Annotated in this window: 107 protein-coding genes (2 of these 107 only partly in view); 43 read left to right on the top strand and 64 right to left on the bottom strand. The window is 73.6% G+C overall.

Annotated features, from left to right (window positions below):
* Positions 1-2,551 carry the 5' portion of a phosphoenolpyruvate carboxylase gene (ppc, locus tag EQG70_RS02840; protein ID WP_109269242.1) on the bottom strand. The gene continues 266 nt to the left of window position 1, outside the view, so 2,551 of the gene's 2,817 nt are visible here — the first part of the coding sequence; its start codon is at positions 2,549-2,551; its stop codon lies beyond the left edge, outside the window.
* 225 nt (positions 2,552-2,776) lie between these two features.
* Here ppc and EQG70_RS02835 point away from each other — a divergent pair, with 225 nt between their 5' ends.
* A complete protein-coding gene (locus tag EQG70_RS02835; RefSeq protein ID WP_109269241.1) occupies positions 2,777-3,307 on the top strand; it encodes a hypothetical protein in 531 nt (176 codons plus the stop codon).
* A 42-nt stretch (positions 3,308-3,349) separates the two neighbouring features.
* On the opposite strand, the gene EQG70_RS02830 is transcribed toward EQG70_RS02835, so the two are convergent.
* Positions 3,350-3,853: a phosphoribosyltransferase gene (locus tag EQG70_RS02830; protein WP_017832986.1), complete on the bottom strand. Its 504-nt coding sequence runs from the start codon at positions 3,851-3,853 to the stop codon at positions 3,350-3,352.
* 124 nt (positions 3,854-3,977) lie between these two features.
* Here EQG70_RS02830 and EQG70_RS02825 point away from each other — a divergent pair, with 124 nt between their 5' ends.
* The gene (locus EQG70_RS02825; RefSeq protein ID WP_109269240.1) at positions 3,978-4,553 is read left to right on the top strand and encodes a cysteine hydrolase family protein; all 576 of its coding nucleotides are present in this window, start codon (positions 3,978-3,980) and stop codon (positions 4,551-4,553) included.
* A 40-nt stretch (positions 4,554-4,593) separates the two neighbouring features.
* Here EQG70_RS02825 and EQG70_RS02820 read toward each other — a convergent pair whose 3' ends face one another.
* The 8 genes from EQG70_RS02820 to EQG70_RS02785 form a co-directional block, all read right to left on the bottom strand.
* Complete coding sequence (locus EQG70_RS02820; RefSeq protein ID WP_109269239.1) at positions 4,594-5,301, bottom strand: cation efflux transmembrane domain-containing protein; 708 nt, start codon at positions 5,299-5,301, stop codon at positions 4,594-4,596.
* Positions 5,298-5,630 carry an ArsR/SmtB family transcription factor gene (locus EQG70_RS02815; protein ID WP_109269238.1) on the bottom strand — a complete coding sequence of 111 codons (333 nt, stop codon included), beginning with the start codon at positions 5,628-5,630 and terminating at the stop codon, positions 5,298-5,300. Before EQG70_RS02815 ends, EQG70_RS02820 begins: the two co-directional genes overlap by 4 nt.
* Positions 5,631-5,688: 58 nt before the next feature.
* Positions 5,689-6,741, bottom strand: coding sequence for an LLM class flavin-dependent oxidoreductase (locus EQG70_RS02810; RefSeq protein WP_017832982.1), 1,053 nt, complete (start codon positions 6,739-6,741; stop codon positions 5,689-5,691).
* A gap of 91 nt (positions 6,742-6,832) precedes the next feature.
* Complete coding sequence (locus EQG70_RS02805) at positions 6,833-7,534, bottom strand: hypothetical protein (protein WP_109269237.1); 702 nt, start codon at positions 7,532-7,534, stop codon at positions 6,833-6,835.
* 151 nt (positions 7,535-7,685) lie between these two features.
* Positions 7,686-9,530, bottom strand: a complete 1,845-nt coding sequence (ggt, locus tag EQG70_RS02800) for a gamma-glutamyltransferase (protein ID WP_109221821.1) — start codon at positions 9,528-9,530, stop codon at positions 7,686-7,688.
* A gap of 45 nt (positions 9,531-9,575) precedes the next feature.
* Positions 9,576-13,106 (bottom strand): proline dehydrogenase family protein, encoded by a 3,531-nt coding sequence (locus EQG70_RS02795; protein ID WP_109269236.1) that lies wholly within the window; start codon positions 13,104-13,106, stop codon positions 9,576-9,578.
* A gap of 131 nt (positions 13,107-13,237) precedes the next feature.
* Entirely contained in the window at positions 13,238-13,711 is a 474-nt protein-coding gene (locus tag EQG70_RS02790) for a DUF2867 domain-containing protein (protein ID WP_035925446.1), read from the bottom strand.
* A gap of 54 nt (positions 13,712-13,765) precedes the next feature.
* Complete coding sequence (locus EQG70_RS02785; RefSeq protein ID WP_109269235.1) at positions 13,766-14,164, bottom strand: NUDIX hydrolase; 399 nt, start codon at positions 14,162-14,164, stop codon at positions 13,766-13,768.
* Between the two features lie 128 nt (positions 14,165-14,292).
* On the opposite strand from EQG70_RS02785, the gene EQG70_RS02780 reads away from it, so the two are divergent.
* Entirely contained in the window at positions 14,293-15,366 is a 1,074-nt protein-coding gene (locus tag EQG70_RS02780; protein WP_109269234.1) for a threonine aldolase family protein, read from the top strand.
* 83 nt (positions 15,367-15,449) lie between these two features.
* On the opposite strand, the gene EQG70_RS02775 is transcribed toward EQG70_RS02780, so the two are convergent.
* Positions 15,450-16,073 carry a TetR/AcrR family transcriptional regulator gene (locus EQG70_RS02775; RefSeq protein ID WP_109269233.1) on the bottom strand — a complete coding sequence of 208 codons (624 nt, stop codon included), beginning with the start codon at positions 16,071-16,073 and terminating at the stop codon, positions 15,450-15,452.
* A gap of 239 nt (positions 16,074-16,312) precedes the next feature.
* Between EQG70_RS02775 and EQG70_RS02770 the strand changes: the two genes are divergently transcribed.
* Positions 16,313-17,026, top strand: a complete 714-nt coding sequence (locus EQG70_RS02770; protein WP_109269232.1) for a DUF899 domain-containing protein — start codon at positions 16,313-16,315, stop codon at positions 17,024-17,026.
* A gap of 8 nt (positions 17,027-17,034) precedes the next feature.
* On the opposite strand, the gene EQG70_RS02765 is transcribed toward EQG70_RS02770, so the two are convergent.
* The 5 genes from EQG70_RS02765 to eat form a co-directional block, all read right to left on the bottom strand.
* Positions 17,035-17,811 carry a 3-oxoacyl-ACP reductase gene (locus tag EQG70_RS02765; protein WP_035925435.1) on the bottom strand — a complete coding sequence of 259 codons (777 nt, stop codon included), beginning with the start codon at positions 17,809-17,811 and terminating at the stop codon, positions 17,035-17,037.
* A gap of 142 nt (positions 17,812-17,953) precedes the next feature.
* The gene (locus EQG70_RS02760; RefSeq protein ID WP_109269231.1) at positions 17,954-19,315 is read right to left on the bottom strand and encodes an aldehyde dehydrogenase family protein; all 1,362 of its coding nucleotides are present in this window, start codon (positions 19,313-19,315) and stop codon (positions 17,954-17,956) included.
* Entirely contained in the window at positions 19,312-20,142 is an 831-nt protein-coding gene (locus tag EQG70_RS02755) for a gamma-glutamyl-gamma-aminobutyrate hydrolase family protein (RefSeq protein WP_109269230.1), read from the bottom strand. The genes EQG70_RS02760 and EQG70_RS02755 overlap by 4 nt, the downstream gene beginning before the upstream one ends.
* Positions 20,123-21,505, bottom strand: coding sequence for a glutamine synthetase family protein (locus EQG70_RS02750; RefSeq protein ID WP_109269229.1), 1,383 nt, complete (start codon positions 21,503-21,505; stop codon positions 20,123-20,125). The genes EQG70_RS02755 and EQG70_RS02750 overlap by 20 nt, the downstream gene beginning before the upstream one ends.
* 80 nt (positions 21,506-21,585) lie before the next feature.
* Positions 21,586-23,016 carry an ethanolamine permease gene (eat, locus tag EQG70_RS02745; protein ID WP_035925423.1) on the bottom strand — a complete coding sequence of 477 codons (1,431 nt, stop codon included), beginning with the start codon at positions 23,014-23,016 and terminating at the stop codon, positions 21,586-21,588.
* Positions 23,017-23,197: 181 nt separating this feature from the next.
* Between eat and EQG70_RS18070 the strand changes: the two genes are divergently transcribed.
* The gene (locus EQG70_RS18070) at positions 23,198-23,338 is read left to right on the top strand and encodes a hypothetical protein (RefSeq protein WP_167508850.1); all 141 of its coding nucleotides are present in this window, start codon (positions 23,198-23,200) and stop codon (positions 23,336-23,338) included.
* Positions 23,339-23,508: 170 nt separating this feature from the next.
* On the top strand, positions 23,509-24,267 hold the full coding sequence (locus tag EQG70_RS02740) for a FadR/GntR family transcriptional regulator (protein ID WP_109269228.1): 759 nt from the start codon (positions 23,509-23,511) through the stop codon (positions 24,265-24,267).
* A 63-nt stretch (positions 24,268-24,330) separates the two neighbouring features.
* On the opposite strand, the gene EQG70_RS18865 is transcribed toward EQG70_RS02740, so the two are convergent.
* From EQG70_RS18865 to EQG70_RS02730, 3 genes are all read right to left on the bottom strand, one after another.
* Positions 24,331-24,432, bottom strand: coding sequence for an MFS transporter small subunit (locus EQG70_RS18865; RefSeq protein WP_017832964.1), 102 nt, complete (start codon positions 24,430-24,432; stop codon positions 24,331-24,333).
* Position 24,433: 1 nt separating this feature from the next.
* Positions 24,434-25,882 carry an OFA family MFS transporter gene (locus EQG70_RS02735; RefSeq protein WP_095649888.1) on the bottom strand — a complete coding sequence of 483 codons (1,449 nt, stop codon included), beginning with the start codon at positions 25,880-25,882 and terminating at the stop codon, positions 24,434-24,436.
* A gap of 170 nt (positions 25,883-26,052) precedes the next feature.
* Positions 26,053-28,356, bottom strand: a complete 2,304-nt coding sequence (locus tag EQG70_RS02730; RefSeq protein ID WP_109269227.1) for a glycosyltransferase — start codon at positions 28,354-28,356, stop codon at positions 26,053-26,055.
* A gap of 385 nt (positions 28,357-28,741) precedes the next feature.
* On the opposite strand from EQG70_RS02730, the gene EQG70_RS02725 reads away from it, so the two are divergent.
* Together EQG70_RS02725 and EQG70_RS02720 are read left to right on the top strand one after the other, a co-directional pair.
* Entirely contained in the window at positions 28,742-29,392 is a 651-nt protein-coding gene (locus tag EQG70_RS02725; RefSeq protein WP_109269226.1) for a helix-turn-helix transcriptional regulator, read from the top strand.
* Positions 29,393-29,759: 367 nt separating this feature from the next.
* Positions 29,760-31,181, top strand: a complete 1,422-nt coding sequence (locus tag EQG70_RS02720) for an FAD-binding oxidoreductase (protein ID WP_109269225.1) — start codon at positions 29,760-29,762, stop codon at positions 31,179-31,181.
* A gap of 9 nt (positions 31,182-31,190) precedes the next feature.
* Here the strand turns inward: EQG70_RS02720 and EQG70_RS02715 are convergent, their stop codons facing one another.
* From EQG70_RS02715 to EQG70_RS02705, 3 genes are read right to left on the bottom strand one after another with little or no spacing between them, the layout of a single operon-like run.
* Positions 31,191-31,502 (bottom strand): AzlD domain-containing protein, encoded by a 312-nt coding sequence (locus tag EQG70_RS02715; RefSeq protein WP_035925411.1) that lies wholly within the window; start codon positions 31,500-31,502, stop codon positions 31,191-31,193.
* Complete coding sequence (locus EQG70_RS02710) at positions 31,499-32,233, bottom strand: AzlC family ABC transporter permease (RefSeq protein WP_109221832.1); 735 nt, start codon at positions 32,231-32,233, stop codon at positions 31,499-31,501. The genes EQG70_RS02715 and EQG70_RS02710 overlap by 4 nt, the downstream gene beginning before the upstream one ends.
* Positions 32,230-34,287 carry a glycoside hydrolase family 15 protein gene (locus EQG70_RS02705; RefSeq protein ID WP_109269224.1) on the bottom strand — a complete coding sequence of 686 codons (2,058 nt, stop codon included), beginning with the start codon at positions 34,285-34,287 and terminating at the stop codon, positions 32,230-32,232. The genes EQG70_RS02710 and EQG70_RS02705 overlap by 4 nt, the downstream gene beginning before the upstream one ends.
* Positions 34,288-34,385: 98 nt before the next feature.
* Between EQG70_RS02705 and EQG70_RS02700 the strand changes: the two genes are divergently transcribed.
* The 3 genes from EQG70_RS02700 (at position 34,386) to EQG70_RS02690 (ending at position 37,241) form a co-directional block, all read left to right on the top strand.
* On the top strand, positions 34,386-34,697 hold the full coding sequence (locus EQG70_RS02700) for a metal-sensitive transcriptional regulator (RefSeq protein ID WP_017832956.1): 312 nt from the start codon (positions 34,386-34,388) through the stop codon (positions 34,695-34,697).
* A gap of 44 nt (positions 34,698-34,741) precedes the next feature.
* Positions 34,742-34,951: a heavy-metal-associated domain-containing protein gene (locus EQG70_RS02695; RefSeq protein ID WP_017832955.1), complete on the top strand. Its 210-nt coding sequence runs from the start codon at positions 34,742-34,744 to the stop codon at positions 34,949-34,951.
* Positions 34,952-35,018: 67 nt separating this feature from the next.
* Positions 35,019-37,241, top strand: a complete 2,223-nt coding sequence (locus EQG70_RS02690; protein WP_244296712.1) for a heavy metal translocating P-type ATPase — start codon at positions 35,019-35,021, stop codon at positions 37,239-37,241.
* 83 nt (positions 37,242-37,324) lie between these two features.
* On the opposite strand, the gene EQG70_RS02685 is transcribed toward EQG70_RS02690, so the two are convergent.
* The 4 genes from EQG70_RS02685 to pdxR form a co-directional block, all read right to left on the bottom strand.
* Positions 37,325-37,516 (bottom strand): hypothetical protein, encoded by a 192-nt coding sequence (locus tag EQG70_RS02685; protein ID WP_109269223.1) that lies wholly within the window; start codon positions 37,514-37,516, stop codon positions 37,325-37,327.
* 219 nt (positions 37,517-37,735) lie between these two features.
* The gene (locus EQG70_RS02680) at positions 37,736-38,185 is read right to left on the bottom strand and encodes a hypothetical protein (RefSeq protein ID WP_017832952.1); all 450 of its coding nucleotides are present in this window, start codon (positions 38,183-38,185) and stop codon (positions 37,736-37,738) included.
* A 61-nt stretch (positions 38,186-38,246) separates the two neighbouring features.
* Positions 38,247-38,837 carry a DUF308 domain-containing protein gene (locus tag EQG70_RS02675; RefSeq protein WP_017832951.1) on the bottom strand — a complete coding sequence of 197 codons (591 nt, stop codon included), beginning with the start codon at positions 38,835-38,837 and terminating at the stop codon, positions 38,247-38,249.
* A gap of 67 nt (positions 38,838-38,904) precedes the next feature.
* On the bottom strand, positions 38,905-40,455 hold the full coding sequence (gene pdxR / locus EQG70_RS02670) for a MocR-like pyridoxine biosynthesis transcription factor PdxR (RefSeq protein WP_017832950.1): 1,551 nt from the start codon (positions 40,453-40,455) through the stop codon (positions 38,905-38,907).
* Positions 40,456-40,666: 211 nt separating this feature from the next.
* Between pdxR and pdxS the strand changes: the two genes are divergently transcribed.
* Complete coding sequence (pdxS, locus tag EQG70_RS02665) at positions 40,667-41,515, top strand: pyridoxal 5'-phosphate synthase lyase subunit PdxS (RefSeq protein WP_229587254.1); 849 nt, start codon at positions 40,667-40,669, stop codon at positions 41,513-41,515.
* Complete coding sequence (gene pdxT / locus EQG70_RS02660) at positions 41,512-42,114, top strand: pyridoxal 5'-phosphate synthase glutaminase subunit PdxT (RefSeq protein ID WP_109269221.1); 603 nt, start codon at positions 41,512-41,514, stop codon at positions 42,112-42,114. The genes pdxS and pdxT overlap by 4 nt, the downstream gene beginning before the upstream one ends.
* Positions 42,115-42,139: 25 nt before the next feature.
* Here the strand turns inward: pdxT and EQG70_RS02655 are convergent, their stop codons facing one another.
* From EQG70_RS02655 to EQG70_RS02630, 6 genes are all read right to left on the bottom strand, one after another.
* Positions 42,140-43,024, bottom strand: a complete 885-nt coding sequence (locus tag EQG70_RS02655) for a TPM domain-containing protein (RefSeq protein ID WP_109269220.1) — start codon at positions 43,022-43,024, stop codon at positions 42,140-42,142.
* A 135-nt stretch (positions 43,025-43,159) separates the two neighbouring features.
* Positions 43,160-44,053 carry a universal stress protein gene (locus EQG70_RS02650; protein WP_109243035.1) on the bottom strand — a complete coding sequence of 298 codons (894 nt, stop codon included), beginning with the start codon at positions 44,051-44,053 and terminating at the stop codon, positions 43,160-43,162.
* 39 nt (positions 44,054-44,092) lie between these two features.
* Positions 44,093-45,085: a universal stress protein gene (locus EQG70_RS02645; protein WP_031282733.1), complete on the bottom strand. Its 993-nt coding sequence runs from the start codon at positions 45,083-45,085 to the stop codon at positions 44,093-44,095.
* 50 nt (positions 45,086-45,135) lie between these two features.
* Positions 45,136-46,488, bottom strand: a complete 1,353-nt coding sequence (locus EQG70_RS02640) for an MATE family efflux transporter (RefSeq protein ID WP_035925389.1) — start codon at positions 46,486-46,488, stop codon at positions 45,136-45,138.
* Positions 46,489-46,563: 75 nt separating this feature from the next.
* Positions 46,564-48,021: a benzaldehyde dehydrogenase gene (locus EQG70_RS02635; RefSeq protein ID WP_017832943.1), complete on the bottom strand. Its 1,458-nt coding sequence runs from the start codon at positions 48,019-48,021 to the stop codon at positions 46,564-46,566.
* Between the two features lie 127 nt (positions 48,022-48,148).
* A complete protein-coding gene (locus EQG70_RS02630; RefSeq protein WP_109269219.1) occupies positions 48,149-48,526 on the bottom strand; it encodes an RNA-binding S4 domain-containing protein in 378 nt (125 codons plus the stop codon).
* Positions 48,527-48,817: 291 nt separating this feature from the next.
* On the opposite strand from EQG70_RS02630, the gene EQG70_RS02625 reads away from it, so the two are divergent.
* Positions 48,818-49,648 carry an ABC transporter substrate-binding protein gene (locus tag EQG70_RS02625; RefSeq protein ID WP_109243038.1) on the top strand — a complete coding sequence of 277 codons (831 nt, stop codon included), beginning with the start codon at positions 48,818-48,820 and terminating at the stop codon, positions 49,646-49,648.
* Between the two features lie 148 nt (positions 49,649-49,796).
* A complete protein-coding gene (locus EQG70_RS02620) occupies positions 49,797-51,776 on the top strand; it encodes a M13 family metallopeptidase (RefSeq protein ID WP_109269218.1) in 1,980 nt (659 codons plus the stop codon).
* Positions 51,777-51,815: 39 nt separating this feature from the next.
* Here the strand turns inward: EQG70_RS02620 and EQG70_RS02615 are convergent, their stop codons facing one another.
* The 3 genes from EQG70_RS02615 to EQG70_RS02605 are packed head-to-tail and all read right to left on the bottom strand — an operon-like array spanning position 51,816 to position 55,641.
* A complete protein-coding gene (locus EQG70_RS02615) occupies positions 51,816-53,336 on the bottom strand; it encodes an APC family permease (RefSeq protein WP_109269217.1) in 1,521 nt (506 codons plus the stop codon).
* 2 nt (positions 53,337-53,338) lie between these two features.
* Positions 53,339-54,208: a universal stress protein gene (locus EQG70_RS02610; RefSeq protein WP_109244272.1), complete on the bottom strand. Its 870-nt coding sequence runs from the start codon at positions 54,206-54,208 to the stop codon at positions 53,339-53,341.
* Positions 54,205-55,641, bottom strand: a complete 1,437-nt coding sequence (locus tag EQG70_RS02605) for a flavin monoamine oxidase family protein (protein WP_208746248.1) — start codon at positions 55,639-55,641, stop codon at positions 54,205-54,207. Before EQG70_RS02605 ends, EQG70_RS02610 begins: the two co-directional genes overlap by 4 nt.
* Before the next feature lie 110 nt (positions 55,642-55,751).
* Here EQG70_RS02605 and EQG70_RS02600 point away from each other — a divergent pair, with 110 nt between their 5' ends.
* Positions 55,752-56,516 (top strand): TetR/AcrR family transcriptional regulator, encoded by a 765-nt coding sequence (locus EQG70_RS02600; protein ID WP_237740453.1) that lies wholly within the window; start codon positions 55,752-55,754, stop codon positions 56,514-56,516.
* A gap of 17 nt (positions 56,517-56,533) precedes the next feature.
* Here EQG70_RS02600 and EQG70_RS02595 read toward each other — a convergent pair whose 3' ends face one another.
* From EQG70_RS02595 to EQG70_RS02585, 3 genes are all read right to left on the bottom strand, one after another.
* Positions 56,534-57,967, bottom strand: coding sequence for an aminobutyraldehyde dehydrogenase (locus EQG70_RS02595; RefSeq protein ID WP_109269215.1), 1,434 nt, complete (start codon positions 57,965-57,967; stop codon positions 56,534-56,536).
* A 162-nt stretch (positions 57,968-58,129) separates the two neighbouring features.
* Positions 58,130-58,357, bottom strand: a complete 228-nt coding sequence (locus EQG70_RS02590) for a sulfurtransferase TusA family protein (RefSeq protein WP_017833997.1) — start codon at positions 58,355-58,357, stop codon at positions 58,130-58,132.
* A gap of 33 nt (positions 58,358-58,390) precedes the next feature.
* Entirely contained in the window at positions 58,391-59,446 is a 1,056-nt protein-coding gene (locus EQG70_RS02585) for a YeeE/YedE family protein (protein WP_109221838.1), read from the bottom strand.
* A gap of 141 nt (positions 59,447-59,587) precedes the next feature.
* Here EQG70_RS02585 and EQG70_RS02580 point away from each other — a divergent pair, with 141 nt between their 5' ends.
* Positions 59,588-60,085, top strand: a complete 498-nt coding sequence (locus tag EQG70_RS02580; protein WP_109269214.1) for a DUF427 domain-containing protein — start codon at positions 59,588-59,590, stop codon at positions 60,083-60,085.
* Here the strand turns inward: EQG70_RS02580 and EQG70_RS02575 are convergent.
* From EQG70_RS02575 to EQG70_RS02565, 3 genes are read right to left on the bottom strand one after another with little or no spacing between them, the layout of a single operon-like run.
* On the bottom strand, positions 60,054-61,460 hold the full coding sequence (locus EQG70_RS02575; RefSeq protein WP_109269213.1) for an MFS transporter: 1,407 nt from the start codon (positions 61,458-61,460) through the stop codon (positions 60,054-60,056). The genes EQG70_RS02580 and EQG70_RS02575 overlap by 32 nt on opposite strands.
* 10 nt (positions 61,461-61,470) lie before the next feature.
* Positions 61,471-62,475, bottom strand: a complete 1,005-nt coding sequence (locus EQG70_RS02570; protein WP_109244268.1) for a PDR/VanB family oxidoreductase — start codon at positions 62,473-62,475, stop codon at positions 61,471-61,473.
* A 9-nt stretch (positions 62,476-62,484) separates the two neighbouring features.
* Complete coding sequence (locus EQG70_RS02565) at positions 62,485-63,600, bottom strand: aromatic ring-hydroxylating dioxygenase subunit alpha (protein WP_109269212.1); 1,116 nt, start codon at positions 63,598-63,600, stop codon at positions 62,485-62,487.
* A gap of 174 nt (positions 63,601-63,774) precedes the next feature.
* On the opposite strand from EQG70_RS02565, the gene EQG70_RS02560 reads away from it, so the two are divergent.
* The 6 genes from EQG70_RS02560 to EQG70_RS02535 all read left to right on the top strand — a co-directional run bounded on the left by EQG70_RS02560 (position 63,775) and on the right by EQG70_RS02535 (position 69,494).
* Entirely contained in the window at positions 63,775-64,389 is a 615-nt protein-coding gene (locus tag EQG70_RS02560) for a PadR family transcriptional regulator (protein ID WP_035925357.1), read from the top strand.
* A gap of 177 nt (positions 64,390-64,566) precedes the next feature.
* Complete coding sequence (locus EQG70_RS02555) at positions 64,567-65,526, top strand: hypothetical protein (RefSeq protein WP_109269211.1); 960 nt, start codon at positions 64,567-64,569, stop codon at positions 65,524-65,526.
* 83 nt (positions 65,527-65,609) lie between these two features.
* Positions 65,610-66,662 (top strand): zinc-dependent alcohol dehydrogenase family protein, encoded by a 1,053-nt coding sequence (locus EQG70_RS02550; protein WP_109269210.1) that lies wholly within the window; start codon positions 65,610-65,612, stop codon positions 66,660-66,662.
* A gap of 32 nt (positions 66,663-66,694) precedes the next feature.
* Positions 66,695-67,198, top strand: coding sequence for a hypothetical protein (locus EQG70_RS02545; RefSeq protein ID WP_138976445.1), 504 nt, complete (start codon positions 66,695-66,697; stop codon positions 67,196-67,198).
* 115 nt (positions 67,199-67,313) lie between these two features.
* Complete coding sequence (locus tag EQG70_RS02540; protein WP_035925348.1) at positions 67,314-67,502, top strand: CsbD family protein; 189 nt, start codon at positions 67,314-67,316, stop codon at positions 67,500-67,502.
* A 324-nt stretch (positions 67,503-67,826) separates the two neighbouring features.
* Positions 67,827-69,494: an NERD domain-containing protein gene (locus tag EQG70_RS02535; RefSeq protein ID WP_109244264.1), complete on the top strand. Its 1,668-nt coding sequence runs from the start codon at positions 67,827-67,829 to the stop codon at positions 69,492-69,494.
* A 28-nt stretch (positions 69,495-69,522) separates the two neighbouring features.
* On the opposite strand, the gene EQG70_RS02530 is transcribed toward EQG70_RS02535, so the two are convergent.
* The 4 genes from EQG70_RS02530 to EQG70_RS02515 all read right to left on the bottom strand — a co-directional run bounded on the left by EQG70_RS02530 (position 69,523) and on the right by EQG70_RS02515 (position 72,930).
* Positions 69,523-69,912, bottom strand: coding sequence for a CBS domain-containing protein (locus EQG70_RS02530; RefSeq protein ID WP_109221844.1), 390 nt, complete (start codon positions 69,910-69,912; stop codon positions 69,523-69,525).
* A 73-nt stretch (positions 69,913-69,985) separates the two neighbouring features.
* Positions 69,986-70,339 (bottom strand): P-II family nitrogen regulator, encoded by a 354-nt coding sequence (locus tag EQG70_RS02525; RefSeq protein WP_109221845.1) that lies wholly within the window; start codon positions 70,337-70,339, stop codon positions 69,986-69,988.
* Positions 70,336-71,817: a DUF1538 domain-containing protein gene (locus EQG70_RS02520; RefSeq protein WP_109269208.1), complete on the bottom strand. Its 1,482-nt coding sequence runs from the start codon at positions 71,815-71,817 to the stop codon at positions 70,336-70,338. The genes EQG70_RS02525 and EQG70_RS02520 overlap by 4 nt, the downstream gene beginning before the upstream one ends.
* A 78-nt stretch (positions 71,818-71,895) precedes the next feature.
* Positions 71,896-72,930 carry a DUF368 domain-containing protein gene (locus EQG70_RS02515; RefSeq protein ID WP_095649911.1) on the bottom strand — a complete coding sequence of 345 codons (1,035 nt, stop codon included), beginning with the start codon at positions 72,928-72,930 and terminating at the stop codon, positions 71,896-71,898.
* 139 nt (positions 72,931-73,069) lie between these two features.
* On the opposite strand from EQG70_RS02515, the gene EQG70_RS02510 reads away from it, so the two are divergent.
* The 8 genes from EQG70_RS02510 to EQG70_RS02475 all read left to right on the top strand — a co-directional run bounded on the left by EQG70_RS02510 (position 73,070) and on the right by EQG70_RS02475 (position 80,078).
* Positions 73,070-74,512, top strand: coding sequence for a sodium/glutamate symporter (locus EQG70_RS02510; protein ID WP_035925335.1), 1,443 nt, complete (start codon positions 73,070-73,072; stop codon positions 74,510-74,512).
* Positions 74,513-74,518: 6 nt separating this feature from the next.
* Entirely contained in the window at positions 74,519-75,277 is a 759-nt protein-coding gene (locus EQG70_RS02505) for a dienelactone hydrolase family protein (protein WP_109269207.1), read from the top strand.
* 272 nt (positions 75,278-75,549) lie between these two features.
* A complete protein-coding gene (locus EQG70_RS02500; RefSeq protein WP_017834012.1) occupies positions 75,550-75,771 on the top strand; it encodes a hypothetical protein in 222 nt (73 codons plus the stop codon).
* 103 nt (positions 75,772-75,874) lie between these two features.
* On the top strand, positions 75,875-76,747 hold the full coding sequence (locus EQG70_RS02495) for an N-acetylglucosamine kinase (protein ID WP_109269206.1): 873 nt from the start codon (positions 75,875-75,877) through the stop codon (positions 76,745-76,747).
* Between the two features lie 34 nt (positions 76,748-76,781).
* Entirely contained in the window at positions 76,782-77,708 is a 927-nt protein-coding gene (locus EQG70_RS02490; RefSeq protein WP_109269205.1) for an EamA family transporter, read from the top strand.
* Between the two features lie 45 nt (positions 77,709-77,753).
* Positions 77,754-77,960, top strand: a complete 207-nt coding sequence (locus tag EQG70_RS02485; RefSeq protein ID WP_017834015.1) for a hypothetical protein — start codon at positions 77,754-77,756, stop codon at positions 77,958-77,960.
* A 55-nt stretch (positions 77,961-78,015) separates the two neighbouring features.
* Complete coding sequence (locus tag EQG70_RS02480; protein ID WP_109269204.1) at positions 78,016-79,155, top strand: NAD(P)/FAD-dependent oxidoreductase; 1,140 nt, start codon at positions 78,016-78,018, stop codon at positions 79,153-79,155.
* A gap of 137 nt (positions 79,156-79,292) precedes the next feature.
* Complete coding sequence (locus EQG70_RS02475; protein ID WP_017834017.1) at positions 79,293-80,078, top strand: VOC family protein; 786 nt, start codon at positions 79,293-79,295, stop codon at positions 80,076-80,078.
* Positions 80,079-80,096: 18 nt separating this feature from the next.
* Here EQG70_RS02475 and EQG70_RS02470 read toward each other — a convergent pair whose 3' ends face one another.
* Both EQG70_RS02470 and EQG70_RS02465 read right to left on the bottom strand, forming a co-directional pair.
* Entirely contained in the window at positions 80,097-80,930 is an 834-nt protein-coding gene (locus EQG70_RS02470) for a hypothetical protein (protein ID WP_109269203.1), read from the bottom strand.
* Positions 80,927-81,721 (bottom strand): hypothetical protein, encoded by a 795-nt coding sequence (locus tag EQG70_RS02465; protein ID WP_017834019.1) that lies wholly within the window; start codon positions 81,719-81,721, stop codon positions 80,927-80,929. Before EQG70_RS02465 ends, EQG70_RS02470 begins: the two co-directional genes overlap by 4 nt.
* Positions 81,722-81,786: 65 nt before the next feature.
* Here EQG70_RS02465 and EQG70_RS02460 point away from each other — a divergent pair, with 65 nt between their 5' ends.
* The gene (locus tag EQG70_RS02460; RefSeq protein WP_109269202.1) at positions 81,787-81,996 is read left to right on the top strand and encodes a hypothetical protein; all 210 of its coding nucleotides are present in this window, start codon (positions 81,787-81,789) and stop codon (positions 81,994-81,996) included.
* An 84-nt stretch (positions 81,997-82,080) separates the two neighbouring features.
* Here the strand turns inward: EQG70_RS02460 and EQG70_RS02455 are convergent, their stop codons facing one another.
* From EQG70_RS02455 to rhaI, 4 genes are read right to left on the bottom strand one after another with little or no spacing between them, the layout of a single operon-like run.
* Positions 82,081-84,606 (bottom strand): glycoside hydrolase family 3 protein, encoded by a 2,526-nt coding sequence (locus tag EQG70_RS02455; RefSeq protein WP_109269201.1) that lies wholly within the window; start codon positions 84,604-84,606, stop codon positions 82,081-82,083.
* Between the two features lie 50 nt (positions 84,607-84,656).
* Positions 84,657-86,129 carry a rhamnulokinase gene (locus EQG70_RS02450; protein ID WP_109269200.1) on the bottom strand — a complete coding sequence of 491 codons (1,473 nt, stop codon included), beginning with the start codon at positions 86,127-86,129 and terminating at the stop codon, positions 84,657-84,659.
* 5 nt (positions 86,130-86,134) lie between these two features.
* The gene (locus EQG70_RS02445) at positions 86,135-88,180 is read right to left on the bottom strand and encodes a bifunctional aldolase/short-chain dehydrogenase (protein ID WP_109269199.1); all 2,046 of its coding nucleotides are present in this window, start codon (positions 88,178-88,180) and stop codon (positions 86,135-86,137) included.
* A gap of 41 nt (positions 88,181-88,221) precedes the next feature.
* A complete protein-coding gene (gene rhaI, locus EQG70_RS02440) occupies positions 88,222-89,388 on the bottom strand; it encodes an L-rhamnose isomerase (protein ID WP_109269198.1) in 1,167 nt (388 codons plus the stop codon).
* A 333-nt stretch (positions 89,389-89,721) separates the two neighbouring features.
* On the opposite strand from rhaI, the gene EQG70_RS02435 reads away from it, so the two are divergent.
* From EQG70_RS02435 to EQG70_RS02425, 3 genes are all read left to right on the top strand, one after another.
* Positions 89,722-90,090 carry an L-rhamnose mutarotase gene (locus EQG70_RS02435; protein WP_035925296.1) on the top strand — a complete coding sequence of 123 codons (369 nt, stop codon included), beginning with the start codon at positions 89,722-89,724 and terminating at the stop codon, positions 90,088-90,090.
* Between the two features lie 65 nt (positions 90,091-90,155).
* Entirely contained in the window at positions 90,156-91,454 is a 1,299-nt protein-coding gene (locus tag EQG70_RS02430; RefSeq protein ID WP_017834026.1) for an MFS transporter, read from the top strand.
* Positions 91,455-91,631: 177 nt separating this feature from the next.
* Entirely contained in the window at positions 91,632-92,657 is a 1,026-nt protein-coding gene (locus EQG70_RS02425) for a LacI family DNA-binding transcriptional regulator (RefSeq protein ID WP_035925293.1), read from the top strand.
* Positions 92,658-92,705: 48 nt separating this feature from the next.
* Here the strand turns inward: EQG70_RS02425 and EQG70_RS02420 are convergent, their stop codons facing one another.
* The gene (locus EQG70_RS02420) at positions 92,706-93,389 is read right to left on the bottom strand and encodes a maleylpyruvate isomerase family mycothiol-dependent enzyme (RefSeq protein WP_197722641.1); all 684 of its coding nucleotides are present in this window, start codon (positions 93,387-93,389) and stop codon (positions 92,706-92,708) included.
* A 102-nt stretch (positions 93,390-93,491) separates the two neighbouring features.
* Here EQG70_RS02420 and EQG70_RS02415 point away from each other — a divergent pair, with 102 nt between their 5' ends.
* Positions 93,492-93,944 carry a MarR family winged helix-turn-helix transcriptional regulator gene (locus EQG70_RS02415; RefSeq protein WP_109244246.1) on the top strand — a complete coding sequence of 151 codons (453 nt, stop codon included), beginning with the start codon at positions 93,492-93,494 and terminating at the stop codon, positions 93,942-93,944.
* Positions 93,945-93,947: 3 nt separating this feature from the next.
* Here EQG70_RS02415 and EQG70_RS02410 read toward each other — a convergent pair whose 3' ends face one another.
* From EQG70_RS02410 to EQG70_RS02395, 4 genes are all read right to left on the bottom strand, one after another.
* The gene (locus EQG70_RS02410) at positions 93,948-94,130 is read right to left on the bottom strand and encodes a PspC domain-containing protein (protein ID WP_017834030.1); all 183 of its coding nucleotides are present in this window, start codon (positions 94,128-94,130) and stop codon (positions 93,948-93,950) included.
* Between the two features lie 83 nt (positions 94,131-94,213).
* Entirely contained in the window at positions 94,214-94,699 is a 486-nt protein-coding gene (locus EQG70_RS02405; RefSeq protein WP_109244245.1) for a pyridoxamine 5'-phosphate oxidase family protein, read from the bottom strand.
* A 161-nt stretch (positions 94,700-94,860) separates the two neighbouring features.
* On the bottom strand, positions 94,861-95,451 hold the full coding sequence (locus tag EQG70_RS02400) for a hypothetical protein (protein ID WP_109269197.1): 591 nt from the start codon (positions 95,449-95,451) through the stop codon (positions 94,861-94,863).
* Positions 95,448-96,467: a bile acid:sodium symporter gene (locus EQG70_RS02395; RefSeq protein ID WP_109269196.1), complete on the bottom strand. Its 1,020-nt coding sequence runs from the start codon at positions 96,465-96,467 to the stop codon at positions 95,448-95,450. Before EQG70_RS02395 ends, EQG70_RS02400 begins: the two co-directional genes overlap by 4 nt.
* Positions 96,468-96,543: 76 nt before the next feature.
* Here EQG70_RS02395 and EQG70_RS02390 point away from each other — a divergent pair, with 76 nt between their 5' ends.
* Positions 96,544-97,719, top strand: a complete 1,176-nt coding sequence (locus EQG70_RS02390) for a PP2C family protein-serine/threonine phosphatase (RefSeq protein ID WP_109269195.1) — start codon at positions 96,544-96,546, stop codon at positions 97,717-97,719.
* A 33-nt stretch (positions 97,720-97,752) separates the two neighbouring features.
* Here EQG70_RS02390 and EQG70_RS02385 read toward each other — a convergent pair whose 3' ends face one another.
* Positions 97,753-98,055 (bottom strand): hypothetical protein, encoded by a 303-nt coding sequence (locus tag EQG70_RS02385; protein ID WP_109269194.1) that lies wholly within the window; start codon positions 98,053-98,055, stop codon positions 97,753-97,755.
* A 339-nt stretch (positions 98,056-98,394) separates the two neighbouring features.
* On the bottom strand, positions 98,395-98,880 hold the full coding sequence (locus tag EQG70_RS02380) for an Lrp/AsnC family transcriptional regulator (protein ID WP_244296648.1): 486 nt from the start codon (positions 98,878-98,880) through the stop codon (positions 98,395-98,397).
* 164 nt (positions 98,881-99,044) lie between these two features.
* Here EQG70_RS02380 and EQG70_RS02375 point away from each other — a divergent pair, with 164 nt between their 5' ends.
* The 5 genes from EQG70_RS02375 to EQG70_RS02355 all read left to right on the top strand — a co-directional run bounded on the left by EQG70_RS02375 (position 99,045) and on the right by EQG70_RS02355 (position 105,217).
* Positions 99,045-100,304, top strand: coding sequence for an MFS transporter (locus tag EQG70_RS02375; protein WP_109269192.1), 1,260 nt, complete (start codon positions 99,045-99,047; stop codon positions 100,302-100,304).
* 145 nt (positions 100,305-100,449) lie between these two features.
* On the top strand, positions 100,450-101,082 hold the full coding sequence (locus EQG70_RS02370) for a dihydrofolate reductase family protein (RefSeq protein ID WP_109269191.1): 633 nt from the start codon (positions 100,450-100,452) through the stop codon (positions 101,080-101,082).
* Positions 101,083-101,247: 165 nt separating this feature from the next.
* Positions 101,248-102,369, top strand: coding sequence for a zinc-binding dehydrogenase (locus EQG70_RS02365; RefSeq protein WP_244296647.1), 1,122 nt, complete (start codon positions 101,248-101,250; stop codon positions 102,367-102,369).
* A 37-nt stretch (positions 102,370-102,406) separates the two neighbouring features.
* On the top strand, positions 102,407-103,588 hold the full coding sequence (locus tag EQG70_RS02360) for an SGNH/GDSL hydrolase family protein (RefSeq protein WP_109269190.1): 1,182 nt from the start codon (positions 102,407-102,409) through the stop codon (positions 103,586-103,588).
* Positions 103,589-103,885: 297 nt separating this feature from the next.
* Entirely contained in the window at positions 103,886-105,217 is a 1,332-nt protein-coding gene (locus EQG70_RS02355; RefSeq protein WP_109269189.1) for a serine hydrolase domain-containing protein, read from the top strand.
* On the opposite strand, the gene EQG70_RS18810 is transcribed toward EQG70_RS02355, so the two are convergent.
* Both EQG70_RS18810 and EQG70_RS02345 read right to left on the bottom strand, forming a co-directional pair.
* Complete coding sequence (locus tag EQG70_RS18810; protein WP_109269188.1) at positions 105,218-105,784, bottom strand: LssY C-terminal domain-containing protein; 567 nt, start codon at positions 105,782-105,784, stop codon at positions 105,218-105,220.
* Positions 105,785-105,881: 97 nt separating this feature from the next.
* Positions 105,882-106,850 (bottom strand): GlxA family transcriptional regulator, encoded by a 969-nt coding sequence (locus EQG70_RS02345; protein ID WP_109221871.1) that lies wholly within the window; start codon positions 106,848-106,850, stop codon positions 105,882-105,884.
* Positions 106,851-107,009: 159 nt separating this feature from the next.
* Between EQG70_RS02345 and EQG70_RS02340 the strand changes: the two genes are divergently transcribed.
* Positions 107,010-107,651, top strand: coding sequence for an isochorismatase family protein (locus tag EQG70_RS02340; RefSeq protein WP_109269187.1), 642 nt, complete (start codon positions 107,010-107,012; stop codon positions 107,649-107,651).
* 75 nt (positions 107,652-107,726) lie between these two features.
* Here EQG70_RS02340 and EQG70_RS02335 read toward each other — a convergent pair whose 3' ends face one another.
* The 4 genes from EQG70_RS02335 to EQG70_RS02320 all read right to left on the bottom strand — a co-directional run.
* The gene (locus EQG70_RS02335) at positions 107,727-108,296 is read right to left on the bottom strand and encodes a DapH/DapD/GlmU-related protein (protein WP_109269186.1); all 570 of its coding nucleotides are present in this window, start codon (positions 108,294-108,296) and stop codon (positions 107,727-107,729) included.
* Positions 108,297-108,356: 60 nt separating this feature from the next.
* Positions 108,357-109,400, bottom strand: a complete 1,044-nt coding sequence (locus EQG70_RS02330; RefSeq protein ID WP_109269185.1) for an NAD(P)-dependent alcohol dehydrogenase — start codon at positions 109,398-109,400, stop codon at positions 108,357-108,359.
* A gap of 544 nt (positions 109,401-109,944) precedes the next feature.
* A complete protein-coding gene (locus tag EQG70_RS02325) occupies positions 109,945-111,096 on the bottom strand; it encodes an AI-2E family transporter (protein WP_172604281.1) in 1,152 nt (383 codons plus the stop codon).
* Positions 111,097-111,348: 252 nt separating this feature from the next.
* Positions 111,349-112,489, bottom strand: the 3' portion of a protein-coding gene (locus EQG70_RS02320; RefSeq protein ID WP_244296710.1) for an L-lactate permease. 317 nt of this gene lie beyond the right edge of the window; only the last 1,141 of its 1,458 coding nucleotides appear in the window; its start codon lies off the right edge, out of view; it ends in the stop codon at positions 111,349-111,351.

Here is a 112,489-nt window from a genome sequence, read left to right as displayed (position 1 = left end):
CGAACACGTGCTGGAGCCGCTCGGGCACCAGCGCCCGGACGTAGTGGGCGGCGATCTCCAGGTCGGTCTTCGCCACGGTCATCTCCACGTTGGAGATCACGGAGCGGAAGAAGTGCCAGCGCTCCAGCATGGTGTGCAGGTCCCCTTCCATCCCCGCCTCGCGGGCGGCGCGCAGGCCCGAGCCCACCCCGAACCAGCCGGGCACGATCTGGCGGGACTGCGTCCAGCCGAAGACCCACGGGATGGCCCGCAGCCCGGACAGGCCCTTGTCCGACGACGGGCGCTTGGCCGGGCGGGAGCCGATGTTCAGCGCGCCGAGCTGCTCCACCGGGGTGGCGGACAGGAAGTACTCCGGCAGGTCGGGGTCCTCGACCAGGCCCGTGTAGGAGGAGAAGGCGGCGTCGCTGACCACGTCCATGACCTCGCCCCACCGGTCCAGCTCCTCCTCGGTGGAGCGCGGGTCCTGGTGCAGCGCCGTGGCGCGCAGCACGGCGGCCAGGGACAGCTCGAGGTTCTCCCGGGCCAGGGCGGGGAGGGAGAACTTGTCGCTGATCACCTCGCCCTGCTCGGTGAACTTGATCTCGCCGGCGAGGACGCCGCTGGGCTGGGCGAGGATCGCGTCGTGGGTGGGGCCGCCGCCGCGGCCCACGGAGCCGCCGCGGCCGTGGAAGAGCCGCAGCCGCACGCCGTGCCGGGCGGCGACGTCGCGCAGCCGGCGCTCGGTCCGGTGGATCTCCCACCGGCTGGTCATCACCCCGGACTCCTTGTTGGAGTCGGAGTAGCCGAGCATGACCTCCTGGATGTTCCCGCGCGCCGCGACCACCCGCCGGTAGGCCGGGTCGGAGAGCAGCTCGTCGATGACCTCCGCGGAGCGGCGCAGCTCCCCGACGGTCTCCAGCAGCGGTGCGAAGCCGAGGGTGGCGCGGTCCTGCTCGCCGGTGAGGTCCACCAGCCCGGCCTCGCGGGCCAGGATCACGGGGGCCAGGATGTCGTCCGCGTCGCGGGTCATGGACACGATGTAGGTCTCGACGATCTCCTCGCCGTAGGTCTCCTGGGCCCGGGCGATCTCCCGGAAGACCGCGAACGTCCGGTCCGCGTCGCCGTCGAGGTGCACGGCGCCCGTGGACAGCCCCGGCGGGGCGAGCGGGCGGCGACCGGCGAGCTCCCCGGCGAGCGCCGCGGCGCGCGCCCCCCGGTCCATGTCCGCGTACGGCTGGTCCAGCTCGCCCAGCCGGTCGAGCAGCTGCCCCACGGCCTCGTGGTGGGCGTCGGCGTGCTCGCGGACGTCCAGGGTGGCCAGGCCCAGGCCGAAGCCGGCGATGGTGCGGGTCGCCGCGGCGAGCGAGCCGTCGGCGGCGAGCGCGCCCGCGTGGTGCCGCAGCGAGCGGGCCACGACGTCGAGGTCGGCCACGAGCTCGGCGGTGGTCCGGTAGTCCCGGCCCGGCTCGTGCACGGTCTCCTCCGCGAACCGGCGGCGGGTGTTGATCAGCTTGGCCTTGATGCAGGTGAGCTTGAGCCGGTACGGCTCCTGCGCGTTGAGCTCCAGGACCCGCGGGTCCAGGCCGGGCAGGTGCGCCACGTCCCGCTCCACGGACTCGCGCAGCTCGGGGTCGACCTCGACGATGGCGGTGGAGGGGGACAGCCGGGAGACCAGCACGTCCAGGAAGCTCAGGGCGATGTCGACGGCCGCCTGCCCCTGCAGCTGGAGGACCCGGCGGGTCATCTCGGGGGTGACGTTGGGGTTGCCGTCCCGGTCCCCGCCGATCCAGGACCCGAAGCGCAGCGGCGGGGGGCCGGCCGGCAGGTGCACGTCGTGCTGCGAGAGCTGGTCCTCGAGGTCCGTGAGCAGCACGGGCATGGTCTCGGTGAGGACCTCCCGCAGGTAGTACAGGGCGTTGCGGGCCTCGTCGAGCGGGGTGGGGCGGTTCTGGCGCAGTTCGTCGGTCTGCCACAGGAGCTCGATCAGCTCGGCGAGGCGCCGGTCCTGGCTGCGGCGCGCGGCGGAGCCCTCGGCGGTCTCGCGGGCCAGGATGTCGGAGAGGTGCCGGATCTTGGTCAGCACGGAGCGCCGGGAGGCCTCGGTGGGGTGCGCGGTGAACACCGGCCGGACGTCCAGGCTGCCCACCGCCTCGCGCAGGGCGTCGGGACCGGCCTCGGCGGCGACGTCGGCGACCGCCGCGGCGAGCCACCCCTCGTCCTCGGGGCGGCGGCCGAGCACGCGCACGCGGTGCACCTGCTCGGCGGCGTTGGCCAGGTGGAAGTAGTGGGCGAAGGCCCGCACCAGGTCCGTCGCCCGGTCCAGGGGCAGGGAGCCGAGCAGGTCGCGGACCTGGCCCGCGGCGTCGTCGGCCCCGGAGGCCTTGGCGTCCTTCGCGTCCTTGGTGAGCCGGCGGACCTGCTCGACCAGCTCCAGCAGCTCCTCGCCGCGCTGACGGGCCAGGGTCTCCCCCAGCAGGGTCGTGATGCGGCGGACGTCCGCACGCAGCGGGGCGTCGATCACCTCGGCGCGGTGGCGGTCGGGGGCGGCGGTCCGGTCGTGCTGAGTCGTCATGTCGCGGCTGCTCCTGGCTGGTCGGTCGTCACGGGTGCGCGCACGACCGACGAGCGGTCGCGCCGTCGGTGCCTACCGTGCCAGCCTACCCCGGGTGATCCACGTCGCACGGGCCGCCCCGGGGAGGTCCCGCGGGGGACGATCCCTGGAAACCCGTGCCGGACGGGGCAGGGAGCGGTAGGTTCGGCGGTGAGCACACCTCGCGCGCGCCAGGAGGCACAGGCCATGAGCCAGCACCCGCACGGTCCCGGCGGCCCGCACCGTCCGGGCGGCGGGCCGCCCCCGCGGCTCCCCGGCGGACCGGGTCCCGGCACGGTCCCGCCCGGGCCGCCGATGACGGCCCGGCTGCGCCTGCTGCTGCGGCTCACCCTGCTCTCGTTCGCCGTCAACGTGGCGGACACGTTCGTGCAGGCGGTCGCGGGCCCCAGCGCCCAGCTCCCCGGCATGGAGGACCTGGCGCGGGTGCCGGGGCTCCCCGGCGCCGGGCTGTCCGCCGCGCTGGCGCTCCTCGGCGTGGTGCTGACGACGGCCCTCTACGCGCTGGTCTGGTTCCCGCTGCGCGAGCAGCTGCAGTGGGGCTGGATCCTCGGCATCGTCTTCTGCTCCCTGGCCGTGCTCGGCGACCTCTTCGACCTGGCGGTGTTCCTCCTGGGCGGGCACCTGCTGCCCGGGCTCAGCACCACCGTCCTGGTCGCGGTCAACGTCGTGTGGCTCGTCGTGGCCGGCCACCCCGGGGTGCGGGCGGCGCTGCGCTGACCGGATGAGGAGCGGCCCGGGCGGGACGCGGCCCGGGGGTCGTCAGGCGCCGGCGGTGACCGGCGGGGCGGCCGACCAGGGGAAGACGATCCAGTCGTCGGTGGCCTTCCACAGGTAGTCGGGCCGGATCACGGAGCGGGGCTTGCCGTAGATGACGGCGGAGCGCGCCTCCGCGCCCAGGCCGCGCAGCAGCTCCAGCACCAGGGCGAGGGTCCGCCCGGAGTCCGCCACGTCGTCGACGACGAGCAGCTTCCGGCCCGCGATGGACTCGGTGTCCAGCATCGGGGCGAGCAGCACGGGGTCCGGCAGGGTCTGGTGGACGTCGGTGTAGAACTCCACGTTGATCGCGTCCGAGAGCTTGACCCCCATCGCGTAGGACAGCGCACCGGCCGGGAGCAGACCGCCGCGGGCCACCGCGATGATGATGTCCGGCAGGAAGCCGCTGTCCACGACGCTCTGGGCGAGCTCCTGGGTCGCTTCGCCGAAGCGTTCCCACGTGAGGATCTCCTTGCCCTCGAGCTCGAGGGCGTCCGCGTGATAGGCCATGCGCCTCAGGCTACCGGAGCCCCGGAGCGGGTGGAGCCGCGCGCCCGAAGGTAGTAAGTTCACTGATCGGATCGTTGTCCACCGGAGCCCCTCGCGGGGCTCCCCCCGCACCGGAGAGGACGCCATGCCCCAGCACCCGGAGCAGGGCCGCACCGCCCTGCTCGTCATCGACATGCAGAACTCGTACTTCGACTTCCCCGAGCTCGAGGAGCAGCGGGAGCCCGTGACGGAGAAGGTCAACGAGCTGATCCGGGCGGCCCGCGAGGGCGGTTGCCCGATCGTGCTGATCCGCACACAGCACGAGCGGGACGGCTCCACGTGGACCGTCAACATGCACGACGACGGGCAGGGCTTCGCGTTCCCCGGCACGGAGCAGTCCGAGTACGTGGCCGGTCTCGACACCGAGGGCGGGACGGGGCTGGTCAAGACCCGGGACAGCGCGTTCTTCGACACGGACCTCGCGGCCCGGCTGCGCAACCTGGACGCCACCCACCTGATGCTCTGCGGGATCTCCACGCACAGCTGCGTCGCCCAGACCGCGATCGACGCGTTCGCCCACAACTTCCGGGCCGCGGTGGCCCGGGACGCCGTGGCCTCCGAGAACTCGGAGCTCTCCCGCGCGCTGCTGGCCTTCCTCGAGGACGAGATGCGCCAGGACATCCTGCACCAGGACGAGGCCGTGGCCCGGCTGCGGAGCTGAGCGCCGGGCCCGCGCTGGGAGCGGCGCCTCGGGAGCCGGCTCACGGGCAGCAGGAGCAGCCGGGGCCGCACCCGTCCGCGCCGTCGTCGGCGTCCGCGCCGACGAGGACGGCCGCCGGCGTGCAGCAGGCGTCCCCCCGCCAGGCCTCCAGGCCCTCTCGCAGCGCTACGACGGCGATCACCAGCGCGGCGACCGGGTCGGCCCAGGCCCAGCCCAAGGCGCTGTTGAGGACCAGGCCCACCAGCAGCACGGCCGAGAGGTAGGTGCACAGCAGGGTCTGCCGGGAGTCGGCCACCGCTGAGGCGGAGCCCAGCTCCCGGCCGGTGCGGCGCTCGAACCAGGACAGCAGCGGCATGACCACCAGGCTCAACGCTGCCAGTCCGATCCCGACCGGGGAGTGCTCCGGCTCGGCGGCCCCGAGCAGGGCGCGCAGTGCGTCGACGGTGACGAAGACCGCGAGCCCGAAGAAGGAGAAGGCGATCACCCGCATGGCCGCCCGCTCCCTGCGATGCGGGTCCGGAGCGGCGAACTGCCAGGCCACCGCGGCCGCCGACAGCACCTCGACGACGGAGTCGAGGCCGAAGCCGATCAGTGCCGAGGACGAGGCGACGGCACCGGCGGTGATCGCGACGATCGCTTCGAGGACGTTGTAGGTGATCGTGCCGGCCACGATCCACCGCACCCTCCGGTGCAGGAGAGCCCGCCGGTCCGCCGTGATGGGCCTGGGGCCGAGAGAGGTCGAGCTCATGCGCAGGTGCAGCCTTCCGGGGAGCAGCAGACCGGGTCCACGGCGACCACCAGGTCCAGCAGCTCTCCCAGCGCACCGCCCAAACGGGGGTCGGCCAGCCGGTACCAGGTGTTGCGTCCCTCGCGGGTGGCCTCGACGAGCCCGCACCCGCGCAGGCAGGCGAGCTGATTGGAGACCACCTGCTTCGACACGCCGAGGCTCTCGGTCAGGTCCGTGGGGCGCGCCGGGGCCTCGCGCAGGGACAGCAGGATCCGGGTGCGGACGCCCTCCGAGAGGGCGCTGCCGAACCGGGTCAGGGCAGCGGCGTGGGTGGAGCCGACCGAGGTCATGCTCCAACAGTACACGTTGGCGTGTACTGAGTACTCGGGAAGGCCGATCGCCCGGAGCTCAGCCGGTGACGGGCGCCGACAGGTCGGCGGTCATGTCCTCGACGTAGCGGCGCACCTCGGTGCCGAAGAGCTCGATGCTGCGCCGCATCCGGGCGTGGTCCAGGGTGCCCACCGCGTACTTGAGGTCGAAGCGCGAGGCGCCGAGCGCCGCCGAGGACCGGACGATCTTGCGGGCGACCGTCTCCGGGGAGCCCACGAAGTAGGCGCCCTCCGGCCCGCACATCGCGTCGAACTCCGCGCGGGTCAGCGGGCCCCAGCCGCGCTCCCTGCCGATCCGGGCGTGCGTGTACGCCTGGTGCGGGAAGAACTCCTCGCGGGCCTGCTCGTCGGTCTCCGCGACGTAGCCCGGGGAGTGGAAGGCCACCGGCTGCGGCTCCTTCTCGAAGTGCTCGAGGGCCTGGCGGTAGTAGTCGGCGAAGGGCGCGAAGGCCGAGGGGCTGCCGCCGATGATCGCGAAGATGACGGGCAGCCCGTAGTGGGCGGCGCGGACCACCGAGTTGGGCGAGCCGCCCACGGCGATCCACGTGCGCAGCGCGCCGGCCTCGGTCTTGGGGTAGACCTCCAGGCCCTGGATGGGCGCGCGCAGCCGGCCCTGCCAGTCGATCCGGCCCTCGGTGCGGAGCCGGTCGAACAGCTGCAGCTTCTCCTCGAACAGCGCCTCGTACTCGTCCAGCGGGTAGCCGAACAGCGGGAAGGACTCGGTGAAGGAGCCGCGGCCCAGGATGACGTCGGCGCGGCCGGACGAGAGTGCGTCCACGGTGGCGAAGCGCTGGTAGACCCGCACCGGGTCGTCGGAGCTGAGCACGGTCACCGCGGAGCCCAGGCGGATCCGCTCCGTGACCGTGGCGATGCCGGCGAGCACCGTCTCGGGCGAGGAGACCGCGAAGTCCTCCCGGTGGTGCTCGCCGATGCCGAAGAAGTCCAGTCCCACCTGGTCGGCCAGCACCGCCTCGGCCACGACGTTGCGGATCACCTGCGCCCCGCCGAGCATCCGCCCGTCCGGCCCGGGGTAGAGGTCGCCGAAGGTGTTCAGGCCGAGCTGGATGGTCATGCGGGGCTCCTCGTCGCAAATTTTGTGGATACATCCATAAAAGTCGTGGGTGAGCCGGCTTATTCCGGTGCCGCTGCGGCCGGGGTCCGGCTCAGCGGGTGAGCCATTCCCAGGCGGTGTGCTTCTCGGGGCCGGGGACGCCGCTGACGATCCACGCGATGTCGTCGGTGGGAAGCGGGAACGGGGGCTCCCCCTCCTGGTCGGCGGGCTCGAGCTCGTCCACGTGCTCGAGGCTCCACAGCTCGGCGAACACCTGGGTGGGGCCGCGCCGGTCCACCAGCCGCTCGCGGACCTCCTCGGCGAGCTCGTCCAGGTGGTCCTGCAGGAACCCGGCGAGCTCCGCCGCGAACCCCTCCGCCCCCTCCTCCGCGGGGTCGATCTCCCACGTCTGCCGCACGACCGCCAGGACCTCGTCGTCGCCCAGGGGGGCGCCGTCCCGCCGGGGGTCGGGCGCCCCGGCCGGGACCGGTTCACCGGCGGCGACGGCCAGGAAGCGCTCCTGGAGGACGAACAGCGCGGCGACGGTCATCAGGTCGCGCACCCGCCGGCCGACGGCGTCGTCGTCCTCCGGCCCGGCGGCCGCGCCGTCGACACCCCCGCCGGCGAGGCCCTCCCAGGCGTGGCGCACCCAGGCGCGGACGCGGTCGGGCTCGCCCGAGCGGATCGAGGACGGGCGGATCGAGGACGGGCGCCACCCGGCCGTGGCCGCCCGCCACCGGTCGTCCAGGGCGGGGTCCCCCGGCACGACGGGCTCGGAGGGGCCGGGGCGGTCGGCGGGCGGGTGGCTGAACACGGTGCGGCTCCTGGGTCGGACGGACGTGGCGCGGGACGCGCGGTCCGGACCCAGCCTAGGACGTGTCCCGGCGGTCCCCGGGCCCCGTCCGGAGCGGACGGGGCCCGGGGCCTCGGCAACAGGTCAGCGGCCGGTCAGCAACAGGGCGGCATCACGGCTCGGGGTGCACCACCATGGCGGAGCCGCCGTAGCCGCGCTCGGTCTCGGCCGCCGCCTCGAAGCGGCCGTCGCCGAGGATCCGGATGGCGGAGGCGTTGCCGATCCAGCGCACGTCCTCGAGCTCGTGCCCGAGGGCGATCAGTTCGTCGCCCGTGGGCGAGTCGAGGAGACCCAGGTCGGCGCCCTCGGCCCCGTTGCGGGAGCTCAGCCGGGGCGCGGCCACGGCGTCGACGAGGTCGAGGTCCCGGTCGATGTGCCCGGTGAGGATCTGCGCCACCGTGGTGATGATCGTGGCGCCGCCGGGGGTGCCCACCGACATCCACGGCTCCCCGTCCCGGAGCACGATCGTGGGGCTCATCGACGAGCGGGGCCGCTTGCCCGGGCCGGGCAGGTTCGGATCCGGCACGCCCTCGGTGACGGGCGCGAAGTTGAAGTCGGTCAGCTCGTTGTTGAGCAGGAACCCGTGGTCCGGGACCGTGATCCCGGAGCCGCCGGTCTGCTCGATGGTGAGGGTGTAGGAGACCACGTCGCCCCACCGGTCGGCCACGTTGAGGTGGGTGGTCGAGACGCCGCCGACCGGCTCGGGCTGACGGGCCCCGGGAGTCCCGCACGCGGCGTAGTCCCCGTCCGGCTCGCCGAAGGGGATGGGCCGCTCCTGGGCCTCAGCGGGGTCGAAGAGGCAGGCCCGCTCGTCGGCGAACTCCTGGCTCGTGAGCTCCTCGACGGGCACGCCCTGCACGTCCCCGATCCACCGGTTGCGGTCGGCGAAGGCGGTCGCCGTGGCCTCCGAGAAGCGGTGCAGGTACTGGGTCGCGGAGACTTCGCCGAGGGCCGTCCCGGTGCGCTCGTCGTAGGCCTCCAGGAGGTTCAGGGTCTCGGCCACCGTGATGCCGCCGGAGCTGGGCAGCCCCATGCCGTAGACCTCCAGGCCGCGGTACTCGGTGGAGACCGGGTCCTTGAGCAGGGCCTCGTAGGATCCCAGGTCCTCGAGGGTCATCTCCCCGGGGAGCACCTCCACGCCCTCGGCGGTGGCGGGCTCCCGGCTCGCGTCGACGACCGCCGCCCCGATCGACCCGTCGTAGAAGGCGCCGGTGCCCTCGTGCCGGATGGTGCGGTAGGTGCGGGCGAGGTCGGGGTTGCGGAACACGGTGCCGACCGCGGGCGCCTCGCCGTCGCGCAGGAACAGCTCCGCGGTCTCGGGGAACTTCCCGAAGCGCTCGGCGTTCTGGGCGGTCTGCTCCTGGAAGTTCTCGTCCACCACGAAGCCGCGGGCGGCGATCCGCTCCGCGGGCCGCAGCAACCGGTGCAGGTCCATCGTGCCGAACTCCTCGGCCGCGGTCTCCCACGTGGCCAGGGTGCCGGGCACGCCCACGGACTTCCCGGAGCTGACCACGGTGGCGAAGTCGAGGGGCTCGCCGCCCTCGTCCAGGAACTCGTCCTCCGTGAACGTGGCCGGGGCCGTCTCGCGCCCGTCGACCGTGCGGACCTCGCCGGTCTCCGCGCTGTAGTGCACGAAGAACCCGCCGCCGCCGATGCCCGCGGAGTACGGCTCGGTGACGCCCAGGGCCGCGGCCGCGGCCACGGCGGCGTCGGCGGCGTTGCCGCCCCGCTCGAGCACGTCGATGCCGACCTGGCTCGCGAGCGGGTCCACGGAGGAGACCGCGCCGCCGCCGCCGGTCATGACGGGGACCTTGGGCAGCTCGGCGGTGACCGGCGAGCCCCGGCCCCCGTGCTGCCGGTCGTCGTGCGCAACGGCCGCGGAGCCGCCGAGAACGGTGCCGGAGACGCCGAGCGCTCCGGCCAGACCCAGTGCGAGGTACCTCAGGGATGCGCGCATGGGCTCAGCCTCGCACCGGCGCCTCGTTCCCACCAGGGGCGACGCCTACATTTCGACCGGTGGCGCCGGGGTGCCCAGGCCCGGCGAGGACGCGATCACCCGGCGCACCACCGTCTCGGCGTCCGTCGAGGGGTTCCCGAAGCGGTGCATCGTCACGGACACGGCCTGCTCCGCGAGCAGCGGGAGCATCTCCACACGGGAGGCGCCGACCACCGGCCCGGTGAGCAGCGCGACCTCGGGCCGCTCGGCGAGCGCCTCGGCCAGGCCCGGCGCGGTGCCCACCACCCGGATCCGTCCGGCCCCGCTCGGATCGGACCAGTCGGCGGCGACGCGGGCGAAGGCCTCGTCACCGCAGGGGTCCAGCACCGAGCGGAAGAGCTCCTGCACCTGCGCGGGGACCTCCCCCGCGGGGACGAGGACCACGCGGGCGCCGGAGCGCACGGCGGCCAGCCCCACCCGGATCACGTCCGTGAGCGGGGCGTCCTCGGCCGCACGCACGACGACGTCGCGCGGGCGGTAGCGGAACAGGTTGGCCTCGGACTGCAGGCCGGTGGGGTCGTGGGCGCGGCCGAACTCCCGGTCCCACCACGCCTGGTCCTGCTCGGCGCAGGCGGTCAGCCAGGCGGCGTCCGGCTCGGGCACGAGGGGGCGGAGCTCCGCGAGGTGGCGGGCGACGGACGCGGAGAGCTCGGTGCCGGCCTGCTCGGCCCGGACCTCCCCGAAAGGGGCCTTCTGCCACGAGCCGAGCTGGACCAGGTAGTTCGGTCCGCCGGCCTTGGCGCCCAGGCCCACCGAGGACCGCTTCCAGCCGCCGAAGGGCTGGCGCTGGACGATCGCCCCGGTGATGCCGCGGTTGACGTAGAGGTTGCCCGCCGCGACGAGCTCCACCCACGTGCTGACCTCGTCGGGGTCCAGGGAGTGCAGCCCGGCGGTCAGCCCGTACTCGACCGCGTTCTGCAGCTCGATCGCCTCCTGCAGGTCCGCGGCCTCCATCAGCCCCAGGACGGGGCCGAAGCACTCGGTGCGGTGGAAGAAGGAGCCGGGGGCCACCCCCGTCCTGATCCCGGGCCGCCACAGCCGTCCGGTGTCGTCGAGCTGCCGCGGCTCGAGCAGCCACTGCTCCCCCGGGTCGAGGCGGGTCAGGGCGCGGTGCAGCTTCTCGCCGGGCTCGGCGATCACCGGGCCCACCGAGGCCTGCAGGTTCTGCGGCCAGTCCACGACCATCGAGGACGCGGCGTCCAGCAGCTGCCGGCGGAACCGCTCGGACCGCGCCACGCTGCCCACGAGGATCCCGAGGGAGGCCGCCGAGCACTTCTGCCCGGCGTGGCCGAACGCGCTGGTCACGAGGTCCCACACGGCCCGGTCCCGGTCCGCACTGGGGGTGACGACCAGGGCATTCTTGCCCGAGGTCTCCGCTGTCATCGGCCGCCCCGCCCGCCAGGACTGGAAGAGCCGGGCCGTCTCGTAGGCGCCGGTGAGGACGATGCGGTCCACCCCGGGGTGGGAGACGAGGGCCTGCCCCACCTCCCCCTCCACGGAGTCGACGAGCTGGAGCACGTCCCGCGGCACGCCGGCCTCCCACAGCGCCTCGACCACGGCGGCCGAGCAGCGCCGGGCCTCCGGGGCGGGCTTGTGCAGCACGGCGGCGCCGGCGGCCAGGGCCGCGACCGTGGAGCCGGTGGGGATCGCCAGCGGGAAGTTCCACGGCGGGGTGACCAGCACGAGCCGGTCCGGGACGAACCGGGCGCCGTCCACGGTCTCGAGCTCGAGGGCGCGGCGGGCGTACCAGCGGCAGAAGTCGATCGCCTCCGAGACCTCCGGGTCCGACTGGCCCAGGGTCTTGCCCGCCTCCGCGCCGGCCACCGCCAGCAGGTGCCCGCGGCGGGCGGCCAGGACGTCGGCCGCCCGGTTGAGGATCTCCGCCCGCTCGCGGGCGCCGCGGCCGTGCCATCCCTCGGCGGCGTCCCGTCCCGTGCGCACGAGCCGCTCGACGTCCTGCGCGCCGACGGGGTCGGGCACGGCCAGGGCCTCGTACCAGGACCGGTCCGGAATCCGGGCCGCGATCCCGTCCGCCCACGCCTGGTTCGCGGGGACCGAGACGTCGGTGTCCGGCTCGTTGCGGAAGGGCTCCTCCAGCGGCAGGTGCGCGGACCCGGCGTCGGGCGCGGTGCGGTCCTGGGCGCGGGCGGGGGCCGGGGCGGTGTCCTGCCGCGGGTCCAGCGCCTCGAGGGCGGCCCGGAAGCGCTGCTCCTCCCGTGCGAAGACCTCGTTGTCCGGGGCCAGCTCGAAGATCCCGGACATGAAGTTCTCGTGCGAGGCGTTCTCCTCGAGCCGGCGCACGAGGTAGGACACGGCCACGTCGAACTCGGCCGGGCGCACGGCGGGCACGTAGAGCAGCAGCTGCCCGACGTCGGCGCTCACGGCCCTCGCCTGCTCGACCGCCATGCCCTGGAGCATCTCGAACTCGATCCGCTCCGTCACGCCGCGGCGCTCGGCGAGCAGGTGGGCGAAGGCGATGTCGAAGAGGTTGTGCCCGGCCACCCCCAGCCGCAGCCCCGTCATCCGGCCGGGCACGAACAGCCAGTCGAGGACCCGCTTGTAGTTGGTGTCGGTCTCCTGCTTGCTGCTCCACGTGGCCAGGGGCCAGCCGTGGAGCTCGGCGTCCACGCGCTCCATGGGGAGGTTCGCGCCCTTCACGAGCCGCACCTTGATCCCCGCGCCCCCGGCCTCGACCCGCGCGGCGGACCACACCGAGAGCCGCCGCACCACCGCGAGCGCGTCCGGCAGGTAGGCCTGGACCACGATCCCCGCCTCGAGACCCCGCAGCTCCGGGTGCTCCAGGAGACGGGTGAACACCTCGGTGGTCAGGTGCAGGTCGGAGTAGACCTCCATGTCGAGGTTGATGAACTTGCTCCCGGCCGGGGCCTGGGCGGCGGCCCGGTAGACGGGCAGCAGCCGCTCGACGACCTTCGCCACGGTCCCCTCGAAGCCCCAGTGGGACAGCTGCGGGACCACGGAGGAGACCTTGACGGACACGTAGTCGACGTCGTCCCGGTCCAGCAGCGCCGCGGCGTCGGCGAGGTGCTTGTCCGCCTCCTCCACGCCGAGGACCTCCTCGCCCAGCAGGTTGATGTTGAGCCGGTGGCCCTGGGCCGTCAGCTTCTTCACGGCCTGCCCGAACGGCCGGGGTCGGGCGTCGACGATCATGTGGCCCACGAGCTGGCGGAGCCGGGTGCGGGCGGCGGGGACGACCACCTGGGGCGCCGAGGCAGAGAGCGCGGCCCCGAGCCGGATCTGGGCGCGGTCCGCCGCGGACATGGTGCGGGGCACGATCTCGGCGAGCGCGTGCAGGGCCCGCCCGGCGGCCCGCACGTCCTCGGTGCGCACCACCCGGTCCACGAAGCCGACGGTGAACTCGAGCCCGTGCGGGTCCTGGAGGACGGTGGCGAGCCGGTCGGCGGCGCCGTCGCGGTGCCGGCGGCCCTCGGCGGCGCGCACGAGCCACTCGCGGACCAGGGCGACGGCCTCGTCGGCCAGGGCGCGGGAGTCGGGGACGGACGGGGCGTCGGCGGTCATGGCGGCACTCTCCTGGAGGCTCCGCCCGGCAGCGGTGCCGAGGCACTCCCCCGGCCGCCGGCCGCGTCCACCGGGCGTCACGGTGGCCGGTGAGTCCACGCTACGGCCGGAGCGGCCGGGGCGGAAGAGCCCTAACCGCCCGCCTGCCGCAGGATGTCCGTGGCGAGCCGGCCCAGGACGGCCTTGTGCGGGGCGAGCATGGCGTACCAGTAGGCCCGGCCGGCCGGGCCCGCGGGGCGGAACACCGTGGTCTGGCGGTAGACGAGAGTGCCGTCGGGTCCCGGTTCCAGGCAGATGTCCAGCCAGGCGTCCCCCGGCATCCGCACGACGGACCGCAGCCGCAGCCGCCGCGGCGGCTCGAGGGCCTCGACCGTCCACCAGTCCAGGCGCTCCCCGGCCGCCAGGCGGTCCGGGTGCTCGCGGTGGCGCAGCCGCCCGGGCGGGAGGTTCAGCCGGTTGGCCGTGGCGCGGGCGGCCCAGAGGCGGTCGGTGCTGTACCAGCCGCGCTCGCCGCCGATGCCCTCGACGACCGCCCAGACCGCGTCCCGGTCCGCCGTGGTGGTGCGCTCCACGGTGTCGACGTAGAAACCCCGCGTCTGTGCCATGCCCCTATCCAAGCACGCGCTCCGGGCCCGGACGAGAGGCCGGGCCCGCGGGTCTCAGGCCGGGCGGATCCCGAACCGTGCGAGGTGCTCCAGCAGGCCGTCGGTGGTCTCGAGCCCCGGCAGCTCCTCCGGGGCCACCCAGCGCACGGCGTCGGCGTCGTCGCCGGGGCGCAGCACACCGCCGAGGTAGGTCGCGGCGACGTCGTGCACCTCGTACACGAGATCCGGTCCCCCGGGGACGTGCACCACCCCCAGCTCGCGCTCCGCGCGGACCCGGGCGCCGGTCTCCTCGAAGGCCTCCCGGACGGCGGCCTCGGCCACGGTCTCGCCCGGCTCCAGCTTCCCGCCCGGCACGCTCCAGCGCCCGCGCTGGGGCTCCCGGCCCCGGCGGACCAGCAGCAGCCGGCCGTCCTCCACGACGACCACCGCCGCGGCGGCCCGGACGATGCGCATGCCCCGAGCCTACCGACGGCCCGGGCCGGGCGTTCCCGGGCGGGGCGCGGACCGGACCGCCCCGGCGAGGGCGCGAGTAGAGTGCGAGTGCCGCCCGGCACACCGCCGATCCACCGGAAGGGCCACCCGTGACCGACTCCGTCCTGTCCCGCCTGCACGACCCCGCCCGGAAGGGCTTCGCCAGCGACAACCACGCGGGCGTCCACCCCGAGGTGCTCCAGGCCCTGGCGACCGCCAACGGCGGGCACGTGGGGGCCTACGGCGCGGACCCCTACACCGAGGCGCTGCAGGACGTGGTCCGCCGGCACTTCGGCGAGCAGGCGGAGTGCTATCCCCTGTTCAACGGCACGGGGGCGAACGTCGTGGCGCTCGCGGCGATGACCGACCGCTGGGACGCCGCGATCTGCACCGCCACGGCCCACGCGCACGTGGACGAGTGCGGCGCCCCCGAGAAGGTCGCGGGCGTGAAGATGCTGGCGGTGCCCACCCCGGACGGGAAGCTCACCCCGGAGCTGATCGACCGGGAGGCGCACGGCTTCGGCTTCGAGCACCACGCCCAGCCCCGCGTCGTCACCGTCACCCAGTCCACCGAGCTCGGCACGGTCTACACGCCCGAGGAGCTGCAGGCGGTCTGCGAGCACGCGCACGGCCTGGGCCTGACGGTCCACCTGGACGGCGCCCGCCTCGCCAACGCCGCCGCGGCCCTGGACGTCCCGCTGCGGGCGCTGACCACCGACGCGGGCGTGGACGTGGTCTCGTGGGGCGGGACCAAGAACGGTCTGATGGGCGCGGAGGCCGTCGTGGTGCTCACCCCGGACGCCGTGCGCCAGCCCCGGTTCGTGCGCAAGCTCTCGACCCAGCTGGCCTCGAAGATGCGCTTCGTGTCCGCGCAGCTGCTGGCGCTGCACACGGGGGACCTGTGGCTCGAGGCGGCCCGCCGCGCCAATGCGATGGCCGGGCGGCTGGCGGCCGGGATCGCGGAGGTCCCCGGCGCCCGGGTGACGCAGACCCCCCAGGCCAACGCGGTCTTCGCGGTGCTCCCGGCCGGGACCACCGCCCGGCTGCAGGAGCGCTGGCCGTTCTACGTGTGGGACCCGGCCGTCGGCGAGGTCCGCCTGATGTGCTCGTGGGACACCACCGAGGAGGACGTGGACGAGTTCGTGGCGGCGCTGCGGGAGGACCTGGTCGTCGCCGCCCGCTGACCGGCGCCGCTCACGCGACCGCGGGGTGCCGCCGCCCGGGCTCCCGGGGTGCGGTGCAGGCCCCGCGGCACGGGCCCGGCGCGTCAGGCGATCCCGGTGATGATGTCGTCCACGACCCGCTCCGCCCACCGGTCGATCCGATCGGGGCTCTGCCCGCGCAGGGGGCCGTGGACCACGAGCTCCGCGAAGCCGTGCACGGCGCTCCAGCAGGCCCACTCCGCCCCGTCCCGCCGCTCGCGCGAGAGCGCGCCTGCCTCGACCATGCCGTCGAGCGCCTCCACCAGCAGCGCGAACGGCGGCGGCAGGCGGTCGTGGGGGTCGTGGAGCACGTCGCCCGGCCCGCCGCTCGGTCCGAAGAAGGCCGTCGCGAACCACCCCGGCTCGGCCACGGCGAAGGCGATGTAGCCGAGCCCCACCCCGCGCAGCCGGAGCCGCGCCCGGTCCTGCGGATCGTGGTCCCCCGCCACGGGCATCCGTGCCCGCATCCGCTCGGCCATCCGGTCCTGGATCTCGTGCGCGACCGCCGCCAGGAGAGCCTGCCGGTCGGCGAAGTGCCGGTACGCGGCGTTCGGCGAGACACCCGCCTGACGGGTGACGTCACGCAGCCCCAGGGCCGCCGCACCGCGGGCCCGCGTCGCGGCGAGGCCGGCGTCGACCAGGGCTCTGCGGAGATCACCGTGGTGGTAGGAATCCCGTGTGCGCGGCACCCTTGACCTCTCTTTCCATCGATGTGTACGGTGTACACACTCTACTGGTCCACGGTGCCGCGGGACGACGGCGCACCCTCTGGGCACGGACGGAGGAGTCCCGGCATGCGGACCCTGGTCATCACCGAGAACGTCACTCTCGACGGCGCGATCGAGATGCTCGACGCGCGGTCGTTCGGGTCCGGGGTCATCCACGCCGCCCACCAGCCGGCCTGAGGCCGGACCGAGGAGGACCTGCCATGACCAGCACAGGACGGCCCCGTGTCGTCGACCAGGAGACCTGGCAGCGGGAGCTCGACGCGCTGCGCGTCCGGGAGAAGGCCGCCACCCGGGAGCTGGACGCGATCGCGGCGCAGCGCCGCCGGCTGCCCATGGTGGAGCTGCCGGACTACACGCTGGAGGGCGAGGACGGACCGGTCCGGCTCGTCGACGTCTTCGACGGGAGGCGGCAGCTCATCACCTACCACCACATGTGGTTCCCCGGCCAGACCTGGCAGTGCGGAGGGTGTACGAGCTTCACCTCGCAGTTCACCCGCCTGGACTTCCTCGACAACTACGACGCCCGGTTCGTGGGCGTCACCCAGGGCCCGATCGACGAGGCCCTCGCCTACCGCCGCCGCGTCGGCAACCGCATGACCTGGTACTCCACCGCCGGCAGCCCGTTCGGCGCCGACGTCGGGGCTCCTCCGGGCGGCGGCTTCGCCCTGAACGTGTTCTTCCGGGACGGTGACACCGTCCACCGCACCTGGCACAGCAGCGGCCGCGGTGTCGAACAGGTCAGCCACACCTTCCCGCTCATCGACCTGCTGCCCTGGGGGCGCCAGGAGGAGTGGCAGGACTCCCCCGAGGGCTGGCCGCAGTCGCCCACCTTCAGCGGGTGGCTCGGCTCCGAGGAGGTCGCCGCCCTCTACGGCGAGGAACCCGTGAACCGCCCTGCCGCCCCCGCCGACTGACCACTGGGTCACACCGGGGTGACGTAGGCCCCGGCGATCCCCCCGTCCACCAGGAACGTGGCGGCGTTGACGAACGAGGCGTCGTCGCTGGCCAGGAAGGCGACCGCCGCGGCGATCTCCTCCGGCTCCGCGAACCGCCCGGCCGGCACGTGCACGAGCCGGCGCTGGGCCTGCTCGGGGTCCGCGGCGAACAGCTCCTGCAGCAGCGGCGTGTTGACCGGGCCCGGGCACAGCGCGTTGACCCGGATCCCCTCCCGGGCGAACTGCACGCCCAGCTCCCGGCTCATCGAGAGCACGCCGCCCTTCGAGGCGCTGTAGGAGATCTGCGAGGTGGCCGCGCCCATGACGGCCACGAAGGACGCGGTGTTGATGATCGAGCCCCTCCCCTGCTCGCGCATGTACGGGATGGCGTGCTTGCAGCAGTGGAAGACGCTGGTGAGGTTGACCTCCTGCACCCTGCGCCACGCGTCGATCCCGGTGTCCAGGATGGAGCCGTCGTCGGTCGGGTTGATCCCGGCGTTGTTGAAGGCGACGTCCACCGACCCGTAGGCCTCGTAGGTCGCCGCGTAGAGCGCGATCACGTCGGCCTCGTCCGCCACGTCGGTGCGCACGAACAGCCCCCCGACCTCCTCGGCGGCCGCCTCCCCGGCCGCGGGGTTCAGGTCCGCGACGACGACGTGCGCGCCCTCGGCGGCGAGGCGGCGGGCCGCGGCGAGACCGATGCCGCTGGCCCCTCCCGTGATGACGGCGCTGCGGCCGACCAGACGGCGTGCGTTGACCTCCATGGGTCCTCCTTCGGTGGTGGGGGTTCGGTGGTGGGGGTTCGGTGGTGGGGGTTCGGTGGTGGGGGTTCGGTGGTGGGGGTTCGGTGGTGGGGGTTCGGTGGTGGGGGTTCCCCGGGACGGGACGAGTGGTGGTGCGGCGGCGTCAGTCGGTGGCGAGGAACACGTTCTTGGTCTCGGTGAACGCCTGCGGGGCGTCCGGGCCCAGCTCCCGGCCGAAGCCGGACTGCTTGAAGCCGCCGAAGGGCGTCCAGTAGCGCACCGAGGCGTGCGAGTTGACGGAGAGGTTCCCGGCGTCGACGGCGCGGGACACCCGCAGCGCGCGGCCGACGTCCCGGGTCCAGATCGACCCGGAGAGCCCGTACTCGGTGTCGTTGGCGATCCGGACGGCGTCCGCCTCGTCCTCGAACGGCACCACGGCGAGCACGGGGCCGAAGATCTCCTCCCGGAACACCCGGGAGTCCGGGGACGGGGTGAGCACGGTCGGCGGGAACCACCAGCCGGGGCCCTCGGGGGCGGTCCCGCGGAAGGCGACCCGGGCGTCGTCGTCGGCGAGGAAGCCGGCCACGGAGTCCCGGTGCGCGGCGGAGACCAGGGGGCCCATCCGCGTGCCCTCGTCCCACGGGTCTCCGCAGGCGAAGTCCCGCACGGCGGGCTCCAGCAGCTCCAGGAACCTCTCCAACACGGAGCGCTGGACCAGCACGCGGGAGCGGGCGCAGCAGTCCTGGCCCGCGTTGTCGAGGGCGCCGGCGGGGGCGGATGCGGCGGCCTGCTCCAGGTCGGCGTCCGCGAAGACGATGTTGGAGTTCTTCCCGCCCAGCTCGAGGGTGAGGCGCTTGACCTGCTCCGCGCAGCCGGCCATGATCCGCCGGCCCACCTCGGTGGAGCCGGTGAACACGACCTTGCGCACGGCGGGGTGGGTCACGAAGCGCTCCCCCACCACCGAGCCCCTGCCCGGCAGCACGGTGAGCACGCCCTCGGGCAGCCCCGCCTCCAGCGCCAGCTCCCCGAGCCGGATCGCGGTCAGCGGGGTGAGCTCGGCCGGCTTGAGCACCACCGTGTTGCCGGCGGCGAGCGCCGGGGCGAAGCCCCACGCGGCGATCGGCATGGGGAAGTTCCAGGGCACGATCACGCCCACCACGCCCAGGGGCTCGTGGAAGGTGAGGTTGACCCCGCCCTGGACGGGGATCTGCCGCCCCGAGAGCCGCTCGGGCGCCCCGGAGTAGTAGGTCAGCACGTCCCGGACGTTGCCCGCCTCCCAGCGGGCGTTGCCGATGGTGTGCCCCGCGTTGCGGACCTCCAGGGCCGCGAGGTGCTCGAGGTCGGCGTCCACCGCGTCGGCGAAGCGGCGCAGCAGCCGGGCGCGGTCGGCGGGGGCGACGGTCCGCCAGGTCTCGAAGGCCCGCCGGGCCCGTTCGATCGCCGCGTCCGTCTGCTCCAGGGAGGTCAGCTCGACGGTGCCGACGACCTCCTCCGTGGCGGGGTCGATGATCTGCGTGGTGCTCATGGGATGCGGGTGTCCTCTCGCTGTGGAGCGTGCTCTGCCCGGCCGGTCCCCCCGGGGCTGTCGTGCCGGGCGCTGTGCTGCCGGGCGCGGTCCTGCGCGTAGCCGTGGGCCACGCGGACGAATCCCTCGAAGAGCCGGGAGTCCTTCCGGTTCTCCTCGGGGTGGAACTGGACGCCGAGCGTCCAGCCGCCCTCGGTGGTCTCCACGGCCTCGACCGTCCCGTCCTCGGCGCGGGCGGTCACCACCAGGCCCTCGGCCACCGTCTCCAGGGCCTGGTGGTGGTAGCACGGGGACCACGCCGTCTCGCCCAGCAGCTCGCGGCAGCGGCTGCCCGGCTCGGTGGCGAACTCGACCTCGCCGTACCGGCCCGGTCCGGGCTGGTAGCGCGCGGCGTTCGCGTTGACGTCCGGCAGGTGCTGGATCAGCGTGCCGCCGAGCGCCACGTTGAGGATCTGGGCGCCGCGGCAGATCGCGAACAGGGGCACCCCGCGCTCCAGGGCCGCCCGGGTCAGGGCGAGGTCGTGCTCGTCGCGGGAGGGCTGGGACGAGGTCAGCTCGTGCCGGTCGGCGCCGTAGAACCGCGGGTCCACGTCCACGCCGCCGATGACGACCAGCCCGTCCACGAGCTCGAGCACCCCCGGGTCCGTGCCCACCGGGGGCAGCAGCAGGGGCGTGCCCCCGGCCGCCGCGACGGCCTCCACGTAGGCGCCCGGGACGATCGCCGCCACGGAGTTCCAGACCCCCCAGGAGCCCTCCTGGTAGTAGGTGGTCAGCCCGATCCGCGGCCGGTACCCGGGCCTGCCCGGCTCAGAGGCGCTCGAAGCCACGGCGCAGCTCCCAGTCGGTGACGGCGGCCTCGAAGGCCGCCAGCTCCACGTCGGCGTAGTGCACGTAGTGCTCGACGACGTCCTCGCCGAACAGCTCCCGTGCGAGCTCCGAGCCGGCCAGCAGGTCCCGGGCCTCGCGCATGGTGGAGGGCACCACGGGGGCGTCGGACTCGTAGGCGTTGCCCTCGGTCATCGGCTCCAGCTCGAGCTCCTGCTCCACGCCGTGCAGCCCGGAGGCGAGCATGGCGGCCAGCGCCAGGTACGGGTTCACGTCCCCGCCGGGGAGGCGGTTCTCCATCCGGGCGGACTGGCCGCTGCCCACGAGGCGCACGGCGCAGGACCGGTTGTCCACGCCCCAGGCCACCGAGGTGGGGGCGAAGCTGCCCTCGACGAAGCGCTTGTACGAGTTGATGGTGGGGGCGTAGAACAGGGTGAACTCGCGCATGGTCCGCAGCACCCCGGCGATGAAGTGCTCGTAGGTGCGGGACCGGGCATTCCGCTCGCGGTCCCAGAAGACCAGTTCGCCGTCCGGTCCGCGCAGGGACATGTGGATGTGGCAGGAGCTGCCCTCGCGCTCGTTGGGCTTGGCCATGAAGGTGATGGACTTCCCCTGCTGGTGGGCGATCTGCTTCGAGGCCAGCTTGTAGACCACGTGGTTGTCCGCGGTGACCATGCCCTCGTCGTAGCGGAACGCGATCTCGTGCTGGCCCAGGTTGCACTCGCCCTTCGCGGACTCCACGGTCAGCCCGGCCGCGTACATGGCGTTGCGGATCTCCCGCAGCAGCGGCTCGACCCGCTGGGAGCCCAGCACGGAGTAGTCCACGTTGTACTGGTTGGCCGGGACCAGGTTCCGGTAGCCGGCGTCCCAGGCGTCCTCGTAGCTCGTGTTGTAGACGCAGAACTCCAGCTCGGTGCCGGTGACCATGGTGAAGCCCATGTCCCGGGCGCGGTCGAGCTGGCGGCGGAGCATGGACCGCGGGGACATCGGGATGGGCTGCCCGCCGTGGCCGGTGAGGTCGCACTGGATGAGGACCTGGCCGGGGTTGTGCGGCATCAGCCGGATCGTGTCGAGATCACAAGCGAACTCCATGTCCCCGTACCCGGAGGACCAGCTGCTGATCGAGTACCCGCCCACGGTGTTCATCTCCGTGTCCACGGCCAGCAGGTAGTTGCAGCCCTCGGCGCCCTCGTCGAGCACCGAGTCGAGGAAGAACTGCGCGTGGTTGAGCTTGCCCTGGAGCCGGCCCTGCATGTCGGTGAAGGCCAGGACCACGGTGTCCACGAGCCCGTCGGCCACGTGCTGCCGCAGCTGCTCGACGGTGAGCATCCGGTCGTTGCGCGGGTGCTGAGGAGTCTGGGTCATGGGTCCGGTCCTTCGTCGCTGGAATCGCTGGGAACGCTGGGGTGCTGGGGTCGCTGGGCAGGGAGTCGGGCGGGACGGGGTCAGTGCAGGTCCGCCTCGGCGGTGCGGATCTGCGCGAACTCCTCCTCGGGGGCGTGGCCCACGAGGCGGTGGCGGCTGTAGAACCAGTAGTAGGCGAGGAAGACGACGAACACGAGCGCGGTGATGGACGCGGCGAGCACGTCGACCAGGAACGTGGCGACCACGGCCACGAGCGCCAGCACCAGGGCGATGCCGGTGGTGACCACGCCGCCCGGGGTGCGGTAGCCGCGCGGGAGGTCCGGCTCGCGCAGCCGCAGCACGATGTGGGAGAGGTTCAGCAGCACGTAGGAGACGGTGGCGCCGAAGACCGCGATGTTGATGAGCAGTCCGCCGTCGCCGGTCACGGCCGCGAGCACGAAGCCCACGGTGCCGGGCACGATGAGGGCGACCCACGGGGTCCGGCGCCTGCCGGTCAGCGAGAGGAACCGGGGCAGGTACCCCGCCCGGGAGAGCGCGAACAGCTGCCGGGAGTAGGCGAACATGATGGAGAAGAAGCTCGCGACCAGCCCGGCCAGGCCCGCGTAGTTGACGATGTTCGCCATCGCGCTGTCCGCCCCGGCGACCGTGCGGATGGCCTCCGGCAGCGGGTTGTCCGAGGTGCTCATCGCCTCCGACCCGGCCGCCCCGGGCACCAGGACCAGCATGAGCGCACCCGAGACCAGCAGGAAGGCCATGGCCACGATGATCCCGCGCGGCATGTCCCGGCGGGGGTCGGCGGTCTCCTCGGCGGCCAGCGGCACGCCCTCGATCGCCAGGAAGAACCAGATCCCGTAGACCAGGGCCGCCATCGCCCCCGCGTAGCCCATGGGCAGGAACGCGCTCGCCCCCGCGGCGTCGTTCGGGACGATGTCGAAGAGGTTGGCGGCGTCGAAGTGCGGCACGAGCGCGACGACGGTCACCCCCAGCGCGAGGACCGCGACCACGGTGATCCCGAACATCAGCTTGAGCGCCTCGCCCACCCCGTACATGTGGATGCCCATGAACACCAGGTAGGTCACGAGGTACACGGGCCAGGAGTTGGTGATCCCGAACAGGCCCAGCGCCTCGATGTAGCCGCCGATGAACGTGGCGATCGCCGCCGGGGCCACGGCGTACTCGATGAGCACGGCCATCCCGGTGGCGAAGCCGCCGAGGGGGCCGAGCGCCCGGCGGGCGAAGCCGTACCCGGCGCCCGCCGTGGGGAGGGTGGAGGAGAGCTCGGCGAGGCCGAAGACCATGCAGGTGTACATGAGGCCCATGAGCACGAAGGCGATGAGCAGCCCACCCCACCCGCCCTCGGAGAGCCCGATGTTCCAGCCGGAGAAGTCCCCGGAGATGACGTAGGCGATGCCCAGGCCCGCGAGCAGGACCCACCCGGCGGCCCCGGAGCGGAGCTGGCGGTGCTGGAAGTACTCGTCGGTGCGGGTGGGCTGTGCTGGGGATTCGGGCATGGGACGATCCCTCCGGGATTCCACAAAGGTCTGAAAACAGACGTTTGGCGCGAGTGGTCACAGTCTGTGGGCTGCCCCGTGCCCCGTCAAGACCCCGCGGGGCGCGGCCGGGCGGCCGCCGGGCCGGGCACGGACCGCGTCGCGGTGGAGCCGGCCCCCCGGATGCCGCAGAATGGTGGGCATGAACCAGACCACGTCCTCAGCCACTGACCGCCCCGGCCCCGCCCGCTCCTGGGCCCTCATCGCCATCACGGCGGGCTTCCTCGTCTCCGCCGCCCTGATCATCGCGGTGGGCGTGGTCGCCATGGACCTCACCCACTAGGACCTCGACCGGCCGTCCCGGCCGGAGGCAGCGGCGCGCCGTCCGGACCGGGCGGCGCGCCGCTGCTGCTCGTGGCCCCGGCCGGCGCAGTGAACGGGGCCCCGCCGGAGGCGGTCCCCGGGGACCGTGACACCATGGGCGCACGTCGCACCGCAGGGAGGAGCGCCACCGTGAGCGATCCCGTCCAGCACCCCCGCATCCGGCCCGTGCGCCAGGGCAACGCCTTCGAGGAGGCCGTAGAACGGATCCTCGACTCGATCCGGCTCGGCCTGTTCCGCCGGGGCGAGCGGCTCCCGCCCGAGCGGGAGACCGCGGCGATGCTCGGCATCTCCCGCGCCACGCTCCGCGAGGCCCTGCACGAGCTCCAGGTCGCCGGGGTCCTGGAGGTGGTGCGGGGCCGGTACGGCGGGACCTTCGTGACCGGTCGCACCGCCCTGCCGGACGAGACCCTCCCCCCGGTGGACCCCGCGGACATCGAGGACGTGCTCGTGTTCCGCGCCGTGGTCGAGCCCGCCGCGGCGGAGCTGGCCGCGGCGGCGTCCCTCAGCGCGGCCGCCCGGGAGCACCTGCTCGCGTGCCTGCGGCAGGTCGAGGAGAGCGCCCCGGAGGACTACCGCCCCGCCGACGCACGCTTCCACATCGCGGTGGCCGAGCTGGGCGGCTGTCCCAGCCTGGTCCGCGCCGTCGCGGAGGTGCGCTCGCGGGCCAGCGACCTGCTGGACCGGATCCCCGTGCTTCCGGTCAACCTCGAGCACTCCGACCGTCAGCACCGCGAGCTCACCGACGCCGTCCTGGCCGGCGACGCCCCCGCCGCCCGGGCCGCCTCCCTCGCCCATCTGGAGGGCACGGCCGCGCTGCTGCGCGGCTTCCTCGGGCACGCCGGGCAGTCCGACGACGACGCCCCCGGGGACGACCGCGGCCCGGTGTGACCCGCCGCCCGAGCAGCGGCCCGGTCAGGACGCGCCCGGCCCGTCAGCCGGTCGTTCAGCCGGTCAGACGAACAGCGCGGTCACCCGCGTGAGGGTCATCGTCACTCCGTAGGCGAGCGGGACCCCGACGAGGACCCAGCCCAGTGCCAGTCGTGCACGGCTCATGTCATGCCTCCTTCGGGGAGAGCTCGGTGTCGGACGTGCGCGGGGACTCGGTGCCGGCCTCCCCGGAGGCCTCGGCGCCGGACGCCGCGGTCCGGCGCTCGGGCTCGTGGTACTTGGCGTCCACGGGCTTGACCAGGAGGTTGGCGACGAAGCCGACGACCAGCAGGCCGACCATGGTCAGCAGCGCCGGCTGGTACGCCTGCGCCGTGAGCTCCCCGGGGGTGCCCTGGGCGTCGAGGAACGCGTTGACGATGAGGGGTCCAGCGATGCCCGCGGCGGCCCACGCCGTGAGCAGGCGGCCGTGGATGGCCCCCACCTGGAAGGTCCCGAAGAGGTCCCGCAGATAGGCCGGCACCGTGGCGAAGCCGCCGCCGTAGAACGAGATGATGACGAAGGCCAGCAGCACGAACAGCAGCGTGGAGGTTGAGCCGAACAGCGCCAGCACGGTGTAGAGGACCGCCCCGACACCGAGGTAGACCATGTAGATGCGCTTGCGGCCCAGCACGTCCGAGGTGGTGGACCACACGAAGCGCCCGCCCATGTTGCCGATGGACAGCAGGCCCACGAAACCGCCGGCCACGGCGGCCGTCACGAGGGAGGCGCCGTCCGCCTGGCGGAAGAAGTCCTGGATCATGGGGGCTGCCTGCTCGAGGATGCCGATGCCGGCCGTCACGTTGCAGAACAGCACGATCCACACCAGCCAGAACTGCCGGGTGCGGATGGCGTTGCGGGCCGAGACGTGGTTCTTGGTGACGAGGGCCTTCGACTCGACCTTCGAGGGCTCGAACCCCTCGGGCTTCCAGTCCTCCGCCGGAACCTTGATCGTGAACGCGCCGAAGAGCATGTAGGCGAGATAGACGACCGCGAGGGTCAGGAACAGCTTGCCGACGGCGTTCCCGCTCGCCACCCAGCCCTCGGTGCCGGAGTTCGGGTCGTAGAAGTTGAGCAGGGCCGCGGAGAGGGGGCTGGCGATCAGCGCGCCGCCGCCGAAGCCCATGATCGCCATGCCCGTGGCGAGCCCGGGGCGGTCGGGGAACCACTTGATCAGCGTGGAGACGGGCGAGATGTAGCCGATGCCCAGGCCGATGCCGCCGATGACCCCGTAGCCCAGGTAGACGAGCCAGAGCTGCTCGGTGAAGATGCCGAGCGCGCCGACCAGGAACCCGCCGGACCACAGCAGCGCCGCAGTGAACATGGCCCTGCGCGGCCCGCCGGTGTCCACCCACGTCCCGAAGACGGCGGCGGACAGGCCCAGCATGACGATGGCGATGGAGAAGATGATGCCGATCTGGGTCAGGCTCGCGTCGAAGTGCGCCACCAGCGCGTTCTTGTACACGCTGGTGGCGTAGGCCTGACCGATGCACAGGTGCACCGCGAGGGCGGCCGGCGGTATGAGCCAGCGGTTGAATCCCGGTGGTGCCACCGAGTGCTGCCGATCAAGCCATCCCATGCCCCGACTCCTCATCTGGTGCGGACACTGCGCGAAGGGCGCGTCCGGGACGGAATTCGCACGTCCCGGACGCGCCCAAGGGTGAAGCATGTCACACGGACGGGAGAACTGGAAAGCAACCTGCCGACCGGCCGCGCCGGAGCGGGCCGGAGCGGGCCGGAGCGGGCCGCTCATCCTCCGCGCAGGGCCCGCCACGCACGCCGCCAGAAGGCAAGGAAGCCCTTCTCCGCCACGACCTGCTCGAGCCGTTCGATCTGCCGGGTCTGGGCGCGGACCACTTCCAGGAGCTCGTGCGCGAGCTCCTCGGCGGCGTCCAGCCTCCGGTGCAGGGCGCCGGCCTCCTCCGCCGCGGCCCGCCGCAGGTAGAGCGGCAGGCCGATCCCGTGCTCCGCGCTCCACTGCCTGAGATGGCGCTCGCGCACCGCCGCCTCGCCCCGCGCCAAGGCGCGCCCGTCGGTCCGGTCCCGCCGGGCGGTCGGGCGCGCGGGGAGCAGGCCCACGGTGAACGTCTCCAGGAAGCGGAGCACGAACTCCCAGCGCTCCGCGGCGCCGATGGTCTCGTCGTAGTCGCCCAGCACCCCGTGCACCGCGCGCCGGTACAGGAACGGCGCGTCGACCGCGGTGCGGTCGCCGTCCAGCACGTCGGTGAGGGTGAGGGCCTCCCGGTCCGTCGGCACGAGATCCCGTCCCGGCCGACCGGCCGGTACGTCTCGGCCGGTCCCGGGCGGATTCTCGGTCGGCACCATGACCCCGTCGTCGGTCACGAGGGGATCCTCGAGGTGCGCCACGGCGCGCTGCAGGAGCTCGGGCGGCCAAGGCTCCGAGCCGTCGTGCAGGACGACGAGTTCAGACTCCCCTGCCCGCAGCCCACGGTTGGCGGCCGCCGCGGCACCGAGGGCCCTGCGGTGGTGGAGGACCGTCGCGCGCCCCGCGAGCTCGTCCCGGCGCGGCGCCAGGACCGCGTCCACCTCGGCGGGGTTCCCGCCGTCGTCCACGAGGACCAGTCGCCAGTCGGTGAACGTCTGCGCCAGGAGGTCGTCGACGGCCCGGCCCAGGCGCGCCGGGGCGCCGTGGTGCCGCAGCAGGACCGCGACGGTGGGCCGTTCGGGCGGCACCGCGGGAACGGTGTACCGGCGGCGGAGGGCACGCACCACCGGGGCACCGACCCCGCGCGGCACCGCCACCGTTCCTACCGCGGGCCGGGGCTCCTGACCGCGGAGCGCCCCGGCCACGTCGTCCCACCACCGGGCCGCCGCTTCCCGGACCGCCGGCTCGGCGTCCGCCAGCGCGGCGCGCACCGCCCCCCGGTGCTCCACGGCCTCCGCCGCCCACTGCTGGAGGGCCGCACGGGTGTCCCACGCCACGTCGCCGGGGGTGAGCAGCGCCGCCAGGGGAACGACGGCACCTTCCAGCCCCCAGCGGCTCAGCACGCCGTTCATGTCGTCCATGGAATATTTGTCCGGACCCACCGGGAGGACGACGGCCCGTGCCGCGAGGCCGAGGGCCGCACCGCGGGAGCAGGTGGTCAGGACCCAGTCCGCCCGGAGCGCCTCCGTGCCGGCCTCTCCCGGAGCCGCGCGCACCCGGTGGACGTCGCCCGGAAGCAGCGCGGCCACGTCCGCCGCGAACTCCTCGTCGGCCGGGGCGCCGCCGCATGCCAGGAGCGTGACCGCTGCGCCCGTCCGGTGCACCAGCGCGTCCAGCAGGGCGGCGAGCACGGGGGCGAGCCGCTCCGGCGGGAAGGGACCGGCCGGCCGCCGCACTGCGGCGAGGATCCGCGGCGGCCCCGCCGGCGCCCCCGGCTCCTCCGCCGACCCGCCCAGCTCGTCCTGCCGCTCGGCCCGTCCGTCCGGATCCGCCGACTCCGCGGACGGCCCCTCCCACTCCTCCTGCGCCCGCCCGGCCGGGGAGCTCCACTCTCCTGGGCGACGTGTCGGCCCGTCCTGCTCGAGCGGCCGGGCCGGGGCGGCGGGACGCGGGAGGAGGAGCGCGTCCTCCCAGCCGACGCGCAGGCCGGGGTGCTCGGGGCACAGCCGGCGGGCCACCGCCAGGGACGTCTCGTCCCGCAGCCCCACGAGGGAGGCGACCGGGAGGAGCCGACGCACGATCTCTTCCGGGACGGCATCGGGGTCGAGGGCCAGGCCGGTGACGACGACCGGCCGGCCCGCCGCCGCAGCGGCCCTCGCCCGGTCGAGCCAGAGGAGCAGCCCGGTGTCGCCCACGGGAGCATCCGCCCCGAGACCGGCCAGCAGGAGCGCCTCCGCCTCGGACCGCGGTGCGGGATCGCCGCCTGCGGGCCCGTGCTCCCGGAGGCTCTCCTCCCCTGCGGTCGTGAGCACCGGGTCCGCCCCCGGATCGAGGAGCCGGGGGGCGAGGCCGCGCAGGGAGAGCTCCTCGAGGATTCCGGGGAGCTCGCGAGCCGCTCCCGGCAGGAGTCCCTGCCCGCCCGATCCCGGGAGAACGTCGGTGTGCATGACGGTGCGGACCTTTCCTCGACCGGTGCGGGCTCCCCCATTCTTCCAGCCGCACCGCTTCCGCCGGCCCCGGCCCCGGCACGGCCCGTCGGGCGGCGTGCGGTGTGCGAAGTTGCAGGTCCGCACGGAATCGCCTTGCCCGCGCGCGGGCGGGTCCGCCACTGTGGAGGAACACACTGCACCATCTCCGCCGGCGGCGACCGCCCGGAGGACCCCCTGCCCCGATGGCCCCCGCCACACCGCCCTGTATTCCACAAAGGACATATGGGCGTTCGGCGCCGGTCCCGCCGCAGGACACGGCCCTCCCGCTGCCGGAGCGGACCGGCGATCCCCGGCCGCGGAGATCCCGCCCACCTCACAGCGGGAGACGTCAAGGAGCCCCACCATGTTGAACGCCGCCGTGATCAGCCCCCAGCCCATGACGCGCATCGCGATGCAGCGCGAGGCCCTCGAGCACCCCGAGCACGGCGTGCGCGTGAGCGCGGTGGCGGGCAGCGTCCCGGAGTTCCTGGCCGAGAACCCGGCCGAGGAGATGGTGGTCCTGCTGAGCCTGAACACCCTGGACGGCCGCAACCTCGTGCAGAACGTCACGGACCTCACCGCGCAGGAGCACACCGTGGTGGTGCTGGTGCCGCCGGACGACCTCGCCCGGGTCCGGTCCGCCTTCACCTGCGGGGCGGCCGGTGCCGTGGGCAAGTGGGAGCCCATCCGGACCGTCTTCCGCACCATGCGGCTCTCCCGGCAGCTGGGCCACTTCGTGAGCGACGTGCTCCAGTCGGCTCTGGCCGAGCTGCCCAGCAGAGCTCCCGCGAAGCTCTCCGCCCGGGAGCGCCAGGTGCTCGCGCTCTACGTGGACGGACTCCAGGAGCAGGAGGTGGCCGCGCTGCTGGAGATCGCCGAGTCCACGGTGGAGGAGCACCTCAAGCGGATCCGCCGCAAGTACGCCGCGGTGGAGCGACCGGCCCGCACCAAGCTCGAGCTCTACAAGCGGGCCATCGAGGACGGGATCATTCCCCCGGTGCTGCCGCTCGCCTGAGCACCGGATCGGACGTTCCCCGCGTCCACGGGCCGTCCCGTCTGGCCCCCGCCCGTCCGGCCCACGCCCGTCCGACCCACGCCCGGCCGAACGGTGTCCGGCCGGGTGCGCCCGGACCGTTGTGCGCGGACCGTTGTGCGCGGACCGTTGTGCCGGGCCGGGGACGCTCCTACCCTGGAGACAGCACCACTGTGCGCCGTTCCGCATCCCCCCGCACCGGAACTCCAGCCCCGGCGGGGTCGAGCGCCCGGACCGCTCCGAGTCCGCCCGTGACCCTTCCGGCATCGCCGACGACGGTCCGCGCACCGCCGTCGAGCACGAGCACCAGCCCGGGGGCGCGCGCCCCCGCCCACAGGAAGCCAGCCCCATGAATGCCGTGGACCGCGGGGAGCACGACCAGGAGATCGCCCGAGAGCTCGAGAGGCTGCGCACCCATCTCACCGGGACGCTGGTCGAGCCCGACGACCCGCTCTACGACGAGGCGAGACGGGTCTGGAACGGCATGGTCGACGTGCGGCCCCGCGCTGTCGTGCAGGCCGGCGCGGTGTCCGACATCGACCCGGTGCTGGCCGCCGCGCAGCACACGGACCTGCCGCTGGCGGTCCGCGGCGGCGGGCACAACGTGGCCGGCCACGGCACCGTGGAGGGCGGGCTCGTCCTGGACCTCGGCGCGCTGCGGCGGGTCGAGGTGGACCCGGGGACCCGGCGCGTGACCGTGGAGCCGGGCGCCACCCTGGCCGACGTCGACCGCGCGACCGTCCCGCACGGTCTCGCAGTGCCCCTCGGCGTGGTGAGCGCCACCGGGGTCGCGGGCCTGACCGTGGGCGGGGGCGTCGGCTGGCTGACGCGCAGCAACGGCCTGAGCCTCGACAACCTCGTGGACGCCGAGGTGATCACCGGGACCCGGGAGCACCTGCACGCCAACGCGGAGCACAACCCGGACCTGTTCTGGGGGATCCGCGGCGGCGGGGGGAACTTCGGCGTCGTGACCTCCTTCACGTTCCAGGCCAGGGAGCTGCCCGCCTCCGTGCTGGGCGGGAACCTGTTCTACCGGCGCGAGCACTGGCGCGCGGCCCTGCAGGCCTTCGCCCGCTGGACCGACGACCTGCCGGACGAGATGAACGGCATCGTCTCGATCCTCCGGTTCCCGCCGAGTTTCGGGATGGGCGACGAGCCCTGGCTGATCATCGCCTTCGCCTGGATGTCGCCCGACCACGCCGAGGGCCTGCGCCTGGTCGACCGGCTGCGGGCCGACGCCCCGCCGGACGAGGAGGAGGTCGGCCCGGTGCAGTGGACCGAGTGGCAGACGGCCATGGACGTGCTCTTCCCGAAGGGGGCCCGCGGCTACTGGAAGAACGCCTCGTTCTCCCGTCTGGACGACGAGGTGGTCGACGCCCTGCTCGGCGCCGCCTCGGAGATCACCTGGTTCGGCACGGGCATCGACATCCACCACATGGAGGGGTTCTTCGGGCGGGTGCCCGCCGGCGCCACCGCCTTCCCCAACCGGTCCGCGCGGTACTGGCTCAACGTCTACGGCTACTGGCCGGACGCCGCCGACGACGCCCGCCTCACGGCGTTCGCCCGGAAGGCCCACGCCGCCGTGGAACCGTTCGCCGACGCCGGCCTCTACGTGAACTTCCTCGGTGCCGAGCACGGCCCCGTCACGCCCGAGACCGCGCGGCAGGCCTACGGGGAGCGGACGCACCGGCGTCTCGTCGAGCTGAAGAACCGCTACGACCCGGGCAACCTGTTCCGGCTCAACCACAACATCCTGCCGAGCGTCGCCTGACGCGAGGCGTCAGGGCGCGCCGAGCAGCCGGAGCACGGCCGCCGCGACCGCCCCCAGCACCACCACCAGCAGGAACGGGGCCCGCAGCATCAGGGCCGTTCCCGCCACGAGCAGCGCGCCCAGCCGGGCGTCCAGCACCAGCTCCTGGCCGGAGCCGAACGCGTTCATGACCACGAGCGCGGCGAGCAGGCCCACGGTGACGGTGCCGGCCATGCGCCCGACGCGCGGGTCGTCCAGCACCCGGTCCGGCACGAGGTAGCCGACGAGCTTCAGGGCGTAGGCGAGCGCGCACGCCCCGAGCACCCAGAACCACATGCTCACGCCTCCGCCCCCTCGGCGCCGGGGCCGGACGCCGCGCCGGACGGGGCCGGCCCGGGACCGCGGGAGCGGCCCAGGAACGCGGCGACCACGGCGGCCACGAGGATCGGCAGGCCCGCCGGCAGCACCGGGATCGTCAGGGCCGTGACGAGGCCGCAGACCACCGCGACCGCCACGGGCTCCCGGGCGCTCAGCCGCGGCCACAGCAGGCCCAGGAACGCGGCCACCGCGGCGCCGTCCAGGCCCCACCGCGCGGGATCGCCGAGGGCGTTGCCCAGCAGGGCGCCCAGCACGGTGAACAGGTTCCAGAGCGCGAACACGCCCAGGCCCGCGGTCCAGAAGCCCCGCCGCTCCTCGACGGGGTGCACCTGGGAGGACGCGGCCGCGTTGGACTCGTCGATGGTCACGTGCGCGGCGAGGAGCCGGCGCCAGCCCCGCGGGCGGACGAGGGCGTTCATGCTCATCCCGTAGACGGCGTTGCGGATCCCGAGCAGCGTGGCGGCGCCCAGCGCCGAGGCCCCGGCCCCTCCGCCCGAGACCACGCCGATGAAGGCGAACTGGGAGCCGCCCGTGAACATGAGCGCGGACAGGGCGACGGTCTGCCAGAAGGTCAGTCCCGCCGCCACGGACAGGGCGCCGAAGGAGATGCCGTACAGCCCGGTGGCCACGGACACGGACAGCCCGATCCGGACCGCCGGCGAGGACCGCCAGTCGACCGGAGCCGCGTGGCTCACGAGGCGCCTCCGGGAACGGCGGAGACCCCGCCCGTGCCCGCCTCGGCCGCAGCCGGGGTCTCGGCCGGGCTCTCGTGCGGCGCCGCCGGGGCGCGGCGCCCCTGGGCGGCGTCGAGGGCGTCCAGGGCCTGGACGAGGGCGAGGTGGGTGAAGGTCTGCGGGAAGTTGCCGGTCATCCGCCGCTGCTCGGGCGACCACTCGGTGGAGAGCAGCCCGAGGTCGTTGGCGCGGGACAGCACGGAGTCCACGAGCTTCCGGGCGCTGTCCGTGCGGCCCGAGCGCGCGTACTGGGCGGCGAGCCACAGGGACGCGCCGAGGTGCGGGTTGTCCTGGCCCGGGAAGCCGTCCACCCCGATGACCCCGGCGTACGCGTCGGGGTCATCGGGGTCCACCGGGCCCAGGACGTTGCGGTAGCGGTGGATGAGCCCGCTGGGGTGCCGCAGCTCCTCCTCGATCCGCCGCACGGTGCCGAGCATCCGCTCGTCGTCGTAGGCCACGAACCCCATCTGCGGCAGCTGGAGCAGGGAGGCGTCCACGGTCTTCGCCCCGTAGTACTGCACGAAGGAGCCGACCTCGGGGTCGTAGCCGCTGGTCCAGATCTCCTCCGCGAGGGCGTCCCGCAGCTGCTCCCACAGCTGCGCGTCGCCGGGCAGGCCGTGCACGCGCACGGCGTCCACGCCGCACTGGAGCGCCGCCCACATCAGCACGCGCGAGTGCGTGTAGTACTGCCGTTCGCCGCGCATCTCCCAGAGGCCCTGGTCCGTGACCTCGTAGTTCTCCACGACCGAGCGCAGCATCGCCTGCTGCAGGGGCCAGGAGAGGTGGTCCTCCACGGCGCCGCGCCGGCGGAGCTTCTCGAACACCACCATGACGTGCCCCACGGCGTCCGACTGGTGCTGGCCCGCGGCGCCGTTGCCCTCGCGGACCGGCCGGGAGCGCTCGTAGCCGGGCAGGTCGAGCTGGTGCTCGCGCCCGCGGCGCTCCCCCGCGACCCCGTAGATGTTCTGCAGGTCGTGCGGGTCGCCCGCCACGGCGCGCAGGAGCCAGTTGCGCAGCTGGGCGGCCTCGCGGTCGTGGTCGTGGTCGAGCATGACCTCGAGGGCCATCGCGGCGTCCCGCAGCCAGGCGAAGCGGTGGTCCCAGTTGCGCTCCCCGCCCACCACGTCCGGCAGGGACGTGGTGGGGGCGGCCACGAGCCCGCCCGTCTCCTGGTGCATCAGCGCCCGCACCACGAGCAGCGAGCGCCGGACCACGTCCGAGCGCCGGGCCACGGCGTGGCCGCGGACCGGGACGATGTGCACGGGCTCGTCCTCCCCGACGGCCGGCGGGGAGTACAGCCCGGACCAGTCCTGCCACAGCTCCACGGTCCGGGTGAGCTGCTCGTTGACGTCGACCGGCGCCGGGGGCGTGCGGTGGGACGGGAAGTGCGTGAGGACGAAGTCCCGTGCCTGGCCGGCGGAGACGGTGAAGGTCCCGCGGTGGCGGCGCTCGTCGTCGTCGTCCGTGGACTCGGGGAGGGGCTCACCGCGCAGGACGAGGGCGTCCGGGCCGGCCATGGCCACGAGCATGGGGGGCGCGGGGTCGCCGCCGCCGGGGTCCTCCTCCCCCTCGAAGCGGCTGACCCAGGGGACCACGGCGCCGTAGCCGAAGCGCACCCGCAGCTCGTGGTACATCTCGACCTCGCCGGTGAGGCCCTCGACGCGGCGGACCACGTCCGTGCGGGAGGTCAGCGGGAGGAAGTCGGTCACGCGCACGGACCCCGAGTCGGTGACCCACACGGTCTGCAGCACGAACGTGTTCTCCACGTAGAACCGCTCGGCGACCTGGGCGCCGCTGTCCTCCTCGTCGAGGACCTCGCCGTTGGCCCCCTCCGCGACCGTGCAGGCGGGGGCGAGCAGCCACCGCCCGTGGTCGGGCTCCCCGAGCAGGGCGCCGAAGACCGAGGGGGAGTCGAACCGGGGCGCGCACAGCCAGTCGATGGACCCGGTGCGGGAGACGAGCGGACCCGTGCGCATGTTCGAGAGCAGGGCGTAGTCCTCGATCAGTGAAGCCATGCCTCAAGATTGGCACATCGCCGGGCCGCGGCGGACCGGCCGCTTGAGCTATACCCCCAAGGGGTATACAGTGGTTGCAGGACGACCGAGGAGGACCCATGACCCAGACCCCGCCGCACGGGTACACCCAGGACAAGGACGCGTACCTCAAGCGCCTGCGGCGCATCGAGGGCCAGGTCCGGGGCATCCACCGGATGGTCGAGGAGGACAAGTACTGCATCGACGTCCTCACCCAGATCTCCGCGATCCAGTCGGCCCTCAAGGCCGTGAGCCTGGGCCTGCTGGACGAGCACCTGAGCCACTGCGTCGTGGGCGCCGTCGAGGCCGCCCAGGAGTCCGGGGACGTCACGAGTGTCGACGACAAGCTCCAGGAGGCGTCCGCGGCCATCGCGCGCCTGCTCAAGAGCTGACCCACCCCGCTGAACCACCCCACCGAAACCCCGAGGAGCCCATCGTGCAGACCACCGTCAACGTTTCCGGAATGACCTGCGGCCACTGCGTCAGGTCCGTCACCGAGGAGCTCACCGAGCTGGAGGGCGTCGAGTCCGTCGACGTCGACCTCGTGGCCGGCGGGGTCTCCCCCGTGGTCGTGACGTCCACCCGCGAGCTGTCGGCGGCCGAGATCGAGGAGGCCGTCGAGGAAGCGGGGTACACCGTTGCCTGAGACCCGCACGCCCGTCCCCACCGAGGTCGCCGGGCATCTGCGCACCCTCGAGCTCGAGATCACGGGCATGACGTGCTCCTCGTGCGTCAGCCGGGTCGAGAAGAAGCTGGGCAGGCTCGACGGCGTCGACGCCTCCGTCAACCTCGCCCTCGAGACCGCCACCGTCCACGTCCCCGCGGGCGTGAGCGACGAGCAGGTCGTCGAGACGGTCGAGAAGGCCGGGTACGGGGCCGTCCTCAAGAACGCGCCCGGGGGCGACGACGCCGGCGGCCCGGACGGCTCCGACGCCATGGCCCGGGTCGCCGGGCGCGAGGCGTCCTCGCTGCGCTCGCCCGAGTCCCTGCGCCGGCGCCTCCTCGTGGCGGCCGCACTCTCCCTCCCGGTGTTCGTGATCTCGATGCTGCCCGGCTTCCAGTTCCCGCACTGGGGCTGGGTGGTCGCGGCCCTGAGCCTGCCGGTCGTGACGTGGGCGGCGTGGCCGTTCCACCGCTCGGCGGCGGTCAACGCCCGGCACCTGACCTCCACCATGGACACCCTCGTGTCCCTGGGCGTGTCCGCCGCGTACCTGTTCTCGCTGTGGAACCTGCTGCGCGAGCCCGGCATGACGGCCGGCGCGATGCTCGGCCACGCGATGGACATGAGCGGGCACCAGCTCTACTTCGAGACCGGCGCCCTGGTCACCGCGTTCCTGCTGCTGGGCCGCTACCTGGAGGCCCGGGCGAAGGCCCGCTCCGGCGAGGCGCTGCGCGCGCTGCTGGAGCTCGGCGCGAAGGACGCGGTGGTCCTGCGGGACGGCGTGGAGACGAGCGTGCCCGCGGAGCAGCTGCGCCCGGGGGACCTGGTCGTCGTGCGCCCCGGCGAGAAGATCGCCGCCGACGGCGTGGTCGTGGACGGCCGCTCGGCCGTGGACACGTCCCTGCTCACCGGCGAGTCCCTCCCGGTGGAGGTGGAGGTCGGCGACACCGTCACCGGCGCCACGATCAACACCAACGGCCGGCTGCTGGTCGAGGCGACCCGCGTGGGCGCCGACACCACCCTGGCCCAGATGGGCCGGATGGTGTCCCGGGCGCAGGCGAGCAAGGCCCCCGTGGCACGGCTGGCCGACCGGATCTCCGGGGTCTTCGTCCCGGTCGTCCTGGTGATCGCCCTCGCCACGCTGGCCGGCTGGCTCCTGCTGACCGGGGACGTGAACGCGTCCTTCGTGGCCGCGGTCTCCGTGCTCGTGATCGCCTGCCCCTGCGCCCTCGGCCTGGCCACCCCCACGGCCCTGCTCACGGGCACGGGGCGCGGCGCGCAGCTGGGCATCCTGATCAAGGGCGCCGAGGTGCTCGAGGACACCCGCACCGTGGACACCGTGGTGCTGGACAAGACGGGCACCGTCACGAGCGGGCAGCTCTCCGTGGCGGCAGTGACGCCCGTGTCCGGGTACTCCCGGGACCAGGTGCTGGACCTCGCGGCCACCGTGGAGCAGCACTCCGAGCACCCCATCGCGCGGGCGGTGGCCGCGGCCACCCCGCACCGGTTCCCGGTCTCCGGGTTCGTCTCGGCCCCCGGCGGCGGCGTCCGCGCGCACGTGGCGGACGGGATGCACTCCCGCTCGGTGGTGGTCGGGCGCACCACGTGGCTGTCCGAGAACGGCGTGCGCCTGGACGGCGCCCAGCTCGACGCGCTGCGCCGCGCCCAGGAGGGCGGGTTCACCACGATCCTCGTGGCCGTCGACGGGGCCCTCGTCGGCTTCGTCGACCTGCGCGACACCGTCAAGGACGACGCCCGCGAGGCGGTCGCCCGGCTCAAGGAGCTGGGCCTGCGGCCCATGCTGCTGACCGGCGACAACGAGCCCGTGGCCCGGGCCGTCGCCGCGGAGGCGGGCATCGCCGCCGAGGACGTCGTGGCCGACGTCAGCCCGGAGGGCAAGGTCGCGGTGGTCCGCGATCTCCAGGACGACGGCCGCGTGGTCGCCATGGTGGGCGACGGGGTCAACGACGCCGCGGCCCTGGCGCAGGCCGACCTCGGGATCGCGATGGGCGCCGGCACGGACGCGGCGATCGAGGCCGCGGACATCACGGTGGTGCGCAGCGACGTCGGGTCGGTGCCCACGGCCATCGCCCTGTCCCGCCGGACCCTGTCGATCATCAAGTCGAACCTGTTCTGGGCCTTCGCCTACAACACGGTGGCCATCCCCGTGGCCGCCGCGGGGCTGCTCAACCCCGTGATCGCGGGTGCCGCCATGGCCTTCAGCTCCGTGTTCGTGGTGCTGAACTCGCTGCGGCTGCGGAGCTTCGGCCGCTGAGCCCGCCGGACGCGACGACGCCCCGGGAAGGACCATCGGCCCTTCCCGGGGCGTCGTGCGTTGTGTCAGGCGCTGGTCCGGGGTCAGACGGAGCCCGGGTCGACCGGGCTCTCCTCGTTCTCCTCGAGCTCGGGCACCTCGGACTTGTGGTCCTCCTGGGCCACGTCCGTGGGGTCCTCGTCGGCGCCGTCCTCCTGCTGGTCGGCCATCCGCTCCTGGACCTTGCGCTCGAACTCCTCGTCGCCCTCGGTGGGCGGTTCCGGCTGCTGGCTCATGCTGGTTCCCGTCGTCCGGTCTCGAGCAGGGCGCGGGTTCGGGCCCTGCTGCTCAGGTGCCGTCCCAATCTACCCAGCGCCCGGCCGGACGCGACAGGGCTGTCCGCCGGAGCGGGCCCCTCCCGGGAGCGGGTGCGGAGCGCGCAGGGCCCCGGAACGAGCGGGACCCCCGGGCGAGCGGGGTCCGGCTCGTTCGGGGGCCTCAGGCGGGCGGGATGCTCAGGCGCGCGGGGCGGGGCCGTCGTCGTCCGGGCCGTCCGCCGGGGCGGAGCCGTCGGCGGGGCGGCGGCCGAGGAGGTCCTCGCCCTCGGTGTCGGGCCGGACGCGCTGGCCGAACTCGGCCTCGCCGGGGGGCCGCGCGGCGGCCTGCCGCCGGGCCCGGGCCTCGGCGTAGAGCTTGGCCGAGGAGCGGTTGACGCCCGTGCCCGCGCCGAGGTGGGGGTCGTTGGGCTTTTCGACGATCATCAGCGTGGCGCTGATCACGAGCGTCACGATGAACGCGATGCCGGCGGCGATGAAGGCGAGGTCCAGGCGCAGGGCGTTGTCCGTGCCGCCGCTGGCGAAGATGCCCACGGCGACGAACGCGATCGCCGCGAGCACGGCGGACAGGATCAGGGGGCCCTTGACGTCGGCCCGGAAGCCGCCTCTCGAGCCCTTGCGCTGTGCCACTGGTCCTCCTCGTGAGCTGATGTCCCCGGCGGGGCCGGGGCCTGCCGTGCGGTAGCCCAGTCTACGCGGTCCCGGCGGGGGCCCGTCCCCGGCGGTCCTCGTGCCGGAGCGTGAGGGCGGCCAGCAGGTGGGTGACGCCGATGACCACCGCGGCGGCCCCCACCACCCCGAAGAGCGCCTTGGGGCCGAGGTCCACCACGAGCACGAGACCGGTGGCGGCGAGGACCGTGACCAGCCCGGCGATGGTCCAGTCGCGGCCCAGCGGGAAGGTCGTGCGGAACTTCAGCCCGAGCGCCAGCTCCGTGAGCCCGGCCAGGCCCATGATGGACGCCGCGTAGACCACGAGCCACGCGGGGGTGTCGGCGCCGAGGATCGTGAAGACCCCGCCCAGGAGGTACAGCACGCCGTAGGACTGCGGGATCTGCCGGGTGGGGCCCATGTCCACGTGGTCGTTGCCGTTGAGGCGCAGCTGCAGGAGCACGCTCGCCGCGCCCGTGAGCACGAGGTACAGCCCCACGCCCCAGGCCACCACGGGCAGCGTCGGCTCCTGCCAGAACACGGTCACGGCGCCGAACACCAGCGCCACGAGCGCGCGCAGCAGCGTGGGCGCGAACAGGTCGCGGTGGATGCCGGTGCTCGGGTCGGGGTTCACGGTGCGCCTTTCGGGAACGTGCTCGCGGGAGGGCCCCGGCGGGGAGACCCCCGGGGCACCGGCCAGTCTAGCGACCGCGTGCGGGGCAGGGCGCCGAGAGCACCCGGGCCAGGACCGCGAGGGCGTCCGGCAGGGCGTCCCCCTCCGGGGCGGCACCGGTGGCGCCGAAGCCGACGACGACGCCGCGGCGGCCGCCCCCCGCGCCGTGCGCCCAGTACGAGCCCAGCGCCGCCACCCGCACGCCCGCGGCCGCGGCCCGATCCACGACGTCCTGCTCCGCCAGGGGCACCTCCCCGGTGAACTCGAGGACGGCGTGCAGCCCCCCGTCCATGGGCACGGCCCGCACCCCGTGGACCCCGGCGAGGGCCGCGGTGAGCAGGTCCCGCCGGCGCCGGTACTCCCGCCGCATCCGAGCGGTGTGCCGGCGCAGGCCGCCGTCGGCCAGGAAACGGGCCATGGCGTCCTGGGCGACCGCGGAGGCCGGGTTGCCGAGGTCCGTGCGCAGCCGCAGCAGGTCCTCCCGGAGGGCGGGCGGGGCCAGCAGGTAGCCGACCCCCAGCCCGGGCGCGAGGACCTTGGTGAAGGAGCCCAGCGTGGCCACGTGGCCGCCGGCGCCGAGCAGCCGGCCGGGGGCGGGGGGCTCCGGGACGGCGCCCGGGGCGTGGTCGAGGGAGGACAGCGCGGGCAGCGGCTCGCCCACGTAGCGCAGCTCGGAGTCGTAGTCGTCCTCCACGATCAGCGCGTCGTGGGCGCGCGCCCAGCCGAGCAGCTCGAGCCGGCGGGCGGCGGGCATCGACGCCCCGAGGGGGTACTGGTGGCTGGGGGTGACGATCACGGCGTCCGGGGGCCGCTCGATCTCCCACTCCCCCGGGCCGGCCCACGCCCCGGACGGCAGCCGGGCGGGGTCGAGGCCCTGGTCGTCGATCGGCACCGGCAGCACCTCGTGGCCGAGCCGCTCCGGCACCCGGCGCAGCGAGGGGTAGCCGGGGTCCTCGACGGCGACGCGCAGCCCGCGGCCCGCGTGGCCGCCGAGCACCGCGAGCAGCAGCTGGAGCCCGTCCCGCGCGCCCGCCGTGACGAAGAGGTCCTCGGGGTCCCGGACCACGCCGCGCATCAGCCGCAGGTGCTCGGCGATCTGCTCGCGCAGCGGCTCCGAGCCCTGGGGCGGGGGCGCCCCCGTGCCGGCGGCGGCCGCGGCGTCCCGCCACGCGGCGCGCCACTGCGGGGTGGCCAGCCGTCCGGTGTCGGGCCGGCCGGGCGTGAGGTCGATCATGGGCCGCTCCCGGGTCCGGCGCCGCGGCGCCGCGGCCGGGCGGGGGCCGGGCCGGGCCGCCGGGGGCTCCGTGCGGGAGCGGGCCAGATCGGGGTGGACCACCGTGGCGCCGTTGGTGGCGTGCAGATAGCCCTCGCCGTGGAGCTGGTCGTAGGCGGTGACCACGGAGCCCCGCGAGATCCCCAGCCGGGCGGCGAGCCCGCGGGTGGAGGGCAGCGCGTCCCCCGGGCGCAGGGTCCCGGAGACCACCAGCTCCCGCAGCTGCTGGACGAGCTGGGCGGGCAGCGGCGCGGGATCGGCCCGGTCCACGCGCACGGGCAGCTCGACGTCGTGGGGGTGCCGCACGGTCCGCTCCTCTCCCTCGGAACTCCTGTGGTCCAACAGATTCTATCGATGGTGGACCTGTCGGTGGACCACTTCCGGCCGCAGGATGGACTCCATGACCGATCTGCAGACTGCCCATGCCCAGAACCCCGCCGGCGGCACCACCCGCCCCACCGCCTCGGACGCGACCCCGCTGACCGGCTCCCCGCTCGTCAAGCGCGGCCTCGCCGACATGCTCAAGGGCGGCGTCATCATGGACGTCGTCACCGCCGAGCAGGCCCGCATCGCCGAGGACGCCGGCGCCGTGGCCGTGATGGCCCTCGAGCGCGTGCCTGCCGACATCCGCGCCCAGGGCGGCGTGGCCCGCATGTCCGACCCCGACCTGATCGAGGGCATCCAGGCCGCCGTCTCCATCCCCGTCATGGCGAAGGTGCGCATCGGCCACTTCGTGGAAGCGCAGGTGCTCGAGCACCTGAAGGTCGACTACATCGACGAGTCCGAGGTCCTCTCCCCCGCCGACTACGTCAACCACATCGACAAGCAGCGCTTCACCGTCCCGTTCGTGTGCGGGGCCACCAACCTGGGCGAGGCCCTGCGCCGGCTCGCCGAGGGCGCCGCGATGATCCGCTCCAAGGGCGAGGCCGGCACCGGCGACGTCTCCGAGGCCACCAAGCACATCCGCACCATCCGCGGGCAGATCGCCGAGCTGCAGGCCCTCTACCGGATCTCCCCCGACGCCCTCTACGTGAAGGCGAAGGAGCTCGCGGCCTCCTACGACATCGTCCTCGAGGTCGCCCGCACCGGGAAGCTGCCGGTCGTGCTGTTCACCGCCGGCGGCGTGGCCACCCCCGCGGACGCCGCCATGATGATGCAGCTCGGTGCCGACGGCGTGTTCGTGGGCTCCGGGATCTTCAAGTCCGGCAACCCCGCGGCCCGGGCGCAGGCCATCGTGAAGGCCACCGCCTACTTCGACGACCCCGAGAAGATCGCCGAGGCCTCCCGCGGGCTCGGCGAGGCGATGGTCGGCATCAACGTGGGCGACCTCCCCGCCCCGCACCGGCTCGCGGAGCGCGGCTGGTGAGTTCCGCGCCCCGCGTGGGCGTCCTCGCCCTCCAGGGCGGGGTCGCCGAGCACGCCGCGATGCTGCGGGAGCTGGGCGCCCAGCCCGTGCTCGTGAAGACGGCCGAGCAGCTCGCCGGGCTGGACGCGATCGTCCTGCCCGGCGGGGAGTCCTCCACCGTGGACCGGCTGCTGCGCCTGTTCGGGCTGCGGGAGCCGCTGCGGGACGCCGTGCTCGGCGGCCTGCCCACGCTGGGCACGTGCGCCGGCCTCATCCTGCTCGCGTCCGGCATCGAGGACCCAGCCCCCGGCCAGCAGACCCTCGAGGTCCTGGACATCACCGTGGCCCGCAACGCGTTCGGACCCCAGACGGCCTCCGAGGAGGTCGTGCTCGCGTGGGGCCGCGGCGGGGACGTGGTGCGCGCGGCCTTCATCCGCGCCCCCGCGGTGACCCGCGTCGGCGAGGGCGTCGAGGTCCTCGCCCGGCACCGGGGCGAGGTGGTCGCGGTGGCGAGCGGCGCCGTCGTCGGCATCTCGTTCCACCCCGAGCTGACCGGGGAGACCACGGTGCACCGGCACCTGCTCTCCCTCGTGGCCGCCCGGCGCGGACTCCCCGCCTGAGCCGCCCCGCCCCGTGCGGGGCGGCTCAGTAGCTGCCGGACGCCCCGCCGCCGGTGAATCCGCCGCCCCCGCCGAACGAGGAGCCGCCCTGCCCGTCACCGCTCGTGCCGCCGCCCGAGCCGCCGGAGTACAGCCCCGGGTTGGCCAGGTAGAGCGGGAGCCACACGGCCGGGTTCGTGACGGCGTCCGGCTTGCGGTGGTGGTAGCGGTACGTCCGGTACGCCGCGTGCTGCTCCTCGGTGAGCCGCAGCTCCGGGTCGCGCTGCCGGGCCGCCCGCAGCTCCTCGTCGGCGATCCGGCGCCGGCGGCGGAGGTCCGCGGCGATCCACCACGCCACCAGCACGCCGACCAGGCCGAAGCCGCCCGCGACCCAGCCGAGCAGGGCCCAGTCGAAGGGCTCCCGCGGCGGCTCCCCGCCCTGCGCGTAGACGTGGATCTGCTCGACGGCCTCGCCGAGGCCCTGCGCGTAGCGCTCGTCCGCGAAGGCCGGCGCCAGCACGTCCTCCACCACGCGTTCCGCCTCGTCGTCCGAGAACCGCTCGCGCACCCCGTCCGCGGTCTCGATGCGCAGCTCCCGGTCCCCGGTGGCGGCGACCACGAGCACGCCGTTGTCCGCCCCGGCGTCGCCCACCTCCCAGGCGGTGGCGACCTCGCGGGCGTAGTCCTCGATCGACCCGGTCGCCTCCTCCACCGTGAGCACGGCGACGCGTGCCGCGTCCGTGCCGGCCCCGCGGTCCTCGATCAGGGCGTCGAGCTGCTGCTCCTGCGCGTCCGTCAGGACGCCGGCGGAGTCCAGGACGTTGGACCCGGCCGGCCGGGCGGGGACCTCCACCGGGTCCGCCGCCCCGCCCGAGCACCCGGTGAGCGCGGCGAGGGTCAGGGCGGTCGCGGCGAGTGCTCTGCGGTCCACGGTGTGCTCCCGTCCGTCCGCGGGCGCTCCGCGGGCTCGTCCCCAGGATGGCCCGCCGGCACCGCTCGGCGGATCCGCCCGCAGGAGGAGCCCCCGGTCCTGGACGGGCGGGGGCTCCTCCTGCGGGCGGACGGGTCAGCTCTTCCGGCGGGCCGGGACCACCATCACGGGACCCTCACCCTCCTGCAGCACGGCCTGGGAGACGGAGCCCATGAGCAGCCCGCGGAACCCGCCGTAGCCGCGGCTGCCGACCACCACGAGCTCCGCCGACCGCCCGGCCTCCACGAGCTGGTCCGCCGGCTGGCCGGAGAAGACGAACGTCTCGACGTCCAGCTCCGGGTGGTCCTCCCGGACCGACTCCGCCACCTGGTCCACGAGGGACTGGGCGGGCTCGGTGAGCTGCTCGCGCACGGCCCGGTCCAGGTCCGCGGAGCCCGTCGGCATGCTCATGGCCTCCGGCACCACGGTGACCAGCGCCAGGCCCGCGCCGTGCCGTGCGGCGTACCGCCCGGCCGCCAGGACGGCCGGGTTGTCCCGGCCGAGCCGGTCCACGCCGACCACCACGCGGCCCGCGAAGGGGCCGGTCGCCCCGCGGGCGTCCCGTGCCCGCGGGTCCCAGCGGTCCGGGAGGACGATCACGGGGCACTTCGCGTGCGCCGCCGCCGCGGCCGTGACCGATCCGAGGCGGCCCCGCACCCCGCGCCGGCCCCGGCGGCCGAGCACCAGGGACGCGGCGTCCTCCGACTCGTGCACCAGCACCCCGGCCGCGTCACCGCGCTCGACGACCGCGACCGCGGTGACGCCGGCGTCCCGGGCCCGGGTGACGGCGGCGGCGGCGACCTTGTCCGCCTCCTCCTCGATCGCCTCCAGGAACGGCCCGTAGAGACTGGGGTCCACGGCGACGGGCCGGCCCATGGAGACCACCACCCTGAGCTCGCCGGCGAGGGTACCGGCCTCCTGGATCGCCCAGTCCAGGGCCCGTTCGCTGTTCTCGGAGCCGTCGTAGCCGACGACGATCTGTTCCGGCATGGGGTGCCGCCTCCTGGTCTCGCCGTGGGGGTGGGGTGCTCAGGGGCGGTGCGCGGGCACCACCATGACCGGGCCGGTGGCGTTCTCCAGCACCGCCTGGGAGACCGAGCCGAGCAGCAGCCCCCGGAAGCCGCCGATGCCGCGGGAGCCCACCACGACCATGTCCGCGGAGTGCGTGGCGTTCATCAGGATGCGGGCGGGCCGGCCCACGAAGATGTGGTGCTCGACCGTCAGCTCGGGGTGCTGCGCGGCGATCTCGTCGGAGATCTGGGTGAGCTTCTGGTCCGCCTCGTGGAAGTACCGGGCCTGGTTGAACTCGTCCTGGAACCAGGAGGGCGTGCCGGACAGGGCTCCGTTCACGGAGACCAGCGCCAGGGCCTTGCCGTGCTCCTGGGCGTAGGCCACGGCCTTGCCCAGCGCCGGGCTGCGGGAGCCGAGGGCGTCCAGGCCCACGACCACCCGGCCGGTGAAGTCGATCTGGTCGGCCTTGACCGGCCCGTCGGCCTCGAGCGCGAAGTCGCCCGCGCTGCCGCCGCGCCGCTCGGGGTGCCGTTCGGGGCTCCGGCTCTCGGCGGCCTCGGGGACGATGATCACCGGGCACTTCGCGTGCGCGGCGACCGCCGCGGACACCGAGCCCAGCCGGCCGCGCAGCGCGCCGCCGCGGCCGCGCTTGCCCATGACCACGAGCGCGGCCTCGCCCGACTGCTCCACGACGGCCTTGGCGGCGTCCCCGCCCGCCTCCACGACCTCGACGGGCAGCCCCGCCTGCTCCACGGTCTGCCGGGCCTCGGCCAGGTGGCCGGCGTTCTCCTTCATCACGGCCTCGGTGAACCGCATCTCGAGGCCGGGGTCCCCGACCCCGATGACCGGATAGGCGCCGAGCAGGCGCACGGTCAGGTCCTGGGCGCGGGCCTCCTCGAGGGCGCGCTCGAGCGCGTGGCGGGCCTGGTCGGATCCGTCGATGCCGACGAGCACGACGTTGTGCCCGGAGTCGGCGGTGGGCTGGTTCTCTGCGCGAGGATCACTGTTCATGTCTGCATCGTAGGTGATCCGCCCCACAACACCGGGTGCGCTCCGGGTTGTTACCGTGCGTTCCGGAGCAGCCAGGAGTCGCCGCGGGCCCGCAGCCCCAGGGTCAGGGCCCGGGCCCCCAGGTAGCCGCCGGCGTAGGCGGTCCACAGCCACACGAACCCTCCGGTCCCCGTCCCGGCGGAGTGCGCCACGAGCAGCAGCAGCGGGGCGTAGACCGCCAGGTTGAGCACTCCGGCCACCGCGAGGTAGCGGGCGTCCCCGGCCCCGATGAGCACCCCGTCCAGGACGAAGACGTACGCGGCCAGCGGCTGGCCGACCGCCACCACCAGCAGGGCCGCCGCGAACAGGGCCTGCACCGCGGGATCGGGGCTGAGCAGGAACCCCAGCCGGGTGCCGACCAGGGCCACCAGGAGGCCCGTGACCACGCCGAAGCCGAGCCCCCACAGGACCAGCCGGTTCATGAGAGCCCGGACCGCCCGCCGCTGCACGGGGTCGGTCACGTCCCGCGCCCCCATGTCCCGGCCCAGCAGCGCCTGCGCCGCGATGGCGAGGGCGTCGAGGGCGTAGGCCAGGAAGTTGAAGAACGTCATCACGAGCTGGTGCGCGGCGAGGTTCTGGGCGCCCTGTCCCGTGACCACCAGGACGGTCGCGAGGATCGCGACCCGCAGGGAGACGGTGCGCAGCATGAGCCAGGAGCCCACCGTGAGGTGCGAGCGCAGCCGGGGCCACGTGGTCGCGGGCCCCACGCCGTGCTCGCGGGCGAGCCGGCGGAGGATCCGCAGGTACGCCAGCGCCATGGCCCACTGCACGGCGCTCGTGCCGATCGCCGCGCCGGCCACCCCCAGGCCCGCCCCGTGCACGAGCAGGAGGTTGAGCCCCGCGTTGGCCGCGGCCCCGACCCCGGCGATGAGCAGCGGGGTCCTGGTGTCCTGGAGGCCGCGGAGCACACCGGTGGCCGCGAGCACCAGGAGCATGGCGGTCAGTCCGGGCAGGGACCAGTGCAGGTAGACGACGGCGTGCTCCAGGACCTCGCCGCGCGCGCCCATCAGCGCCAGCAGCGGCCGGCCCAGCGCCCAGCCCGCCGCGGACAGGAGCAGGCCGAACCCCGCGGCCACCCACAGCCCGTCCCGGCCCACCGCCACGGCCTCCTGGAGCCGGCCCGCACCGAGGTGCCGGGCCACCGCAGGGGTGGTGCTGTAGGCGAGGAAGACCATGAGCCCCACGACCGTCTGCAGGACGGCCGCGGCCACGCCCACGCCGGCGAGCTGGGGGGTGCCGAGGTGGCCGACGATCGCGGAGTCCGCCAGCAGGAACAGCGGCTCGGCCACGAGCGCCCCGAAGGCGGGGACGGCCAGGGCCAGGATCTGCCGGTTGAGGCCGCGGGGGCGGGAGGTCGTCGTCACCGGTCCAGGCTACCGACGACCTCCCGCCCCCCGCGGCGCACCCCCGGACGGGACGCGGCCCGGGAGCGGCGGTGCTCAGAAGGGGTAGTGCGGGACGTCCGGGCTGATCGTGATCCACTGCGTCTCGGTGAACGCGTCGATGTTGGCGGTCGGCCCGCCGAACCGGGAGCCGGTGCCGGAGGCGCCCATGCCGCCGAAGGGGGCGTTGGCCTCGTCGGCGACCGTCATCTCGTTGATGTGGATCTTGCCGGAGCGGATCCTGTCGGCGATCTTCATGGCCTCGCCGACGTCCCCGACGATGGACACCGAGAGCCCGTACTCGGAGGCGTTGGCGAACTCCACCGCCTCCTCCGCGCTGGACACCTTCATCACGGGCGCCACCGGCCCGAAGATCTCGTCCTTCCAGGCCGTCATCTCGTGGGTCAGCTCGGAGAGCACCGTGGGCCGGTAGAACAGGCCCTCGTGGGACCCCCCGGCCACCACCCGGGCGCCGGCGATGGCGGTCTCCTGCACGATCGCGTCGATGGCCTTGAGCTGGCGCTCGTCGATGATCGGGCCGAGGTGCACGGGTCCGCCGGAGGGGTCCCCGACCACCAGGGCCTCCGCCTTCGCCGCGAGCTTGTCCACGTACTCGTCGTGCAGGTCCTCGTGCACCAGGTGGCGCCCGGTGGTCATGCAGATCTGTCCCTGGTGGAAGAAGGAGCCCATCGCCCCGACCCCCGCGGCCAGGTCCACGTCCGCGCCGGGCAGGACGATGACCACGTTGTTGCCGCCCAGCTCGAGGTGGGCGCGCTTGAGGTGCTGCGCCGCCGCGGCGCCCACGTGCCGGCCGGCGGCCGTGGACCCGGTGAAGGACACGACGTTCACGTGCGGGGCCTCGACCGTGGCGGCCCCGACGTCACCGCCGCCGGGCAGCAGCTGCAGGACGCCGGGCGGCAGCCCGGCCTCCTCGAAGACGCGCATGATGAGCGCGCCGCCGGTGACCGAGGTGCGGGGGTCCGGCTTGAGCAGCACCGCGTTGCCCAGGGCCAGGGCGGGGGCCACGGAGCGGATCGAGAGGATCAGCGGGAAGTTGAACGGCGAGATCACGGAGACCACCCCGACCGGCACCCGGCGGGACAGCGACCAGTGCGGGGCGTCGGAGGGCAGGTACTCCCCGTGCGGGTGGCTCGGCAGCGCCGAGGACTCGTAGCACTCCGCGGCCGCAACCGAGGCCTCCAGCCCGGCCTTGGGCTGGATCGCCCCGGTCTCCCGGACCACCCAGTCCATGACCTCCTCGGCGTGCTCCTCGAACAGCAGGCCGGCGCGACGCAGCACCGCGGCGCGCTCGGAGGGCTTCAGCGCCGCCCACTCCTTCTGGGCCGCTGCGGCCTTCTCGGCCGCCTCGTACACGTCCTCGGGGGAGGCGAAGCCGATCTGCCCCAGCGTCTCGTCCGTCGACGGGTTCGTGACGTCCTCGGTGCCGCCGCGGCCGTCGCGCCATCCGTTGACGTAGATCTTTCCGGTCCACACCGATGTGTCCAGCAGTGCCATGGGTCGAACTCCTCGGGTTCCGGCCGCGGGTCGGACCGCCGGACGGCGGGGTGACCCACGGCACACGTGCAGTGCGGATTATTCTGCGCCTTCCTGGGAGCGCGCACGGAACGCCGCGCGGACGCCGTCACAGCCCCCGGAGGCGGTCCATCTCCCGGCGGTCCTTCTTGGTGGGCCGCCCGGTGCCCCGGTCCCGCCGCGGGACCGCGGCGTGCAGCGCCGGGGGCGGGGGCGGGCTGTGGTCGACGTAGGCCTTCGCGGCGACGGGCGCCCCGACGCGCTTGGTCAGCAGCTGCACCACCTCCAGGACCTGTTCGTGACCGGGACGGCGCACGGTCACCCGCTGGCCGGGCCGCACCGGCTGGGCGGCCTTGACCGAGGTGCCGTCGATCTTCACGTGGCCGGCGCGGCACGCGGCCGTGGCGGCGGAGCGGGTCTTGAACACGCGCACCGCCCACAGCCACACGTCCACGCGCACGCTCGCGGGGGCCTGCGGCGCGGTCATCGCGCGCCCCGGTCGCTGCGGCGCTGGTCCTCGGTGCGGGTCATGGGGCCATTGTGCCGAATCCGCCGGGCACGGCCGACGCCGGACGGCTCCGCCGCGGCCGCCCAGGCGCGCCGCCCCGGAGGTGTCGCCCGGAGTGGGGACAATGAATTGACTACCGACCAGTGGTGTGCAACATCCCGGCAACGCGCGAACACCTACACTGAGGCACATTCACCGGCGGGCCGCGCACCGGGCACGACGCCGTGCAGCCGGCGGCGGCCCGCCACCTCCCGAGGGAAGGACAGATCCATGAAGAGCAGGTTCCACGGGGCAGCGACCCTGTCCGTGCTGGCCGTCTCCGCGCTGGCCCTGAGCGCGTGCACGAGCACCGGAGGGGGCGAGGAGGCCGCCGGCGAGGGCGAGCTGAGCCTGATCAGCTCCGGCACCCTCACGGTCTGCTCGGACATCCCCTACGCCCCGTTCGAGTACGTCGAGAACGGCGAGACCGTGGGCTTCGACATCGACCTGGTCGACCGGATCGCACAGGACCTCGGCGTGGAGTCGAACGTCATCACCACGCCCTTCGAGGCCATCGAGACGGGCTCCGCGCTGGACACCGACCAGTGCGACCTCGCCGCGTCCGGCATGACGATCACCGAGGAGCGCGAGTCGGTGATGGACTTCTCCGAGCCGTACCTCGACGACAACCTCGCCCTCCTGGTCGCGCCCGGCTCGGACATCCGCTCCGTGGCGGACATCGCGGGCAAGCGCATCGGCGTGCAGCAGGCCACCACCGGGGAGGCCTACGCCCAGGACAACGGCGCGGACGTGGTCCAGTACGAGACCTCCTCGCTGATGATCCAGGGGCTTAACACCGACGACGTCGAGGCCGCGCTCGGCAACATCTCCGTGACCGGCCCCGCGATCGAGGACAACCCCGAGCTGCAGCTGGTCGAGGAGATCGAGACCGGGGAGCAGCTGGGCCTGGCCGTCAAGACCGGCAACACGGCCCTGCTGGACCAGGTCAACGAGACGCTGGCGGCCATGCAGGAGGACGGCTCCCTCGAGGAGCTCGAGGCCGAGTGGCTGGGCGCCGACGAGGCGGCAGGGTCCGCGAGCCCGGAGCCGGCCGCGAGCTGACCCGTCGTCGCCCCCGGTGCACGGGGGTGACGAGCAGCACGGACGCCGTGGCCCGCGCGAAGCGGGCCGCGGCGCCGTCGTCCGCAGGCTGGAGCCGGGCGGACGCCCCCGCGCCCTCCGCCCCGCCACGACGACAGGGGAAGCTCTCGTGACCACCGACTCCGGCCTCGAGCTGCAGCACGTCCATCCCGGCGTCCGACCGCAGGACGACCTGTACCGCCACGTCAACGGCGGCTGGATCGAGGCGCACGAGCTGCCGGACGACCGCGCGTTCGACGGTGCCTCCGCGATCCTCACCGACCGGAACACGCAGCGGGTGCACGAGATCGTGCAGGAGGCGCCCGCCGGGTCGCGGATGGGGGCGCTGTACCGGTCCTTCCTCGACGAGGAGCAGATCGAGCGCCGCGGCCTGGCCGCCCTGGCCCCGGACCTCGCGGTGCTCGACGCCGCCCGGGGCCGGGAGGGACTCGCCCGCGCCTCGGCCGCCCTGCACCGCACCGGCGTGGACGGGCCGCTGTCCTTCTTCGTGGAGAACGACTCCCGGGACTCCTCCCGCTACTCCTTCTTCCTGCGTCAGGACGGGCTGTCCCTGCCCACGGACAGCTACTACACGGACCCGCAGCACGAGCGGCTGCGCACGGCGTTCACCGCCCACGTCGCGGCGATGCTCGAGCTCGCGGGCCTGCCGGCCCGCTGGGGCGTGCCCGCCCGGGACGCCGCGGCGACCGTGCTCGCCATGGAGACGCAGCTCGCCGCCGCCCACTGGGACACCGTCTCCGCACGGGACGTCGAGGAGATGTACAACCCCGTGGATGTGGCCGGCCTGGAGGCCATGGCGCCCGGCTTCCCGTGGACGGCGTGGCTCGAGGGCACCGCCCCGGAGCGCGGCGCGGGGATCTTCGACCGGGTCATCGTGCGCCAGCCCTCCTTCGTGACGCAGCTGGGCCGGCTGTGGCAGGAGTGGTCCGAGGAGCAGATCCGGATCTGGCAGTCGTGGCGGATCGTGTCCAAGCGCGCCCCGTTCCTGCCCCGGCCGTTCGTCGAGGAGAACTTCCGCTTCTACAGCACCGCCCTGTCCGGGATCACCCGCCCCCGCGAGCGCTGGAAGCGGGCCGAGTTCCTGGTCACCCGGATCCTCGGCGACGACGTGGCGCGCGAGTACGTGGCCCGCTGGTTCCCGCCGGCGCACAAGGCCCGGGTGGAGCAGCTCGTGGCGCACCTGCTGGCCGCGTACCGGGAGCGGATCTCGCGGCTCGAGTGGATGTCGGGGGCCACCCGGGCCCGCGCCCTGGAGAAGCTGTCCACGTTCACCGTCAAGGTCGGCTACCCGGAGACCTGGCGGGACTACTCCTCCCTGGAGCCGGACCCCGAGGACCTGCTCGGCAACGTCCGGGCGGGGCTGGCGCTGGAGCACGACCGCACCGTCGGGAAGATGGGCACCCCCGTGCACCGCGGCGAGTGGTTCCTCTACCCCCACTGGGTCAACGCCTACTTCCACCCCGTGCTCAACGAGGTGGTCTTCCCCGCCGGGATCCTGCAGCCGCCGTTCTTCGACATCGAGGCCGACGACGCCGTGTGCTACGGCGCGATCGGCTCCGTGATCGGCCACGAGATCGGCCACGGCTTCGACGACCAGGGCGCCAAGTACGACGCCCGGGGCCACCTGGAGAACTGGTGGACGGACGAGGACCGGGCGGAGTTCGCCCGGCGCACCGCCGCGCTCGTCGCCCAGTACGACGGCTGCACGCCGCGCGGGCTGGACCCGGCCCGGCACCGCGTCAACGGGGCCTTCACGGTGGGCGAGAACATCGGGGACCTGGGCGGGCTGGAGATCGCCCTGGTGGCCTACCGGATGTCCCTGGCCGAGCGGGGCCTGGACCAGGACAGCGCGCCGGTGCTCGACGGCCTGACCGGCGCGGAGCGCTTCTTCTACGCCTACGCGGCGCTGTGGCGCTCGACCGCCCGGGAGCAGGAGCTGGTCAACCGGCTGGCCACCGACCCGCACGCCCCGGACGAGTTCCGCTGCAACCGGGTGGTGCAGAACATGTTCGCGTTCCACGACACCTTCGGCACCCGCCCCGGCGACGGCCTGTGGCTGCCCCCGGAGGAGCGCGTCAACATTTGGTGACCGGCCCCTCTCCCCTCCGCAAGGGGGATGAGGGAGGAGCTAGTCCAGGACCGGCAGCTCGGTGGTCTCGAAGCGCTCCCGGAAGAAGGCCGGGTTGCGCCGGTACTGGACGAGCATCATCGCGACGCCGAGCAGCAGGATGCCCACGCCCAGGAGGAACACGAGGCCCACGCCGCCGATCTGCGAGCCGGAGCCGTAGTCCGGGTCCATCGAGTCGTAGGCCGTCTGCCCGAAGAACACGAGCAGCAGGATCCCCCCGAGCAGCGGCGCGAGGAACTTGGTGAACGCGTTCTTCGGCCCCCTGAAGGCCTCGCGGCGGAAGTACCACACGCAGGCCAGGGCGGTGACCCCGTAGTAGAAGCAGACCATCATGCCGAGGGTGGTGATGGTGTCCCAGAGGACGTTCTCGGAGACCACGCGCATCACGGCGTAGAAGCCGGCGGAGATCACGGCCGCCGCGATCGTCGCGTAGCCCGGGGTCTGGAACCGCGGGGTGACCCGGGCGAACTTCCCCGGCAGCGCGCCATAGTAACCCATGGCCAGCATCGTGCGGGCCGGGGAGACGAACGTGGACTGCAGGGAGGCCGCCGAGGAGGACAGCACCGCGAGGGACATCAGGATCGCGAAGGGGCCCATCACGGGCCCCGCGAGGGCCGCGAAGATGTTCTCCTGGATCTCCTCGTTGCCCATCCCCAGCCCCTGGTCGGAGACCCCGGAGAACGTGAGCACCGCGAGGGCGATGGTCATGTAGAGGGCCACGATCACGAAGATGGTGGTCAGGGCGGCCCTGCCCGGGGTGGTCGCCGAGCCCTTGGTCTCCTCGTTGATGGTGAGCACCACGTCCCAGCCCCAGTAGATGAACACGGACAGGGACACGCCCGCCGCGAACGCGGAGAAGGACTCCACGCCGAACGGGTTGAACCACTCGGCGCGCACGGTCAGCCCCTCGTAGGCGGTGCCGGCGGCCACGTGGCCGAAGGCCGCGATCGAGAACCACAGGAGCACGATCGCCTGGAACGCCACGAGCACGTACTGGAACGCCTTGGTGGTCTCCATCCCGCGGTACGAGATCCAGGCGGCCAGGGCCACGAACACGAGGCACGTGGCCACGTTGACGGGCACGTTGCGCGTCAGCTCGGCGATGGCGTCGTTGCCGGTGATCTGGGCGAGGGCGAGGTAGAGGAAGTCCACGGCCACACCGGCGAGGTTGGAGAGCACCAGGATGGTGGCGGCCAGCAGCCCCCAGCCGCCCATCCAGCCCAGCCACGGCCCGAAGGCCTTGGAGCCCCAGGTGAAGGTGGTGCCAGAGTCCGGCATGGCCCGGTTGAGCTGCTGGTAGCCGAAGGCCACGAGCAGCATGGGGATGAAGCCCACCAGGAAGATCGCCGGCAGGGAGGTGCCGACCTCCGCGGCGGTGGGGCCCAGGGCGGCGGAGAGGGTGTAGGCCGGGGCGATGCAGGAGACGCCGATGACCACGGAGCCGAGCAGCCCCACGGCGCCCTTGCTCAGGCCCTTGTCGGTGCCGGAGCGTGCCGGCGCCTCGATGTCGGAAGCGCTCATGATCAGTTCTCCTCCGTGCGGGCCGGTCGTGGGACCACGACCATCGGGACCGGGACGTGCTTGAGCAGCCGTGCTGCGGTGGTGCCCAGGAAGGTCTGCCGCCCCTGGGCGAGGCGGGACGAGCCGATGAGCAGGAGGCCGCCGGGAGCCCAGTCGACGTCCTGCGCGGCCTTCTTGAGGGTCCGCCCGGAGGCGACCCGCACGGTCACGGGCCCGGTCCGGCGGGCCTCGGCCGCTGCGGCCTCCAGGTGCTCCTCGACGCGCCGGCGGGCCTGCTCGGTGGCGCCCGGGTCCGCGGCCTCGCCCTCGAGGAACGAGAGGAGCTCCAGCTCCAGACCGGAGCGCTCGACCGCCTCGGCGGCCTCCCGGATGACCTGGTGCGCCCCGGGGCGGGTGCCCACGGCGGCGTAGACCCGGGTCAGTGGCTCGTCCCCGGGATACCGGCGCGGGGCGAGCGCCACGGGGACCGGCGAGCTGTGCAGCAGCGCGTTCACCACGGAACCCAGGGTGAAGCGGCCGCCGCCCGTCCCGGCGCCGACCACGATCATCGCGGCCCCCAGCTCGGTGGCGGCCTCGACCAGGCCGGTGGGCACGGACCGCGCCTCCCGCACGTGGGTGCGGGCCGTGATCCCCTCGGGCACCAGGGCGGCGGCCTCGCGCAGCCACTGGTGGGCCTGCCGGCGGAGCACGGGCGAGATGTCCCCCACCGGCGGGTAGACCTGCTGGTACGGGTCGTCCGCGCGCAGCACGAGGACGATCTCGAGCTCGGCGCCCACGTCGCGCGCGAGCGCGACGCCCAGCCGCACGGCGTCCCGGCTGCGCCGGTCGCCGCTGTAGCCGACCACGTAGCGCGGCACCCCGGCGGTGGTCATCGCTCCGCGCCCGTCAGCGAGCCGGCGCCGAGGACCTCGGCCGCGGCGAGCCGGCCCTGCCGCAGGGCGCCGTCGACGTGCTGGTAGCCCTCGGCCGCGAGGTCGGAGCAGGCCCAGCGGATCGGGCCCACCGGGGTGCGCTGGTGGGCGCCGTAGCGGTGCAGGCCGCCGAGGTCGTAGCTGGCGGCGTAGGCGCCGCGGGTCCACTCCTCGGAGCCGAAGTCGGACTCGTAGTAGACCACCGGGTGCAGGGCCTCCTCCCCCAGGTAGTGGGAGAGGGACTCGAGGATCAGCCGGCGGCGCTCCTCGGCGGGCAGGCCGAAGAGCTCGTCGGCCCGCTCGTCCGAGACGAAGCCGACCAGGGTGCCGCGCGGGTCCCCGTGGTTGGTGTTGTCGTAGACCTCCTGGGAGAGCTCGTGGGCGCCGAAGCCGGTGCCGGAGAGGCCCTTGTCCCGCCAGAAGGGCGTCTCGTAGACGGCGTGCACCTTGATCACGAGGCCCAGCGACTGGTGCTGGTGCATCTGGTGCTGCAGCCGCGGCAGGGGCGGCTCGAAGGAGATCCGGGAGTAGAGGTTGGGCGGGACGGCCACGACCACGTCCTTCGCCCGCACCGTGAGCCGGTCGGACCACACGGTCACCGGGGTGCCCGGGACGTGCTCGGCGTAGGTGCCGCCGTCACCGGCCCAGCGGATCGTGCGCACCGGGGTGTCCAGGAAGACGACGTCCTCGCCCAGCTCCGCCGCCATGGTCTCCGAGACGGACTGCATGCCGCCGACCACGCGCCGGTCGAGGATGAAGTCCTCGTCCACGAGGTTCGAGAAGGACCCGGCGGAGGCGGCCATGAGCACGGCCTGCAGCACGGAGAACGCGTGCGCGGGCTTGGTCAGCATCCCGCCGGCCACGAAGATCCCGATGTTGCTGCAGGCGGCCTCGTCGTCGGAGTGCTGCCGCAGCCAGTGGTGGAAGGAGATGGTGTCCAGCTCCCGGGCCGCCGGGTGCGCCCACGGCTCGGTGGCGCCGATCTCGGCCACGAGCCCGTCCAGGAGCGCGACGAGCTTCTCCATCTCGACGATCGTGGACTCCCCCGCCGGGAACATCGAGCCGGTGTAGGTGTGGCGGGTCCCGTCCGGCGCCAGGTAGACGGACTCGCCCTCGCGGTAGCGCTGGTAGGTCTCCAGGCCGAGCTCGTCGACCAACGCCAGCAGCTCGGTCTGGTCGGGGGAGATCCACTGCCCGCCGATCTCCAGGAACGCGCCGTCCACGGTCTTCGACCAGGTGCGCCCGCCCACGCGGTCGCGGGCCTCGAGGACCGCCACGGTCCGCCCGGCGGCCACGAGCGTGCGGGCGGCCATGAGCCCGGCGGGGCCGGCCCCCACGACGACGACGTCGCGCTCGATCGCGGTCTCGCTGCCCAGGGTGCGTTGATCGGTCACTGTGCTCTCCTTCACACTAAAATGAATTAGGTTCATTAAATGGGCTCCGGCCCGTGCTCGTCAAGAGCCGTCACCAACTCGTTGCACCTAGACTCAGGAGGAAGCGCCACATGCCCCGACCGCAGGAGGATCTGCTCATGGCTCCCGCCGGCCCCGCCCCTCGGCGTCGCGGTCGCCCGCGCCATCCGGTGCTCTCCGAGGAGCGGATCACGAAGGCCGCGATCAAGATCGTGGCCACCCGGGGCTACCGGCACCTGACGATGACCGAGCTCGCGCGGGAGCTGAAGGTCTCCACCTCGGCCCTGTACAACCACACGCCGTCGAAGCGCGAGGTGCTGATCCGGGTCCAGGACGCGATCAACCAGGGCATCGACTGCTCCGCCTTCGGCACCGTCCCGTGGGACCGGGCCCTCGAGAGCTGGGCGCGGTCCTACCGGGACTGCTACGCCCAGCACACGGCCATGATCCCGATCATGGCCGTCCAGCCGGTCGCCGACTCCCCGCACACCCTGCAGATGTACGAGACCGTGGCCTCCGGGCTCGCGGACGCGGGCTGGGAGCGCGCCAGCATCGTGGACGTGATCGTCTCGATCGAGTCGCTCGTCTTCGGCGCCGCGTACGACGCGACGGCGCCCGCCGACATCTTCGACCCCGGGGAGCGCGCGGACCTCGCCCCGGTGTTCGCCGCCGCCGTGCAGGCACGGCCGGCGGACGCCACCGCCGCGGCGGACGCGGCCTTCGACGCGGCCCTCACCGCCATGCTGGAGGGCTTCCGGCTGCGCCTGGCGGCCGCCCGGGACCGGGCCGGCCGGCAGGCCGGATCCGCCGGTCAGAACGGATCCGCCGGCCAGGACGGATCCGCCGGCCAGGACTGAGCCCCGGCCGCGCCGGCTCAGGCGTCCAGGGCGTGCATCACGTGCTTGACCTGGGTGTACTCCTCGACCGAGTAGAGCGAGAGGTCCTTGCCGTAGCCGGAGTCCTTGAACCCGCCGTGCGGCATCTCGGAGACCAGCATGACGTGGGTGTTGACCCAGACGCACCCGAACTCGAGCTCGCGGGAGACCCGCATGGCCGTGCCGTGATCGGTGGTCCACACGCTCGAGGCGAGGGCGTAGTCGACGTCGTTGGCCAGCTCGAGCGCCTCCTCCTCCGTGGCGAAGGGCTGCACGGTGAGCACCGGGCCGAAGGTCTCCTCCTGGACGAGGGCATCGCCCTGGCGCACCCCGGACACCACGGTGGGCTCGAAGAAGTAGCCGGGGGAGCCCGCCACCGGCTTTCCGCCGGTGACCACGCTCGCGTGCTCGGGCAGCTCGGCGAGCTTGCGGCACACGTCCTCGAAGTGGCGGGCGTTGTTGAGCGGGCCGTAGAAGTTCTTGGACTCGTCCGGGTCGCCCGTCACGATGTCCCGGGCGGCCGCGGCGAGCAGGCGCACGAACTCGTCGTGGGCGCTGTCCTGGACCAGGACGCGCGTCACCGCGGTGCAGTCCTGGCCGGCGTTGAAGGTGCCGAACTCCACGAGCGCCTTGGCCGCGGCGGGCAGGTCGGCGTCCGCGAAGACGACCGCGGGCGCCTTGCCGCCGAGCTCCAGGTGCCCGCGCGTCAGGTTCTGCGCTGCGGCGAGGGCCACGGCGCGGCCGGCACGGACGGACCCGGTGATCGAAACCATGGCCGGGGTCCGGTGCCCGGTCATGAGCGCTCCCGTGGAGCCGTCCCCGAGCAGCACGTTGACCACGCCGGCCGGGAAGATCCCGTCGATGAGCCGGGCCAGGACGAGGGTGGACCCGGGGGTGGTGTCGGAGGGCTTGAGGACCACCGTGTTGCCGGCGGCCAGCGCGGGGCCGAGCTTCCAGATCGCCATCAGCAGCGGGTAGTTCCACGGCGTCACCTGCGCCACGACGCCGACCGGCTCGCGCCGCACGTAGGAGGTGTGCCCGCCCAGGTACTCCGCCGCGGCCTTGCCCTCGAGGGTCCGGGCGGCGCCGGCGAAGAAGCGCAGGTTGTCGGCGCCGGCGGCGACCTCCTCGTCGGCGATCATCTGCCGCGGCTGGCCGGTGTTGCGGTGCTGGGCCTCGACGAGCTCGTCGCTGTGCGCCTCGAGCGCGTCCGCGAGCCGGAGCAGCAGGAGCTGCCGCTCGCTCGGCGTGGTGCGCTTCCAGCTCCGGAACGCCGCGCGGGCGGCGGCGAAGGCCCGGTCCACGTCCGTGGCGTCGGAGACCGGGGAGACGGCGACCGTGGTGCCGGTGGTGGGGTCGACCACGTCGATCCGGCCGGTGCCGTGGGCGTCGACGAAGACGCCGTCGACGTAGTTCTGCAGGACGTCGCTCATGGTGGTTCCTCTCTGCGGGTGAGAACGCGGTGCCTGCCACTCTAAATGATCAGCGTTCATTTTAGTAGGGTCCGGTGTGACCGGGCCCACCGACGACGACGGACCCCCGCGCCCGAGGATGCTCGGTCGCGGGGGTCCGCCGCTGCGTGGGGCTCCCGGGGATCAGGCCTTCTGCACGGTGATCGACCACTCGGCCGCACCGCGCTTGCTGAACTGCGTGACGGGGTAGCCGTTCTCGGCCGCCCAGCGCGGGATGGCCTCGGTGCCCTGGGTGCAGTCGAAGTTGATGACGAGCTCGTCGCCGGCGGGCATCTCGGCCATCGCGGCCTTCGCCTCGACCACGGGGAACGGGCAGACGAGACCGTCGGTCTCGAGGATGTGCTGTGCCATGGGTGGTGCCTCCTGGGACTGGGGGTCGGTGGGTCAGACGCCGGCCGGGACGCGGCCCGGGGCGGCGGACGTCTTGCGGGGGGCAATGAAGAGCTTGGCGGCCGCGCCGGTGCCGAGGATCATGACGGCGAAGCTGACCCAGCCCTGCCACTCGAAGGCGGCGGTGGCGACCAGGGCGTTGCCGATGGTGCAGCCCCCGGCCCACGCCGCGCCGACGCCCATGAGGGCGCCGCCGCCGATGGAGCGGACGATGGTCTGCGCGTCGGGGACGCGGAGCTTGAACTCGCCCGAGCCCTTGGCCGCGATGAACGAGCCGATCAGGATGCCCAGGACCAGGAACACGCCCCAGTCGACGAGCTCGACGTCGCCCGTGGTCAGGTAGCCGGCGATGTTCGCGGACGGGGTGGTGATGCCGAGGCCCGACTCGCGGCCGGTGGCCCAGCTGGCGGGCCAGGCGATGATCGCGATGACGCCGATGACCACGGCGGTGGCGAACGGGTTCCAGGCCTTCTCGAACAGCAGGTGGTTCAGGCCGGTCCGCTCCGGCGGGAGCGTGGCCATCTTCATCCGCGGCTTGGTGAGGTGGTGGCGGGCCCACAGGCCGGTGACGGCGACGAGGGCCAGCACGAGCACCCACGGGGAGACGCCGAGGGTCTCGTGGATCGAGCCCTGGGTGCCGACCGTCACGCCGCGCATGGCCTCGGTGGTCCCGGCCAGCGGACCGTACTTGGAGATGGTCGCGAACAGCGCGTAGAAGATGAGCGCGAACCAGGAGCCGACGAGCCCCTCGGAGGCGCGGTAGTAGGTACCGGTGGCGCAGCCGCCGGCGAGGACGATGCCGAAGCCGAAGACGAAGCCGCCCACGATCGTGGCCAGCCACGGGAAGGCCGAGGCCTCGAGGGTGATGACGCCGAGGGCGTTCAGCACCCAGATGCCGACCGCCTGGACGGCGATGGCCACGAAGAAGGCGGACAGCCACCACGTGTTCTTCGCGATCCAGACGTCGCGGAACGCGCCGGTGACGCAGAAGCGGCCGCGCTGGAGGACGAACCCGAGGGCGGCGCCGATGAGAAGGCCTGAGATGAGCATCCCAGAACCTTATGATTTCCGGGGCAAGCACTCCAGGGTGTCGTCATGCGCCGTAGCATAGTGATGCAGCACTCACCACTGTGTGACGCCCGAAGACCGCGCCGGCCGGCGCGGACGGGCGGGCGTCCGGACGGAGCGCAGATGAGACGACCCCGGCCCGAGACCCCCGGCCCCGGCCAGGAGTCCGTGTGGGACTACCCGAGACCGCCCCGGACCGAGCCCAGCCGGGAGCACGTGGAGGTGTGGCTGGGCGGCGAGCGCATCGCCTCCACCACGGCCGCGCTGCGGGTGCTCGAGACCAGCCACCCGCCCACCTACTACCTGCCCCGCGAGGCCTTCGCCGAGGGCGCCCTGGTCCCGTGCGAGGGGAGCTCGTGGTGCGAGTGGAAGGGCGCGGCGGCGTACTTCGACGTCCGGGGCGGGGCCCGCACCGCGCCGCGGGCGGCCTGGACCTACCCCTCCCCCGCGCCGGGCTTCGAGTCCCTGCGCGGGCACGTGGCGCTGATGCCCGGGATGATGGACCGGTGCCTCGTCGCCGGGGAGCAGGTGCTCCCGCAGGAGGGCGGTTTCTACGGGGGCTGGATCACCTCGCGGGTGGTCGGTCCGTTCAAGGGCGCTCCGGGGACCCGGGGCTGGTGAGCCCCGGTCGCTCACCGGTCGGTCCGGCCGCGCCCGCGGCGGACGCGTCGGCGGCCTCCTCGGCGGTCTCCTCGGCGGTCTCCTCGTAGGGGCGCAGCCGGACAAGGGCCAGGGCCGCGAGGGCGACGACGACCGCCACGCCGACGTAGAGCTGCGTGGGGGTCCAGCCGGTGTCCAGCAGCGCGCCGACCGCGATGGGGGCGAGGATCGCCCCGGCCCGGCCGACCCCGATGCCCCAGCCCACGCCGGTGGTCCGGATGCCGGGCTCGTAGGTCATGGGCGCCACGGTGTAGAGCCCGGCGATGCAGCCGTTGATGAGCATGCCGACCACCACGCCGGAGGAGAACGCCAGCAGGGGCACGGACGTGGTGGTGATGAACAGCACGAGGGTCACCGCGGAGAGCACCGTGAAGGCCATCAGGGTCAGCCGTTCGTCCCACCTGGTGGTCAGCGCGCCGTAGAGCAGGGACCCGAAGGTGCCGCCCATCGTGAGCATGAGCCCGCCGACGATGCCCTGCTGCTCGGTCATCCCGGTCTCCACGAGGAGCCGGGGCGTCCAGGAGTTGGCGAAGTAGAAGCCGAACATGATGACGAAGAAGGCCGCCCACAGCAGGAGGGTCGCGGTGCGGTAGCGGCCGCTGAGCAGCAGGCCCACGCTGCTCCGCCGCTCGCCGGCGCCCGCCGGGACGGGGCCGAGCTCGACCTCCCCCTCGAGGCGCAGGCGACGGGCGATGCGGTCGAGCTTCTGCACGGCGCCCGCGGGCCGCCGGGTGCGGAGGTAGTCCACGGACTCGGGCAGCACTGCCAGCACGAGCGCGATCGCCACGAGGGTGAGCAGGCCGCCGGTGAGGAACACGGAGCGCCAGCCGAAGGCGGGGATCAGCTGGGTCGCGCCCATGCCGCCGAGGGTGGCGCCCACGCCGTAGCCCGCGGTGAAGATGCTCACGGCCATGCCGCGGTGGCGGGCGCTGGCGTACTCACTGGTGATCACCGTGGCGGAGGCGAGGATGCCGCCCACGCCCAGGCCGGTGACGACGCGCCACAGCCCGAGCTCGAGCACGGACCCGGCCGTGGTGGACAGGAACAGGCCGAGGGCGTTGACGGCGAGCGCCAGCACGAGGATCCTCCGCCGGCCGTACCGGTCCGCGAAGGGCCCGAGGACGAGGGAGCCCACGGCCATGCCGATGAGCCCGGCGCTGAGCAGCCAGCCCAGCTGGGAGCCGGAGAGCCCGAACTCCTCGGTCACGGAGGTGGCCGTGAACGCCATGGCGAGCACGTCGTAGCCGTCGAGGGCGTTGAGGAACGTGGTCACCGCGATGATGAGCCACTGGTACGACGACATCCTGGATGCGTCGATCTGGTGTCGGATGTCCATGGGGAGCCTCTCAGGGGACGTCGATGGTGAGGACGGCGGCCGGGCGCTCGCCGGGATCGGCCGCCGGTGCGGCGGAGACCACCCGCGAGACGCAGCAGCACATGGACGTGCCGGTCTGCTTCTGCCGGTCCGAGTAGAACACGTCGCGGTGGTCGATCCGCCCGGCCAGGCCGAGGACCTTGACCTGGCAGAGCCCGCACTCGCCCTTGCGGCAGTCGGACATCATGTCGAGTCCCTCCCGCTCGAGGGCCTCGAGCAGGGACTCGTCGGGGCCGACGACGGTCTCGGCGCCCAGCCGGGGGACGCGGACCACGAACGGCTCGGCCTCGAACCAGCCGCTGTTGCCGAAGGTCTCGTAGCGCAGGCCGGTCGGGTCCAGCCCGCGCTCGGCCCAGGCGCGGCGCACCGCGTCCATGAGCCGGATGGGGCCGCACATGTAGAGCTCGGCGCCCGCAGGCACGCCGGCCACGAGGGCCGGGACGTCGAGCGAGCCGCCCTCGTCGTCGATGTGCGCCTCGAGCCGGTCCCCGTGCAGGGCGGCCAGGTCGTCGAGGTAGGCCATGGCGGGCCGGGAGCGGGCAACGTAGACGAGGCGGTAGTCCGCGCCGAGCCGGCGCAGCAGCGCCGCCATCCCGGCGATCGCGGTGATGCCGATGCCGCCGGCCAGCAGGACGTAGGACGGGGCCCCCACGCGCAGCGGGAAGTTCTGCAGCGGCTGGGTGATCTCGAGGACCTGCCCGGGCTCGAGACCGTGCATGAAGATCGAGCCGCCGCGGGAGGTGGGGGTGCGGAAGACGCTGACGGCGAGCTGCGCGCCGTCAGCGTCGGCGTCGACCACGGAGTAGGAGCGCACCTGCTGCTCGCCGTGGACGAGGACGCGGACGTCCACGTGCTCGCCCGGCCGCACCGGGCAGGGCCGGTCGGGACGCAGGACGACGCGCCGGATGCCGGCGGCGACGTCCTCGACGGCGACGACGGCGGCGCGCTGCCAGACCTCGTGCTGGGAATCGGCCACGACCCCTCCTCAGGCCCCGGCGGGAGCGGCCGGGGCGGCGGCGGGGCGGCCCTCGGCCTCGAGCGCGCGCTCGAGGAGCCGGCGCACCCACATCCCGCCCATGTCGATGTTGAGGTTGTAGAACTCGTGCTCGGGGTTGGCGTCGATGGCCGCCTGCTGGGCCTGCAGCATGGCCTCGTCCTCCCCGAACACCCCGTGCACGCCGTTGCGCAGCTGGGTGGTGATGAGCTGGCTCTCCAGGCGGTAGTTGCGCATGAAGGCCCAGAAGTAGTGGCAGGAGCGGTCCGTCTCCGGGGTGATCGTGTTCATCACGTAGCCGTTGACCCCGCGGGAGCGGTCCCCCTCGGGCGCCCCGGTGCCGGCCTCGGCGACGCCGACGTCGATGCAGATGGTGGAGGGAAAGGTGTAATGGATGATCTGCCAGCGGTCCACCTTGCCCTCAAAGCCCGGGAACCGGTCCCGCATGTTCTTGAGCCAGAAGGGCGGGGGGTCGATGTTGCGCATCCAGCGGGTCACGGTCACGGAGCGCTCGTCGTGGGTGGTCTCGAACTCCGACTCGGACAGCTCCTCCTGGCCGATGCTGGAGGAGTGCACGAACTCCTCGTGCGTGAGGTCCATGAGGTTGTCGAGGACCAGCTGGTAGTTGCAGGGGGCGTGGATGGTCTCGCCGTCGCCGGCCCACTCGGGGCTGTCCATCTGGTGCATGTCGGGCAGCAGGGCGGGGTCCGCCCGCGTGGGGTCGCCGAGCCAGACCCACACGTAGCGGTGGCGCTCGAGCACCGGGTAGGAGGGCACGGTGGCGGAGGGGTTCAGCGTCTCCTGGGCGGGCATCGAGGTGCACCGTCCCGCGGCGTTGTAGCGCAGCCCGTGGTACGGGCACTGGATCTCGTCGCGGCCCACCAGCTTCCCCTGGGAGAGCGGGGCGAGCCGGTGCCAGCAGGCGTCCGCCAGGGCCACGGGGCGGCCGTCCTCGGTGCGGTACAGGGCCAGCGGGCGTCCCGCCACGGTGCGGGAGAGGATGCCCTTCCCGGTGATCTCGTGGTCCCACCCGGCCACGTACCAGGCGTCGAGCGGGTGGGACAGGAGCTTGGCGGTGGAGGTGGTCCTCGTGGCGGCGACGGTCATGGTGCGGTCCTCTGCTGGGCGGTCCGGGGCGAGCACGATCCACTCACTATCTCGATAGATAGTCGTGGCGCAGGACACACAATACCTATGTCCATAGTGAGTGACAAGGGTCACGGGCCCGGCTCCCGGCTAGGCTCAGCAGGACGACCCCTGCTGCGACGGAAGGAACCGCCCGTGAGCCTCCGCTCGGCCCTGCTGGCACTGCTCTCCTCGGGGCCGCTGACGGGCTACGACGTGGTCAAGCAGTTCAGCTCCTCCGTGGGCCACGTGTGGCACGCCCCCGACTCGCAGATCTACCCGGAGCTGCGCAAGATGCACGCGGAGGGGCTGCTCACGAGCCGGCCCGTCCCGTGGGGCTCGCGCGGGGCCACCAAGACGGAGTACTCGATCACGCCCGAGGGCGAGCGCGCCCTGCGGCAGTGGCAGGACCAGCCGCTCGGCTACGTCCGGGAGCGGGATCCCGCCCACCTGCGGGCCGCCTACTTCGAGTGGGCCTCCCCCGGCGCCGCGGCCGCGCAGCTGCACGCCCACATCGAGCACTACCGGGACCAGCGCGCGCAGGCCCTCCAGCAGATCAGGGCGCTCCAGGACCGCACGAGCCCCACGCTGGCGCGCCGGCTGGCGGCCAATCCCGAGGAGCAGTGGGAGCGGATCACCCGGTTCAAGGTCTTCGCCTACGAGGGGCAGGTGGCCCGCGCCGACCAGGAGATCGCCTGGGCCGAGCGCGGCCTGCGGCTGCTCGAGGAGCTGGGCGAGCTGGGCGGGCCCGGGGAGTCCGGCACCGCCTGAGGTCCGGCGGGCCACCGGGTCCCGGGCTGCCCGGGTCGTGGGGTCCGGGACCGCCCGGGTCGCCGCGTGACGCACCTGCGCCGCGGCCGGCACCGTTCCGGGTCCTGTTCCCGTCCGGCGCACCGGCCGGTGCGTAGGCTGGGCGGACCCCCCTGCCCCTCGGCCCCAGGACAGACCATGACCCGCTCGCCGCTGCCCCGCCCCCTCGTCCCGGCCCTGTGCGCCGCGCTCCTCCTGACCGGCTGCGCCCAGGGCGCCGGCAGCGGCTCGGCGGCGACACCGGCGGCGGACGCGTCGCCGTCGTCGGCCGCCCCCTCCCCGACCCCCGTGCCCGAGGAGCCCGCGGAGCTGATCGGCGGGGGCACCGAGGTGTTCCCCGACCGGCGGATGGTGGCCCTCTACGGCCGCCCCGGGACCCCGGCTCTGGGCGTGCTCGGGGAGCAGGGCCCCGAGGAGTCGGCCGTCCGGGCGAAGGAGCTCGCCGCCCAGTACGAGCCCTTCAGCGACGTGCCGGTGGTCCCCGCGTTCGAGATCATCGCGACCACGGCCTCCGCGGGCCCCGGCAAGGACGGGAACTACTCCGAGGAGCTCCCGGTCGAGGAGCTGCGCCCGTACGTGGAGGCCGCGGCGGAGCACGGCGTCTACGTGGTGCTGGACCTCCAGCCCGGCCGGCAGGACTTCCTGAGCCAGGCGCAGCAGTACCAGGAGCTGCTCGAGCTCCCCAACGTGGGCCTGGCCCTGGACCCGGAGTGGCGGCTGGGACCGGACCAGGTGCACATGGTGCAGATCGGCTCGGTGGACGCCGCGGAGATCAACGCGACCACGGCGTGGCTCGCCGGCCTGACCCGGGACAACGACCTGCCGCAGAAGGTGGTGGTCCTGCACCAGTTCGCGGAGTCGATGATCACGAACCGCCACCTCGTGGACGCCTCCCGCCCGGAGCTCGCGCTGGTCCTGCACGCCGACGGCCACGGCACCCCGGAGCTGAAGACGGGCACGTGGGAGCGGCTGCAGCAGGGCCTGCCGGAGGGGATCCGGATGGCGTGGAAGAACTTCTACGACGAGGACACGCCCACCTTCACGCCGGAGGAGACGTCCGCGGTCGAGCCGCAGCCATGGTTCGTCTCCTACCAGTGAGCCCTGCCGGCCCGGGATCCTCGCGCCTACGATGAGGACGGGCGGCCCGGCAGCCCGCCGGACCGGCGACCGAGGAGGACCCCATGAAGGCACTCGTCTACCACGGACCGGGCCGCAAGGCCTGGGAGGAGGTCCCGGACCCGACCCTCCAGGACCCCACCGACGTCATCGCGAAGGTCGACACGACCACCATCTGCGGCACCGACCTGCACATCCTCAAGGGCGACGTCCCCGCCGTCGTCGACGGCCGGGTCCTCGGCCACGAGGCGGTCGGCACGATCACCGAGGTCGGGGACGCCGTGACCGGGCTGAAGCCCGGCGACCGGATCATCATCCCCGCGGTCACCAACTGCGGGAAGTGCTCCTACTGCAGGAACAACCAGCCCTCCCACTGCCAGACCCTGGGCGGCGTGGGATGGGTGTTCGGGCACCTCATCGACGGCACGCAGGCCGAGTACGTGCGCGTGCCGTTCGCGGAGACCTCCGTGCACAAGGTCCCGGAGGGCCTCGACGACGAGGACGTCCTGTTCCTGACCGACGCCCTGCCCACGGGCTTCGAGATCGGCATCCTCAACGGCAACACGAAGCCCGGCGACACGGTCGCGATCGTGGGCGCGGGGCCGGTGGGCCTGGGCGCGGTCATGACGGCGAACCTCTGCGGCGCCGGGCGCGTCATCACCGTGGACCTCGACGAGAACCGGATGGACAAGGCCCTCGAGCTCGGGGCCACGGACAAGGTCAACGCCGGGGACCCGGACGCCGTCGAGCGGATCAGGGCGCTGTCCCCGGACGGTCTCGGCGTGGACGTGGCCATCGAGGCCGTGGGCGTGCCCCAGACCTTCCGGACCTGCCTGGACGTGGTCCGGCCCTACGGCACGGTGGCCAACGCCGGCGTGCACGGCAAGCCGGTGGAGCTGCCCCTGGACCGGATGTGGATCTCCAACGTCCGCATCAACATGGGGCTCGTGGACTGCCGCACCGTGGGCAGCCTGCTCAACATGGTCCGCTCCGGCCGGCTGGACGCGAAGGCGATGGCCACCCACCGCTTCACCATGTCCCAGATGGAGGAGGCCTACGAGCTGTTCGGCAACGCCGCGCAGCACCGGGCGGTGAAGGTGGTCATCACGGCGGACTGAGCCGCCGGCCCGGCGCTTGCTAGCGTGTGCCCGTGCGGACCGACAGACTCCAGAGCCCCCGGCAGCGCAGGACCATCGACCGGCTGGCCCGGTGGCTCGTCCGCGCCCACGGGACCGAGCCCGGATGGGACGCGCTCGTGCTGGACGTCCTGAGCGTGGGCCGGGACCTGCGCCTGCAGGTGCGGGAGGTCCGCGGCGACCGCACGACCCGCCGGCCCGTGGACGCCGAGGGCCTGCGCAGCACCCCGCGCCGCCTGGCCCGGGCCCTCCAGGAGGACTACGCCGACCTCGTGGACGGGTCGTGGCTGTCCGCCACGCTGATCGTCACCGTGGCCGGGCGGCGCTGGCAGCACCCCGGGGTGGAGCTCGTGCTCAACTACGACGACGACCCCGCCCTCCCGGCGCACGCCCCGCACCCGGTCGCCGCGGAGGACTGGCGCCGGCACCTCGGGCGCTACCGGAGGATGGACCGCAGGATCCCGGTCTGGCTGCGCGAGCGCCTGACCGCGGCCGGCCTCGACGTCCCGGAGCGCTGAACGGGCGCTGTTCGCCCTGGGGGGAATGACCCCTTCCGGGGCGCCCCGCCTGTTCCCTCAGCATGCTGAGGGGTCTACGCTGGTAGCACCTGTTCACCGACCGGAGGGAGAGCCCATGGGACTCGGAGACAAGATCAGCAACGCCGCGGAGAAGGCGAGCGGCACCGCTAAGGAAAAGGTCGGCGACGCCACCGACAACCGCGACCTCCAGGCCGAGGGCCAGGCGGACAAGCTGTCCGGCAGCGCCAAGCAGGCCGGCGAGAACGTCAAGGACGCGGGCAAGAACTTCAAGGACGGAATGTAGCAGCACGGTTCAGCCGTCGAACCACCCGGAGGGCCCCGGTGTCGCAGTCGACACCGGGGCCCTTCGCCGTGCTCCGCCTCCCCCGCCGCCGCGAGGGGTCGCGTTCCGCCTCCTGCCACCGCGAGGGGTCGCGTTCTGCCTCCCCCCGCCGCGAGGGGTCGCGTTCCGCCTCCTCCCACCGCGAGGGGTCGCGTCCTGTCGGGATGCGCCGCTCGTACCGGCAGATGCCGACCCGCCGGCACGAGGGGGTCGCGGATCGCGCCTCGTCACGCGACGGCGCACCGCCTCCCGGTTGCGATGGCACATCCTGGGTAGCCTGGGGCCATGCCGCAGACCTTCCCGGAGTCCCCGGAGTTCCCGCCCGGCTTCGAAGCGGAGCAGTGCGTCTGGGAGGCGTTGCGGGCGCAGCTCCCCGAGGACGCGGTGCTGATCTCGGGGCAGCGCATCACCGGGGACGAGGTCGAGGCGGAACTGGATCTCCTGGTGCTGTGGCCGGGTGTGGGCAACGCGGTGATCGAGGTGAAGGGCGGGGACATCTCGGTCCGGAACGGGCAGTGGCACCAGTCCGGCCGGGGTGGGGCGCACCGGCTGAAGCGGTCGCCGCTGGAGCAGGCCCGGTCCGGGATGCACGCCCTCCTGGACTACCTGGCGCCGCGGCTGTCCCGCGGGGGCGGGCGGACCACGTTCTTCGCGGCCCTGCCCTACACGCGCCTGCCCGGGGACTGGGACGTCCCCGACGCCCCGCGGGACCGGCTGTTCGACCGCACCGACCTGGACGGCATCGCCGGACGGCTGAACCAGGTGCTGCGCCGCAGCACACAGGCCTACCGCCCACCGGACGCGTCCACCGTGGAGCTGATCGTCAAGAACCTGCGCCGCACCCACCTGTCCCTGTGCAACGTGCAGGACCTCGCCCGGGAGCTCGAGGACTCCGGCAACCAGCTCACCCGGGAGCAGGAGCGCACCCTGTCCCTGCTGCGGTGGCAGCACCGCGCGCAGATCACCGGAGGCGCCGGTTCCGGCAAGACCCACCTGGCCATGCTCAAGGCCCGCCGGCTGACCCGCGACGGGCACCGCACGGCGCTCGTGTGCTACTCCCGGGGACTCGCACGGTACTTCGAGCTGATGTCCCGGGCGTGGCCGGAGGAGGAGCGCCCGGCGTACATCGGCCTGTTCCACCGGCTGCCCGTCGAATGGGGCGCGGAGCCCGGCGAGGACGACGACCCCGACTACTGGGAGCACCGGCTCCCCCAGCGGCTGCGGGAGCTGGCCGCCGCCCGTCCGGACGGGGACCGGTTCGACGCGATCGTCGTGGACGAGGGACAGGACTTCGGGGAGCTGTGGTGGGAGGCGCTGGTCCAGTGCCTCGGGGACCCGGACCGGGGCGTGCTGTTCGTGTTCACCGACGAGCACCAGCGCATCTTCGACCGGGACGGGCACGCCCCCATCGACCTCAACCCGTTCCCGCTGGACGACAACCTGCGCAACACGGCCACCATTGCCCGGGCCTTCGCCCCGCTCGCCCGGGAGCCGCAGCGGTGCCGGAACGGGGAGGGCCCGGCGGTGCGGTTCGTCGACGTCGAGCCGGGGGCCGTCCTGGAGCTTGCCGACGACGCCGTGGTCGCCCTCCAGGACGAGGGGTGGGACCCGGGCCGCATCGCGCTGCTGACCACCGGCAGGCGCCACCCGGTGCAGCGGGAGATCGTGGACACGGAAGGCTTCGGAGCCTACTGGGACGGGCACTTCGCGGAGGAGGACGTCTTCTACGGGCACGTCCTGGGCTTCAAGGGCCTCGAGCGCTCGGCCGTGGTCCTGGCGGTCAACGGCTTCCAGGACATGGTCCGGGCCCAGCACATGGTCTACGTGGGCATGTCCCGCGCGAGGTCCCTGCTCGTCGTCGTCGGACCCCGGGAGGTCGTGGAGGAGGCCGCCGGCCCGCGTCTGATGGCCGCGCTCGACGCGGGCGAGGCATGGCGCCCGCCCGCGGGCTGACCCGGAGCCGCCCCTGCCGGCGGGCCGGTCAGGTCAGGTCGCTGATCAGCCGCGCCAGGATGTCGTTCATCGCCAGCAGCCCGATGAGCTCGTTGCCCTGGACCACCACCAGGCGGTTGAGCCGGAAGCGGGTCATCAGCGCCGCGGCCTGGTTCACGGACAGGTCCTCGCCGACCGTGACCACCGGCTTGACCGCGGCGTCGTAGACGTTGAGGAGATCCACGTCCCCCTCCTCCGCCACGATGGCCTGCAGCAGCTCGCTGTAGCTGAGCAGCCCGTAGCCGTCGTGGGGGTGCTGCGGCTCCACCACCAGGCTCTTGACCTGGCGGGTGCTCATGGTCGACAGCGCCTCCCGCAGGGTGCTGTAGGGGGAGATGGTGATGACGTCGCGCACCATGACGTCCTTGACGGTCAGCACGGGGTTCCTCCTGGGAATCTCGGACGGTGGGAAACTCGGACGGAGCTCGATCGGGGTTCGAACGGGCGTCGGGTCAGGCGCCCTCGCGGCGCATGTGCTCCTCGAACCGGGCGACCTGCTGCATGTCGATGCCCGTGAGGTGGTCGATGGGGATGCTGAAGGCGATGCCGCGGGAGCCGCCGCCGCCGTCGACGAGCAGGTCGTGCATCACCTTGAGGATGGGCGTGGCCAGGTGCGTGCCCACGACCATCAGGAGCACGGTCTGGGCGCCCTCGAACGTCAGGCCGAAGAAGGTGCGCTTGGTCTCGCCCCCGATGCCCTTGCCCGGGAGGATGGTCACCCCCGTGGCCCCGGCGCGCTGGGCCCGCTCGATGACGGTGTCCTCGAGCTCGTCGGGGGCGATGACCACCACGGCGGTGAACTTCATGTCGGCTCCTTCTGCAGGCGGGGGATCCTCTCCAGGATCATGGCGTACCCGAGCACCGAGATGATCGGGAAGATGGACGCGAAGGCGATCAGGCCGAAGCCGTCGATCAGCACGTCCCGCCCCTCGATCGCGCCCGCGAGCCCGATGCCGAGGGCGGTCACGAGGGGCACGGTGACCTCCGAGGTGGTGACGCCGCCGAGGTCGAAGGCGAGGGCCACGATGTGCTTCGGCGCCAGCAGGACCAGGACGATGACCACGGCGTAGGCGGCCATGATCACGTAGTGCAGCGGTGCTCCCACGAGGATGCGGTACACGCCCAGGGTGATGCCGACCGCCACGCCGACGGCCACGACGAGCCGGATGGCGGAACCACTGATCCGGCCCGGCGAGGCCGCCTCGGCCTGCTCGCCGATGGCCACCAGGGCCGGCTCGGCCATGGTCGTGGCGAAGCCGATGAGCAGGGCGAAGAGCAGGATGAGGGCGGGCGCTCCGCGCTCGATCAGCTGCTCCGCCATGATCGTCCCGATGGGGAAGAGCCCCATCTTGAGGCCGACGACGAACGCGTACAGCCCCACGAGGACCATCACGAAGCCCACGGCCACGCGCAGCGGGTGGGCCACCCCGCGCCGCAGCACCACGTACTGGAAGAACAGGACCACGAGCACCATGGGCAACACGTCCCGGACCATCTCCGCGAGCCCCAGCACGTGCTCGAGGGCCCAGTGCACCGGGGCGCCCCCGGACCCGGCGGCGCCGACGGCCTCGGCGTCGCCGAACGTGTAGACCCAGATCCCGTACAGCTGCACGCCGATCATCGGCACCATGACGCACAGGGCCACGAGGCCGAAGCCGTCCGAGAGCGCGCTGCGGCCCCGGATCGAGTTGGCGAGACCGATCCCGATGGCGGCGATCAGCGGCACGGTGACGATGTTCGTGGTGACGCCGCCGGAGTCGTAGGCGAGGCCCACGATCTCCGGCGGGGCGACGTACGTGGCGACCAGGACGAGCACGTAGCCGGGCAGCAGCAGCCTCTGCACCGCCCAGCCCCGCAGGATGCGCAGGATGCCGAGGACGAGCACCGCGCCCACGGACACGGCGATGACGAGGCGCAGCACGAGGGCGCTGATCCGTCCCTCGCTGACGAGCTCGGCCTGCTCGGCCACGGCGATCAGCGCGGGCTCGGCGACCACGGCGGCGAAGCCGATGGCGAAGCCGAACGGGAGCAGCAGCCCCAGGGCGCCGCGGCGGGCGAACTGGTTGGCCAGGTTCTTGCCGACCGGGAACACGCTGAGGTCGAGGCCCTGCAGGAACAGGGCGATGCCGACGCCCACGACCAGCAGCCCGGCGACGAGCCGCAGGGGCTGCTCCGGGACCTCCCGGAACACGGCCAGCTGGAACACCACGACCACCACCACGATGGGCAGCAGACTCCGCAGGGCCTTCAGGAACTCCCGGGAGAAGTGCGTGAGGTGCTCCATGGGCGCTGCCGGACCTCCTCCGGGGGAGCCGCGGGCGGGGTGTCTCCCGCCAGTCTGTCGCGGCCGGCCCGGGGCCGTCTACCGGGTGCTGTCGGTGGCCTCGTCGGCGTCGTCGCCGGACTCGACGCCGGCGAGCTCCTCCTGGGAGCCGTGGCCGGTGCGCGCCCGGGTGCGGGCGTCGACGGCCAGCAGGGCGAGGACGACGACGCAGCCGGCCGCCGCCGCGAGCAGCTGCACCCACCAGTCCCCCTCGGGGGAGAGCAGCGTGCGGTCCTCGAGCTGCCAGGGCCACAGCGTGCGCAGGGCGCCGAGCATGAGCCCGGTGAGCGCCAGCATGGTGACGCGGTGGTGGTGGTCGAGGAGCCACTGCAGGCCCTTGACGATGACCACCATGCCCAGGGCCGCCCCGAGGAAGAACAGGGACAGGTAGCCGAGGTCGAGCTCGTCGACGGCCCGCAGCGTCGGCTGGTAGAGCCCGATGGTCAGGAGCAGGAAGGAGCCGGAGAGCCCGGGGAGCAGCAGCGCGGACACCGCGACCATGGCCGCGAGCACGATGAGCAGCGGCGCGGGGGCCACCGTGGTGGGCGGCACGGACACGAGCACGAACGCGAGCACGGCCGCGAGCGCCACGACGGCGGCGTCCCGGGCCCGCAGGGCCCCGCCCGCCAGACGGAGGGGCACTCCGATGGAGGCCAGGACCATGCCGAAGAACAGCGCCCGCATGGTGACGGGGTACTCCTCGACGAGGTGGCTCATGGGCCCGGCCACGGTGAGCAGGGCCGCGACCATGCCGATCACCACGGGCACCACGATCCGCCAGTGGACCCGGGCCAGGTGGTGGCGCACCCCGGCGGCGCGGTCGGGCCCGAGCAGCGCCCGCCTGCCGGCGGAGACCACGTGCCCGGCGGAGTTGATGAGCTCGTCGTAGATGCCGACCACGAGGGCCACGGTGCCGCCGCTGACCCCGGGGACGGTCTCGACCACGCCGATGAGCGCGCCGCGCACCACGTTGCCCGGGATGCTGCGGCGGACCTCCCCGCCGGGGGTGGTCGTGGCGGTGGTCGTGGTGGCCGGCGGTGTCGAGGGACGGTCCGGGGGCGACGAGGGCGTCACAGGTGCTCCTGGGCAGGGGAAGAGGGGACGCCTGCCAGGGTACCGGGGCGGGCGCCCGCCCCGGCGGCCCCGGGTGTGCCGCCGGACACGCGTGCGTAGACTGGCCCGACCGCACGAGCCTTCGACCCAGGAGCCCGCCATGAGCCCCAACCACGTCGGTTTCGCCCTGATCCTGCTGGCAGCGCTGTTCCTCGTGGGGAAGTGGTTGCGGGTCCGGGTGCGGTGGATCCAGAAGATCTTCCTGCCCAGCTCCATCATCGCGGGCTTCCTCGCCCTGCTCGCCGGGCCCCAGGTCCTGGGCCGGGTCGGGGAGGCCGCCGGGGTCGGCTGGCTCGCGGACGGGGGCGTGTTCACCCCGGAGATCCTCGAGGTCTGGGCCGCCCTGCCCAGCCTGCTCATCAGCGTGGTCTTCGCGACGCTCTTCCTCGGGGCGTCCATCCCCGGTCCGCGGCGCGTCGCCCGGCTCGCCGGCCCGCAGCTGTCGGTGGGTCTCGCCTTCGGCTCCGGCCAGTACGTCGTCGGCCTGCTGCTGGTGATCGCGGTCCTCGGTCCCCTGTTCGGGATCTCCCCCATGGCCGGGGCCCTCATCGAGATCGGCTTCGAGGGCGGCCACGGCACCGCGGCCGGGATGCGCCCCGTGATGGAGGAGCTCGGCTTCGAGGAGGGCGCGGACCTGGCCCTGGGCATGGCCACGATCGGTCTGGTGGGCGGCATCGTCATCGGGATCGCCGTCATCAACTGGGGTGTGCGCACCGGCCGCACCAAGGTGCTCAAGGGCAACGTGGAGCAGTCCGTCGAGGAGCAGAAGGGCCTCTACCGCCGGGACGAGAACATCCCCGCGGCCATGATGACCTCCCGGCCGGCCTCGATCGAGCCGCTGACCCTGCACGTGGCCGTGGTGGGCATCGCGATCCTCATCGGCTACCTCATCCTCACGGCCCTGCAGTGGGTCGAGCAGGCCCTCTGGGCGGACACCGTGGAGCTGCTCGCGTTCGTGCCCCTGTTCCCGCTCGCCATGCTGGGCGGCGTGGTGGTGCAGCTGGTGATGGACTGGCGGGGCATCGGCCACCTGCTGGACCACCAGATGATGCTGCGCATCCAGGGGCTCGCCCTCGACTTCCTGATCCTCGCCGCGATCGCGACCCTGTCCCTCACCGCGATCGCCGCGAACTGGGAGGTCTTCCTGGTCCTGTCCGTCGCCGGCGTCGTCTTCTGCACCGGCTTCCTGCTCCTCTTCGTGCCCAAGGTCATCCCCGACTACTGGCTCGAGCGCGGCATCGCGGACTTCGGCCAGTCCATGGGCGTCACCGCCACCGGCCTCATCCTGATGCGCATCGCCGACCCGCACGACGAGAGCCCGGCGATGGAGGCCTTCGGCTACAAGCAGCTGTTCTTCGAGCCGTTCTTCGGCGGCGGGCTGATCACCGCCGCCTCGGTGCCGCTGATCTACCAGTTCGGCCCGTGGCCGCTGCTCGTCGTGATGTCGGTGCTGTTCGTGGTGGCGCTGGTCGGCGGCATGTCCTACCGCAAGCGGCTCGTGGCGGCCGGCACCGCCGACGCCGTGCACGCCCGGCAGGCCTGACGGGCCATGAGCGACGTCCTCGTGGCCACCGGTCACGGGCAGATGCCCGTCCACGTGGCGGTGCCCGACGGCCCGGGGCCCTGGCCCGGGGTGGTGCTCGTGCACGACTTCACCGGGATGAGCCAGGACCTGCGCCACCAGGCGGACTGGCTGGCGGGCGCGGGGTTCCTCGCCGCGGCCCCGGACCTCTTCCACTGGGGCGGCCGGCTCCGCTGCCTGCGCACGATCATGAAGGACATCGGCGCCCGCCGGGGACGCACGTTCGACGACGTCGAGGCGGCGCGGTCCTGGCTCGCCGCGCGCCCCGACTGCACGGGCCGGATCGGGGTCGTCGGCTTCTGCATGGGCGGCGGCTACGCGCTCGCCCTCGCCGTGGAGCACGGGTTCTCGGCCGCGAGCACGAACTACGGCGGGTGCCTCGAGGGCGCCGAGCAGTGGCTCCCGGACGCCTGCCCCATCGTGGGCAGCTACGGCGGGGCGGACACCACTCCCCTGGGCGCCGACGCCGGCCGCCGCCTGGAGGGCATCCTCACCGAGACCGAGGTGGCGCACGACATCAGGATCTACCCCGGGGTGGGTCACGGCTTCATGAACGACCACGACCCCGAGGACCTCTCCCCGATGCTGCGGGTGCTCGGCCGGTTCAGCCGCACGGCCTACGACGACCCGGCCACCCAGGACGCCCGGCGCCGGATCGTCGCGTTCTTCGACCGGCACCTGCGGGAGCCGGCCGGTCCGGACGGAGCGCAGGACTCCGAGGGCTGAGCCCCCGGGGGCGAGGGCGCGCACGACACGGATGACGGTGTGCGACGACGAATTCGTGACGTGTTGTTGTTCACGCGCCCGGCCGGGACGGCCGTCACAGAACGCCGCCCTCGGCACCCTCCTGGCAACCGTTGCAGGTTGCCGACCGGACGGGGGTGTGACCAAGCTCAAGACCTGCGGGCCGTTTGTCAAATCGGGGTCGCTGCGCAGGTCACCGCGGACAGTGCACCATGGAAGCACACACGAACGAAGACTTGATGGGAGGTGGCGGAATGACCGCTGCTGAGAAGTGGATGACCGACCTGAGCCAGATCCAGCCCGGCGACCGGCTCGAGATCTGGGACGAGTTCTACGAGAGCTGCATCGGCACCGTGGGGCAGGTCTCGCACCCCCTGGGCGTCCTGTGGGTCCTGGAGGCCGGCACCGGCGTCCGCCGGCTGTTCTCCTTCGAGGACTGCCGCCTGCGCCCCGCGCCCCTGGCCCTCGCGGCCTGACCGGACACGGTCCACGACGCCCGATCGGGCCGGTACGCACCGGCGCCCGGTCGGGCGTCGTCGTACCCTGGGCCCGCCCGGCCGCGCACGGCAGGATGGACCCATGAGCATCCTCATCGGCCTGGACATCGGCGGCACCACGACCCACGGCCTGCGGGCCGAGGACGGCCGCCCGGTGCAGGAGGCCGTCGGCGGCAGCGCCAACGTGCAGAACGTCAGCCCCGCCCAGGCCTCCCGCGCCCTGGCCGGCGTCCTCGGTGAACTGGGCGCCTCGGCCGCGGACGTGGTCGTGGCGGGGGCGGGCGGCGTCGACACGCCCGCGGACGCCGAGGCGCTGCGCGCGCTCATCGCCCCGCACACGGGGGCGGCGCGGATCGTCGTCGTGCACGACACCCGGCTGGTCCTGGCCGCCGGCGGGTGCAGCACCGGCATCGCGGTCATCGCCGGCACCGGCTCCGCCGCCTGGGGCGCCGCCCCGGACGGCCGGGAGGCCCGCGCCGGCGGCTGGGGGCACCTGCTGGGCGACGAGGGCAGCGGCTACTGGCTGGGCCGGGAGCTCGTGCGCCGCGCCCTCGCCCGGCTCGACGACGGACTGCGGCCCGACGCCCTGGACCGGGCGGTGCTGGCGCACTGCGGGATTCCCGAGCCCGGTCAGCTCATCGAGCGCTTCCACAGCGGCGCGGACCGCGGGTTCTGGGCCGGGCTCTCCCGGGTCGCCTTCGAGGCCGCGGCGCACGACGACGACGCCCTGCAGCTGGTGGAGCGCGCGGCCGGGGCGCTGGCCGACCTCGCCGGCACCGTGTCCCGGCGGCTGGAGCTGACCGGCCCGGTGGTGGTGGGCGGTGGCCTGGCACGGCACCAGCCGCTGCTGCGGGACCGGCTGCAGCAGGCCGCCGCGGCCCGCGGTCTCGGGGAGCTGCGGGTGCTCGAGCGCGATCCCGTGCACGGCGCCCTGCGTCTCGGCGAGCGCCGGTGACGGCAGAGCCGCCGGGGAGCCCTACCCTGAACGGGTGACCACCCTCGCTCCCGCCCGCGGCCCCCGGCTGCGCCCGACCCTCTACGTGCTGGCCGCCGTCGTCTCCGTCCAGTTCGGCGGGGCCCTCGCCGCCGTCCTGGTGCCCCTGATCGGGGCGTCCGCCACGGTGACCATGCGGCTGCTCATCAGCGCCGCGATCATGCTGGCCGTCATCCGGCCGCGGCTGCGCGGCCGGAGCCGGGAGGCGTGGCGGTCCGGCCTGTTCTTCGGGGCGGCCCTGGCCGGCATGAACTTCGCGTTCTACCAGTCCCTGGCCACCCTCCCGCTGGGCGTGGCCGTGACCATCGAGTTCCTGGGCCCGCTCGCCCTGTCCGCCGTGCTCTCCCGCCGCGGCCGGGACGTCCTCGCCGTGGCGGCGGCCCTGGGCGGGATCGTGCTCATCTCCCAGGCCCTCACCGTGCCGTGGGCGGAGCTCGACCTCGCCGGCATCGCTTGGGCCGCGCTGGCCGGGGCGGGCTGGGCCGCCTACATCCTGGGCAGCCGGTCCGCGGGCCGGCACTTCGACCAGCTGGACGGTCTCGCCGTGGCCCTGGTCGTGGCGGCGGTCCTGGTCACCCCGGTGGGGGTCCTCACGGCGCACGTCCCCGCCCTGACGTGGGGCGTGCTGGGCGCGGGGGTGGGGATCGCGATGCTCTCCTCCGTGGTCCCCTACTCCCTTGAGCTGCTCGCGCTGCGGGCCATCCCGCCCAAGGTCTTCGGGATCCTGCTGAGCCTGGAGCCCGCGGTCGCGGCCCTCGCCGGGCTGCTGGTGCTCGGGCAGGCGCTCACGGGCCCGCAGCTCGTGGGCATGGGCCTGGTCGTGGCCGCGAGCGCCGTGATCATGGTGGGCGGGAGCTCCCCCGAGCTCGCCGCGGACGCCGCGGCAGACCCGGCGGCGGACCCGGCGGCCCGCGAAAACTGATCAGTCCCCTGTTCAATGTCGGACGGCCGTGATGGGATGGAGACCATGGAAGCCAACGAGATCATGGACCGCATCCGCTCCGCCCGGGACCACGCCCTGGAGCAGGAGCGCGAGGAGCGCAGCAACATCGAGAACGCCGACACCGCGGACAAGCAGGGCGCGGCGAGCGTGCGCCTGGCCACCCGGCAGGCCGTGCGGGAGGCCTTCGACGACATCCTCGGCGAGAGCACCGACCCCGGGCAGGACGGCTGAGCGCCCGGACGGCAGCGCGCCCGGCCGGCGTGACGAACGTCCCCGGAGTCCTCCGGTGACCCGCACGGCCGTGGTCGGCGCGGGCATCGTGGGCCTGGCCGCCGCCCACGCCCTGCGGGCGCGCGGCGCCGACGTGACCCTGTACGAGTCCGGGCCGCCCGGCGGCGGGCAGTCCGCCGGGCAGGGCCGGATCTTCCGGCACGCCCACGAGGACCCCCGGTTGGTGGCGCTGGTCGCCCGCAGCCGGGCCCTGTGGCGGGAGTGGGAGCAGGAGTTCGGCGTCGAGCTGGTCTCCCCCGACGGCGCCGTGGCGATCGGGGATGGCGTGGAGGGCAAGCTCCGCGCCCTGGAGCCGTTCGAGGACGTCCCCGTGCGGCGCCTGTCGCCCGCGGAGCTGCACGAGCGGCTGCCGCTGCTCGCCGACTGGACCGGCCCGGCGATGCTCGACGTCCGCGGCGGCGCCATCCGCACCCTCGCCGCCGTCGCGGCGCTGTCGCGCCGGCTCGAGGGGTCGATGCTGCGCGAGCACGTGCTCGCGGTCCGGCGCACGGGCACGGGAGCGGTGGAGGTGCGCACCGGGACCACCGGCGAGACCTACGACCACGTGGTGCTGTGCGCCGGCCGGGGCACCGCCCCGCTGGCCCGCGGCGCCGGGCTCGACCTGCCCGTGGCGGTGGGCGCCCACGTCCGCCTCACGTTCGCCGTGGCCCCGGACGGACCGGCCCTTCACGGTCCGGTCCCGGACGGCGCGTCCCCCGGTGCCGCCCGGGGCCTGCCGACCTTCCAGGACGGCAGCGGGGCCTTCGGCGAGACCGGCGTGTACGCCGCGCCGTATCCGGACGGCCGCCACTTCTCGGTGGGCCTCAGCGCCGACACGCCCGCCCACCCGGACGGCGGCCTCGCCGATCCCGCGGCGCTCGCCGCCCTGGCCGACCGGACCGTGGCCTACGTGCGGCGCGCCCTGCCCGGCCTGGACCCGCGCCCGGTGGACCACGTGCACTGCTGGGTCACCCGGCTGCCCTGGGGCGACGACGGCGTGGGGATCTGGTCCGAGGACGGGCTCACCGCCCTCGCCGGGCACAACCTGTTCAAGCAGGCCCCCGCGCTCGGCGAGGCGCTCGCCGGGACCGTGCTGACCGGCACGGTCCCCGGCCACCTCCACCACGGGGAGCAGCTGGGCCGCTCGGCCGGCTGAGCGGACCCGGTAGCGCGTCCGAGCGGGCGCCTAGCCTGGAACGTGTCGGAGGTCACACCGCATCGTGTCCGGGTCCCGGACGCCGTGGCGGACCCCCGGCGGCACCGCTGCACCCGCTTCCCGGAAGGACCTTCGCCATGACCACGCACACCGAACCCTGGCCGGCCGGCACGCCCTGCTGGGTGGACCTGATGGCTTCTGACCTGGGCCGCACCCAGGCCTTCTACCGCGACGTGCTCGGCTGGACCTACTCCGAGTCCCAGCCCGAGTACGGCGGCTACTGCAACGCGCTGCTCGGCGGTCGGGCCGTCGCCGGGCTCTCCCCCACCATGGAGGGCATGGCCGACGCCCCGCACGTCTGGTCGGTCTACCTGGCCACCGAGGACATCTCCGCCCATGCCGCCCGGGCGGTCGAGGCCGGGGCCACCCCGGTGTTCGAGCCCATGGAGGTCGGGGCCTTCGGCTCCATGGGGATGTGGGTCGACCGCACCGGGGCGGCCTTCGGCATGTGGCAGGCCCACGAGCACACCGGCTTCGAGGCGTACGGGGAGCCCGGCGCGGTGGTCTGGTGCGATCTCATGACCGGGGATCCCGCCGCCGCCCAGGGCTTCTACGCCGCGGTCTTCGGCTACGCCTACCAGGACATCGGCGACGACCGGATGCCCTACGCCCTGTTCACCGTTCCCGGCGGGCAGATGCCCGCCGGCGGCATCGGCGGTCTCGACCCCGCGGCCGGTGACGCCCGGCCCGGCTGGTCGGTCGCGTTCCAGGTCGAGGACGTCGACGCCGCCGTGCGCCGCGTGCGCGAGGCCGGGGGGTCGGTCGTCCAGGAGCCCTCCGACTTCGAGTACGGGCGGATGGCAGCCGTCGCGGGACCCGACCAGGAGGTCTTCGTGCTGATGACCCCGAAGGAGGAGATGTAGCTCCCCTGCCGGGGCGCCTCAGCCCCGGTCGAGGCGTCCCAGCGCCGCGGCAACCGGGCGGGCGCCGGCCAGACCGGGCAGCGCGGCGAGGTCCTCGTCGACCGCCAGCAGGTCGGCACGGGCGGCCGGGTCCGCGAACAGCCGGCTGACCCACGCCCGGTGCGGACCGGGGTCGCCGTAGCGGGTGCCGGGCCACCGCCACCGGGCCGCCCCGGAGCGGGCGAGCCGGCGCGCGCTCGCACTGCGGTCCAGTCGCGCTCCGGCCTCCTCGGCGAAGAACGCCAGGTGCCGCTCCTTCAGTCCCACGATCTCCCGGGCCGTACCGGCCAGCCGGGGCTCGACTGCCCCCAGCCGCCGGTAGACCGCGGCGAGCACGGCGGTGTCGAGTCCTCCGGTGACCATCTGGGCGCCGGTGGTCTCGGCGCCCAGCAGATTGCTGGAGACCGCGCCGAGCGCGGGCCGGGCCCGTTCGTCCCAGGTCCGCCGGGCCCGGCCGAGGGGCGTGTCGGCGGGCTCCCGGGCCGTGCGGCCGTTGGCAGCCAGGACAGCTCCCAGGGTCTCGGCGAGCCAGTGCTGCTCGTAGGCCCACGCGGTGAGGAAGGCCGTCACCCGGGCCTCGGCGTGGGTGGGGGTGACCAGCAGGTCCCGCAGCCGGTCCAGCAGGCCGCGCTCGACGCACCACAGGTGCGCCAGCACCTCCAGGGTCCCGGGGTCGAGGTCGTTCAGGGCCTGGAGGTCGAGGTCGGCCGGGCGCAGCGCGTGCGGGTCGCGCGCGTAGGCGCGCACGTCGAACCCGGGTGCGCGCACGTCGGACCGGGGGCCGCCCACCGCGGAGATGCTGCTCGCGCTCACGCGGCCACGCCCCGGGCGTCCAGGGCGTCGGCCACCACCGTCAGTCCCTCCATGCCGGGCAGCTTCGCGATCTGGCGGTCGATGGCCTCGACCTCCCGGCGGCCCTCGGCCCCGGCGAAGAGGTGGCCCATGACGTGGGTGACCTCCTCCTCGGGCGAGACCCCGGAGCCGACCGGCTGCCAGGCGGTGCGCAGGGCCAGGCGGGCGAGCTTCTGCGCCTTCGGGCTGTCCTGCAGCCGGGCCCGGGCCTGGGTGGTGTAGAACGCGATGTGCTTGGTCTCCTGCGCGGCGATGCGCCGCAGCAGCGGGGCGAGCACGGGGTGGTCCTCGAGCGCGGCCAGGCGCCGGTAGGCGGCGGCCGCGGAGCGTTCGTTCACCGCGCCCCAGAGCATGTGCACGGCGACGAAGTCGGTGCCCACGATGTTGGACAGCAGCGACTGCTTCACCGGGTTGATGCGGTCGCGCCAGCCGAGCTTGACCCGCTTGGCCTTGAGCTCGTCGAAGGCCACGGTGATCCCGTGCAGGGACAGCACGTGGGCGAGGGCCTCCCCGTGCCAGAACTCCTCCCGGTTCCACATGGTCATGAAGGTGCTGACCTCGGGGTCCTTGCGGGAGGGGCTGACGAGCATGTCCCGCAGGTAGCAGACGGTGTGGAACTCGACGTCGCACATGTACCGCAGCGTGCGCAGCGTCTCCGGGGGCAGGGGGTCCTCGCGCAGGGCCTCGAGCCCCAGGTCCTCCCAGTGCAGACTGGTGGACTCCTCGGCGAACCGGTCGATGTCGAAGGCCATGACGCCTCTTTCTCCTCCTCGATGGGGTGCTCTCGTGAGGATGTTCGGCGCCGGGGCGGCATCGGATGGGTGGGTCCCTCCACGGCGTGGACCTCGAGGTCCGGGTCGGGGAGGCGCCCTGGATGGAGCGGATCTCCCCCTTCCACTGGTACATCGGCGCCGAACCGCCGGCCACCGGTGTCGACTGGTCCGGTCTGGGGCTGCTGGCCGCGCCGGCGGTCCTGGCGGCGGCAGGGGGCGCCGCTGCCTTCGAGCGGCGCGACCTCATGGTCTGATCCACGGGCCTGTCCTGGCGCGTCACCGGGCGTCCGGACGGGCACGACGTCCCTGCGGCCCCGCGCGCAGGGACGTTCCCACCGTCAGGCCAGGGGAACCCGTGCCCGGACGTCGCCCAGCCCGCGGGCGAGCACGAGCTCCCCGCCCCCGGCCAGGGGTGCCCAGGTGCCGGCGGCGTCGTCCCAGCGGCGGAGCAGCCGGTCGTCGCAGCGCACCCTGACGGCGGCCGCGGCCCCGCTGGGGACGTCCACCCCCTGGTAGCCGATCAAGCGGATCGGCTGGTCGTCCTCGGCCGGGTCCAGGTAGACCTGCACGGTCTCCCGCGACGCCCGGGACGAGGTGTTCGTGAGCTCGACGTCCACCACCGGTCCGCCCTCGCCCGCCCGGGCCCGCACGGTCCCGTACTCCCAGGTGCCGTAGCCCAGGCCGTGCCCGAACCAGAACAGCGGGGCGGGGGCGTGCCCGGCGTGGTAGCCCCGGTGGCCGATGAACGTGCCGTCGTCGTAGCTCAGTGCCCGGTCGCCGTCCGGGACCACGTCCCACGCCGGGGCCGCCCCGTCCGCGGCGGGCCAGGAGGTGACCAGTCGCCCGGTGGGCTCGAGTGCGCCGGTCAGGGCGGCGGCCACGGCGTGTCCTCCCTCCTGACCCGGCAGCCCGGCCACCAGCACCGCGTCCACCTGGTCCAGCCAGGGCATGAGCACGGGGGTGGCGGCGTTGACGACGACCACGGTCCGCTCGGCGGCGGCGGCCACGCGTCGCACGAGATCGTCCTGGCGCCCGGGCAGGACGAGGGTCGTCTTGTCGGCGGCCTCGGTCTCCTGCTCCTCGGTCAGGCCGACGACGACGACGGTGGTGCCGGCGGCCGCCGCCGCGGCCTCGGCGGCGGTGAGCAGGTCGTCGTCGGGGCGCGGGGCCGGGGCGGCCACCAGGGCCGTCTTGCCCGCCGTGGTCATCTGCAGCAGATGGCTCTCCTCGGCCAGTCCCAGACCCGGATCGCCCAGGAGCACCTCCCGCCAGTCGACCGGGGCCGGCGCCACGGTGGCCGTGAGGGCGGCCGCAGCCGGCAGCTCCACGGTCTCGGCGAAGGCCGGCGGGCGCAGCATCGCCTCGCCCGGGTCCTGCCCCTCGAGGCGCAGCTCGGCCGACAGCTCCTGCCCCTCCGCCACCAGGTCCCAGCGCCCGGCGCCGACGGCGCCCAGCCGCACCGGTCCCGCGTCGTTGGCCAGGACGGTGGTGAGCACCGCGGTGGCCGGGACCGCGCCGAGGTCGTCGTGCCCGTCGAGCGAGATCGCCGGGGAGTCGGAGTGGTACCGGGTGAGCTCGGTGCCGTCGGCGCCGAGCAGCACCACCTGCATCCCGGGGGTTCCGGTGGCCGGATCCGTGAGGAAGGCGGGGTCCGCGGGGACCGGGCGGGTCCGCACGGCCGGTCCGTCGGCCACGCGCACGCGGTCCCCGAGCAGCGCGGCCAGCCCCTCGGCGATCGTGGACAGGTAGGGCGGGTTCACGACCGCCGAGCCCCCGCCCATGTCCACGGTGTCGATCGCGTGCCGTCCGATCAGCGCCACGTCCTGGCCGGCATCCCCCTCCACGGCCAGGGGCAGGACGCCGTCGTTCGCCACGACCGTCATGCCGCGGGCGGCGATCCGGCGCAGCTGTTCCTTCCGCTGCGGGGAGTCCACCGCGGGCAGGTCCTGGGCCCACGGGCGGGACTGCCGCCCCGGCGGGGTGAGCCCGCCGACCCGCTCGGCCAGGCGCAGCAGCCGCAGCACGTGGTCGTCGATCGTCTCCTCGGCGACCTCACCGGCCCGGACCGCGGTCACGAGGCGCTCGCCCCAGGGCCCGCCGGGGCCGGGCATGACGAGGTCCAGGCCGCCGCTGGCGGAGGCCGCGGTGCGCTTGGTGGCGAACCAGTCGCTCATGATCAGCCCGTCCCAGCCCCACTCGCCCTTGACGATCCCGTTCTGGACGTGGTCGTGCTCCGTGGCCGCCACCCCGCTGACATCGTTGTAGGCGGCCATCATCGACCAGGCGCCCGCGTCCTGGACCGCCATCTCGAAGGGCAGCAGGTACAGCTCGCGCAGTGCGGTCTCCGGGACCCGGGAGTCCATGAAGTTGCGCAGCGTCTCGGACTCGTTGGCCACCAGGTGCTTCAGGCATGCGGCGGTCCCGCGCTCCTGCATGCCGCGCACGTAGGCGGCCGCCGTGCGCCCGGTGAGGTACGGGTCCTCGGAGTAGGCCTCGAACAGCCGCCCGCCCAGCGGAGTCCGGTGCAGGTTGATCGTGGGACCGAGGACCACGTGGATGTGCTGGCGCTGGGCCTCCTCGGCCAGCATCCGCCCCACCTCCTCGGCGATCCCGTCGTCGAAGGCCCCGGCGATCAGGGTCGCGCTGGGGAACAGGGCCACGGCGTCCCCACCCACGAAGGTCAGCCCTCGGACGCCGGTGGGGCCGTCCGAGAAGGCCAGGGCCGCCAGGCCGATCCTCTCGTTGCCGGGCAGGGTGAAGGCGGTCTCGCCGGTGAGCAGGTGGACCTTCTCCGCCAGGGAGAGCCGGTCGACGAGCTCCGTGAGGCGGGCGGCCCGGCCGGAGGTCCGGATGGCGTCGGTCATGGCGGTGTCGCTTTCTCCCGGGGCGTGCTCCTCACCGTGCCACAGATCGCTCACGACCGGCAGGCGGGGCTGAGCACCCGCGGTTCGTAGCGGACGGGTTCGAACGTCCGGGCCACGAGCTCCCGCAGGGCCTCCAGGGTGCCGGAGAGGACGCCGGCGGCCCGCAGCTGGACCAGGACGTTGCCGATCGCGGTGGCCTCCACGGGGCCGGCGTGCACGGTGCGGCCGGTGCGGTCGGCGGTGAGCTGGCACAGCAGGGCGTTCTGCGAGCCGCCGCCCACCACGTGCACGGTGCGGATGCTCCGCCCGGACAGCCGCTCGGCCTGCTCGATCGTGGTGGCGTAGGCCGCGGCCAGGGACTCCAGGATCGAGCGCACCACCTCGGCGCGGCCGCGCGGGGGCTCGACGTCGTGCTCCCGGCACCAGGCGGTGATGCGGGCGGGCATGTCCCCCGGGGCGGTGAAGCGGTCGTCGGTGGCGTCGAAGACGGCCACGGGACGGGTCACGGCGGCGGCCTCGGCGAGCAGGGCCGCGAGGTCGCTGCTGCGCTGGGCGTCGGTGGCGCCGGGCCCGTCCCAGGTGCGCATGGACTCGGTGAGCAGCCACAGCCCCGAGACGTTCTTCAGGTAGCGGACCCGCCCGTCCACCCCGCCCTCGTTGGTGAAGTTCGCCGCCCGGCTCTCCTCGCCGAGCACCGGTGCCTCCAGCTCGATGCCGACCAGCGACCAGGTCCCGGAGGAGATGAAGGCCGCGTCCTCGGCGGTGCTCGGCACGGCGGCCACGGCGGAGGCGGTGTCGTGGGAGCCGACGGCGGTGACCGGCAGGCCCGGGCCGGCGCCGAGCTCGGCCGCCACCGCCGGCAGCAGCTCGCCGATCGTGGTGCCGGGGGCGACGACGGGGGCGAGCAGCTCCCGGGCGAACCCGAGCTCGTCCAGCAGCCCGGTGTCCCACTGCCCGGTGCGGGCGTCGAGCAGACCGGTGGTGGAGGCGTTGGTGGCCTCGGCGACCTGTTCCCCTGTCAGCCAGTACCCGATCAGGTCGGGGATCAGCAGCGCCCGGTCGGCGAGCTCCAGCGTCCCGGCGGCCCGGTCGGCGGCGAGCTGGAAGACCGTGTTGAACGGCAGGTGCTGCAGCCCGTTGCGCCGGTACAGCTCCTCCGGGCCTACTTGGGCGTGCACCGTTGCCACGCCGGCGGCGGTGCGCTCGTCCCGGTAGTGGTAGGGCACCCCGAGCATCCGTCCGTGGCGCAGCAGGGCGTAGTCCACCGCCCAGGAGTCGACACCGACGGAGGCGACGCCGGGCTCCTGGCGGAGGGCCTGGGCCAGCCCGGCGGTCACGGACCGGTGGAGCTCGGTGATGTTCCAGTGCAGCCCGGCCCGGTCCCCCTCGTGCAGGCGCACGGGCTGGTTGGGGAAGCGGGCCACGTGGCGCATCCGGAGCCGCCCGTCCACGAGGCCGCCGAGGATCACGCGCCCGCTGGTGGCCCCGAGGTCGACGGCGGCGACCGCCGCGGTGCTGCGCACCGGGCTCACCGGAGGAAGGCGGCGGCCACGCCGGCGTCGACGGGCACGTGCAGGCCGGTGGTGTGGGAGAAGTCAGCGGTGCACAGGGCGAAGACCGCGTTGGCGACGTTCTCGGGCAGGACCTCCCGCTTGAGCAGGGTGCGCTGGGCGTAGTACGCGCCCAGCTCCTCCTCCGGCACGCCGTAGACCGCGGCGCGCTTGGCGCCCCAGCCGCCGGCAAAGATCCCGGAGCCGCGCACCACGCCGTCCGGGTTGATGCCGTTGACCTTAATCCCGTGCTCGCCCAGCTCGGCGGCGAGCAGCCGGACCTGGTGGGCCTGGTCGGCCTTGGTGGCGGAGTAGGCGATGTTGTTGGGCCCGGCGAAGATCGAGTTCTTCGAGGAGATGTAGACGATGTCCCCGCCCAGCCCCTGGGCGATGAGCACGCGGGCCGCGTTCTTGGAGACCAGGAAGGAGCCCTTGGCCATCACGTCGTGCTGCAGGTCCCAGTCGGCCTCGGTGGTCTCCAGCAGCGGCTTGGACAGCGACAGGCCGGCGTTGTTGACCACCAGGTCCAGCCCACCGAAGGCCAGCACGGCCGCCTCGATCGCGGCCTGCACGGCGGCCTCGTCCGAGACGTCGACGGCGACGCCGACGGCCACGTCGGTCCCGCCGAGCTCCGCGGCCGCGGCGCGGGCCTTCTCCGCGTCCAGGTCGGCGATGACCACGCAGGCGCCCTCGGCGGCCAGGCGGGTGGCGATGGCCCTGCCGATGCCCGAGGCCGCCCCGGTGACCAGGGCGATCCGGGTGGCCAGCGGCTGGGGCGCGGGCATCCGCGCCAGCTTGGCCTCCTCCAGGGCCCAGTACTCGATGCGGAACTTCTCGGCCTCGTCGATCGGGGCGTAGGCGGAGATGCCCTCGGCCCCGCGCATGACGTTGATCGCGTTGAGGTAGAACTCCCCGGCCACCCGGGCGGTCTGCTTGTCCTTGCCGAAGGAGAACATGCCCACCCCGGGGACGAGCACGATCGCCGGGTCAGCCCCGCGGATCGCGGGCGAGTCCGGGCCGGCGTGACGGTCGTAGTAGGCCTGGTAGTCCGCGCGGTAGGCCTCGTGCAGCTCCCTCAGCCGTGCGACGCAGTCCTCGACCGGGGCACCGGCGGGCAGGTCCAGGACCAGGGGCTTGACCTTGGTGCGCAGGAAGTGGTCCGGGCAAGAGGTGCCCAGCGCGGCCAGGCGCGGGTGTGTGGTGCCGGCCAGGAACTCCAGCACCCGGGCGTCGTCGGTGAAGTGGCCCACCTGCGGGCGGTCGGCGGAGGCCAGCCCGCGGATCACGGGGGCCAGGGCCGCGGCCTTGGCCCGGCGCTGCTCCTCCGGCAGCGCCCCGTAGCCGTCCAGGACCGGGCCGAAGGGCTCGGGCCGGCCGTGCTGGTCGATGTACTGCTCGGCGGTGCGGATGATCCACAGCGAGTTCTGCTCGGACTCCTCGCTGGTGGCGCCCCAGGCGGTGATGCCGTGCCCGCCGAGGATGCACCCGATCGCCTCCGGGTTCGCGTCCTTGATCGCCGCGATGTCCAGGCCCAGCTGGAAGCCGGGGCGGCGCCAGGGCACCCACACGACCTTCCCGCCGAAGATCTCGGCGGTGAGCCGCTCCCCGTCGGCGGCGGTGGCGACCGCGATGCCGGAGTCGGGGTGCAGGTGGTCCACGTGCGGGGCGTCGACCAGCCCGTGCATGGCGGTGTCGATGGACGGCGCCGCCCCGCCCGCCCCGTGCAGGCAGTAGTCGAAGGCCGCGACCATCTCGTCCTCGTGCTCGACCCCGCGGTAGACGCCGGTCAGCGCGCGGACCCGGTCCAGCCGCAGCGCCGCGAGGCCCCTCTCGGTGAGGGTGCCGAGGTCCCCGCCGGAGCCCTTGACCCACAGCAGCTCGACGCCCTCGCCCGTGACGGGATCGGTGGCGGTGCCCTTGGCGGAGGTGTTCCCGCCGGCGTAGTTGGTGTTCTTCGGGTCCGCGCCGAGCCGGTTGGAGCGGACGATCAGGTCGGCGACGACGGAGTGCGTGGTGGTCTGCATGATCAGGTGTCTCTCTGCGAGGTGGTGTGCAGGGGGTGAGGTCAGGAGGCCCAGGAGGCCTGGGTGCCGCCGACGCGCTCGGCGGCCAGGCGCTGCTGGTGCCCGGAGGCGGCGTAGGCGGCCATCGGGTCCGCCGGAAGGCCGCGGGCCTCGCGCCAGTCCGCCAGGGCGGGGCGGACGTCGGTGTAGAAGGCGTCCATCAGGACCTGGTGGGCGCCGAGCACGTCGCCGGCCTCCTGGGCGGCGGTCAGGGCCACCCGGTCCAGCAGCAGGGCGCGGGCGGTCATCTCCTGGACGTTGAGCACCGAGCGGATCTGGCCGGGGATCTTCTCCTCCACGTTGTGGCACTGGTCGAGCATGAAGGCCATGCCCGAGTCCGGGTCCAGGGCCCCGCCGCGGATCACCTCGACCATGATGCGGAAGAGCTGGAACGGGTCCGCCGCGCCCACGATGAGGTCGTCGTCGGCGTAGTTGCGGGAGTTGAAGTCGAAGGAGCCGAGCTTCCCGAGCCGCAGCAGCTGCATCACGATGAACTCGATGTTGGTCCCGGGGGCGTGGTGGCCGGTGTCGAGGCAGACGAGCGCCCGCTCCCCGAGGGCGGTGACCTGGGCGCAGGCCGTCCCCCAGTCCGGGACGTCGGTGTGGTAGAACGCCGGCTCGAAGAACTTGTACTCCAGCACCAGCCGCTGCTCCGCTCCGACCTGGGCGTAGATCTCCGCCAGCGACTCCGCCAGCCGGTCCTGGCGACCGCGCAGGTCCTGCTGGCCGGCGTAGTTCGAGCCGTCGGCCAGCCAGATCTTCAGGTCCCGCGACCCGGTCTCGGCCATGATCTCCAGGCACCGCAGGTGGTGGTCGACGGCCTTCCGGCGCACCGCGGGGTCCGAGTGGGTGAGGGAGCCGAACTTGTAGGCGTCGTCCTGGAAGGTGTTGGAGTTGATGGTGCCCAGCGCCACCCCCTGGTCGGCCGCGTACCGGGCCAGGGCCCCGTAGTCGTCCACCTGGTCCCACGGGATGTGCAGGGCGACGGTCGGAGCCAGTCCGGTGAACCGGTGCACCGTGGCGGCGTCGGCGATCTTCTCCTCGACCGTGCGCGGGGTGCCCGGGGTGGAGAAGACCTTGAACCGGGTCCCCGAGTTGCCGAACGCCCACGAGGGCAGCTCGATGGCCTGGGCGGCCAGCTGGGGCGCGATGTCGTCGAATGCAGTCATGGGCTTCACATCTTTCGTGCGGGGATCGGGGACGCGACCGGGACGGCGGCGTGCTCAGATTTTGAATCGTTTCATGACGATAGGCGGTGATCCGGATCACGTCAAGACCCGATCCGGGCTCCGATGACGAGGCCCTCCGTCCCCGTTGAAGATCCCGTCGGACAAAACTGAGGCAGGGGTATTGAAACGACTCAAAGTGTGACTACGATGGCCCGGTACTGAGAGGCACCTCACATGCCGCGGTCGGCGGGACGTCTGCCCTGCCCCGCGGAGCATCACCGCTTCTCCTCTCCGGCCGGTCGTTCCGACGGTCCCACCACGAAGGAGTCCCGCATGGGCGCCCACCCGTCCGCCGCGACGCTGCAGGAACTGATCGAGCTGCCCGAGGAGATCACCCGCACCCGCCGGTGCTTCCTCCTCCACGTCCGCCCCGAGAAGCTCGCCGAGTACGTCGAGGTGCACCAGCAGGTCTGGCCCACGATGCTCGCCGCCCTCCGGGAGACCGGCTGGCGCAACTACTCCCTGTTCCTGCACCCGGAGGACGGCCTGGTCGTGGGCTGCTTCGAGGCCGACGACGTCGCGTCCGCCCAGACGCTCATGGACGACCACCCGGTCAACGCGCGCTGGCAGGCCGAGATGGCCCAGTACTTCGTCGAGGGGTCGCACCCCGAACCGCTCCTCCCGTACTTCCACCTGGCCTGAGCCGGGACCACCACCCGCACGGCACCACCGTCACCGTCACCGTCACCGTCACCGAAGGATCACCCATGACCACCACGAAGCTCGGGGGCTGGAAGGCCACCATCGCGGTCTCCATGTCCAACTACATCGAAGCCGGGTCCATCATCGCGCTGGCCACCAGCCTGAGCCTGTGGCAGGAGTACTTCGGCTTCACGAACCTCGCCGTCGGCCTCGTGGCCGCGCTCAGCGCCAACGCCTTCGGCGCGGCCCTCGGCGCACTGATCGGCGGGCCGCTCGGCGACCGGTACGGGCGCAAGTTCATCTACACCTACGACCTGATCCTGTACATGATCGGCACCGCCTTCGTGATCTTCGCCGTGGCGCCGTGGATGCTGGTGCTCGGCGTGGTCCTGACCGGCATCGCCGTGGGCGCCGGCGTTCCCGTGGCCTGGACCTACATCGCCGAGGAGGCGCCGTCCGAGGCCCGGGCGAAGCACGTGGGCACCGCCCAGTTCGCGTGGTCCCTGGCCCCGGCGCTGGTGTTCCTGTTCGCCACCTTCGTGGTGCCGCTGGGGCTGCTGGGCACCCGCATCGTCTTCGCCCACCTGTTCGTGGTCGCCTTCGTCACCTGGTGGGTCCGCCGGGGCCTCTCCGAGTCCCACACCTGGAAGAAGTCCGACGAGGAGCGGCGCGCCTCGGAGGCCACCGGGATCAAGCGGCGCAACTACCGCGAGCTGCTCACCAACCGCACCAACCTCAAGGCGCTGCTCTTCCTCGTGGGCGTGTACGCGCTGTGGAACCTCGTCGCGGGGCAGATGGGCATCTTCATGCCGCGGGTGTACGAGACCGCCGGTGTCGAGTCGGCCACCCAGCAGAACCTGCTCCAGGTGCTGCTGTGGAGCTTCACGGTGCTGGCCACCTGGTTCGGCTTCATGCGCTACGGCGACCGGGTCGACCGGCGCCTGCTCTACGGCATCGGGGCGCTCCTGGGGATCGCCGCCTGGGTGCTGCTGGTCTTCGCCCACGTCACCATGCCGGTGCTGATCCTCTTCGCCGTGCTCTGGGGCGTGTCCGCCGGCATCGGCGCCCAGGCGTTCTACGCCCTGTGGGCCGCGGAGATGTTCGCGACCCGCTACCGTGCCAGCGCGCAGGGCGTGCTGTTCTTCGTCGCCCGCATCGTCGTGGGCCTGCTCAGCTACTGGTTCCCCACCCTGCTCGCCGAGCACGGCGTGCCCTTCGTGGGCATGATCATGATCGGGGCCCTCCTGGTCGCGCTGCTCGTCGGCGTGATCGGCGCCCCGGACACCCGCGGCAAGAGCCTGGAGCAGATCGAGGAGGACCGCTACGGGACGCCCGCCTCCCGGCCGGCCCAGCCGGTGGGCTGAGCCCGGCGCACCGCAGCGACACCACCGGGCCGCGGCCCCTCGGCGTGCCGGCCGGGGAGCCGCGGCCCGGTGCGTCGAGGGGACCGCGGCCCGCCCGCGCGCCGGGCACGCTGACCGCCCCCGGCGGCCGGATCGTTAGAATCGAGGACCTGGACAGTTCCGAGGGAAAGTGACGACGTGACCCCTGCGCGACCGGCGGTGAGCATCAAGGAGGTGGCCCGGGAGGCCGGGGTGTCCATCGGCACCGTCTCCAACGTCCTCAACCGCCCCGAGGTGGTCTCCGAGGACCGCCGCCGCCGCGTGCTCCGGGTCATCGAGGACCTGGGCTACGTCCGCAACGACGTCGCGCGCCAGCTCAAGGCCGGCCGCTCGCGCACCGTGGGGCTCGTGGTGCAGGACTCGGCCAACCCCTTCTACAACGAGATCGCCCTGGGCGCGGAGACGGCCGCCGAGCGGCTGGGCCAGGCCGTGATCATCGGCAACGCGGGGCTCTCCCCCGAGCGGGAGAGCCTGTACCTGGACCTGTTCGAGGAGCAGCGGGTCCGGGGCGTGCTCGTCACCCCCCAGACCCCGGAGCGGGCCCGCGTCGACGTCCTGCGCTCCCGCGGCACCCCGGTGGTGCTGGTGGACGAGCACGCGGCTCCCAGCGAGTACTGCTCGCTGGCCGTGGACGACGTCGAGGGTGGTCGCGCGGCCGTGGCGCACCTCCTGGGCACGAGCCGCCGGCGGATCGCCTACGTGGGCGGCCCCGACTCCCTGCACCAGGTCCGCGACCGCCGAGCGGGGGCGCAGCGGGCGGTCGAGGCCGTGCCCGGTGCGTCCCTGGAGTCCTTCAGCACCACCGCCCTGACGGTGCTGGAGGGACGCCGGGTCGGCGAGCAGATCCTCGAGCTCCCCCCGGAGCGACGCCCCGAGGCCGTGTTCGCCGCCAACGACCTGCTGGCGCTCGGGCTGCTGCAGGCCTTCGCGTTCACCCACCGCGTCCGGGTGCCCGAGGACATCGCGCTCATCGGCTACGACGACATCGACTTCGCGACCTCGGCGATCGTCCCGCTCTCCTCGATCCGCCAGCCCGCGCGGCTGATCGGGCGCACGGCCGTGGAGCTGCTGGAGGACGAGATCACCGACCCCGGCCACCACCACCGTCACGTGAGCTTCCAGCCCGAGCTCGTCGTCCGGGACTCCACCCGCCCCGCGGCCTGAGCCGCCGAGCGCCTCGCCCGGGCCCCTGGGGCTGCGTGGGCCCAGAAGTCACGCGGGCGCGAGCCGGTGCCGCAGCATCTCGACCCCGTCTCCCGCCAGCCGGTCCAGCCCGGCGCGGCGCCCCGTGAGCAGGAGCAGCAGCGCGGCGGCCGGTCCCCGGATCTCGGGGCCCTCGCCCGCGGCCCAGGAGACGTCGGTGGCGACGAACCGGAAGCCCTCCAGCGGCAGGTGCCGGAACACCCGCGCCGTGCGCGTGCCCCCGGTGGACCGCACGCGCTCCGCGGCGACGGCCGCGGCCTCCGGGGGCATCTCGAGCTCGAGGCCCAGCGGCACGGCGATGTCCTGGCCGTGCACCAGGATGTCGGTCAGCGTCTCGAGGCTCGTCACACCCACGTTGTGCCGCCGGGAGCCCACCGTGGCGCGGATGCCCGCGACCAGGCGGTCCGCCGGACGGCGGGCGCGGTCACGGGCGGACTCGAGGATGACGTGGTTGAGGCCGCCCGGGTGCCGCAGCGCGGACAGCAGCGCGGCGCCGAGACCCAGCTGCTGCAGCGTCAGGTGGGCGGCGACGTCCCGCACCGTCCATCCCTCGCACAACGACGGGTGGTCCCACTGCTCCCCGGAGAGCCCGGCGAGCAGGTCCGCCGTGCGCCGGCGCTGAAGGTCGATCACGGCCCAGACGTCGTCGTCGCCCATCGGGCCGGTCGTGCTGTGCTTCCGGACCGTGCTCATGGTCCTGCCTCCTCGCCCGCGGACGGGGCCGCCACCGGGCCCCTCGTGTCCTCCGGGTGACCCGATTATAGTTCGTTCATAGGACTATTTCGAGGGGCGGGCATGACAGGACAGCTCAGCATCGGGGTGCTCATGTTCATCGCGCACCGCTCGGCGGAGAACCGGATCGTGGAGGCGGTGCGTCGGGCCGGCTACACGGACCTCACCGTGCCGCAGGCGCGCATCCTGGCGCGGATCGGCCCGGACGGGACCCGCCTGTCCGAGCTGGCCGAGCAGGCGCAGGTGGCCAAGCAGACGGCCACGGTGCTGGTGGACCGGCTCGAGCGCGCGGGCTATGTGGAGCGCACGGTCGACCCTCGCGACGCCCGGGCGCGGCTGGTGCGGATCGCGGGCCGGGGAATCGAGCTCGTGCCGATCGCCCGCGCGGAGGAGGCCCGGATCGAGGCGGAGTGGAGTGCGCACCTGGGCGAACGGAGGATGCGCCAGCTGCGCGAGGCGCTCACAGCACTGCGCGAGATCACCGACCCGCACGCGGGGCCGGAGGAGCAGGGATGAGGCTCAGGCCTCCTTGGGGATGATGATCCACAGGGCGATGTAGACCAGCTCCCCCACGCCCACCAGGCCGAAGACGATGAAGCCCAGCCGCAGGAGGAACTTCGGCAGTCCGAAGCGGGCCGCCAGGGCCGCGCAGACGCCGGCGATGAGCTTGCCGTTGCGGGGGCGGACCAGAGAAGTGTTCATGTCCGGATCCTACCAACGCACCCCGGGACACGCCCGGGGGCGGGACCGTCCGGTCCGGGCGGAGCGGACGGCCCCGGCCGGCGTCAGAGGTCGACGACGCCCTTGTCGCCCTTGATCGTGTGGCCGGTGACCTTGGACTTCACGAGGTTGGCCACCTGGGTGACCTTGCCGCCGCCGGGGGTGTCCCAGTACTCGGCGGAGCGGCCGGTGACCTCGATCAGGATGTTGTTCGGGTTCTCCGGCCCGCCCTCGAGCCAGGAGCCGGTGAAGCTGTCCCACAGCTCCTTGAGCTTGGCCTCGTCGTTGAGCACCAGCGCCGTCCCGGTCAGCGAGACCCAGGCGCCGTCCCCGGCGTAGGCGACGTTCACGGCCGGCCGCTGCTGCAGGTCCTGGACCTGGTCCGAGGTGCGCTCGGCGATGAAGTACACGGTGCCGTCGAAGTCCACGTCCTGCGTGGCCATCGGCTTGGAGATCAGGTTCCCGTGCTCGTCCGCGTGGGTGAGCATGGCGATCCGGGTGTCCTTGATGAGCTGGCGCACCTTGGCGGTGCCGTTGTCCTGGTCGGTCATGGGGAGGTCCCTTCTTCGGTGGACTGCTGACGGTGTTCGACTGCTGAACTGCGGTCCGCGGCGCGGAGGGCCAGTCTATGAACCCCGAGCGCGTCGCACGAGGGGTGGGCCGGCGAACGGCCCCGGCCAGGCAGCGGGGAGGACCGCCGCTGCGTCCCTTCCTACCTGCCCTTCGGCGCCTCGGCGGCGGCCGGGACCACCGCGTTGCGCGCGGTGGAGACCGGCAGGTTCACGGGGCACGCCATCTGCCCGGCGAGGCGGTGCACCACGGCGAACGCGCTCAGGGCGAGCGCCAGCACCCCCAGCCACGGCTGGACGGGCGCGAACCACGTCAGGGCCCCGGTGGAGCCGAGTGCCAGCAGCGCGAGCTTGTTGCAGACCGGGCAGCCCATGGCGAACCAGGCGGCGAACGTGCCGACCGCGCCCAGCCGGGCGCTGCGGCGCTCGCCGGACTCGACGGCCCGGGCCACGGTGGCCGCGGCGACGTCGTCGTCCCCGGGAAGCGGGGTGCCGCCGGCCACGGGGGACACGTAGGAGGCCACGAGGACACCGGTGAGCGCCGAGGTGGCGATCCAGACGGGGTAGTTCCACCACACGGGCGGGATCTCGCGGCTGAAGAGGCCGTTGGGGATGAGCACGGTGGCGAGCCCCAGGACCACGGCGGTGGCGAGTCCCGCGAGCACCGCGACGCCCCACTGGCGCGGACCCCACAGTCGGAGGGCCTGGGTGGCGGGGCGGAGGCGCTGCGTCATGGGCGGGGTGCCTTTCGGTGGGACGGGGTGGTGCCCCCACTGTGTCGTGGATCGCGGTCCCGCACCAGCGCGGGGACCAGCCGCACCAGCACCACCATCCCCACCAGCTCGACCAGGGTCTGGGTGACGACGACGAACGGCGTCAGCGCGAGCCGCTCCGGCAGCGCCAGGGCCAGGGGGAGCACCACGAGGGAGTTGCGGGTGACCCCGCCGAAGACCAGGGCCCGAGAGACCGGCACGTCCAGGCGGGCGAGGCGGGCGGCCAGGATCCCGATCGGGACCATGAGCACCAGGAAGCCGGCGTAGAGCGGCACGACCGCCGCGAGGTCGGCCAGCTGCTCCCCCACCCCGCGCACCTGCGAGGCGATCACGGTGAACAGGGTCAGCGCCATGAGCGGCACCATCGCCGCGCCCGTCGCGGACTCCAGCCGCCGGGCCGCGGCGGAGCCGGACGCCGCCCGCTGCACGGCCGCCGCCGCGGCCAGGGGCAGCAGGATCAGGAGCACGAACGCCTCCGCGAAGGGGCCCAGCTCCACCAGGGCCACCGCCTCCGGGCCGGCGAGGAGCAGCAGGTAGGCGGGCAGGAGCAGCATCTGCGCGAGCATCAGCAGCGGGGCGGCCGCCAGCAGCCGGTCGGCGGCGCCCCCGGCGAGGCCGGTGAAGACGATGACGTAGTCCACGCAGGGGGCCAGCAGCACGAGCAGCACGCCCAGCAGCAGGGCCTCGTGCCCGGCGACCGGCCGGGACAGCCCGAGGACCACGACCGGGACGACCACGAAGTTCACCACCAGCAGCGCCGCGAGGAAGCGGAGGTCCGCGAAGGCCCGGCCCAGTGCGGCGAACGGGACGGCCAGGAACGTGGCGAACAGCAGCAGCCCCAGGACCGGGGTGATGGCCGGGGCGAGCGCCGGCGCGCCGGGCACCGTCCAGCCCACGAGGACCGCGGCCGCGATGGCCACCAGGTACACGGCCACCTGGTGGCGCTCGGCCCGTGCGGCGACTGTCGGTGCGTTCACCCGCCCAGCCTAGGGGCAGACCCTCCGGGGGGGGACCGGCGGCCGTCGCCGGTCCGCACCCCGATAGCCTGGTGGCATGCAAACGCACACGGCCCACACGGAGGTCGCCCGGGTCGATGCCCTGCACGCCCTGAAGATCCTGGACACCCCCCGGGAGGAGCGCTACGACCGTGTGGTGCGCCTCGCCCAGGACGTCTTCGGGGTGAAGGCCGCGGCCGTGAACCTCATCGACGCCGACCGGCAGTTCACCAAGGCCGAGGCGGGACTGGACGGACTCGTCCACGCCACCCGCACCGACTCGCTGTGCGCGCGCACCGTCGACCGGGACGCCCCGCTGATCGTCGCCGACGCGATGACCGAGCAGCGCTTCGCCGGCAGTTCGTTCGTCACCGGGGACGACCCGGTGCGCTTCTACGCCGGCCACCCGCTGCACGCCCCCGGCGGTGAGCCGGTCGGGTCCCTGTGCCTGGTCGACAGCGTCCCGCGCGAGCTGGACGAGCGGGAGCGGCGCATCCTCGCGGAGATGGCCGGGTGGGTGGAGCGCGAGCTCGCGGCCCAGATGGAGCTGGACCGGGCCGAACAGATCCAGCAGATGCTCATGCCCCGCACCGGGCTGGTCACCCCCGCGGTCGAGGCCGCCGGCCGGTGCCTGCCGGCGCGGTCCGTCGGCGGGGACTTCTACGACTGGATGGTCCTGGGCGACGAGGTGCAGGCGATGGTCACCGACGTGATGGGCAAGGGCATCCCCGCGGCCCTGCTGTCCGCCTCCGCGCGCGCCGTGCTGCGCGGGACGTTCCAGTACAACCCCCCTGCGGAGGCCATGAAGCGCGCGGCCGGGGCGCTGACCCCGCTGCTGGAGGAGGCGGGGGCGTTCATCACCGCCTTCATCGCCCGGGTGCACACCGGGACCGGGGAGATGAGCTACATCGACGCCGGCCACGGCCTGGCGCTGATCCTGTCCCCGGACGGCGCCCACCGCCGGCTGATCTCCTCGGGCCCGCCCCTGGGGGTCGTGGCCGAGTGGATCTGGGACGTGCACACCACCACGCTCCTGCCCGGACAGACCCTGCTGGTGGTCTCCGACGGCTACCTGGACTTCTTCGACGACCTCGAGGCGGCCGTCGCGACCGCCGCAGCCCTCAACACGCTGGCCGGCACCGCCGAAGAGCTCGTGATGCTGTGCAGCGACTACGCCGGCACCTCCGGCGCCGATGACGACACGACGGTCCTCGCGCTCCGGCGCACCGCCTGAGCACTCACCGGTCGCTGCGCCCGGTCCGAGGGCTCACCCCACGTGCCGGCAGGCGGGCTCGCTCGTGTAGGTGAGGACCACCTCGTCGTCCTCGGGGCGTTCCCGGGAGGAGCGGTGGCTGACGGCGGCCAGCACCGCGGTGATGACTTCCTCGTCGTCCTCGGGGCGTTCCCGCTCGGAACTCCGGCGGCCGGGGGGGCGCCCGGCGCTTCCGGCCGGTGCGGCGCCGGGCCGGGTCTGCTCCCGGGGCAGGACCTGGAACCCTCGAACGCCGGTCCCGATCGTCGGCGGTGCCGGCGGTGTCGATCCGGAGTGGATGCTGGTCGTCGTGGTCATCGCGCTTCCCTACTTCGTCGTAGTGGTGTGCTCGGTGGTGTCGTGCTGTGCCCGGTCGGTGTCCGCCCCCGCGGGGCGTGACGCTTCCGGTGGAGTGCCCCGCTTCCCGGACCCCCAGGACCGTCGCGGGGCCCGCGGATCCCGGCGGTCCGGTGGAACCGGGCGCGCCGGTGGACGCCGAGGAGTCCGGGAGTCGCAGACGGCGCGCTGGTGGGGGATTCGCCTCTGCCCGCAGGTGGACCTGAGACTAGCGACCCGGACCACGGACCGGAACCGCCCGGCGAAATATGTCGACGCATCGGGGCGCGCGAAGCACGGGAGCGCGCCGGGGAGCGGCCCTCACGCTGACGTGGAGTCGCCCTTCGTCAGCGTTCGCAGGAGGGGCTGGACGCGGTAGGGGATCTGCTCGCTGAGGGCCAGGGACGTCTCGGCGCGGAGGACTCCCCGGATCCGCAGGATCGAACGCAGGACGGCGTGCAGATCACGGGTCTCCCGCGCCGCCACCCGGCACCAGACGTCCCCGCGCCCCGAGATCTCGTGCACCTCCAGGACGTTGTCGATGCCGCGCAGGGCGGTGACGACGGCGTCGAGCTCCCGGTGGGTGACCTCGAGGGTGAGGAACGCCAGGACGTCGAAGCCCACGGAGGTCAGGTCGACGTCTCGACCGCCGGAGCGCAGCACCTCCCGACGCTCGAGCCGGCGCATCCGCGAGACCACGGTGTTGCGTGCGACCCCGAGTGCGGCCGCCACCTCCCCGATCTGCGCCCGGGGGTACCGCAGGAGGTGCAGCAGCAGCCCGATGTCGACGGCGTCCAGTGTGGTCACGGTGGTCTCCCTGTCAGTGGTCCGCCTCCAACTTTTGATCAGCGTGATCAGTTCCGCAAGCATCTCAGTGGTGCCGGACTCAGTCTCCGGCAGACTGCGTGAGCACACTGCGCCGGCCACCCACGGCACAGCCCGCAATCGCCGATCCCACCGGAAGGCCCGCGATGACCGTGTTCAACGAGCTGACCATGCGCTCCGGCGCCGGCGACGCAGGCCGGGGATGGAACGCGGGATCGCGCTCCCGCCTGGTGCTGACCATGTCCACGACGGCACTGCTGCTGGTGGGCGCCAACCTGGCCACCCCGCTGTACCCCGCGCTGCAGGAGCGCCTGGGGCTCGGCCCCTTCGCGGTGACGGTGGCGTTCTCCTCCTACGTCCTGGCCCTCATTGCCGGGCTCGTTCTCTACGGGCACTGGTCGGACCACATCGGGCGGCGCACTGCCCTGGTGCTGTCGGTCCTCGTGGGACTGGCCGGTGAGATCGTCTTCGCGACCGCCGGGGGTCTCGCCGGTCTCGTGACCGGTCGGGTCCTGCAGGGCGCAGCCGTCGCGATGGTGACCGGCGCCAGCAGCGCGGCGCTCCGGGAGCTCCTGCCCCACCGCCCGGAGTGGGCCGGCCGCTTCACCCTCCTGGCGTCGGCGGGCGGAGTGGCGGCGGGCCCCCTCCTGGGCGGGGCCCTGGGCCAGCTGCCCCACCCGACGACGACTCCCTTCGCCGTCCACTGCACCATGCTGATCGCCGTCCTGGTGCCGCTGTGGACGCTGCACGCCAGGCCGGCCATCGCCCCGGCCCCGGGATCGGCGGCCTTCAAGGCCCTGCGGCCGCGCCGTCTCTGCCTGCCGCCCGGGGTCCGCACGCGGTTCCAGCAGGCGGCCGCGGTCGGTTTCCTCAGCTTTGCGCTCTTCGGCTTCAGCCTCTCGCTGGCTCCGGGCTACTTCGCACGAACGCTCGGGGTGAGCTCCCCGGCCGGGATCGGGGCGCTGGCGGCCCTCGTGCTCATCGGGTCCGCCGCGGCGCAGCTGGTGGGACGCCCCCGCGTCCGGGCCCTGCCCGGGGCCCTGGTGGGGATGGCCCTGGGCACGGCGCTGATCGGGGTGGCGGGCGCGCTGTCCAGCCTGCCGCTGCTGCTCCTCGGCGCCCTGTTCGCCGGGGCGGCCCAGGGTGTCGCGTTCCGCACGGCGTTCAACGAGCTGTCCGTGGCCGTTCCGGCCGCCGACAACGCCCGGGTGGTCAGCGCGGTCTACGTCGTGACCTATCTGGGCAGTGCCGTGCCGGTCCTGGGCCTCGGGGTCCTGGCCGGCGCGGTGGGCGTCCCCTCCTCCGTCCACTGGTTCGCGGGCACCCTGGCGGGCGCATGCCTGCTGCTGGCGGGAACCGTCCGGCTCCGGGCCCGTCGCGGGCCGCGGCGTGGACAGCAGGCCTGACCGGCCGGGGCACGAGGGACAGCACACGGGAATCGCCGTCAGGCGATGCTCACCGGCGGCGGCCACAGGCGACTCTTTCCCCGGGGGCGCCGAGCAGTCATCATCGGGGGACGACGGAGTCGCCGAGTGCGAAGGAGCACCAGCCATGTCACGGGCCCGCGTCCACAACTTCTCCATCTCCCTCGACGGCTTCGGCACCGGTGAGGGGCTGAGCCAGGACGCCCCCTTCGGGCACGCCGGACAGAGGTTGCACGAATGGATGATCGCCACCCGGTGGTGGGATCCCGGCGGCAGCGGTGGCGTGGACGACGCCTTCGCCCAGCTGCACGGTGTGGGGATCGGCGCCGAGATCATGGGAGCGGGGAAGTTCGGTCCGCCCGGGTGGCACGAGGACCCCGGGTGGGAGGGCTGGTGGGGTCCCAACCCGCCGTTCCACACGCCCGTCTTCGTTCTCACCCATTTCCCGCGCCCTTCGATCGAGATGGAGGGCGGCACCGTGTTCCACTTCATCGACGCCTCGCCCGCAGAGGCGCTCGAGACGGCGCGCACGGCCGCCGACGGCCAGGACGTGCGCATCGGCGGGGGCCCCACCACGGTCCGCGACTTCCTGGCGGCCGGGCTCGTCGACCACCTGCACGTGGTGGTGGTCCCGATCCTGCTGGGCCGCGGCGTGCGCCTGTGGGAGGGGCTCGAGGGCCTGGAGGCGGACTACCGGGTCGAGGCCACCTCCGCGCCCCGTGGAGTCACCCACGTGACTTTCACCCGCACGAGCGCCTGAACCGGGGTCGCGAAGGCTGAGGCGAAGGTGGATCGCAGGTGATCCCGGAGGCGAGTTGCCGCCCGGATGAGGGCAGGCCGTGTGCAGCATCGCCCTGCCCGCACGCACGCACACCGCGACCGTCAGCCCGTTGGCATCAGCACCGACCGTGATCCAGGATGAGGGATGACCACGACTCCACCCCTCCCGCGGACGCGCGTCGCCGGCGGGACCATGACGGCGGTCGTCACCACCGGTGTCGGCGGCTACGACCGTCTCGTGCTCTCCCGAGTGCCCATCCCTGAGCCGGGCGAGGGCGAGGTGCTGGTCCGCGTCCTGGCGGCCGGCATGAACAACACCGAGATCAACACCAGGCTCGGCTGGTACTCGTCGTCGGTGACGGCAGGAACGAACGATGTGTCCGAGGACGCCGTCGGAGACGCCTCGACGAGACCGGACGGGGGCTGGAACGCGGCAACCCCGTTCCCGCTGATCCAGGGCGCGGACTGCTGCGGGCGGATCGCGGCCGTCGGCCGTGGGGGCGACGAGTCCGCCCTCGGGGCGCGGGTGCTGGTCCGCGCCTGCATGCGCACCAAGGGTTTCTCCTCGTGGGACACGACCTGGCTGGGCTCCGATCTCGACGGAGCATTTGCGCAGTTCGTCGTCGTCCCGGCGCACGAGGTCTTCCCGGTGGACTGCGACTGGAGCGACGCGGAGCTGGCGACCATCCCGTGCGCCTACGGGACGGCGGAGAACATGGTCCGCCGCGCCGGCGTCACCACGGGGGCACGGGTCCTGGTGACCGGCGCCTCCGGCGGCGTCGGATCGGCCGTGGTGCAGCTGGCCAAGCGGCGCGGTGCCCACGTCGTCGGCATGGCCGGTGACGCCAAGCGGGACCAGGTCCGCGCCCTCGGCGCCGACGAGGTCGTCGGGCGGGACGACCCGCGGGACGTGCTGGGCGCGGACAGCGTCGACGTCGTGGTCGACAACGTCGCCGGCCCCGGCTTCCCGGCCGTGCTGGACCTCCTCCGGAGGGGCGGGACGTACGTCTCCTCCGGGGCCATCGGCGGCCCCCTGGTCGCACTCGACATGCGCACCCTCTACCTGAAGGACCTCACCCTGATCGGCTGCACGGCGTGGGACGAAGAGGTGTTCCCCGACCTCGTCTCCTACATCGAGCGCGGAGAGATCCGGCCGCTGCTGGCGAGGGTCTTCCCGCTCGAGCAGATCGCGGCCGCCCAACGGGAGTTCCTCGAGAAGACGCACGTGGGCAAGTTCGCCCTGATCCCGCCCGACCCCGCACCCTGAACCACCGCTGCCGGGCCCGACACCCCCTGGGAGGACCATGCCGATCCCCGACCGACACTGCACCACGCCCGTCACCGACGAGCTCCTCCACGGCGTCGTGGAGCTGGAGCACACGGACGACGGAGTGATCCCGCACCGCCTCCCCGCGTGGGCCAGGAACCAGGCCCGCGACCCGCAGCTGGCCATGGCCGAGTCCCAGCCCTCGGGCGCGCGGCTGCTCTTCGCGACCGAGGCGCGCCGCATCGAGCTCCGCGGGCGCGCCACACGCTTCCGGTACGAGGGCGCACCACCGCGCCCGGCGGGCGTCTTCGACCTGCTGGTCGACGGCCAGCGCACCCGGCAGGCCGGCCTCGAGGCCGCGACCGTGGTGAGCATCGACATGACCACCGGCGACCGGCAGATCACGCAGGCCGGGATCGGCGGCGTCGTCTTCGACGATCTGCCCCGGGGCCCCAAGACGGTCGAGCTCTGGCTGCCGCACAACGAGACCGTGGAACTGGCCGAGATCAGCTCCGACGCCCCCCTCCGGCCGGTGCAGGACCTGCGCCCGAGGTGGGTGCACCACGGCAGCTCGATCAGTCACGGCTCGAACGCGGTGCATCCCACCGGCACCTGGCCGGCGGTCGCCGCGAGGCGGGCCGACCTCAATCTGCTCAACCTCGGCTTCGGGGGCAGCGCGCTGCTCGACCCGTTCACCGCACGCACCATCCGGGACACCCCGGCCGAGCTGATCAGCGTCAAGCTCGGCATCAACCTGGTCAACCTCGATCTGATGCGGCTGCGGGCCTTAGGCCCCGCAGTGCACGGCTTCCTCGACACGATCCGCGACGGCCATCCCCACACCCCGCTGCTGGTGATCTCCCCCCTCCTGTGCCCGATCCACGAGAACACCCCGGGACCCGGCGCCTTCGACCCGGACGCCCTCGCCCGGGGTGAGCTGCGGTTCCGGGCGACCGGCGACCCCGGCGAGGTCGCCGCCGGCAAGCTCACCCTGACGGTCATCCGTGCCGAACTGGCACGGATCGTGACGGAGCGGGCGCACGACGATCCGCACCTGTTCCACCTCGACGGACGCGAGCTCTACGGGGAGTCCGACGCCCGGGAGCTCCCCCTGCCCGACGCCCTCCACCCCGACGCGACCACGCACCTGCGGATCGGCGAGCGCTTCGCCGAGTTCGTGCTCGGCCACGGCTCGCTGCCGGCCGGCGAAGGGGCGTGACATCTTCGGCGGTTGGGTAACGATCCGGGGCAGGTCGGCCGGCCGACCCGGAGGACCGTCCTACGCTGGGGGCACCGCCTGTCCCACGCGTTCACCGGGGCCGGTGCGTGATCCGGGGCCGTGGACCGGCCCGTCATCTCATCGATTCCCCGGCCCTGCGTGCTGTCGGGATGTGCCTTCGCGGTGGAGTGCGGCGCAGGGGTCGACATCGTCGCCCATGGCGACTGCGCCTGAAGCACTGTTCTCCGGGTGCAGGCCCTCCGGAAGCGGCCTGCGCCGATCGAGAAGGAAACGAAGATGTCCGCACCTGCACGATCCACGCGCCGCACGTTCGCCGCCGCCACGGCGGCGGCGCTCCTCCTCGGGACCACCGGCGGGGCAACCGCCGCGCCGCCCTCCCCGGCCGGGCCGGCGGCCACTCCGGTCGCCGCGGCGGCACCGTCGGCTCCGGCCACGGACTCCGAGGCCTGTGTCACCGATGTCGACGACGTCGTCACCCGAGAACCCTCCGCGCAGATGTCCGAGCCGCTGCCCGAGGAACTGGCGACGACGTTGGACGCCGCCGCCCGGGCCTCGTTCGCGCAGGCCTCCACCCCCGGTGCGGTGGTGGGGGTCTCCTCCCCGGAGGGCACCTGGACGGCCGCCTACGGGGTGGCCGACCCGGCCACCGGGGAGCCCATGGAGGTGGGGGTGCACACCCGCGTCGGATCGGTCACCAAGCCCTTCACCGCCACCCTGGTCCTGCAGCTGGCCGAGGAGGGTGAGCTCTCCCTGGAGGACCCCATCGCCGACTACGTCGACGGCATCCCCAACGGAGAACAGATCACCCTGCGCCGGCTGGCGGACATGACCAGCGGGGTGGCCAGCTACACCCGCAGCACCCAGTTCACGGACCGCTTCTTCGCGGATCCGCAGCAGGTCTTCACCCCGGAGGAGCTGGTCGCCGTCGGCGTCTCGGAATCCCCCCAGTTCGCCCCCGGCGCGCAGTTCGACTACTCCAACACCAACTACATCCTGCTGGGCCTCGTCGTCGAACAGGTCACCGGCCAGCCGATCGGGGAGGTCCTGGAGGAGCAGATCTTCGACCCGCTGGAACTCGACGAGACCGTCTGGCCCGGTACCTCCACCGAGATGCCGGAACCCTACGCGCAGGGCTTCACGCTCCAGGGCGACACCGCGACGCCGGAGGCGCCGGCCGACGCCACGCACTGGAACCCCAGCTGGGGAGCCACCGCCGGGGCCCTGATCTCGGACGTGGACGACCTGCTCACCTACGGCCGGGCCCTGGGCACCGGGCACGGACTGCTGGAACCGGAGGCCCAGCGAGAGCGCCTCACCTCGTTCCAGCCCCCCGAGTCCGGCTACGGGCTGGGCTTCGGGTGCATCGACGGCTGGGTCGGGCACACCGGGACGCAGCCCGGGTACAACACCACCGTCTACTACGACACCACCACCGACACCACCGTGGTCGTGCAGGCCACCAGCGACATCCCCTCCGGGGACTGCCCGGAGTCCCCGGTGCTGGCCGACGACCCCAGGACCCTGCCGTGCGCCACCCCGGCCACACGGATCTTCGCCGAGGTCTCCGCCGCCCTGGGCCACACCTTCACCCCCAACCCGGAACGCTGATCACCCGCTCCACCGAATCGGGCGGACATCGATGACGGGCAGGTCCCCGTCCGTCTCGATGGCGTCCCCGCCTCCGTTGCGGGCGTGATAGCCGGTGGAGTACTGCTCGACGACGTGGACCGTGGCGCCGACGGCCTGCAGGGACGAGACGACGAGATCCCGCTCGCGGTCGGTGTCCGCGGCGGTCCAGCCGGCCCCGACCATCGCGGCGGACAGCTGCGCGGGGGTGCCGACCACCGCCAGGTTGACCGGGTCCCCCAGCAGGCCGTCGGAGGTGCGGGCCCGTCCGATGAAGTAGCTGGGGACGTAGATGCCGGTGAGCAGACGGTTCAGCCGCGGCAGGAGCACATAGGCCGACAGCACCCAGAGGGGCAGGAACAACCAGGGCAGACGCCCGTCGTCGTCGATCTCCTCGAGGACGAGGTGGTAGACGCCCCAGCCGGCCAGCACGCTGGTGACGAGGAAGCCGAACCGGTGCGCCCACAGCACCACGGTGGCCCGTCGGGCACCGCCTTTGGGCTGCGGGCTCCGCTCGTCGCTGTCGGGGCGTCCACGTCCTGCATCCATCTCGCGCTCCCCGCCCCGTGTCCCGCACCGGACGTCCGCGGCGCCGGTCGTGGTGCTCCCAGGCTAAGGGGTGCTCCGGATGTTCCGGAGCCTGCACCTAACGGGAATCCCCGCCAGCCTCTCGGAGGGCGAAGCTCCGCCGGTAGGCGGACGGCGTGGTCGCGTAGGCCGAGACGAAGTTCTGCCGGAGGGTGACAGCGCTGCCGAAGCCGCAGGCCAGCGCGATGCGGTCGACACCCCAGCGCGTGGTCTCGAGCAGGCTGCGGGCCTCGTCGAGGCGTCGCGCGAGGACCCAGCGGGCGGGGGTGGTGCCGGTGGTGTCGCGGAAGCGGCGCACCAGGGTCCGGCGGCTCATCCGGGCGTGGGCGGCGAGCTCGTCGATGGACAGGGGCTCGTGCAGCCGGGCCATCGCCCAGTCCAGTGTGGCGGCCAGGGGATCCCCGCTGTCGGGCCGGGCGACCGGGCGCTGGATGTACTGCGCCTGGCCGCCTTCCCGGTGCGGGGCCACGACCAGGCTGCGGGCGACCCGGTTGGCGGCCGCGGCACCCAGGTGCTTGCGGACCAGGTGCAGGCAGGCGTCCAGGGAGGAGGCCGTGCCGGCGGAGGTCATGACGTCGTCGTGGTCGATGTAGAGCACCGAGTCCTCGACCGCCAGCTCCGGGTGACGGGACGCGAGTTCGTCCATCCCCTCCCAGTGCGTGACGGCGGGCCGCCCGCCCAGCAGGCCGGCCTCGGCGACGGCGAAGGCCCCCATGCACAGACCCACCACACCGGACCCATGCGCATGGGCGCGGGTGAGCACGGCGCGCAGCGGCTCGTCGACGGCCACCGGCGGATAGGGCCAGGAGGGGATCACCACCAGGTCGGCGTCCTCGGCAGCTTCTGGCCCGGCGAGACGGCCCAGCGAGTAGCCCTCCGCCGTCGTGATCATGTCCGCGCCCGTGCTCCACAGCACCGTGTCCCAGCCCTCGGCCAGGCCCAGCCGGGTGACCTCGCCGAACACCAGCTGCGGCACGGCCAGGTGGAACATCGTCACACCCTCGAACGCATGGATCGCGATCCGCACCTGTCGTTCCTCTCCCACCGGGATCACCACGGAGCAGAAGTGGCCCGATCTCATCGTAATCGTGCACGCGGGCCGATCGCGGTGGCGACCGGCATGACAGGAGCATGGAGACGGGCCGAGCACCACAGCCCGCCCATCCCACGTTCCAGAGGAGACACCGTGACCATCCCCCGCCGCGCCCTGATCGTCGTCGACGCCCAGATGGAGTACTTCGACGGCCCCATGTCCATCCAGTACCCGCCCCGCGAGGAGTCGCTCGCCAACATCGGCCGTGTCCTCGAGGTCGCCGCCGAGCAGGACATGCCGGTCGTCATGGTCCAGCACGAGACGGACGAGGGCGCACCCATCTTCGCGCCCGGCTCGACGGGATATCCGCTCCACCCCGATCTCGAGCAGCTCGACAACCGGCAGTGGAAGCAGGTCGTGAAGGGGTACGGCAGCGTCTTCGCCGGCACCGACGTGGCCGAGTGGCTGCGCGAGCGCGACGTCGACACGATCACGATCGTCGGCTACATGACCAACAACTGCGACCTGGCGACGGCGGTCGAGGCCGAGGGGCTCGGCTTCGCCGCCGAGATCCTCTCCGACGCCACCGGCGCGATCCACCTCGCCAACGAAGCCGGTCAGGTCTCGGCCGAGGATCTGCACCGCACCCTGATGGTGCTGCTGCAGTCGAACTTCGCCGCGGTCACCGCCACGGACGCCTGGATCGGAGCGGTCGCCGGCGGCGAGTCGCCGGTCCGCAGCAACCTCGTCGCCTCGGCCATGAACGGAGCAGAAGCGTTCACCAGCGGTTCCTAGAGGTATGTCGTGACCGCCCGGCCTTGCTGGGGGTTTCGGGCCGGCGTCCGCCGAGAGGCGCGCACCCGGCGCGGTTCAGTCGCTCACGGAGCGCACGACCCGTGCCGGGGAGCCCACCACCACGGACCTCTCCGGGACGTCCTTGGTCACCACCGACGCCGCCGCCACGACGGCGTCGTCGCCGATGGTCACGCCCGGCAGGACCGTGGCGTTGGACCCGATCCACACCTTGTGGCCGATCACGATGGGGGCCGGGTGCATGTCCGCGCGGCGGCTGGGGGCGAGGTCGTGGTTGAGGGTGGCCAGCACCGTGTTGTGCCCGATCAGGCAGTCGTCGCCGATGACCACCCCACCCTGGTCCTGGAACGTGCACCCGGAGTTGATGAAGACCCGCTTGCCCAGGGTGATGTTCTTCCCGAAGTCGGAGCGGAAGGGCGGGAACACCGTCACCGATGCGTCCACCGGCCTGCCGGTGAGCTGGGCCAGCAGCTCCCGCACCCGGGCCGGTTCCCGGTATCCGCCGTTGAGCTCCCCGGTGATGCGCAGGGCCTCCTGGCTGACCCGGTGCATGACCTCGTGCAGGGGCGAGTCCCCCGTGATGGTGCGCCCGGCGTCGAGCGCCTCCAGAAGATCGGTCAGTTCCATGGTGTCCTTTCGGTAGTGTCCGGGCGGCGGGATCCGCCGGCCCAGCGCCTGGGCGCGGGCTCAGGCCAGGGTGGCGGCGTCGATGACGAAGCGGTAGCGCACGTCCGAGGCCAGCACCCGCTCGTAGGCCTCGTTGACCCGGTCGGCGGAGATCAGCTCGGTCTCCGGGACGATGCCGTGCTCGGCGCAGAAGTCGAGCATCTCCTGGGTCTCGGCGATGCCGCCGATCATCGACCCGGCGTAGGCGCGCCGGCCGCCGATGAGGGAGAAGATGTTGAGGCTCAGCGGCTCCGCCGGGGCCCCGACGTTGACCAGGGCCCCGTCGACGGTGAGCAGGGACAGGTAGGCGTCCACGTCGATCACCGCACTGACGGTGTTGAGGACCAGGTCGAAGGACCCGGCCAGCTGCTCGAAGGTGGCCGGGTCCGAAGTGGCGTAGTAGTGCTCGGCACCCAGCCGCAGCCCGTCCTCCTTCTTCTTCAGCGACTGCGAGAGCACGGTGACCTCCGCGCCCATCGCGGCGGCGATCTTCACGGCCAGGTGCCCCAGTCCGCCCAGGCCCACGACGGCGACCTTCCGGCCCGGGCCGGCGCCCCAGCGGCGCAGTGGGGAGTAGGTGGTGATCCCGGCGCACAGCAGCGGGGCGGCCGCGGCGAGGTCCAGGGAGGCGGGCACGGACAGCACGAAGCCGGCGTCGACGACCACGTGGGTGGAGTAGCCGCCCTGGGTGATGGTGCCGTCCCGGTCGGCCCCGCCGTAGGTGGGCACCATGCCCTCGGCGCAGTACTGCTCGTCCCCGTTGCGGCAGTTGGTGCACTGCCCGCAGGAGTTGACCATGCACCCCACCCCGACGCGGTCCCCGACGGCGTGACCGGTGACCTCGGGGCCGATCTCGGCGACGGTGCCCACGATCTCGTGGCCGGGCACCAAGGGGTAGGGCTGGGGTCCCCAGTCGCCGTTGACGGTGTGGATGTCGGAGTGGCAGATCCCGGCGTAGGCGATCTCGATCAGCACGTCGTGCGGGCCCACCTCGCGGCGGGTGATCGTGGTCGGCTCCAGCGGTGCGTCGGCGGAGGGGGCGGCGTAGGCGTTGACGGTCAGCAAGGGGTCTCCTGGTGCGGTGGGGGCGGCGGAACGGATCGGGCGGACGTGGCGGGAGACCCGTCCGCGCAGTCGCCCGAGCGTGCGGGAAGGACCCGACGGATCAGCGACTGCACCACCTCATCAGGAACGGCAGAGCTCAGGGAGTCCCTGGTGAAGGGCGTACCGGGAGAGCACCCCAGGGTCGGTGCTTCCCCGTTCACACTGTGGCTGGTGGCAGCCCGGGGGTGCTGCTGCGCTCGGGCTCACCGTCGCCGCGGTGATGAGAGTTCTCCCGCTGCGGGTCCTCGGTGATGGGAGGCGGTGTCGAGCTGACCTCCCCGAGGAGGTCTCGCCAACGTAGAACATCCGGATGTGCATCCGTCCGGCCCCCACCCGGATCACCGACTCATACCGGCAGGACGCCGTCATGAACCCAGTTGGCTGCCGCCCTGACCGCAGAAAGGCGCCGCCCGGCGGTGGATCGGTCCGCAAGGGAACACGTCGGCGGCGTCCATCCGCCCCCGTCCTCCGGTGACGCTGCCGGTCCTGCGGCGCCCCGAGGCCGTCACCCGTCGACGGGCGCGTCCGGGGCCGGTGGCTTCAGCCGGACGCCGGGACGCGCAGCCGGCCGGGACAGGACATCGGGGTTTCGGGGGTTCGGGAACCAGATCTGGATCAGAGCCCATCCCACCGCGGTCAGCGGGACGGCCAGCACGGCCCCGACGACGCCGGAGAGGATCCCGCCGGCGGCCAGGGCGAGCAGCACCACCAGCGGGTGCAGGCTCAGGGCCCGGCCCAGCACCATCGGCTGGAGCACCCTCCCGTCGAGCTGGTTGGTGGCCACCACCACCGCCACCACCACCAGCGCCACGACCGGGCCGTTGGCCACCAGGGCCACCAGGACTGCCACGCCGCCGATCAGGGCGGCTCCCACGATGGGGATGAAGCCGCCCAGGAAGATCAGCACCGACAGGGGCAGGGCCAGGGGCACCCGCAGCACCAGCAGGGTGACGCCGATGACCACCGCTTCCAGCAGCGCCACCACGGCGGTGCCGCGCACATAGCCGCCCAGCACGTGCAGGGTCGTGGTGCCCGAGGTCAGCAGCTTCTCCAGGGTCTCACCGTGGAAACGGCTCAGGACGAACGCCCAGATGCGGGCCCCGTCCTGGAGGAAGAAGTAGAGGATCACGGCCACCAGCACCGCGCCGGTGACCACCTGGGTGGCCGCGGAGATCCCCAGCAGCGCCCCGGCACCGAAGCTGGGGCTGGCCGTGAAGTCCACGACGGCGGTCAGAGCCTCGTCCAGGCCCTGCTGGCCGACCGGGATCGGCCCGGCCACCACGAACTGGCGCAACCGGTCCAGCCCGCCCACCGCGGAGGCCACCAGCTCCGCCCACTCGCTGCGCACCGCGAAGACCATGCCGGTGACCACCCCGCCCAGGACCACGATCGCGGCGACGAACACGATCCAGGTCGCCAGCGCCCCGGGCACACGGTGCCGGCGCAGAGAGGCGACCAGGGGGTTCAGCGCAGCGGCCAGGACCAGGGCGATCAGCAGCGGGATCACCACCAGCTTGAGCTGGATCAGCCCGTAGACCACCACCGCCGTCGCGCTCAGCAGCACCAGCCCCTGCAGGGCCCGGATGGTCGCCCGCCCCAGCGGGTCCGCCCACAGGTCACGAGGATGCGAGATCCTGCGATGCCGTGGACGCGTCACCAGAATCGCCCCTCCCCCGCTCCGCCGCTGGCCTGGGTTCAGGATGCGCCCCGGACTCATCGATGCCAAGACCCCGGACGGCACCCGACGACGCGCCCGGCCGATGCCGACCGCAGGACGGACGGCTCGACGACGCGGCACGAGGGGCGGTCTCCGTGTGCTCACGGGCGATGGCGCGCACGAGCCGCTCGTGCACGTCCAGGGCGGCGTCCCTCCGGTCCTCGGTCGACAGCGTGGACTTCGGAGCGGGAGTCAGCCTGCCACCGGCATCCAGAGCATGTTCCCGATGCCCCACAGCACCAAGCACACCAGCACGAAGGGCAGGGTCCTCGCCACCAGGGCCCCGCGGGTGAGGACGGGCCCGGGGGTGTCCTTCTGCTGGAGTGGGCCGGCGATCCGGTAGGCGAGCTCGATGCGCGCCGGGCTGGCCAGGCAGGCCAGTCCGGCCGCCACGTTCTGGGAGGCCATCATCCACAGCGGGTCCATGCCAAGGGCACGCGCGGCTGCGTCCTGGGTGCCGCCGAACATGGCGTTGGCGCCCGTGCCCGAGGCCGTGATGTATCCCCCCAGACCACCAACCATGGGCACCAGGAACAGGTAGGCCTGCCCCAGCCCGGTCAGCGCCGCGGCCAGCGCCTCGGCCAGCCCGCCCCCGGAGACCGCGCTGCCCAGCACCAGGTACAGGCCGGTCGGCGCCGCCACCTGGAGCCACATCCGGCGGATCTCCCGCGGCAGTCGCCGCCGGTGTTCCCTGTCCATGGAGAGCACGACGACGCCGACCAGGGCGCCGGTGATGGACCACAGGGCCGGCGAGCCCAGCACCGCGCCGAACCCGCCGGGCGGCAGCAGGCCCTCGAGGAGCTGCCCGATGATGGTGCCCCCCAGCAGCACCAGGTACGGCACCAGGGCGCGGGCCGGGACGGGCCCCATCCGTCCGCGGCTGATCACGCCGGCCCAGCCCGCGGACATCACCAGGGTGGCCACCGCACCGGCCACGGCCGTGCCGAACGCCAGATTGGCGGCGAGGACCAGGGCGGACAGCACCACGCCCGATGCCAGTCCCATGCCGATCCAGGCCCCGTAGTCAGCGGGTCGGGGCCGGCCGTCGGAAGTGGGCAGTCCCCGGCCGGCGATGACCGCGGCCACGGCACCGGATCCCAGGAAGGCGATGACGTTCAGGACGCCGGAGGCCACCCCGAGGTCCTGCAGGGTGACGCCGGCGATCTGGGAGCCCAGGAGCGTGCCGGGGCCCATGGAGCCCCACGGGCCCACCATGAGCGCCACCAGCGAGAGCGAGGCCGCTCGCAACGGCGTGAACCCCAGGGACAGCAGCAGCGGCAGCCCGATGATCACGGAGACGCCGAACCCGGTGACGGTCTCCATGAACGGCACC

It is taken from the genome of Kocuria rosea, assembly GCF_006094695.1.
Taxonomy (GTDB): Bacteria; Actinomycetota; Actinomycetes; order Actinomycetales; family Micrococcaceae; genus Kocuria; species Kocuria rosea.
The sequence above is the reverse complement of the archived record's forward strand: the minus strand, read 5'-3'. Positions and strand labels throughout refer to the sequence as shown.

Coding starts and splice junctions, on each gene's coding strand:
- EQG70_RS02735 (WP_095649888.1), bottom strand. CDS start 25,882: ATGGGATGGCTTGATCGGCAGCACTCGGTGGCACCACCGGGATTCAAC.
- EQG70_RS02835 (WP_109269241.1), top strand. CDS start 2,777: ATGAGCCAGCACCCGCACGGTCCCGGCGGCCCGCACCGTCCGGGCGGC.
- EQG70_RS02725 (WP_109269226.1), top strand. CDS start 28,742: ATGTTGAACGCCGCCGTGATCAGCCCCCAGCCCATGACGCGCATCGCG.
- EQG70_RS02825 (WP_109269240.1), top strand. CDS start 3,978: ATGCCCCAGCACCCGGAGCAGGGCCGCACCGCCCTGCTCGTCATCGAC.
- EQG70_RS02810 (WP_017832982.1), bottom strand. CDS start 6,741: ATGACCATCCAGCTCGGCCTGAACACCTTCGGCGACCTCTACCCCGGG.
- EQG70_RS02790 (WP_035925446.1), bottom strand. CDS start 13,711: ATGGCACAGACGCGGGGTTTCTACGTCGACACCGTGGAGCGCACCACC.
- EQG70_RS02430 (WP_017834026.1), top strand. CDS start 90,156: ATGACCACCACGAAGCTCGGGGGCTGGAAGGCCACCATCGCGGTCTCC.
- EQG70_RS02585 (WP_109221838.1), bottom strand. CDS start 59,446: ATGCTCATCTCAGGCCTTCTCATCGGCGCCGCCCTCGGGTTCGTCCTC.
- EQG70_RS02610 (WP_109244272.1), bottom strand. CDS start 54,208: ATGACCACCGCCGGGGTGCCGCGCTACGTGGTCGGCTACAGCGGCGAC.
- EQG70_RS02580 (WP_109269214.1), top strand. CDS start 59,588: ATGAGACGACCCCGGCCCGAGACCCCCGGCCCCGGCCAGGAGTCCGTG.
- EQG70_RS02335 (WP_109269186.1), bottom strand. CDS start 108,296: ATGGAACTGACCGATCTTCTGGAGGCGCTCGACGCCGGGCGCACCATC.
- EQG70_RS02705 (WP_109269224.1), bottom strand. CDS start 34,287: ATGGCTTCACTGATCGAGGACTACGCCCTGCTCTCGAACATGCGCACG.
- EQG70_RS02760 (WP_109269231.1), bottom strand. CDS start 19,315: ATGAGCACCACGCAGATCATCGACCCCGCCACGGAGGAGGTCGTCGGC.
- EQG70_RS02510 (WP_035925335.1), top strand. CDS start 73,070: ATGAGCCCCAACCACGTCGGTTTCGCCCTGATCCTGCTGGCAGCGCTG.
- EQG70_RS02550 (WP_109269210.1), top strand. CDS start 65,610: ATGAAGGCACTCGTCTACCACGGACCGGGCCGCAAGGCCTGGGAGGAG.
- EQG70_RS02600 (WP_237740453.1), top strand. CDS start 55,752: ATGCCCCGACCGCAGGAGGATCTGCTCATGGCTCCCGCCGGCCCCGCC.
- EQG70_RS18865 (WP_017832964.1), bottom strand. CDS start 24,432: ATGAGCCGTGCACGACTGGCACTGGGCTGGGTCCTCGTCGGGGTCCCG.
- EQG70_RS02815 (WP_109269238.1), bottom strand. CDS start 5,630: ATGACCTCGGTCGGCTCCACCCACGCCGCTGCCCTGACCCGGTTCGGC.
- EQG70_RS02575 (WP_109269213.1), bottom strand. CDS start 61,460: ATGGACATCCGACACCAGATCGACGCATCCAGGATGTCGTCGTACCAG.
- EQG70_RS02785 (WP_109269235.1), bottom strand. CDS start 14,164: ATGCGCATCGTCCGGGCCGCCGCGGCGGTGGTCGTCGTGGAGGACGGC.
- EQG70_RS02385 (WP_109269194.1), bottom strand. CDS start 98,055: ATGACCACGACGACCAGCATCCACTCCGGATCGACACCGCCGGCACCG.
- EQG70_RS02720 (WP_109269225.1), top strand. CDS start 29,760: ATGAATGCCGTGGACCGCGGGGAGCACGACCAGGAGATCGCCCGAGAG.
- EQG70_RS02770 (WP_109269232.1), top strand. CDS start 16,313: ATGACCAGCACAGGACGGCCCCGTGTCGTCGACCAGGAGACCTGGCAG.
- EQG70_RS02795 (WP_109269236.1), bottom strand. CDS start 13,106: ATGACCGCCGACGCCCCGTCCGTCCCCGACTCCCGCGCCCTGGCCGAC.
- EQG70_RS02405 (WP_109244245.1), bottom strand. CDS start 94,699: ATGACCGACCAGGACAACGGCACCGCCAAGGTGCGCCAGCTCATCAAG.
- ggt (WP_109221821.1), bottom strand. CDS start 9,530: ATGCGCGCATCCCTGAGGTACCTCGCACTGGGTCTGGCCGGAGCGCTC.
- EQG70_RS02505 (WP_109269207.1), top strand. CDS start 74,519: ATGAGCGACGTCCTCGTGGCCACCGGTCACGGGCAGATGCCCGTCCAC.
- pdxS (WP_229587254.1), top strand. CDS start 40,667: ATGCTCAAGGGCGGCGTCATCATGGACGTCGTCACCGCCGAGCAGGCC.
- EQG70_RS02595 (WP_109269215.1), bottom strand. CDS start 57,967: ATGAGCGACGTCCTGCAGAACTACGTCGACGGCGTCTTCGTCGACGCC.
- EQG70_RS02445 (WP_109269199.1), bottom strand. CDS start 88,180: ATGCAGACCACCACGCACTCCGTCGTCGCCGACCTGATCGTCCGCTCC.
- EQG70_RS02525 (WP_109221845.1), bottom strand. CDS start 70,339: ATGAAGTTCACCGCCGTGGTGGTCATCGCCCCCGACGAGCTCGAGGAC.
- EQG70_RS02645 (WP_031282733.1), bottom strand. CDS start 45,085: ATGAACAGTGATCCTCGCGCAGAGAACCAGCCCACCGCCGACTCCGGG.
- EQG70_RS02500 (WP_017834012.1), top strand. CDS start 75,550: ATGACCGCTGCTGAGAAGTGGATGACCGACCTGAGCCAGATCCAGCCC.
- EQG70_RS02435 (WP_035925296.1), top strand. CDS start 89,722: ATGGGCGCCCACCCGTCCGCCGCGACGCTGCAGGAACTGATCGAGCTG.
- EQG70_RS02355 (WP_109269189.1), top strand. CDS start 103,886: ATGTCCGCACCTGCACGATCCACGCGCCGCACGTTCGCCGCCGCCACG.
- EQG70_RS02460 (WP_109269202.1), top strand. CDS start 81,787: ATGGGTGGGTCCCTCCACGGCGTGGACCTCGAGGTCCGGGTCGGGGAG.
- EQG70_RS02590 (WP_017833997.1), bottom strand. CDS start 58,357: ATGGCACAGCACATCCTCGAGACCGACGGTCTCGTCTGCCCGTTCCCC.
- EQG70_RS02360 (WP_109269190.1), top strand. CDS start 102,407: ATGCCGATCCCCGACCGACACTGCACCACGCCCGTCACCGACGAGCTC.
- EQG70_RS02455 (WP_109269201.1), bottom strand. CDS start 84,606: ATGACCGACGCCATCCGGACCTCCGGCCGGGCCGCCCGCCTCACGGAG.
- EQG70_RS02635 (WP_017832943.1), bottom strand. CDS start 48,021: ATGGCACTGCTGGACACATCGGTGTGGACCGGAAAGATCTACGTCAAC.
- EQG70_RS18070 (WP_167508850.1), top strand. CDS start 23,198: ATGAACCAGACCACGTCCTCAGCCACTGACCGCCCCGGCCCCGCCCGC.
- EQG70_RS02535 (WP_109244264.1), top strand. CDS start 67,827: ATGCCGCAGACCTTCCCGGAGTCCCCGGAGTTCCCGCCCGGCTTCGAA.
- EQG70_RS02495 (WP_109269206.1), top strand. CDS start 75,875: ATGAGCATCCTCATCGGCCTGGACATCGGCGGCACCACGACCCACGGC.
- EQG70_RS02400 (WP_109269197.1), bottom strand. CDS start 95,451: ATGACGCAGCGCCTCCGCCCCGCCACCCAGGCCCTCCGACTGTGGGGT.
- EQG70_RS02615 (WP_109269217.1), bottom strand. CDS start 53,336: ATGAGCGCTTCCGACATCGAGGCGCCGGCACGCTCCGGCACCGACAAG.
- EQG70_RS02465 (WP_017834019.1), bottom strand. CDS start 81,721: ATGGCCTTCGACATCGACCGGTTCGCCGAGGAGTCCACCAGTCTGCAC.
- EQG70_RS02700 (WP_017832956.1), top strand. CDS start 34,386: ATGACCCAGACCCCGCCGCACGGGTACACCCAGGACAAGGACGCGTAC.
- EQG70_RS02410 (WP_017834030.1), bottom strand. CDS start 94,130: ATGAACACTTCTCTGGTCCGCCCCCGCAACGGCAAGCTCATCGCCGGC.
- EQG70_RS02485 (WP_017834015.1), top strand. CDS start 77,754: ATGGAAGCCAACGAGATCATGGACCGCATCCGCTCCGCCCGGGACCAC.
- EQG70_RS02370 (WP_109269191.1), top strand. CDS start 100,450: ATGTCACGGGCCCGCGTCCACAACTTCTCCATCTCCCTCGACGGCTTC.
- EQG70_RS18810 (WP_109269188.1), bottom strand. CDS start 105,784: ATGGATGCAGGACGTGGACGCCCCGACAGCGACGAGCGGAGCCCGCAG.
- EQG70_RS02625 (WP_109243038.1), top strand. CDS start 48,818: ATGAAGAGCAGGTTCCACGGGGCAGCGACCCTGTCCGTGCTGGCCGTC.
- EQG70_RS02820 (WP_109269239.1), bottom strand. CDS start 5,301: ATGAGCTCGACCTCTCTCGGCCCCAGGCCCATCACGGCGGACCGGCGG.
- EQG70_RS02685 (WP_109269223.1), bottom strand. CDS start 37,516: ATGAGCCAGCAGCCGGAACCGCCCACCGAGGGCGACGAGGAGTTCGAG.
- EQG70_RS02630 (WP_109269219.1), bottom strand. CDS start 48,526: ATGACCGCGCCGCAGGCCCCCGCGAGCGTGCGCGTGGACGTGTGGCTG.
- eat (WP_035925423.1), bottom strand. CDS start 23,016: ATGCCCGAATCCCCAGCACAGCCCACCCGCACCGACGAGTACTTCCAG.
- EQG70_RS02390 (WP_109269195.1), top strand. CDS start 96,544: ATGCAAACGCACACGGCCCACACGGAGGTCGCCCGGGTCGATGCCCTG.
- EQG70_RS02750 (WP_109269229.1), bottom strand. CDS start 21,505: ATGACCCAGACTCCTCAGCACCCGCGCAACGACCGGATGCTCACCGTC.
- EQG70_RS02475 (WP_017834017.1), top strand. CDS start 79,293: ATGACCACGCACACCGAACCCTGGCCGGCCGGCACGCCCTGCTGGGTG.
- EQG70_RS02555 (WP_109269211.1), top strand. CDS start 64,567: ATGACCCGCTCGCCGCTGCCCCGCCCCCTCGTCCCGGCCCTGTGCGCC.
- EQG70_RS02765 (WP_035925435.1), bottom strand. CDS start 17,811: ATGGAGGTCAACGCACGCCGTCTGGTCGGCCGCAGCGCCGTCATCACG.
- EQG70_RS02830 (WP_017832986.1), bottom strand. CDS start 3,853: ATGGCCTATCACGCGGACGCCCTCGAGCTCGAGGGCAAGGAGATCCTC.
- EQG70_RS02565 (WP_109269212.1), bottom strand. CDS start 63,600: ATGACCGTCGCCGCCACGAGGACCACCTCCACCGCCAAGCTCCTGTCC.
- EQG70_RS02415 (WP_109244246.1), top strand. CDS start 93,492: ATGACAGGACAGCTCAGCATCGGGGTGCTCATGTTCATCGCGCACCGC.
- EQG70_RS02730 (WP_109269227.1), bottom strand. CDS start 28,356: ATGCACACCGACGTTCTCCCGGGATCGGGCGGGCAGGGACTCCTGCCG.
- EQG70_RS02375 (WP_109269192.1), top strand. CDS start 99,045: ATGACCGTGTTCAACGAGCTGACCATGCGCTCCGGCGCCGGCGACGCA.
- EQG70_RS02650 (WP_109243035.1), bottom strand. CDS start 44,053: ATGCCGGAACAGATCGTCGTCGGCTACGACGGCTCCGAGAACAGCGAA.
- rhaI (WP_109269198.1), bottom strand. CDS start 89,388: ATGACTGCATTCGACGACATCGCGCCCCAGCTGGCCGCCCAGGCCATC.
- EQG70_RS02690 (WP_244296712.1), top strand. CDS start 35,019: ATGACGTGCTCCTCGTGCGTCAGCCGGGTCGAGAAGAAGCTGGGCAGG.
- EQG70_RS02520 (WP_109269208.1), bottom strand. CDS start 71,817: ATGGAGCACCTCACGCACTTCTCCCGGGAGTTCCTGAAGGCCCTGCGG.
- EQG70_RS02420 (WP_197722641.1), bottom strand. CDS start 93,389: ATGAGCACGGTCCGGAAGCACAGCACGACCGGCCCGATGGGCGACGAC.
- EQG70_RS02540 (WP_035925348.1), top strand. CDS start 67,314: ATGGGACTCGGAGACAAGATCAGCAACGCCGCGGAGAAGGCGAGCGGC.
- EQG70_RS02365 (WP_244296647.1), top strand. CDS start 101,248: ATGACCACGACTCCACCCCTCCCGCGGACGCGCGTCGCCGGCGGGACC.